Here is a 114319-nt window from a genome sequence, read left to right as displayed (position 1 = left end):
AAGGGACGCAGGATCACCACGGTGATCGGCAGCCAGAACGCCGCCTGCGGCAGCGCGACCCCCCACCAGGTGTTGCCCATCTGCAGGTCGCGGGTGACCAGGATGAACAACGGGATGATCGCCACGGCCGCCGGGAAGAGCAGCCCGAGCACGAACACCATGAACAGCGGCTCGCGCAGCCGGAACTGGTAGCGCGCCAGCGGATAGGCCGCCATCACGCCGCACACAACGGCCACGACGGTGGTGATCACCGCGATGGCCGTGGAGTTGAGGGCGTAGCGCCAGAAGTCCGGGTTGCCGAAGACGCCGTTGTAGTTCTTCAGCAGCCAGGGGTCCGGCAGCCCGGCGGGGTCGGTGGCCAGCTGCTCGTTGCTGCGGAAGCCGCCCAGTGCGCCGTAGACGACCGGTCCCAGCGTCAGGGCGACGACCACCAGCGCGATGCCGTAGGTCAGCGGCCCACCGGCACCGAAGGGGCGCATCCGGCGTGTCGACATCTTCTCCCTGTTCGTTGCGGGCCTGAGCGCCGGGCTCATCGCTCGACCACCGTGTCGCGGCGCAGGATCAGCAGCTGGTAGGCCAGCGCCATCACGAAGCTCACCAGGAACAGCACGACCGAGGCCGCCCCGGCGATGCCGTAGTTGTGGCGCTGGGTGCCCTGGTTGATCAGGTACGTCGCCATCGTCGTCGTCGCGTTGGCCGGGCCGCCGCCGGTCAGCACCCACACCATGTCGAACTGCTGCAGCGAGCCGATCATCGACAAGAACAGCCAGGTGCGGATGGTCGGCCCGAGCAGTGGCAGTGCCACCCGGAGCTGGGTCCGCCACCAGCTGGCCCCGTCGAGCTGCGCCGCCTCGTACAGCTCGTCGGGCACTCCCTGCAGCCCGGCGAGGAAGAGCAGCACCGCCAGGCCGAGGTACTTCCACGTGAGGACCACGAAGAGGGTCGGCAGCGCCAGCTCCGGTGTGCCCAGGAACCCCTGCTCCGGTGGCGTGAGGCCGACGGCCTCGATCAGGCCGTCGACCACGCCGTACTCGGGCTGGAGGAGCTGGAACCAGATGACCGCCGCGATGACCTCGGCCATGACGTAGGGGACGAATACGACGGTGCGCAGCAGCCCGCGGAACCGGATGCTCCGGTTGAGCAGCATCGCGATCGCCAGGCCCAGCGGCAGCTGCACCACCACCGAGGCCACCACGATGACGAAGTTGTGCGCAACCGCGTCGCGGAACACGTCGTCGCCGAGCACCCGCCCGTAGTTGCGCAGCCCGACGAAGTCCTCCATCGGGCCGAAGCCCTTCCAGCGGTAGAAGGACATGCGCACCGCGGACACGATCGGCCACACGACGAACACGCCCATGAGCGCGAGGGCCGGCGTCACGAAGAGGAGGACCTCAAGCCGTTGACGCCAGCCCCCGCGAGTCACGCTCAGCTCAACCCTCGTCGTCGGCGGCCGACTGCGTGGCGGACACGACGTCCTCCGGCGTGGCCTTACCGGCGAAGAGCAGGGCGATCTCGTCGTTCATCGCCCCGCCGATGGACTCTCCGAACGCCGTGTCGAAGTAGAGCTGGACGTACGGCGCCTCGTCGCGCACCTTGAGGAGCTCGGCGAGGGACGGGTTGGCCAGGGAGTCGAACGCAGCCGGGTTGGTCGGCAGCCCCATGTCCTTCTCGGCGAAGCCCTGCTGCACCTCGTCGGAGAGCAGGTACCTGGCGAAGTCGACCGCGACGTCGGGGGCGCCCTCCGGCACCGCCCAGGCGTCGCCGCCACCGAGCTGGGCCGCCGGGTCGCCCTCGCCGCCCTCCACCGCCGGGAAGGGGAACCACCCGGTCTTGTCGCCCAGCCCCTTGCCGTCATCGGTGAGCCCCTGCATCACGCCGGGCTCCCACTGTCCCTGCATCTCCATCGCCACCTTGCCCGTGGCCAGGAGGCCGGACGCCGAGCTCGCGCCCTCCTGCGCGGGGGTGCTGAGGAAGCCCGCGTGGAAGGGCTCGGTCTCGAGGATGTCCTCGACGACCTCCCCCGCCTTCACGAAGCAGGGGTCGGAGAAGTCGCGGCTGGAGACGGCCTCGGTGATGGTGTCCGGCGAGCACGAGCGCACCGCGGTGTAGTACCAGTAGTGGGCTGCGGGCCACTTGTCACCCGCGCCCACGGAGAGGGGCGTGATGTCGGCGGCCTTCAGCTTGTCGATCACGTCGTAGAGCCCCTCCATGGTGGTCGGGGTCTCGGTGATGCCGGCCTGCTCGAACAGGTCGGTGTTGTACCAGAAACCCACGACGCCCAGCGAGAACGGCAGCGCGTAGCTGGTGTCGTCGACCTGCCAGCCGGCCATGGCGACGTCGCCGATCTTGTCGATCTCCTCCGACGCGTCCTCGCTGAGGTCACGGACGAGACCGGCCTCGACGTGGTCGGCCAGCTCGCCGCCGCCGCGCTCCATGTAGACGTCGGGCAGGTCGCCGCCCTGGAAAGCGGCGGCCAGCTTGTCGACCATGTCCTCGTGGGCCATGGCGCTGATCTCGACGTTGACGCCAGGGTTGTCGGCCTCGAAGTCCTTGGCCACCTGCTCGTAGTAGGTCTTGCCGGGGTCGTTGTTCGAGTTGTGCCACCAGGTGATGGTGTCCTCGTCCGCCTCGGACGAGTCGTCGCCGCCGCAGGCCGCTGCGAGCAGCAGCGCTCCGGCGCTGAGCGCGGCGAGGGCCGCGCGTCGGGTCTTCGACCTCATGGGGTTCCTCCGTCCCGCCCCAACGCTCGTTGAGACGTTCGTCACACGGCAAGGTGCCACCGACGGAGTCCCTTGTCAATCGTTGTCGATAACGTTTTCCACTCGGCCTCACGGGAAGTCCCAGTGGTCTGGTCCGCGCTCCTCTAGCCTGCTCCCGTGCTCACGTCACTCTTCGGCGGCAGCTTCGGGCTGCTGTTCCTCGGCTTCACCGCGCTGGTCATCGTGGTGTTCGTCGTCAGCTTGGTCCAGGCCAAGCGGCGGCGCGAGGGGATGACGGCGTTCGCGGCGGCGCGCGGCTGGACCTACCGGGAGTCCGACGACTCCCTGGTCACCCGCTTCAGCGGCGACCCGTTCGGCACCGGCAGCAGCCGGCGGGCGACCAACTGCCTGTACGGCGCCCACGACGGGCGCCCGATGGTGGCGTTCGACTACCGCTACACGACCAGCAGCGGGACCGGCGATGACCACTCCACGGAGACGCACACCTACTCGGTCGTCGCCATGTCGCTGGGCGTCCCCGTGCCGCCCCTCGCCGTGTCGCCCGAAGGGCCGGTGGGTCGGTTCTTCGGACGCCTGACCAACCGCGACATCGAGCTGGAGTCGGAGGACTTCAACCGCGCGTTCACGGTGCTCGCCCACGACCGGAGGTTCGCCTCCGACGTGCTCCACCCGCAGATGATGCAGATGCTGTTGCAGTGGCCGGCGCTCGGCTGGCGCTTCGAGGGCGACTCGATGCTCGTCGTACGCGCCGGAGACCACGAGCCGCACGAGGTCGACGCCACGCTGGCCGTGATGGACGCGATCCTCGACCGAGTGCCCGAGCACGTGTGGCGCACGCTGCGGGGGCAGTGATGGTCGCGCTGGTCATCGCGGCCGCGGCCGTCACGCTGGTCCTCCTGCTGTCCCTGGTGGTGATGTACAACCGCTTCGTGCGCCAGCGAACCCTGGTGGACGAGTCCTGGGGCGGCATCGACGTCGAGCTGACCCGCCGCCACGACCTGATCCCCAACCTGGTCGAGACGGTGCGCGGGTACGCCGCCCACGAGCAGGCGCTGCTGCAGCAGCTCGTCGTCGCCCGGGAGGCCGCCACGGCCCACTCGCGCGACCAGCCCGCACAGCGTGAGTCCTACGAGGACACCCTCGGCGGCGCGATCGCCTCCGTGCTCGTGCGCGCCGAGGCCTACCCCGACCTCAAGGCCCACCACGGCTTCCTCCAGCTGCAGCGCGAGCTCACCCTCACCGAGGACCGGATCGCGGCGGCGAGGCGCTTCTACAACGGCAACGTCCGCGGCTACAACACTCGCGTCCGCACCTTCCCCTCCAACCTGGTCGCGGGGATGTTCGGCTTCACCGCTCGCGACTTCTTCGAGCTGCACGACCCCGCCGCCAGGGCCGCGCCGCAGATCTGAGAGCTGCGGCTCAGGCCGGCGTGATCGGCAGCGACCGACGCGGCTGGAAGGCGAAGCTCGCGCCGCTGCTGAAGCGGGTCACCGCCACCTCGCCGGCCTCCCGGGCGGCGACCTCACGCCGCACGACGTGGGCGGTGAAGGCCTCGTCGCTGCCGAGGACCTCGACGTCCAGGTGGGGGTCGACGGCGCGCACGATCGCCTGCAGCGGACCGGGGCGGTCAGGCCCGAGGAGCGCGGCCCAGCCCCCGTCGGCGGAGGCCGCCGAGGGACCGACGGTCACGGAGGACTCCCCCACGGCCGCGTCGTGGTAGGCCGCCGGGTTGAGCAGCGGGTGCAGCTCGAGGACCCGCATCGCGCCGGGGATCCCCTCGGGCAGCCGCAGCGCGCGGTGCAGGCGCTCGGCCGCCAGCCCGGCGATGCCGACGAGCTGCTTGGTGCAGATCTCGCGCGCCATCGCCCCCGAGGCGCGCTTGCGCACCGCCACCTGGAACGACAGGTTCAGCAGGTGCATCTGCAGGCACACCTCGTCGGCGATGCGCACCAGCGCGGAGTGCGAGAACGCGGCGAAGTCGAGGTCGGAGAGGAGCGGCCCGGTGTAGTCGGACCGGCCCTCGTCGGCCGGGTCGATCGCGTCGAGCCCGACCGTGGCGGCGTACGTGCGTGCCACCTCGTCGTAGGCCGGCAGCGGTGCGACGGGCGGGAACGACTCGTCGATGGTGACCGTCCAGCGGCAGTGCGGGTGCTCCTCGGGCGAGGACCTGGGCGGACGGTGCACCGGGCGCACCTGCGCCCTGGCGTTGGTCGCGACCGCGGTGGCATCGAAGGTCGGGTCCTCGATGTCGTGGCACATCGACACGACGTACGGCTCCCCCATCGGCTCCACGTCCATCAGCGCGCCGCAGTGGTCGAGGTGGAACTCGCCGTGCCAGGGATCGTGCACGGTGTAGCGGAAGTCCATGAACTGCGGCGGCGCCCCGATGTCGAGCTGCAGTCCCTTGAAGATCGTGACCACGTCGGTGCCCCGGTAGCCGAGGGCGTCCTGCATGCGGCGCGTGTAGACGGGCGAGGCGCCGGACCACTCCTCGATGGCGACCTGCGCCATCTCCTCGCGACCCCAGGCCGAGATGCACCAGGCCATGCCCGAGCGGTCGATCAGCTGCCCGATGAGCAGCAGCTCGGGCACCAGCGTCGCGAGCTCCCGCCGGGAGAGCGCGGCGTAGCGGCTAGCCAACGGAGCGCTCGCCCGTCCAGTACTGCGCCCGCAGGGCCTTCTTGTCCAGCTTGCCGAGCCCGGTGAGCGGCAGCGCGTCGGCGGCGATGATCTGCTTGGGGGCCTGGACGGCGCCCTTGCGGTCCTTGACCAGCTGCGTGATCTCCTCCCGGACCTCGCTGGTCAGCTCGGCTCCGGGACGGAGCACGACGATGGCTGTGACGGCCTCGCCCCACTTCTCGTCCGGCGTCCCGATGACCCCCACCTGGGCGACCGCCGGGTGCTCGGCGACGACGTCCTCGACCTCGCGGGGGAAGACGTTGAACCCGCCGGTGACGATCATGTCCTTGGTGCGGTCGACGATGTACCAGAAGCCGTCCTCGTCCTCCCGTGCGACGTCGCCGGTGTGCATCCAGCCGTCGCGGAAGGTCTCGGCGGTCTCGTCCGGGAGGTTCCAGTAGCCGCCGGCCAGCAGCGACCCGGACACGCAGATCTCGCCGGGCTCCCCCACCGGCACCGGGTCGCCGTCCTCGCCGATCAGCGCCGTACGCAGGAACGCCGACGGGCGCCCGCACGACGACAGCCGGCGGTCGTCGTCGGTCATGTGGTCGGACTTCGACAGGTAGCTGATGACCATGGGCGCCTCGGACTGGCCGTAGTACTGGGCGAAGATCGGCCCGAACCGCTCGATGGCCTCCTTGAGCCGCACCGGGTTGATCGCCGAGGCGCCGTAGTAGACGGTCTCCAGTGACGACAGGTCGCGGGTGTGCGAGTCCGGGTGGTCCATCACCGCGTAGAGCATCGACGGCACCAGCATCGTGGCCGTGATCCGCTGCTCCTCGATCGTCCGGAGCACCTCGGCCGGGTCGAACCGGGAGAGCACGTGGAGCGACCCGCCCTTGATCACGGTCGGCACGAAGAACGCCGCGCCGGCGTGACTCAGCGGCGTGCACATCAAGAAGCGGGGGCTCTGCGGCCACTCCCACTCGGCGAGCTGGACCTGCGTCATCGTCGCCATCGCCGCAGCCGTGCCGATCACGCCCTTGGGCTTGCCGGTCGTGCCCCCGGTGTAGGTGATCGAGACGATGTGGTCGGGCGGCAGCACCGGGGCCCGCAGCGGCCGCGCATCGAATGTCGCGGCCGTCGCCACCAGGTCGGTCCCGACGTGCTGGAGCTCCTCCGGCACCGGGCCGATGGTGAGCACCTGGGTGAGGCCCGGGCACTTCTCGAGCAGCGCCAGCGCGCGCTCGGTGAAGTGGGGATCGATGATCAAGGTCGTGATCCCCGCGTCGTTGATGACGTAGGCGTGGTCGTCGGCGGAGCCCAGCGGGTGCAGCGACGTGCGCCGGTAGCCCTGCGTCTGGCCGGCACCCAGGATGAACAGCACCTCCGGCCGGTTCAGCGCCAGCAACGCGGCCGACGTACCCGCCCCGGCGCGGAGCGCCTCGAACGCCTGCACGTAGCGCGACATCTGCTCGGCCACCTCGCCGCCCGTGAGCGTCGTGTCGCCGAGGTGCATGACCTCCTGGTCGCGGTGGCGCTTGAGCGCGGCCACCATCAGGTTGCCGTTGTGGGTCCCGGTGCGCATGCGGTCCGTCGCGGTGGAGGTCACCGGAGCAGGCTAGAACGTGTTCTAGGTTCGGGCAACGGGGGTTGAGCCGGCCGCCGGCGACCCCGAGGCTGTCCTCATGACCCGCTACGTCGACCTGGCGCCCGAGGGCGCGTCCGTCGGCCGCTGCGTGGTGCTGCCCGGGCGGCAGTACACCGCCGACGGCCCGCTGCTCTTCTTCACCACCCAGGTCGCCCTCGACCATGGCTGGGACGTGCGCCAGGTGTGGTGGGAGGCGCCGGCCCGGGGCGGCGGCGCCGACGAGCTCGCGTGGGTCGGCGACCAGCTCGACGCGGCCGTCGGGGGCTACGACGGACGAGTGCTGGTCGTCGGCAAGTCGCTCGGGACACTGGCCGCCGCACGCGCGGCAGCACGCGGGTACGACGCCGCGTGGCTCACCCCGCTGCTCAACGAGCCCGACGCCGCCGCACCGCTGCTCACCTACCCGGCCGCGCAGCTCGTCGTCACCGGTTCGGAGGACCCGTACCTCAGCCGGGACGTGCTCGACTCCCTTCCGGGCGAGCGCCGCGTCGTCGCGGGCGACCACGTCCTCCGGGTCCCCGGCGACGTCGCGGCTTCGGTGGCGAGCCACGGGCTCGTCGCCCGGGTGTTCGACGCCTGGCTGGCGGGCCTGGCATGAGCGTGGATCGGTCCGTCGCGTTGCCGGTGCTCGCTGGCGAAGGGGCGCGCGGCCCGTGCGGGGGTGGCGTTCCGCGGGGGGCTCTGTTGGCGTTTGTCAGGGGTTGCAACCCCTGACACGCGACGGGATACCCGGCTGACCGGGTATCCATCCCGGTCAGCCGCCTCGGCTAGAACCCGCCGAAGTCGAAGCCGCCGCCGTCGAAGCCGCCCGCGTCGCCACCGCCGTCGAAGCCGCCGCCGGCGTCACCCCCGCCGGAGTCACCGCCGTCGCCCCCGCCACCGTCACCGCCGCCGTCACCGTCACCACCGCCGTACCCGCCGTCGCCGAAGCCGCCGAACATCATGCCGCCCATGAACATCCAGGTCAGCGGGCCGAAGGCGCCGAAGTAGCCGGCGGCGTAGGGCTCGTAGGCGCGGCCGCCCTGGTAGTACGGCACCCGCTGGGCCCCGACCATCACCTTGCGGGTGTCGGGGTCGGCGCCGGCGCGCACTCGCTCGGCGTCCAGGGCGCATGCGGGGACGTCACGCTCGACGCCGTCGGGCGGGACATAGGGCACATCGGTCACCGACGGCCCGTGGCGCGGGTCGAAGAAGCACGGCGCGCGGCGGGTCGGCAGCGGCTCGCCGACGACCCGGGCGCGCACGCAGGAGATCGCGTAGCGGCCGTCCTCGATGATCTCGGTGACGTGGCGGACGTCGTCGGGGCGGGTCAGCGCGTCGCCGGCCGCCTTGGCCGACTCGTAGGAGTCGAGGGCCCGCTGGTAGTCGGCGTTGGCGCCGGCGTCCAGCTGGTGCCCGGCCATCTCCGCATCGAGCTGGCGCAGGTCCTCGCCCAGGGCGGTGATGTCCTCGAAGGCGAGCTTGCGGACCGGGGCGAGCTCCGCCTCGCGGCGGGTGAGCTCACCGGACTGCTTGCGCCGCTCGGCCACGAGCCACACCGCGGCGACCGCCGCGACCACCAGCAACAACAGGATCAGGTCCATTCCCGGATCCTACGTCGGCACGCCAGCGCGCCCGGGTCTTGAGGACGCTCCCGACGCGCCCCGCGGGTGGACCGAAGGCCATACGCGGGCCCGGTGCCGGCGGTAGCGTGGGGCCGCCGACGGCACACCAGGTGTCGCAGACGAAGGAGCACGACCGGATGAGCTTCATGGACAAGGTGCGCGGTCAGTTCATCGACATCGTCGAGTTCCTCGACGACAGTCGCGACACGATCGTGTGGCGGTTCCCCCGCCAGGGCAACGAGATCAAGAACGGCGCCCAGCTGATCGTCCGCGAGGGTCAGACGGCGGTGTTCGTGAGCGAGGGCCAGATCGCCGACGTCTTCACCCCGGGCACCTTCGAGCTCACCACCCAGAACCTGCCGATCCTCAGCACGATCAAGGGGTGGAAGTACGGCTTCGACTCGCCGTTCAAGGCCGAGGTCTACTTCGTCGGCACTCGGCAGTACACCGACCTGAAGTGGGGCACCCAGAACCCCTTCACCGTGCGCGACGCGGAGTTCGGAATGGTGCGCCTTCGTGCCTTCGGCACGTACGCGCTGCGGGTCACCGACGCCGCAGTCCTGCTGCGGCAGCTCGTGGGGACCGACCCGGACTTCCGCACCGACGAGGTGTCGGAGTTCCTGCGCCAGAACATCGTCGCGGCGGTCACCTCGGCCCTCGCCACGGCCAACGTCCCGATGCTGGACCTGGCTGCGAACCAGCAGGCGATCTCGCAGCAGCTCGTCGGGACGTTGAGCGCCAGCCTGGCGGAGTTCGGCATCGCGCTGCCGCGCTTCGTCATCGAGAACATCTCGGTGCCTCCCGAGGTCGAGGAGGCGCTGGACAAGCGCAGCCAGATGGGCATCCTCGGCAACCTCGACCAGTACACGAAGTTCCAGGCCGCCAACGCGCTGGAGGACGCCGCCAACAACCCGGGGGCCGCCGGGCAGGGCACCGGCATGGTCGTGGGGATGGGTCTGGGACAGGCGGCGGCCGGTGCCGTCGCCGGCGCCCAGCAGGCCGCCCCGGCCAGCCCCCCGCCGCTCCCGGGCGGGGGTGGTACGCAGTGGTACATCGCCGTCAACGGTCAGCAGGCAGGCCCCTTCGCGGCCTCCGCGCTGCCCGCCAAGGTCGCCGCCGAGCAGCTGAGCCGCGAGACGCTGGTGTGGTGTGAGGCGATGTCCTCCTGGCAGCCCGCCGGCGAGGTGCCGGAGCTGGCCGGGCTCTTCGCGAGCACCCCGCCGCCGCTTCCCCCGGAGGCATGAGCATGTCCAGCACGCCTCCCCCGCTCACGCCGAGCGAGGCGCTGTTCGCGTCCTGCCCGACGTGTGGCTCCCAGGTGACCTACGCCCCGGGCACGACGCTCCTTCGCTGCGGCGCGTGCGGTGCCGAGCACAGCATCGAGGCCGGCGCCGACACCACCGTCGACGAGCACTCCTTCGACGAGTGGATGGCGCGCAACTCCCACGCCAAGGTGGCACTGCTCGGCAAGCAGGTCCTGCGCTGCCAGGGATGCGGGGCGCAGGTCGAGACCTTCGACCTGGCCGAGACCTGCCAGTTCTGCAGCGGCCACCTGATCGCGCTCTCGACGCCCGACGGGGTGGTGGCCCCCGAGGCGGTGGTCCCGTTCGAGGTCGACAGCGGCGCCGCCCAGAAGGCCTTCAAGGGCTGGATCGGCTCGCGGTGGTTCGCACCCAACGCACTGAAGAAGATCGGCTCGACCGAGTCGCTGGTCGGCACCTACGTCCCCCACTGGACCTTCGACGCCCGGACCGCGACGGACTACCGGGGCGAGCGTGGGGAGCACTACTACGTCACCAAGACCCGGCAGGTCTCCGACGGCAAGGGCGGCACCCGCACCGAGACCTACCAGGAGCGGCACACCCGGTGGTACGACGCCCAGGGGCACGTCACGCGCGCCTTCGACGACGTGCTCGTCCCGGCGACCGAGCGCCTACCGCAGAAGCGCCTCGACGAGATGGGGCCCTGGCGCCTCGAGACGGCCGTCGCCTACCAGCCCGAGTACCTCTCGGGCTACTCCGCACTGCGGTACGACGTCGAGCCGCAGGACGGCTCGACCCAGGCTCGGGAGGAGATGCGCGGCACCATCGAGCAGGACGTGCGCAGCGACATCGGCGGCGACGAGCAGCGCGTGCACCACCTGGACGTGACCTACGCCCAGGTGCTGTTCAAGCTGGTGCTGCTGCCGCTGTGGCTGGCGACGTACCTGCACGCGGGCAAGCAGTGGCAGGTGATGGTCAACGCCCACACCGGCAAGGTCACCGGCGACCGCCCCTACTCCGCGGTGAAGATCACCCTCGCGGTCCTGGTCGCCCTGGTCGTGATCGCCCTGGTGGTGCTCCTGGTGATGAACGCCCGGGACTCCTCGGCCACCGGGGCGATCGGCGCGGCGATCGGCGGCCTGTCACCGGGGTAGCGCCGGCCCGTCAGCCGGCCCGTCAGCCGGCCCGTCAGCCAGCCCGTCAGCCAGCACCGTCCAAGACGGCTCGCAGCCTGGCGGCGAAGGCCTCCGGCTGTCCGGCGTACCCGTGCTCGCCGCCGAGGAACCCGCCGTGGTGGCTGGGGAACACGGTCGCCTCCTGGCCGAGCAGCGCGGCGGTCGCGAGGGACGTGCGTCCGGTGAAGGTGCCGGCCGACTCCTCCCCCACGGCGACCACGACCCGGGTGGGCGCGGCCGCCAGGGCTGCCGCGTCCGGCCGGTACCCGCTGACGGCCCACGAGCGGTCCGAGAGCAGGGGGTCGTCACGGGTGCCGTCGTCCTCGCTCGGCAGCCCGAAGGACGCCGGGTCCGGCGCGGGGCGCGCGAAGTACTCGTCGGTGTACTCCCCCTGCCAGGAGGTCATCGCGATGAAGGTCGCCATGCCCGCGCCCATCCCGCTGGCCTCGTAGGCGTCGCGCACGGCCGCGCGGGCGCGCTCGGCGGCCTCGGCGTCGGGCAGCACCGGGATCAGCGGCGGCTCGTGCGCGACCAGCGCGAGCACGTCGCCGGGGTACGCCGTGACGAGCGCGAGGCCGGTCACCGCGCCGCCGCTGCTGCCGAACAGGTCCACGGGGCCGGCTCCGAGCGCCTCCACGAGCGCGTGCAGGTCCTCGGCCTGCGACTCCGGCGTGTGGTCGAGCCGTCCGTCCTTGCGGGTGCTGCGGCCCAGGCCGCGGGGGTCGTAGGTGACCACCGTGCGGTCCGGGAGCAGCGAGGCCAGCGTGGCGAACCCGCCGGCGTCCATCGGCTGGCCGACGAGGAGCAGCGGGGGTCGTCCGTCGGCGGTGGGCAGCGGGCCGTGGACGTCGTAGGCGAGGTCGACCTCGGGGGTCTCGAGCACATAGGTGGTGGACATGCCCCTGTGGACCGGAGCCGCCTCGTGAACTCATCGCTCCGGGGGCCGGACCAGCCAGGCGCACAGGCCCCACAGCGCGATGAACATGGCGTTGATGCCGAGGACGTCGACGACCGAGGAACCCTCCGGTGGGAGCCCCATGGCGAGAGCCACAGCGGTGACTGCCGCCTGGGTCGCGGCGGTGGCGAGCAGCGTCAGCGCCATCCCGGGCGACCTGAGCCGGGAGAGGGTGGCGCCGAGCACCAGGACGGCGAGGACGGCGGCGTAGACCCGGTCCGGGCGTCCCCCAGGCCCCAGGATGCCGAGGGCGCCCGAGGCGAGCACCAGGAAGAGCGCCGTCGCGCCGGTGAGGGCGAGACCGAGCCGGTGGCGAGTCATCGGTCCACGTCCGGTGCCGAGGTCATGCGTCCGACGCTAGGGACGGCGCCGGTGAGGAGGTGGTCAGGACGTGTGGAGGTCCTGTGCAGGTTGCCGCGCGAGGCGCCACTCGCGGGCGAGGTGGAGTGCCACCAGCCCCAGCACTGCACCGATCGCCGACCCGACACTGTTGGCCAGCCAGTCGTTGGTCGAGCACGAGCGTCCCAGCGCGGGCACCAGCGCCTGGACGGCCTCCACCGCCGCCGAGAGGCCGGTGCCGAAGGCCAGGGCCAGCGCCGGGCTCCGCGTCGCCACCGCAGCGAGCAGCACCGGAGCGACGAAGAGGACGACGTTGGCGGCCAGCTCGACCCGTGCGATCGTGGGCACGCTCCACGCCACCTCGCAGCGCCAGTACAGCTCCCGGTCCACCGGCACCAGGGTCAGCAACGCCACCGGCACGAGCGAGGCGCAGGCGAGCGCCCAGGCCAGCCCCCGCCGGGTGCTCAGCCAGGCCCCCGCGAACGGTCCGACGACGAGCAGCAGCGTGAGCGCCGCCGGGGACAGCCACGGGTGCTCGACGAGGATGCTGGTGATCACGAGTCGAGCCTAGGATCCGTCTCCGAGCGCGGCCTCCACCCTGGGTACCGACGCGTGGCCGCAGGTGCCGGCTCAGCCCAGCAGGCGGCGCACCTCGGGCGAGGAGTAGAACGGCTCGAGCCGGGCGCGCACCAGCCGCTCCAGGTCGCCGGCGTCCCGCAGCGCGTCCACGACGCCGGGCGCGAGTCGCACCAGGTCGGCGACCAGCTCGTCGCGGTCCAGGTCGAGCTCGTCGAGCAGCTCGGGTGCGGTATAGCCGCCGAAGCGCTCGAAGAGGGCGTCCACGACGGCGTCTCCGAGGCGCGCGACCTCCTCGTGGGCGAGGGTGGAGACGACGAGCTCGTGCACGGCGTCCACCACCCCGGCGAGCTCCTCGCGCGTCGCCGGGTCCTCCACACCGACGACCGGCCGCTCGGCCGCGAGGTCCCAGACCTGCAGGACCGCCTCGCGGGTCGTCGGGTCGCGCAGCGTCTCGATCACGATCCGGTTGAGGCGGCCCACGGCGAAGGAGCCGCCCTTGCCGACGGTGTCGCCGATCAAGCCCTCGAACTGCTTGTCGGCGGCGCCCATCATCCGCGACGCCGCGCTCGTCCCGAACGACATCAGGCTGCCCAGGCCCGGCACCTTGTCGGCGACGGCCTTGTTGGCCTGCAGCACCTCACCGACGATGCGGCCCATGAAGCGCGAGGCCATCGTGCCCACCAGGGGGCTGGCCGTCAGCCGTCCCAGGCCGCGCTCCAGGGCCGGCGTGAGCGCCAGGAGCTCGTCGAGCACGGCCGCGACCTGGTCGCGGTCGACGAGGTCGCCGAGCGGGTACGCCGCCGCCGGGCCGTCGTACACGACCTGGGCGACGAGCTCGACGAAGCCGCCGACGGCGGCGCTGCCGGGCACCGTCGCGAGCGAGCGCGCGACGATCTCCTTGACGGCGTCGGCGTCGACCAGGTCCCCGATCGGGTGCCGGCCGGCGGCCTCGAGGGCGTCCTGCGCCAGCCGGGTCACCGTCTCGGCCAGCCGGTCACCGCTCAGGTGCTCGAGGTGGAAGGCGACCTGGGCATCGAGGAGCTGCTGCGCGAGGGACTCACTGGTGGGCACGGCATGACCGTACGGGAGCCGGGTCAGACGTCGGCGACCAGCGGGACCACCTCGGTGCCGAGCAGCTCGATGCCGCGCAGCAGGTCTGCGTGGGCCAGTCGCGGGTTGGTCATCTGCAGCGAGAGCCGGTCCACGCCGCCCAGCTGGTCGGCGACCCGGAGGATCTTGTCGGCCACGGTCTGCGGGTCACCCATGAAGAACGCGCCGTCGGGGCCCGACGTCGCGTCGAACTGCGCTCGCGTGGGCCGCGGGAAGCCGCGCTCGCGAGAGACCGTCGTGAACATCTCCTCCCAGCCCGGGTAGATGGTGTCGGCGGCGACCTGGGTGCTCTCGGCCACGAAGCCGAACACGTGCAGCCCGACCTGGAGCCGCTCGGGGGGGTGGCCGGCCTGCGCACCGGCGCGCCGGTAGAGGTCGACGAGCGGGGCGAACTGGCGCGGCTCCCCACCGATGATCGCGACCATCAGCGGCAGGCCGAGCAGCCCCGCCCTGGCGAACGACTCCGGGGTGCCGCCGACACCGACCCAGATCGGGAGCGGGTTCTGCAGCGGTCGCGGATACACCCGCTGCCGGTCCAGGGCCGGCCGGTGCCGCCCGGACCAGGTGACCTCCTCCTCGTCGCGCAGACGCAGCAGCAGCTCGAGCTTCTCGGTGAAGAGCGAGTCGTAGTCGGCCAGGTCCAGCCCGAACAGGGGGAACGCCTCGGTGAACGAGCCGCGACCCACGACCAGGTCGATCCGGCCCTTCGAGAGCAGGTCGAGGGTGGCGAACTGCTGGAATACCCGCACCGGGTCGGCCGCGCTCAGCACGGTCACGGCGCTGCCGAGCCGGATCCGCGCGGTGCGGGCGGCCGCAGCGGCGAGGATCACCGGGGGCGCGGAGTCGTAGTACTCGCTGCGGTGGTGCTCCCCGATCCCGAACGAGTACAGGCCGACCCGGTCGGCGAGCGCGATCTCCTCGAGGAGATGCTCCAGGCGCTCCGCGGGCCCGACGACGTGGCCCGTCCTCGGGTCGGTGACGGTGGACACGAAGCTGTCGACGCCGAGATGCATGCTGCGATTCAAGCAGCATGCAACGATTCGGGCCGCCCGAGCGTCATAGCGGGTAAACCTGGGGGGCTCGATGTACGTGAGGTGTGCCGCACTGGCGGCGACGCTGGTCCTGGCCCTGTCCGCGTGCACCGGCCACGAGGACGGGCCTCCGTCGCCGGCGGCCGCCGACCGGGCGGCCGCCGCGGCCGACGCCGCCGCCGCCTTCGTCGCGTTCGCGCAGGGCGAGGAGTCGCAGGTGCGGTGGGCGGGCGTCGTCCGCTACTACCTGCACGGCGCCCTGGTGGCGGAGTTCGCCTCCTCCTTCGCCGACGACCCCGACACCTGGGACGGCTGCCACCTCGGCGACACCACGCACGAGGGTCGCCGGTGCCCCGTCTCCCCGCTCACCGCGATCGCCGGATCCCTGGCCCCGGGAGCGGCCCCGACGGTGGAGGACGAGGCACCGATCACCGTGGGCTGCAGCGCCGACCTGCCGGAGCCTGACGTCGACGCAGCCGCGCTGGCGTGGATCAGACCGGACCCGGCCCGGCGCGACTGCTTCAGCGACTACGCGGTCACCCTCTACTTCGACGCCGACGAGCGGGTGAGCGCGGTCGACCTGGCGCTGAGCGGTCCCTAGCCGCTAAGCCAGCACCTCGGCGATCGTGCGGACCTCGGCGGCGTCACGGCAGCTGAGCAGCAGCGTCGTCACGCCGGTCTCCTCCCACTGCGCCGCGCGCTCCTTGACCTCGGAGGCGGTGCCGATGATGTGCATGTCGTCGACGATCTCGTCGGGGATGAGCGCGACCGCCCGGCCCTTCTCACCTTCCAGGTAGAGCCGCTGCACCTCGCCGGCCAGCGCCTCGTGGCCCATCCGCTCGAAGACCTGCTTGTGGAAGTTCTGGTCCTTCGCGCCCATCCCGCCCATGTAGAGCGCGACGACCGGCTTCAGGGCGTCGACGACCACGCCCTTCTCCTCGCGACCGGACACGATCTGGACGTGGCAGGTGGCCGCGATCTCGAAGTCGTCGCGCGTCCGGCGGGCGCCCGGCCGCGCGAAGCCCTCGTCGAGCCAGGACTGGTACATCGCCGCGGAGCCGGGTGTGTAGAAGATCGGGATCCAGCCGTCGGCGATCTCGGCGGTCTGCGCGACGTTCTTCGGGCCCTCGGCGCCGAGCCAGATCGGGATGTCGGCGCGTAGCGGGTGCACGATCGGCTTGAGCGCCTTGCCCAGGCCGACCGCGCCCGGTCCGGCGTACGGCAGGGGGTGGTGCGGCCCGTCGTTGGTGACCTTCTCCTCGCGGGCGAGGACCTGGCGGATGATGTCGACGACCTCGCGGGTGCGCGCCAGCGGTTGGGAGAAGGGCTGGCCGTACCAGCCCTCGACGACCTGCGGGCCGCTCACGCCCATGCCAAGCACGACCCGGCCGCCGCTGAGGTGGTCGAGGGTCAGGGCGTGCATCGCGATCGAGGTCGGGCTGCGCCCCGACATCTGCACGATCGAGGTCCCGAGTCGGACGCGGGACGTCTCGCGACCCCACCACGCCAGAGGCGTGAACGCGTCAGAGCCCCACGCCTCCGCGGTGAAGATCGCGTCGAAGCCGGCCTCCTCCGCCGCCGCGACGAGCTCCGCCGTGCCCGTCGGGGGCTGGGCGCCCCAGTAGCCGAGCTGCAGTCCGAGCCTCATCCCCCCACCCTCCCAAACGCTTGCCTGGAAATCTAGAACGTGTTTCACTTCTGACCCATGTCCCGCACCCTGTCCGCGCCCGTCACGGTCGCCTTCGACTACACCCGATCGACCGGGCCGGTGCTCGGCCGCTTCTTCACCGGACTGCGCGACGGCGTGCTCGTCGGCGGCCGCACCTCCGAGGGCGAGGTGGTCGTCCCGCCGCTTGAGTACGACCCGGTCACCCACGAGCAGACCGCCGCGCTTGTCGAGGTCCAGCCCGTCGGGACGGTCACGTCGTGGTCCTGGGTGCCCGAGCCGGTCGCCGGACAGCCGTTCGACCGGCCGTTCGCGTTCGCGCTGGTCACCCTCGACGGTGCGACGCGGCCCATGCTGCACGCCGTCGATGTCGCCTCCCCCGGCGAGATCCGCACCGGCATGCGGGTGCGGGTGCGCTGGGCCGAGGAGCGGGTCGGGCACATCAACGACATCGCGTGCTTTGAGCCCGAAGCCGGCCGCGACGAAGGAGCGGGCGGCGCGCCGGGCGATGGTCGAGCGCGACCGCGGCCGAGGGACGAGGCCGCGACGGAGCTGTCGAGACCCGGTGAGGTCCCCACCGACGGTGGGGACGAGCAGGGGGACGTGACCGGGGTGATCACGCCGGTCTCGCTCGACTACGTGTACGCCGCCTCGCCGGAGGAGTCGACGTTCTACCGCGGTCTCGACGAGGGCCGCATCCTGGCCCAGCGCTGCCCCACCTGCGACAAGGTCTACGTGCCGCCGCGCAGCGCCTGCCCCACCGACGGGACGCCGACCGAGGGCGAGGTGGAGCTCAACGGGCTGGGCACCATCACGACGTTCTGCATCGTCAACGTGCCGTTCCTCGGCCAGAAGATCACGCCGCCGTACGTCTCGGCGTATGTGCTGCTCGACGGCGCCGACATCGCCCTGCTCCACCTGATCCTGGGGGTGCCGGCCGACGAGGTCCGCATGGGCATGCGCGTCAAGGCCGTGTGGAAGCCCCGGGAGGAGTGGGCCTACTCGCTCGAGAACATCGACCACTTCGCGCCCACCGGCGACCCGGACGCGGACTACGACACCTACAAGCGCCACCTCTGAGGACGAGAAGATGAGAGACGTCGCCGTCGTCGGGTTCGCCCAACGGCAGATGCCGGACTTCGACGGGTCGCCGACCTGCGTGGAGATGCTGGTCCCGATCCTGGCCGAGTGCTACGAGCAGACCGGCTGGACCCGGCGCGACGTCGGGTTCTGGTGCTCGGGCTCCTCGGACTACCTGGCCGGGCGCTCGTTCTCGTTCGTACAGGCCGTCGACGCGATCGGCGTGACGCCGCCGGTCAACGAGTCGCACGTCGAGATGGACCTGGCCTGGGCGATGTACGAGGCCTGGGTCAAGATCCAGACCGGCGAGGTGGACACCGCCGTGGTCTACGCGTTCGGCAAGAGCTCCGCCGGTGTCCTGCGCCGCACCCTCGCACTTCAGCTCGACCCCTACACGCTCACCCCGCTGTGGCCCGACACCGTGTCGCTGGCCGGCCTGCAGGCACGTGCCGGTATCGACGCCGGGCTCTGGGACGAGCGAGCGATGGCCGAGGTCGTGCACCGCTCCCTCACCGACGCCGAGACGAACGACCACGCGATCCGCAAGGGTGGCTCCTCGGTCGAGGCCCTGCTCGCCCGCCCGATGTACGCCGACCCGCTGCGCAAGCACGACTGCGCCCCGGTCACCGACGGCGCGGCCGCCCTGGTGCTCGCCGCCGGCGACGGCGCCCGCGACGTACGGGACCGGCCGGCCTGGATCACCGGCCTGTCCCACTTCGTCGACTCCCCCGGGCTCGGCACCCGCGACCTCACCCGCGCCCCCAGCGCCGCCCACGCCGCCGAGAAGGTCGACCTCGCCGGCGTCGAGGTGGCCGAACTGCACGCGCCGTTCAGCCACCAGGAGCTGGTCCTGCGCCGCGAGCTCGGCCTCGCCGACGACGTGCGCATCAACCCCTCGGGCGGCGCCCTCACGAGCAACCCGATGTTCTCCGGCGGCGGCATCCGCATCGGCGAGACCGCGCAGCGGATCTGGTCCGGCGAGATCGGCAAGGGGGTCGGCCACGCCACGTCCGGCACGGCCCTGCAGCAGAACCTCCTGTGCGTCCTGGACGCCAGCACCGGAAAGGACGGAGCCTGATGGGCAAGCAGCCCGCCGCCGTGGTCGGCATCGGCCAGACCCATCACCGCGCCAAGCGCGAGGACCTCTCCATGGCGGGCCTGTGCCGCGAGGCCATCGACCGGGCCCTCCTGGACGCGGACCTCACCCTCGACGACATCGACGCGATCGTCGTGGGCAAGGCGCCGGACCTGTTCGAGGGCGTGATGATGCCCGAGCTCTTCCTCGCCGAGTCCCTCGGCGCGGCGGGCAAGCCGCTGCTGCGCGTGCACACCGCCGGCTCGGTCGGCGGCTCGACCGCGATCGTGGCGGCCTCGCTGGTGCAGTCCGGCGTGCACAAGCGAGTGCTGACCGTGGCCTACGAGAAGCAGTCGGAGTCCAACGCGATGTGGGCGCTGTCGGTGCCGCTGCCGTTCAACATGCCGGTGCACGCAGGCGCGGGCGGCTACTTCGCGCCGCACGTGCGCTCCTACATCCGCCGCTCCGGGGCGCCCACCCACGTCGGCGCGATCGTCGCCGCCAAGGACCGCAACAACGCCCTGAAGAACCCCTACGCCCACCTGCACAACGAGGGGACCACCGTCGAGTCGGTGCTGGCCTCCACGATGCTGTGGGACCCGATCCGCTACGACGAGACCTGCCCGTCCTCCGACGGCGCCTGCGCGCTGGTCATCGTCGACGAGGACACGGCCACTGCCTCCCCCAACCCCGCGTGGATCCACGGCACGGTGATGCGCTCGGAGTCGACCTCGGCCGCCGAGCGCGACCAGGTCAACCCGCAGGCATCCCGCGACGCCGCGGCGTACCTGTGGAAGCAGGCCGGGATCACCGACCCGTTCACGGAGATCGACGCCGCCGAGATCTACGTGCCGTTCTCGTGGTTCGAGCCGATGTGGCTCGAGAGCCTCGGCTTCGCCGGCGAGAGCGAGGGCTGGAAGCTCACCGAGTCGGGCGAGACCGCCATGACGGGGCGGCTGCCGGTGAACTGCTCCGGTGGCGTGCTGTCGTCCAACCCGATCGGCGCGTCCGGCATGCTGCGCTTCGGCGAGGCCGCACTGCAGGTGCGCGGTGCCGCCGGCGAGCACCAGGTCGACGGCGCGCGCCGGGCGCTGGGCCATGCCTACGGCGGCGGCTCGCAGTTCTTCGCGATGTGGGTCGTGGGCGCGGACAAGCCGACGAGCCGAGCGTTCGCCCACCGCGAACGACGCGGACGCGGGCGCCGCGGCGGGCCTAGGCTCCGTCCATGGGTGAGCTGATCTCGTTCCCGAAGCCGGTCGCGGCCCCCGAGCCGACGGCCGAGCCGCTCTGGCGCGAGGCCGTGGGCCGCGAGCTGCGAGACGCACGGACCGCCGACGGCCGGACCCTGGCCGACGTGGCGGGCGACGCCGGCGTGTCCACGCAGTACCTCTCCGAGGTCGAGCGCGGCCGCAAGGAGCCGAGCTCGGAGGTGCTCTCCGCCGTGACCGGAGCGCTCGGGCTGCGGCTCGTCGACCTCACCGCCCGGGTGACCCGCCGGCTCGCCGCCCGGCCGAGCGGCCCGGTCTGCCTCGCCGCCTGATCAAGGAAGCAGCAGCTGGATCCCAGGTTGCGCGCAGGGGTCATGCTGTGAGCGGAGACGGCTTGCGGCTGCCCAGGACGGCGTCCGCCAGGCCGTAGGCGACGGCCTCCTCCGCGCTCAGGATGAGGTCGCGCTCGGTGTCCTCGCGCAGCCGCTCGACGCTCTGGCCGGTGTGCCGCGCCAACACCAGCTCCATCTCCGCGCGCAGCCGGACGATCTCCTTGGCCTGCAGCGCCAGATCCGGGAGCGTGCCCTGTCCCCCGCCCGAGGGCTGGTGCAGGACCACGCGCGAGCGCGGCAGGACGGTACGCCGCCCGGCCGCCCCGCCCGCGAGCAGGAGCGCAGCCGACGACGCGGCCTGCCCGACGCAGGTCGTCCCGACCGGGGAGTGGATGAACTGCATCGTGTCGTAGATCGCCAGCGTCGCGGTCACCGAGCCGCCCGGGGAGTTGAGGTACAGATCGATCTGGGTGTCGGGGCGCTCCGACTCGAGGTGCAGCAGCTGGGCGATGACGACGTTGGCCACGCCGTCGTCGATCTCGGTCCCGACGTAGACGATGCGGTCGCTCAGCAGCCGGCTGTAGATGTCGACGGCCCGCTCGCCGCGCGGGGTCTTCTCGACGACGCTGGGGATCGTGTAGCTGCTCATCGGTGGATCCCGAAGCTCGCGCTGCCACGGGCCGGCGTGACGGCCTCGAGGTCGGTCAGGACCTCGTCGACGAAGCCGTAGGCCTGCGCCTCCTCCGCGGTGAACCACCGGTCGCGCAGAGCGTCCCGTTCGACCTTCTCCACCGGCTGGCCGGTGTGTTCGGCGATGAGCCCCATCACCACATTCTTGGTGTGCTCGAGGTTCTCGGCCTGGATCTCGATGTCGATGGCGGTGCCGCCGATGCCGGCGGAGCCCTGGTGCATCAGGACCCGGGAGTGCGGCAGCGCGTAGCGCTTGCCGGGCGCGCCGGCCGAGAGCAGGAACTGGCCCATGCTCGCCGCGAGGCCCAGCGCCAGCGTGCTGACGTCGTTGGGGATGAGCCGCATGGTGTCGTAGATCGCCAGCCCGGAGGAGACCGAGCCGCCGGGCGAGTTGATGTAGAGGCTGATGTCGCGGTGCGGGTCCTCGGCCGCGAGCAGGAGCAGCTCGGCGCACAGCCGGTTGGCGATCGCGTCGTCGACCTCCTGGCCGAGGACGATGATCCGCTGCTGGAGCAGCCGGCCGGTCAGCTGGTCGTCGTAGGAGCCGGTCAGGGCCGGAGTGGCGGGAGTGGTCATGCCGCCAGCCTGTCCGCCGTACGCCGTGAGAGCCAGGGATTCTGCCGAGGGCGGTTCTGCCGACAGCGGCAGGACTCCGTAGGCTCGTGGCGTGATCGAGCTCCGTACCCCGACCCAGATCGAGCAGATGCGCCCCGCCGGCCGCTTCGTCGCCTCGGTCATCACCGCGCTGTCCGAGAAGGCCGACGTCGGGGTCAACCTGCTCGAGCTCGACGCGCTGGCCCACGACATGATCCGCGCCGCGGGAGCCGAGTCCTGCTACATCGACTACCACCCGTCGTTCGGCGCCATGCCGTTCGGCAAGGTGCTGTGCACCTCGGTCAACGACGCGGTCCTGCACGGCCTCCCCCACGACTACGTGCTGCAGGACGGCGACCTGCTCTCGGTCGACTTCGCCGCCAGCGTCGATGGGTGGGTGGCCGACTCCGCGTTGTCCGTGGTCGTCGGCACCCCGCGCCAGGAGGACCTCGACCTGATCGAGACCACCGGCCGCGCACTGGACGCGGGCATCGCGGCCGCGACGGTCGGGAACCGGATCGGCGACATCTCCGCCGCGATCGGCGGGGTCGCGCGCGACGCCGGCCTGCGGGTCAACCTGCAGTTCGGCGGCCACGGCGTCGGTCGCACCATGCACGGCGACCCGCACATCGCCAACGACGGGCGCGCCGGCCGCGGTCTCAAGCTCCGCCCCGGCCTGGTCATCGCCATCGAGCCGTGGTTCCTGCACACCACCGACGAGATCTACATCGACAAGGACGGCTGGACGATCCGCAGCCAGGACGGCTCCCGCGGCGCCCACATGGAGCACACCGTCGCGATCACCGCCGACGGCCCGCTCATCCTCACCGCCCGGGACTGACGCCGCCTCAGCCGGCGACGACCTCGAGCAGCTGCTCGCCCCACTTGTCGAGCTTGCCCGCGCCGATGCCCGAGATCGTGGCGAGCTCGTCGAGCGAGGCCGGGGTCATGGCGGCGACGCTGCGCAGGGTGGCGTCGTGGAAGACGACGTACGCCGGGAGGCCGGCGTCCTTGGCGGTGGCGGCCCGCCAGGCGCGCAGCCGCTCGAACAGCTCCTCGCCGGGCGTGTCCAGTGCGACGGCGCCGGCGACCTTGCTCTTGGCGGCCCGCCGCCGGCTCGGTGCCCGGGCCTCGGTGCGCAGGGAGACCGCCCGCTCCCCGCGCAGCACGGAGTTGGACTCCTCGGTCAGCTCGAGGGTGCCGTAGCCGTCGGTGCCGACCGCGAGCAGGCGTTGGGCCAGGAGCTGGCGGACGACGCCGCGCCAGCCCGCCTCGTCGAGCTCGGTCCCGATGCCGAACACCGTGAGCGAGTCGTGCCCCAGCGAGGTGACGCGCTCGGTGGCCCGGCCGAGCAGGATGTCGATGACGTGCCCGGCGCCGTAGCGCTGGCGGCGCTGCGCCAGGCGCACCACCGCCGAGAGCAGCTTCTGGGCGGGGACCGTCCCGTCGAACGTCGCCGGCGGGGTGAGGCAGGTGTCGCAGTTGCCGCAGGGCTCGCCGTCCTGACCGAAGTAGGCCAGGAGCTGTCGGCGGCGGCACTGCGCGGTCTCGCACAGCGCGAGCATGGCGTCCAGGTGCTGGCCCAGGCGCCGGCGGTGGGCGGCGTCGCCCTCGGAGGTGTCGATCATCTTGCGCTGCTGGACCACGTCGGCCAGGCCGTAGGCGAGCCACGCGGTCGCCGGCAGCCCGTCCCGGCCCGCGCGGCCGGTCTCCTGGTAGTAGCCCTCGACCGACTTGGGCAGGTCCAGGTGCGCCACGAACCGCACGTCGGGCTTGTCGATGCCCATGCCGAACGCGATCGTGGCCGTGATGACGAGCCCGGGCTCGCGCAGGAACCGGCGCTGGTGGTCCGCGCGGACGCGGGCGTCCAGGCCGGCGTGGTACGGCAGCGCCGGGATGCCCTGGGCGGTGAGGTACTGCGCGGTCTGCTCCACGGACTTGCGGGAGAGGCAGTAGACGATGCCCGAGTCGCCGGCGTGCTCGGTGCGCAGCAGGTGCAGGAGCTGGGCGCGCGGGTTGTCCTTGCCGACGATGCGGTACTCGATGTTGGGGCGGTCGAAGCTCGACACGAACTGCGCCGCGCCCGTGAGGCCGAGCCGCGAGACGATCTCGCGGCGGGTCGCGTCGGTCGCCGTGGCGGTCAGCGCCACGCGCGGCACCTCCGGCCAGCGCTCGCCCAGCACGCTGAGGGTGAGGTAGTCGGGGCGGAAGTCATGGCCCCAGGAGGAGACGCAGTGGGCCTCGTCGATGGCGAACAGCGCGACCCTGCCGCGGTCGAGCAGCGCGAGCGTGTCGGGCACCGAGAGTCGCTCGGGAGCGAGGTAGAGCAGGTCGAGCTCCCCGGCGACGTACGCCTCCTCGACGGCGCGCCGCTCCGGCAGCGTCTGGGTGGAGTTGAGGTAGGCCGCACGGACGCCGAGCGCGTCGAGGGCGTCGACCTGGTCGGCCATGAGCGCGATCAGAGGTGAGATCACCACCCCCGTGCCCTCGCGGACCAGCGCCGGGACCTGGTAGCACAGCGACTTCCCCCCGCCGGTCGGCATCAGCACCAGCGCGTCGTCACCGCCGACCAGGGTGTCGATGATCGCGGCCTGCTCGCCCCGGAACGACTCGTAGCCGAAGACCGTGCTCAGCACCTCGGCCGGCGTCCGCGCAGAACTCATGGCGACCATCGTGCCGTGCCCCGCCGACGTCACCCCCATCCCACCCCGGCTTGCGGTGCATCGTCGGCTCACCGGGCCTCGACAGGCTCCGTCACGACCTCGCAAGCTCGGTCGTGGTCGCCGCTCGACCACCGACGATCGGGTCCGCTGGCGCGGCCCCGATCAGGCGTACCTGACCTGGAGCTCCTTGAGGCCGTTGACCCAGGAGTGGCGCAGGCGGACGGGGTCGGCGAGCTTGGTGATGTCGGGGGCGTGGTCGGCGAGCGCGTCGAAGATGACCCGGATCTCCTGGCGGGCCAGGTTGGCGCCCAGGCAGTAGTGCGCGCCGTGCCCCCCGAAGCCGACCTGGGGGTTGTCCTGGCGGGTGATGTCGAACCGGAAGGGGTCCTCGAACACCTCGGGGTCGAAGTTGGCGGCGGCGTAGAAGAGCGCCGCGCGCTGGCCCTTCTTGATGGTGACGCCGTTGACCTCCACGTCGGCGAGTGCGGTGCGCTGGAAGACGTTGACCGGCGTCGCCCACCGCACGACCTCGTCGACCATGGTGCTCGGCCGGTCGCGCTTCCAGATCTCCCACTGCTCGGGGTTGTCCAGGAAGGCGTTCATGCCGTGGGAGATGGCGTTGCGGGTGGTCTCGTTGCCCGCGACGGCCAGCAGGATCACGAAGTAGCCGAACTCGTCGTCGTTGAGCCCACGCTCGCCCTTGTGGGCGTTGATCAGCTTGGTGATCAGGTCGTCGCGGGGGTTGGCCTGCCGGTCGGCGGCCAGCATCATGGCGTAGCCGAGGATCTCGGCGGCGGCGACGTCGTTGCTGCCGGCGTAGTCCGGGTCCTCGCCCGCGAGCATCTGGTTGGACCAGTCGAAGAGCTTGTGCCGGTCCTCCTGCGGCACGCCGATCAGGTCCGCGATCGCCTGGAGCGGCAGCTCGGCCGCGATCTCCGCGACGAAGTCGCCGGTGCCGCGCTCCACAGCGGCCCGCACGATGCTCTTCCCGCGGGCGACCATCGTCGCCTCCAGCTCGGCGATCGAGCGCGGCGTGAAGCCGCGCGAGATGATCGCCCGGGTGGCGGTGTGCTCCGGCGGGTCCTGGTTGATCAGGATCACCCGCTGCAACTCGATCTGCTCGCGCTCCATCGCGCCGGGGAAGCGGATGATGGCCCCGTTCTCGTAGGTCGACCAGCTCTTGCTGTCCTTGGAGATCGCCGAGACATCGGCGTGTCGGGTGATGGCGTAGTAGCCGGTCCCCGACTCCGGCGAGAACCCGCTCCTGCTCGCCTCGTCCTGCTCCACCCACAGCACCGGGGCCGTACGGCGAGCGGCGGCGAACTCGTCGTACGGGACACCCTCGAGGTTGACGTCCGGGTCGGTGAAGTCGAACCCCTCGGGGATGACGTCGGTTGCGGTCACGGCGGGTCGCCTCTCATTTCTGGAACACGTTCTACCCGAACGAGACTACATACTCTCGGTATATCCGGAAAGGCTTTCCTGCCCGTCCCGGGCGGCAGGCCCAGCTCGGGGCGCTCGACCCCTTGTCGATCAATGAGAACGTGTTCTAGTTTGGCACCATGGGCACCCCGGTGATCGTCGACGCCGTCCGCACCCCTCTGGGCAAGCGGGACGGCTGGCTCGCCGGCGTCCACCCCGCGGTGCTGTTGGGGCTCGTGCAGGCGGAGGTGCTGCGCCGGGCCGGCATCGACTCCGAGCTCGTCGACCAGGTGGTCGGCGGCTGCGTCACCCAGGCCGGAGAGCAGTCCAACGACATGGTGCGTCGCGCCTGGCTCCACGCGGGCCTCGCCCAGCGCACCGGCGCCACCGCCATCGACGCGCAGTGCGGATCCGGGCAGCAGTCCGCGCACCTGGTCCATGACATGGTCGCGGCCGGCACCATCGACATCGGGATCGCCTGCGGGGTCGAGTCCATGTCGCGCATCCCCCTCGGAGCCAACGTCCCGGCGGGTCTGGGCGACCCCCGGCCGGACGACTGGACGATCGACCTGCCCAACCAGTTCGAGGCGGCGGACCGGATCGCTCGCCACCGCGGGCTGACCCGCGCCGATCTGGACGCCCTCGGGCTGACGTCGCAGCAGAAGGCCCGCACCGCAACGGACGAGGGCCGCTTCAAGCGCGAGATCGCACCGCTCGAGGCTCCCGTGCTCGACGGCCAGGGAGCCCCGAGCGGCGAGACCCGGACAGTGGACAGCGACCAGGGCCTGCGCGAGACCACGCTCGGGGGCCTGGCCGCGCTGCGCGCCGTACTGCCCGAGGGGCTGCACACCGCGGGCACGTCCTCGCAGATCTCCGACGGCGCCTCGGCGGTGCTGATCATGGACGAGGACCGCGCCCGCGAGCTCGGGGTGACGCCCCGAGCCCGGATCGTGACCCACTGCCTGGTCGGCGCCGACCCCTACTTCCACCTCGACGGGCCGATCGACGCGACCCAGCGCGTCCTCGACCGGAGCGGCATGAGCATCTCGGACTTCGACCTGTTCGAGGTCAACGAGGCCTTCGCCTCGGTCGTACTCTCCTGGGCCGGGCAGCACCGGGTCGACCTGGACCGCGTGAACGTCAACGGCGGTGCCATCGCGATCGGTCACCCCGTCGGCTCCACCGGCACCCGGCTCCTCACCACCGCCCTGCACGAGCTCGAGCGCCGCGACCAGTCGACCGCGCTCATCTCGATGTGCGCCGGCGGTGCCATGGCGACCGGCACCGTGATCGAGCGGGTCTGAGGTCCGATCGGCGCGAGATTCACCGGGTGGGCGGGGCGGAAACTCGCCCTCAGGCGCCGTAGACCGGCTCGGGGGCGGGGGCGGCGGCAAGCAGGGCGCGCAGGGCGGGGCCGACGGCGGCGGCGTCCCAGCGCCGGCCGAGGTCGTGGGCCGGGCCGTGGGACCAGCCGTTCTCGACGGTGATCCGTCCGCCGTCGACCTCGATGACCCGGCCGGTGACGTCCGCGGAGTCGACCGAGGCGAGCCAGGCCACGATCGGCGAGTTGTCCTCGGGCAGCGCCATGGTGGAGGTGTCGAAGGCACCCTCGGTCATCCGGGTGCGCGCGACCGGCGCGATGGCGTTGACGGTGATGCCGTAGCGTCCCAGCTCCTGCGCCGCGACGAGCGTCAGACCGGCGATGCCGGCCTTGGCGGCGGAGTACGTCGCCTGACCGACGGAGCCCTGGAGCCCGGCGCCCGACGACGTGTTGACGACGCGGGCGGCGCGCTGGCGGCCCGCCTTGGCCTCGGCGCGCCAGTAGGCACCGGCGTGCCGCAACGGCGCGAAGTGCCCCTTGAGGTGCACCCGGATGACCGCGTCCCACTCCTCCTCCGAGGTGTTGACCAGCATCCGGTCGCGCACGAACCCGGCATTGTTGACCAGGACGTCGAGCCCGCCGAAGGTGTCGATGGCCTGCTGCACCATCGCCTGCGCCTGGGCGAAGTCGGCGACGTCCGCGCCGTTGACGACCGCCCGCCCGCCGCCCGCCTCGATCTCGGCGACGACTCGGTCGGCGGGCGAGCCCTCCAACGGACCTCTCTGGCCCGCGAGCGAGACGCCGTAGTCGTTGACCACCACGGCGGCGCCGTGCGAGGCCAGCTCGAGGGCGTGCGCCCGGCCGATCCCGCGCCCCGCGCCGGTGACGATCGCGACGCGACCCTCGAGAATGCTGCTCACTGCTGCACCTTGGTCGCTGCGGACAAGAAGGCCGGCGGCTCGCCGCCGCCGTGACACTCGACGCTCGCGCCCGAGACGTACGACGCCAGGTCGCTGGCCAGGAACACCGCGACGTGGCCGACCTCCTCGGGCCGGGCCATGCGACCGAGCGGGATCGTCGCCTCGATCGCGGCCACCCGGGCGTCGTCGCCGTAGTGGTCGCCGGTGTGCTCGGTGCGGCACAGGCCCACGTCGATCGCGTTGACCCGCACCCGCGGCGCCCACTCGACTGCAAGGGAGCGCGTCAGCGAGTCGAGTCCGGCCTTCGCGGCGCCGTAGGCCGCCGTGCCCGGCGAGGGGCGCAGCGCCGACACCGACGAGACGTTGACGATCGCCCCGCCGCTGGGCTGTCGCTGCATCACCGCGTTGACGGCCTGGGCGCACATCAGCGGCGCCAGCAGGTTGAGACCGACCACCTTGTCGTGGAAGTGCGGCGACGCCTCCGCCGCCGGCGCGTACGGCGCACCGCCGGCGTTGTTGACCAGCACGTCCAGCCGGCCGTGCTCCGCGACGACCGCGTCGACGAGGGCGCGCACGGACTCCGGCTCCCGCACGTCGCACACATGGTGCGCCGCTCCCGACACCGGCGAGGCATCCGAGCGCGAGCAGGTCACGACCGTGGCTCCAGCGGCCAGGAACGCCCGGGTGATGCCCAGTCCGATGCCCTGGGTCCCCCCGGTGACGAGGACGGCCCGTCCGGACAGGTCCAGCGAGAGCGACATGCTGGTACGTTACCAAGCAAGCGTTAGGTTGCACAGAGAGGCCTCCATGACCATCACCTCGGAGCTGCGCGACGACCACGTCCGCGTCGTCACGATGGGCCATCCGCCCGTCAACGCGCTGACCGTCCAGGGCTGGTTCGACGTCGCGGCCGCGCTCGACGAGGCGAGCCGCGACCGCGACACCCACGTCGTGGTGCTCCGTGCCGAGGGCCGCGGCTTCAACGCCGGGGTCGACATCAAGGAGATGCAGCACACCTCCGGCTTCGACATGCTGCTGGGCGCCAACAAGGGCTGCTTCGCGGCGTTCAAGGCCGTCTACGAGTGCGCGGTGCCGGTCGTCGCGGCAGTCCACGGCTTCTGCCTCGGCGGCGGGGTCGGCCTGGTCGGCAACGCCGACTGCGTGGTCGCCAGCGACGACGCCTACTTCGGGGTCCCCGAGGTCGACCAGGGGGCGCTCGGGGCCGCCACCCACCTGGCTCGCCTAGTGCCACAGCACCTCATGCGGACGCTCTACTTCACCGCCCGCACGATCACGGCCGCCGAGCTCGTGCCGCACGGCAGCATCCTCGAGGTGGTCCCCCGAGACCGCCTGGACGACGCCGCGCTCGCGGTCGCCGGCGAGATCGCCGCGAAGGACACCCGGGTCATCCGCGCCGCCAAGGAGGCGCTCAACGGCATCGACCCGATCGACGTCAACAAGAGCTACCGCTTCGAGCAGGGCTTCACGATGGAGCTCAACCTCGCCGGCGTGGCCGACGAGCTTCGCGACGGATTCGCCGGCACTGACAAGGCGGGCACGACGTGACCGCGGCGCCCCGCGACAAGCGCGTGACCATCGACGAGGTCGTCGGCGAGCTGAAGAGTGGCATGACGATCGGCATCGGCGGGTGGGGGTCGCGCCGCAAGCCGATGGCGCTGGTGCGGGCGATCCTGCGCTCCGAGCTGCGCGACCTCACCGTCGTCAGCTGGGGCGGCGCGGACGTCGGCCTGCTCGTGCGGGCCGGCAAGGTACGCCGGCTGGTCTATGCCTTCGTGTCCCTCGACTCGGTCCCCCTCGAGCCGAACTTCCAGCGCGCCCGCCAGGACGGCACGATCCCCGAGGTCGTCGAGCTCGACGAGGGCATGTTCCAGACCGGGCTGCGCGCGGCCGCGCAGCGGCTGCCCTTCCTGCCGATGCGCGCCGGCCTCGGGTCCGACGTACTGGTCAACAACTCCTGGATCAAGACCGTCCAGAGCCCGTACGACGACGGCGAGGAGCTGGTCGCCGTGCCGGCGCTGCGCCTCGACGTGGCGCTGGTGCACCTCAACCGCGCCGACCGGCACGGCAACGCGACCTACCTCGGCCCGGACCCCTACTTCGACGACCTGTTCTGCATGGCCGCCGACCGGGCCTACGTCAGCGTCGAGCAGGTCGTCGACACGGCCGGCCTCACCGTCAACACGCCCGTCCAGAGACTGCTGTTGAGCCGCATGATGGTCAGCGGCGTGGTCGAGACCCCGAACGGCGCGCACTTCACCACGTGCACGCCCGACTACGAGCGCGACGAGCGCTTCCAGAAGGCGTACGCCGCCGCGGCCGGCGGGTCCGAGGCCGACTGGACGGTGTTCGAGGAGCGCTTCCTCTCCGGCGACGAGTCCGCCTACCAGAGCGCGGTGCGGGCGTTCGGCGAGGAGCAGGCATGAGCACGACCGGCCCGGGCGCGACCCGCGCGGACGTCTGCGCCGTCGCCATCGCCGACGCCTTCAAGGACGACGGCGAGATCTTCGGCAGCCCGATGGGTCTGCTGCCGATGCTGGGCGCGCGCCTGGCCCGCCTCACCTCCAACCCCGACCTGGTGGTCTCCGACGGGGAGTCGCTGTTCCTGGCCGGGACTCCCCCGCTGTTCGCCACGGCCGACGTGGTCGAGGGCTGGATCCCGTTCCGCAAGGTCTTCGACGTCGTCGCCTACGGCAAGCGGCACGTCATGATGGGCGCGACCCAGGTCGACCGGCACGGGAACCAGAACATCTCGGCCATCGGCGACTTCTCCCAGCCCAAGCGCCAGCTCCTCGGGTCGCGCGGCGCCCCGGGCAACACCGTCAACAACCGCACCTCCTACTGGGTGCCGAAGCACTCGCCCCGCGTGTTCGTCGAGCGGGTCGACATCGTCTCGGGCGTCGGACCGGCGCTCGCCAAGAAGACCGGGCCCGCGGCTGCGCGCTTCAACGACATCCACCGGATCGTCAGCAACCTGGCGGTGTTCGACGTGCAGGGTGAGGGCGACACCGTGCGTCTGCTCAGCGTGCACCCTGGCGTGACGGTGGACGAGGTGCGACAGGCGACGGGGTTCCACCTGGACGCCTTCGGCGACGTGCCCGAGACCCGTTCGCCCACCGCCGAGGAGCTCATCCTCATCCGTGAGGTGCTCGACCCGACGTCGCTGCGGCACCGCGAGGTGCCGATCGCATGATCGCGCAGCTGATCCGGACGCCGTTCACCGAGCTCACCGGGGTCCGGCACCCCGTCGTCCAGACCGGCATGGGCTGGGTCTCCGGGCCCCGCCTGGTCAGCGGCACGGCGAACGCCGGCGGGCTGGGGATCCTGGCCTCGGCGACCATGACCCTCGGGGAGCTCGAACGCGCCATCGTCGAGGTCAAGGGCCGCACCGACCAGCCGTTCGGGGTCAACCTGCGCGCCGACGCCGGCGACGCCGCCGACCGCTGCGACCTGCTGATCCGCCATGGCGTGAAGGTCGCCTCCTTCGCACTCGCGCCCACGCGCGACCTGATCGCCAGGCTCAAGGACCACGGCGTCGTCGTCATGCCGTCGGTGGGCGCCGCGCGCCACGCCGAGAAGGTCGCGGCCTGGGGCGCGGACGCGGTGATGGTGCAGGGCGGCGAGGGCGGCGGCCACACCGGACCGGTGCCCACGACGCTCCTGCTGCCGACCGTGCTGGACGCGGTCGACATCCCGGTCGTCGCGGCGGGCGGCTTCTTCGACGGGCGCGGCCTGGCCGCTGCGCTGTCCTACGGCGCAGCCGGCGTCGGCATGGGGACGCGGTTCCTGCTGACCCAGGACAGCGCGGTCCCGCAGGCAGTCAAGGACCTCTACCTGCAACAGGATCTCACCGGCACCGTCGTCACCGCGAAGGTCGACGGGATGCCGCACCGGATGCTGCGCACCCCCTTCGTCGAGGAGCTGGAGGAGAGCGGGACCGTCCGGCGTCTCGGCCCGACCCTGCGGCGGACGCTGGAGTTCAAGCGCGCCAGCGCGATGTCGTGGCGGGAGGTCGCCCAGGATGGCCGCGCGATGCGCAGGAGCCAGGGCCGCACGCTCGCCCAGATGATGCTGGCGGCCAACACCCCCGTGATGCTGCGCGCCGGCCTGGTCGAGGGTGACACCGGCGCGGGGGTGCTGGCGTCCGGTCAGGTCGTGGGGGTCATCGACGACCTGCCGACCTGCGAGGAGCTGGTCGAGCGGATCATCACCCGCGCGGACGCCGAGCTGCGGCGCTCGAGGGCCTACCTCCTCTAGGCGCGGCCGGGGACGTAGCCCCCGGGCGGCGCCCAGACGCCGGTGTCGCGCAGCCGCGCGTGGATCTCGTACTCGGGGCGGAAGTACTCCGTCAGGGCGGCCCGGGTCGCGGCGCTCAGCTCGGGCTCGCGGCGCTCGCTGGACACGTTGGCGGTGTCGATCCGCACCGCGTCACCCATCCGCTCCGCGAGCCACGACTGCCAGGCATCGGGACGGTCGAGCGCGAAGATCCGGTCCACGCCGAGGTCCAGGTCGTCGCTCATCGCCAGGAACCGTGCCGGGCGGCCGACGTTGCGAGTCACCGACCGGTCACCCTCGACGTACGCCGCCGCGAACCGCTCGAAGCTGACGTCACCGGTGTAGCGGTGGGGCCGCTCCTCGAGGATCGCCGGGCGGGAGCGGTAGCGCCACCACGACTCCAGCCACTCGATCGGCTCGCGGAACAGCGAGACCAGCTCGTAGTCCTTCCGCGGATAGCCCGCGTGCCGCAGGATCGGCATCATCCGCGCGTGGAACTGCCGGCAGTTCATGTGCTTGAGCTTGGGGTTGCCCCGCAGGACGACCTCGGCCCTGCCGCTCAGCGACCTCACGATCGAGGTGGACGCGCACTTCGGCATCGACAGCATCACGAAACCGTGGCGGGGCAGCGCGATCATGCGCCCAACCTACTGGCTGCGTGTTGTCCGAGGACGGGGCCCGCCGGTAGGTACTCTCGCTCGGTCGGAACCCGCCTCGGAGGAGCCCCCATGCACGCACGCGCCAGCCTGGCGGCCCTAGGGCTGGCGCTCGCGCTGGCCGCAGTCGTGCCCGGTGCGGCGACGGCCGACTCCCCAGGCCCTACGGCGGCCGGGGCCGCGCCGTCCTGCGGGACCGGGGTCGTCGGCCAGGACTCCTCCGGGCGCGTCCTCGAGCACTTCGTCCGCAACGGGCGCCATGTCCGCACCCGCCGGGGCCCCAGGCTGCCCCAGAGGATCACCGGTCTGGGCTACGTCGACGTCCGCGGCAAGGTGACCCGGCTGTCCGCCACGACCGCCGGCGGCGTACCCCGCATGCTCACCCTGAAGGCGACCGGCCGCCACCGGATGACGGCCTCGACCACCCCCTTCGCGCAGCGCGGCTTCGCCCCCGTCCTGTTCACCGACGCCTACGGCTACTTCGCCTACACCGTCGACCGGGCCGGGGTGCTCCACCGGTGGGTGCTCGACCGCGGGCGAGGCGGCGAGGTCCGCTACACCGGGCGGACCCGCCTCGGCGACGGCTTCAAGGGGCTCACCGCACTCGGCACCGCCGGCCACCGCGCGAAGCCGGCGGCCGACCTGCTCTACGCCGTGACCGCGCGCGGGGCACTGCGGCTCCTCACCGTCCCCCTCGCGCGACCGCGGGCCCATACGGCGCAGACCCTCCTGCGCCGCGGGTACGCCGGCGTCACGGAGCTGTCGGCCGGCTACTGCGTCGCCGAGGGCCAGGACGTCGTCATCGCGCTCGACCCGGCCGCCGGCAAGGCGACCTGGACCCTGATCAGCGGACTGACGACGCGGTCCCCGAGCGCCCACCAGCGCGGCGCCGTCACGGGCCGGGCCGACTGGGTCCTCCACGCCGTCATGTGAGCGGCCCCGGGCGCGGGCGACACCGCCCGGAGCGCTATTTTGGGGTCATGTCCGAGGAGCCGCCCGTCCGCCGTGCCCGGCACCTGATGGACCCCTCGAAACCACGTCCGCCGGTGCGCCAGGAGGACATCCAGCGGCTCGAGCGCGTGCAGAAGTGGGTCCTCTCGATCCTGATCGTCACCACGATCCTGCACCTCTCGGTCGGGGTCGGGCTCGCCGCGCAGTACGTCGAGGAGGACGCGGTCGTCGCCGGCGTCGGCCTCAGCGTGCTGGCTGGCGCGTTCGGGATCATCGCCGTGGCGTCCGGCTTGGCGATCCACAAGCGCAGCATCGCCTCCCCGTGGCTGCTGCTCGGGGTCGTCCCCGGGCTGGTCTCGCTCTACCTCGTCCTGCGCTGACCCTCCCCTGGCGGCTCGACCCCGCCTGTGGGCCACGGAGGTTTCGCCGCCACGCCGGCGGCGACAAGTGAGGGCACGACCCTTCGGTCACGAGACGGGAAGCGGGGCAGCGCCGCGAGCAGGCAGCGTTCGCGCCGGACGGGGCCACGCTGTGCTCCGCCGCCGGTTCAGTCGGTCGTGGCGTAGGCGCCGCGGTAGAAGAGCAGCGGCCGCTCCGGGCCCCGCAGCGCCAGGTCGAGCACCCGGCCGATCACGACGTAGTGGTCGCCGGCCTCGTGGACGGCGTGGATCGCGCAGTCGACGAACCCCAAGGCGCCGTGCAGCAAAGGCGAGCCGGTCTGCTCACTGGGCTCCCAGTCGACGCCGGCGAACTTGTCGGTGCCGCGGCTGGCCATCGTGTTGGAGAGCTCCGCCTGGTCGTGGGCCAGGAAGTTGACGCAGAACCGCCCGGCGCGCTGCATCAGCGGCCACGCCCGGGAGGTCTTGGCCGGGATGAAGAGCACCAGCGGCGGATCGAGCGAGACGCTGGAGAAGGACTGGCAGGTCATGCCGACGGGCTCGCCGTTGCTGATTGCGGTCACGACGGTCACGCCGGAGGCGAAGCTGCCGAGAACGTCGCGGAAGGCGCGAGCGCGAGCGACGGCCTCCGGGTCGTCGGCGTGGACCTCCGACACCTCGCCGGGGCGCCACTCGACGTCGAGGTCCACGTCGCCCAGCCAGGAGCTGATCAGCTCCGGGCTCGGCCAGGTCTCCCGCGCGTCCGCGCTCATCCCCTCGGGGATCTCGGCACTGGAGCTCATGGTCCCCATGGTCGCACTGACGCGGGCGCCGTCGGCGCGGACCTCAATGGCCGCCGCCGAAGTCGTGGCCCCAGTAGGACACCGCGGTCGACTCGCGCGCGACCCAGCTGTCGTCGTCGACCTGCAGGCCGTCGGTGCCGAACTCGATGTCGAAGCCGGCGGGCGAGCGAACGTAGAAGGAGACCATCTCGTCGTTCATGTGCCGCCCGAGCGTCGCGGACAGCGGCGCCTGGTGCTTGCGCACCCGCTCCAGCGCGCGGCCCACGTGGTCGAGCTGGTCCACCTCCAGCATGATGTGGACGCACTTGGCCGGATTCGGCATCGGGAGGAACGCCAGCGAGTGGTGGCGAGGGTTGACCCCCAGGAAGCGCAGCCAGACCTTGGAGCCCGGCTCCTTGCCCACGAACTCCCCCGGCATGCTCATGGAGTCGCGCAGCCGGAAACCCAGCACGTCGGTGTAGAACCGCAGTGCCTCGACGTCGTCGAGGACGGGCAGCACGATGTGGCCCATCCCCTGGTCACCGGTGACGAACGTCGCGGCGTACGGCGTGACGACCGGGCGCGACTCGTAGGTGATGCCGTGGAAGAGCTCGAAGACGTTGTCCCAGGGGTCGGAGAACCGCACCAGCTCCTGGACGCGCCGCTCGTCGAGCTCCGCGCGGGTGCCCTCCTCGAAGGGCACGCCGGCCTTCTGCAGGTGCTCGCGCGCACCCTGCAGCGCACGGTGGTCGGCAACCTCCCACCCGGTCGCAGACAGCTCGTCGACGTCGGAGGGGAACACCACCAGCCGGGCCGACACCTGGTCGATGCGCCAGTAGTGGTGGGCGGGATCGGGCCCGCGACCCTTGGCCAGGCCGAGGACTTTGCCGGCGAACGTCTCCCACTGCTCGAGGTCCGTGCTCGCCACGCGGATGTAGCCCAAGGACCTGATCTCGATGGTCATGACTCCCCCCTCGGGGATCGAGCCTGTCGGGACTCGACGTGGCGGGCGTAGAAGGCGGTGGCGACCTCCCGGAACTCGTCGGCGGCCTCGATCTGGGCCCAGTGCCCGCAGTTCGGGAAGACATGCAGCGAGGCCCTGGGGATCAGCTTCAGCGCCGCCATGGCACCGTCGAGCGGGTTCACCCGGTCCTCGCGGCCCCAGGTGAGCAGGGTGGGCTTGCGCAGGCGGTGGGCCTCGCGCCAGAGCATGCCGTCCTCGGCCGTCTCGGGGCTCCAGAACGACATGCCCATGGAGCGCATCGCCTCCTGGGCGCCCGGCGCGGTGGCGTCGGCGAACCGCTCCTCGACCAGCTCGTCGGTGACCAGCGACTGGTCGACGACCATGGTGGAGATGAAGGCGCGCAGCGCCTCGCGGGTGGGGCTCGCGCCGAAGTCCATGAGCCGCTGGACGCCTTCGGTGGGGTCGGCGTGGAACAGGTTGAGCGAGAGGCCGCCCGGGCCCATCAGCACCAGGCGCCCGACCCGGTCGGGGTAGGTGAGCGTGAGGCGCATCGCCGTACCGCCGCCGAGGCTGTTGCCCAGCAGGTGCACGCGCTCGATGCCCAGCTCGTCGAGCAGCGCCACCACGTGGTCGGCCGCGTGGCGGTAGAAGTTGCCGACCACCGGCGGTTTGTCGGAGCCGCCGAAGCCTGGCTGGTCGACCAGCAAGGTGCGGAACTTCGCCGCGAAGCCCGGGAGCGCGGAGCCGAAGTTGGACCACGCGCTCGCGCCCGGCCCCCCGCCGTGCAGCATGACCAGCGGCAGGCCGCCGCCGACCGCGGTGGGCTCGCCGGCCTCGTAGTAGTTGAGCGTGATCTCGCGGGCCTTCGCCGAGCGGCGGGTGGCTCCCTGGGAGTGCTGGCTCATGGGTCAGTACATCCCCGGGTCGACCTGGTGGCCGAACTCGTGCGCCCCGAACATCTGCAGCGCGCGCTCGGGGTCGTTGGCGGCGTGCACCCGGCCGGCGTGCGCGTCGCGCCAAGCCCGCTGCAGATGGGTGCCCTGGGCCAGGGCTCGTCCGCCCGAGGCCTCGAAGAGCGCGTCGATCGCGTCGATCGCCCGCTGGCTGCCGATCACCTGGTCCCGGCGGACCTTCAGGCGCAGGCCGAGCGGGATCTTCTCGCCCCGCTCGACGTGGGCCATCTCCTCGCGGATGTTGTGGGTCAGCAGCGCCCAGGCGGCGTCGATCTCCGAGGAGGCGCGGGCGATGCGGACCATGGCGAAGGGGTCCTTCGACGCCTTCTCCCCGAGGTACGCCGCCCGGCTGCGGGCCCGCTGCATCTCCACGTGCTCGGCGTAGGCGCCCATCGCCATGCCGATGATCGGGGTGGTGATCGTGCCGGTGAAGATCGAGTGGAAGGGCAGCTTGTAGAGGCCCGCGGTGTTCTGCTCCTGACCGGGACCCCGGCACTGGCCGGTGTCGCTCATGCTGAGCGTGAACGCCTCGGGGATGAACTGGTCCTCGACAAGGATGTCGTTGGACCCCGTGCCGCTCAGCCCGACCATGTGCCACACGTCGACGATCTTGTACTTCTCGCGCGGCACCATGAAGGTCTTGAAGTCGGTGACGTCGCCCCGCTCGTTGTGGACCAGGCCCCCCAGCAGCACCCAGGAGCAGTGGTCGCAGCCCGACGAGAAGCTCCACTTGCCGGACAGGAGGTAGCCGCCGTCGGTGACGGTGGCCTTGCCGGTGGGCGCGTACGACGAGCTCAGCCGGGTGCTCGTGTCCTCGCCCCACACGGCCTGCTGGGCCTCGTCGGCGAACAGCGCGACCTGCCAGGGGTGGACGCCGACGACGCTGGAGACCCAGCCGGTCGACCCGCAGGCGCTGGCGATGTCGCGCACCGCCGTGTAGAAGGTCACGGGGTCCGCCTCGAAGCCGTCGAAGCGCTTCGGCTGGAGCAGCCGGAAGAACCCGGTCTCCTCCAGCTCCTTGACCGAGGCCTCCGGCACGACGCGCAGCCGTTCCGCCTCGTCGGCGCGCTCCCGGAAGCTGGGGAGCAGGTCACGGACAGCGTCGAGCACAGCCTGGGACATCGAGAGCTCCTGTCATGGTGGGACAGGGTCAATACTAGAACACGTTCTCGTTTTGGTCGATATCGACCGCGGCGAGCTCAGGGGCGTCCGCGGAACGTGGCGGCGGCCTCCTCGAGCCGGGCGACATAGGCCGGCCAGTCGTCGGCGCCGGACATGCTCTGGTCGCCCGGATGCCGGCCGGCACGTCCGTCGACCGTCTCCCGCAGGATGCCACCGCGTGGACCTGGCAGCGAGCCACGGCAATACTGCGGTGATGTGGAGCCAGGACTTCGAGGGCCCGGCCGGTGCGGCGCCCGACCCGCGGGTGTGGGGCCACGAGCTCGGCGGCGGGGGCTGGGGGGACGCGCAGTGGCAGGTCTACACCGACGATCCCGGCAACGCCGCGCTCGACGGCGTCGGACACCTCGCGATCACGGCTCGACGCGAGCCCGACGGGACCATCACCTCGGCCCGCCTGACCACGCACCGCCGCTTCGCCACGACCTACGGCCGCGTCGAGGCGCGGATCAAGGTCCCCGAGGGGCGCGGCAGCTGGCCGGCGTTCTGGATGCTCGGCGAGGACCTGGACGACGTCGGGTGGCCGGCGTGCGGCGAGATCGACGTGATGGAGCACGTCGGCGCCCAGCCGCACCTGTGCCACGGGACCGCGCACGGCCCGGGCTACAGCGGCCTCGCCGGGGGTCTGGGTGGTGCGGTCGACGCGGGCACGGACCTGTCCCAGGACTTCCACGAGTACGCCGTCACCTGGGGCGAGCACGGCATCGTGTGGTCACTCGACAATCACGAGTACCACCGGGTGACACCGGCCGACGTCCCGGCTCCCTGGCCGTTCGACCATCCCTTCCACCTCGTGCTCAACCTCGCGATCGGCGGCGACTGGCCCGGCAATGAAACCGAGGACCCCACGCTTCCGGCCGTACTGCTGGTCGACCACGTGCGGGTCCACCCGCACTAGCGGCCCGGACCCGAGGCCCGGCCATCGACCATCCCGTCGACAGTCCGCCGCGGCGAGGGCTACTCCCCCGGCGGCGGGTCCGGGTGGGGTCCGGGCTGGTTCGTGTCCGGCTCCTCGCCGTCCGGGGTCGGCGGCTCGGCGTCCTGGTCGTGCTCGTGAGCGGGGTCAGTGGTCATGGGGACCGGTACCCGGGCTCGTCCGATCCACGTCCGCCGATGGAAGCGAACCCGACCGTCGGCGAGCCGGTCGACGCGGTAGCCGTGGTCATGCGCACGATGGTGGTGGAACGAGCAGAGCAGGTCTGCCTGCGCCAGGTCGGTCCGACCGCCTGCGGACCAGGGCTCGCCGCCATGATGGGCCTCGCACCAGGAGGAGGGGATGTCACAACCCTCGGCGCGGCAGGTCGGTTGCAGTACGGCGAGCGCCTTGCGCTGCGCGGGCGAGTAGAGGCGGCGCGCCCTACCCAAGTCGAGCACCTGGCGCTCACCGCCGAGGACGACGGGGATGATGCTCGCGGTGCACGCGAGCCGGCGGGCCTCGGCCGCCGAGATGGGCTCGTCGCCGACGAGCGCCACGCCCAGCCCGCCCATGAGCGTCTGGAGGTCGATCGTCACCAGCACCGTCGTCGCGTCGCCGCCGTGGACCGGCATCCGCGCGGGGTCCACCGCCTCGAGGAAGGCACCGAAGGCATGGCCCAGCTTCTGGTCGTGGGGTCGCCGGTCGCCCGGGGGGCTCTTGCGCTCCCGGCGCGGCGAGGTGAAGGCGTTGAGGTAGGTCAGCAGCCGGGCACAGATCCGGTCGGAGACCCGGATGTGGATGTCGGTCGTGCCGTCACCGGTCTTGCGGGTCCTCAGGAAGGTGCGCCGGCGGGCCTGCCTCTCCTCCTTCTCGAGCTGGCGCTCCTCGATCCCGTCGCTGACCTCCGGCGCCACGACCTCCAGCACCCGGCGCCCCAGCACCCGCAGCACATCGGGCGCGAACTGGGCAGCCTCGGCGACCAACCGCTCCTCCGCCGCCGTCCGGACCGCCGCGTCGACCTCCTCGGGCAGCGCCTCGACGGCACTGACCACCACCGAGGCCTGGGCGAGGTTGAGCGCTCCCTGGCGCAGCGCGTCGGCCGTCGTCGAGTGCTGCGTCAACGTCTTCGCGAGCCGCAGCCGACGCCGGCACTCCCCCCGGTCACGGCGTCCTCGGTGCGCCAGCCAGGCGGCCGCGTCGCGGGCTCCGTCGCGCTCCGCGACGTCGTCGGCGTTGGCCAGCACGCGCATCCGCAGCTCCTCGGCCCCGTCGATGGCCGAGCTGAGCCCCAGCAGGGCTGCGGCCTTGTCGTCCGTCGACATGTACATCGGGTCGACACCGGCCGTCTCGTCCAGCGCCCGGGTGAGCGCGTCCACCGCGGCGAGCACTGGATGCTGCGGGACTTCGGTCTGAGACATGGAGGCACCTGGAGATCGACGGCCGCCCGGGGACCCACCCACCGGGACTCACGAGAACGTCGATGCCAGCGCGTCGCGTAACGAGCTCCACCGAAGCGGAGGACTACTGCATCTACACCTATTAGAGCGTGTGTTCGAAACAATGTCAAGCGCCGATCCGCCCTGGCTCAGTCGCACCTGTCAGCGCGCTTCACTCTTTCCCACTGCGGCACATCGCAGCGATGGGCGTCGTTGTCGTGTGGCCGGGTCTGTCGATGTGCCGGTGCGAACGTGCGGGTCACCGCTTCATCGGCGCGGATGAGGCTCGCCCGCGCCGTCGGCGCCGTTCCTATGAGGGCTCGACGGGTAGCCAGAGTTCGCCGGTGGCGGTCCCGGCTTCGGCATCGAAGGCGAGGATGGCGACGATCTCGGGTCCGGGGCGCAGCCGCCACGGCTGCGACGGGAACCAGGTGGTCGAGGTCGCTGCCCAGGCCTCCTGCAGGGCTTGCGGGTGCGGGCCCTCGGTTCGGAAGACTGCCCACGTCCCGGCTGGCACCTGGATGACGTCGAGGCCCTCGGGTGCGGCGGCTGTGGTGGCCACCCCGTGCAGGTAGGTGAGCTCGCTCCCCTCGGTCCGGTCAGGGTCGAGGTCGTCGCTGACGGCGAGCACCCCTGACGGCTCGGTGTCGTTCAGGCTCTTCAGCCGCTTGATCTCCTCGACCGCGATGCTGGCGACGTGATCGGCGATGTGCGGATTGATGCCCTCGTGGATCAGGGGCACACGCGTGGCGTAGCCGATGAGGCGGACGGCGGGCAGGCTGGTGATGCGGGTGTCCATCGGGACGCTCCCTTCAACGGTCAGGTGGAACCTGATCCGTGGTTGTGTGCGCAAGGGGCCCCCATCACGCCGTGCGTCGCTCGGACCGACGCCGTGCACAGCACGGAACGCTCGCCCGAACGCCTCGGTCGAGCCGTAGCCGTACCGGACCGCGACCGTGAGCAGGTCATCATTCGTGGTCACGAGGTCCGAGGCGGCCAAGGACATCCGGCGCCGGCGTACGTACTCCGACAACGGCATCCCTGCCAGCGATGCGAACATCCGCCGCAAGTGGTGCTCTGTGGTGCCCGTGCGCGTGGCGGTGCCTGACGCATCCACCGGAGCGGACGGGTCGGTCACCAGGTGTGACTCCACGTCGTCCACGGCGAGGTTGAGAACGGCGATCATCTGGGCCCCTCCTTTCGCCTCCCAGCCTGCGGCCCCTGAACGCTCGGGACCCGATTATTGCGGTCCGATGCCATCAGCAACCCGCGAGGAACCGCACGCCGAGGCGAGAAGAGCAGACACGCAGATATGTCGCTTCACGGGCCTCCCGGCCATGCCTGGTCCGGCCGGCCCGAGACGTGCGTCATCGCGCCGCATTGTCCTGCTCTGCCTTGAGCATCAGGGCGATGTCGATGAGCTGGTCCTCCTGGCCGCCGATGAGCTTGCGGCGGCCGGCCTCAAGCAGAATCTTGGCGCCGGAGACGCCGTAGCGCTCCGCAGCGTTGCCGGCGTGCTTGAGGAAGGAGGAGTAGACGCCGGCATAGCCCATCATCAGCGTCATCCGGTCGAGTTGGCACTCCTCGGGCATGGCCGGCTTGATGACGTCCTCCGAGGCATCGACGATGGTGAGGAAGTCGATGCCGGTCCTCCAGCCGAGCTTGTCGCAGACACCGACGAAGGCCTCGAGCGGGGTGTTGCCGGCGCCGGCGCCGAAGCGGCGTACCGAGCCGTCGATCTGGGTGGCGCCGGCGCGGACGGCGATGACGGTGTTGGCTACCCCGAGGCCGAGGTTCTCGTGGCCGTGGAAGCCCACGGTCGCCTCTCCCCCGACCTCGGCGACGACGGCCGCGACCCGGTCGGCGGTCTGCTCCATGACGAGCGCGCCGGCGGAGTCGACGACGTAGACGCACTGGTTGCCGGCGTCGACCATGATCCGGGCCTGTCTGGCCAGGACCTCGGGGGGCTGGGTGTGGCTCATCATCAGGAAGCCGACCGTCTCCAGGCCGAGCTCGCGAGCCAGGCCGAAGTGCTGGATCGAGGTGTCGGCCTCGGTGCAGTGGGTGGCGATGCGACAGATCTGGCCGCCGTTGTCCTGGGCGGCGCGGATGTCGTCCTTGGTGCCGACGCCCGGCAGCATCAGGAACGCGATCTTGGCGCGCTTGGCCGTCTCGGCCGCGATCCTGATCAGCTCCTGCTCGGGCGTGCGGGAGAAGCCGTAGTTGAACGACGAGCCGCCGAGGCCGTCGCCGTGGGTCACCTCGATGACCGGCACCCCGGACTCGTCGAGCGCCTCGACGATGTCGTGCACCTCCTGCGCGGTGAACTGGTGCCGCTTGTGGTGCGAGCCGTCGCGCAGGCAGGTGTCGGTCAGGCGCAGGTCCAGGCCGCTGTCGGGGTCGCTCTGGGCCCAGGTACGGGTGAGGGTGTCACGGTCGTTCATGAGGCCGCCTTTCCGAGACGTGGTCTCGAGGCTCGCTTCGCTCGCACCTCAACCACCGAGGGACCTCGCGATCGCCTCGCCGACGCGGGCGGCGGCGGCGGTCATGATGTCCAGGTTGCCGGCGTACGGCGGGAGGTAGTCGCCGGCGCCCTCCACCTCGACGAAGACGCTGACCTTGGTCTGACCGCGGGTGGCCGGCGACGGGTCGTCGATCTGCGGCTCCTGCAGCAGCCGGTAGCCGGGCACGTACTCCTGCACGGCCTTCTCCATCGCGAACACCGAGGCGACGATCGCGTCGCGGTCGGCGTCGGGGGCTACGGCGCAGTAGATCGTGTCGCGCATGATCATCGGCGGCTCGGCCGGGTTGAGGATGATGATCGCCTTGCCGTGGGCGGCACCGCCGATCGTCTCGACCCCGGCAGCGGTGGTGCGCGTGAACTCGTCGATGTTGGCGCGGGTGCCCGGCCCCGCCGACATGCTCGAGACCGAGGCGACGATCTCGGCGTAGGACACCGCAGCCGCGCGGGAGATGGCCGCGACCATCGGGATCGTAGCCTGGCCGCCGCAGGTGATCATGTTGACGTTCATCGCCCCCAGGTGCTCCTCGCCGTTGACCGGCGGGATGACCGCGGGGCCCACGGCGGCCGGGGTGAGGTCGACCGCGCTGATGCCGGCCTCCTCGTAGCGCGGCGCGTACTCGCGGTGCACGTAGGCCGAGGTCGCCTCGAAGATCAGGTCCGGCAGCTCGTCCTGCTTGAGCAGCCAGTCGACGCCCTCATGGCTGGCCTCCAGCCCCTCCTCGGCGGCCAGGCGCAGGCCCTCCGAGGCCGGGTCGACGCCGATCATCCAGCGCGGCTCGATACTGCCCCCGCCCCGGGCGCTGCGCAGGAGCTTGTACATCAGGTCGGTGCCGATGTTGCCCGGCCCCACGATCGCGGCGGTGCGCTTGGTCATGCTCACTCCTCGAACTGCACGCTGAGCGGCGCGAAGCCGCTGATGGTCGCCACGACCCGGTCCCCCGGGACGAACGGCACGAACGGGCCCAGGGCCCCGGACAGGATCAGGTGGCCGGCGCGCAGCGGGTCGCCGAAGCGGTAGGCCTGCACGGCGAGCCAGCGCAGCGCCTCGAGGGGGTCGCCCAGGCAGGCCGCGCCGGTGCCGGCGGAGCGCTCCTCGTCGTTGATGGTCAGCGACATCGCGACCTCGCGGGGCTCGACCTCCTCGAGGCTCCGCCCCTTGCGGCCCACCACGAACAGCCCGCTGGAGGCGTTGTCGGCCACGGTGTCGGTGAAGCCGATGTCCCAGTCGGCGATCCGTGAGTCGACGATCTCCAGCGCGGGCAGCGCGACCGCGACGGCGTCGCGGACCAGCGCGAGGGTGAGCTCCTCCTCGCTCGCCGGAGACAGGTCGCGGCTCAGCACGAAGGCGATCTCGCCCTCGACCCGCGGCTGCAGCAGGGTGCCCATCGAGACCGGAGCCCCGTCCGCCCCGTCGCTGACGTCCATGTCGCTGAGCAGGTAGCCGAAGTCCGGTTGGTCGACGCCGAGCTGGCGCTGCACCGCCTCCGAGGTGGCGCCGATCTTGCGCCCCACGACCGTCGCCCCGCCCTCCAGACGGGCGCCGACCAGACCCCGCTGCACGGCGTACGCCGCCGGGAGGTCGGTGCCGATCAGGTCGCGCACCGGGGCACACGGCACGCGTGTCTCCTGAGCGCGCGCAAGCCGGGCCACGGCCGCCCCGATCGAGTTCTGGAAGATCACGGAAACAGAGTAGAACCTGTTACAGTTTTGCGCCATGAGCACCCCCCTGCCCGCCGAGGTGGACGTCGTGGTCGTCGGCGCCGGCGGGGCCGGCATGACCGCCGCGCTGGCCGCGGCGAAGCGCGGGCTGGACACGGTGCTGGTCGAGAAGAGCGCCTACTTCGGCGGCTCGACCGCCCGCAGCGGCGGCGGGGTATGGATGCCCGGCAACTACGCCCTCCAGCAGGCGGGCCAGGCCGACCCGCTCGAGGAGTCCAAGCGCTACCTGGACTGGATCGTGGGCGACGTGGTGCCGAAGGCCCGCCGCGACACCTACGTCGACCGCGGCGCCGAGGTCCTCGACTTCGTGCGCGAGCACACGCCCCTGCGCTTCACCTGGGTCCCCGGCTACTCCGACTACCACCCCGAGGCGCCCGGGGGTCGCGCCGCGGGCCGCAGCTGCGAGCCGGTGCCGCTGGACGCGCGCTTCCTCGGCGAGGAGCTGCGGCGGCTGCACCCGCAATACACGAAGGCGCCGGCCAACATGATCGTCACGCAGGCCGACTTCCGGAAGATCAGCCTCGGGATGCGCACGCTCCGTGGCCCGGTGACGATGGTCAAGGTGCTGCTCAACCGGATCCTGAGCGGCCTGCGAGGGCGCCGGATGTACGCGATGGGCAACGCGATCGCGATCGGCCTGCGGCAGGGGCTCATCGACGCCGGGGTGCCGCTCCACTACGAGACCGACCTGACCGACCTGGTGGTCGAGGACGGCCGCGTCGTGGGCGTCCGTGTCGCGCAGGGTGCTCGGGAGAGTGTCGTACGGGCCCGGCGCGGGGTGATTCTCGGCAGCGGCGGCTTCGAGCGCAACCTGGAGATGCGCGAGAGGTACCAGCCGCGGCCCACCTCGGTCGAGTGGACGACCGGCTCGGAGTTCAACACCGGGGGCGGCATCCTCGCCGGCATCGCCGCCGGCGCGGACACCGACCTGCTCGACGACGCGTGGTGGGGGCCGACGATCCCGCTGCCCGGGCGGCCGTGGTTCTGCCTGGCCGAGCGCAACCTCCCGGGCTCGATCATCGTCAACCAGGCCGGCGAGCGGTTCATGAACGAGGCGCTGCCCTACGTCGAGGCCGTGCACGAGATGTACGCCGGCGAGGCCACCGGCGTGGGCCACGTCCCGAGCTGGATGGTGATCGACCAGCGCTACCGCAACCGCTACGTCTTCGCCGGCCTGATGCCGCGCCAGCCGTTCCCCGGGCGCTGGTACAAGGACGGCGTGATCCGCACGGCCGACTCCCTCGAGGCGCTCGCCGCCGAGATCGAGGTGCCTGCTGCAGCACTGAGCGCGACCGTCGAGCGGTTCAACGCCTTCGCCCGATCGGGCACCGACGAGGACTTCCACCGCGGCGAGTCGGCCTACGACAAGTACTACTCCGACCCCACGGTCAAGCCGAACCCGTCGCTGCACACGATCGACCAGGGGCCGTTCCACGCCGTCAAGATCGTGCCCGGCGACCTCGGCACGAAGGGCGGCCTGGTCACCGACGAGCGGGCGCGGGTGCTGCGCGCCGACGGCGCGGCGATCCCCGGCCTGTACGCCGCCGGCAACGTGTCGTCCGCGGTCATGGGCCACACCTACGCCGGGCCGGGCGCCACCATCGGGCCCGCCATGGCGTTCGGTTACCTGGCCGCCCAGGACCTCGCCTCGACTCCGGCGGTCGAGGAGGTCGCGCAGCAACCGTCTCGCAACCCCGGAGCCAAGGAGAGCGCCTGATGCCCATCGACGCCTCCGTCGCGATCGGCGCCCACCTGGGCTCGCGGGAGTTCGCCTGGACCGAGAGCGACGTGCTGCTCTACCACCTGGCCATCGGCGCGACCGACCTGTCCTACACGCTCGAGACCGCCGGGCTGCAGGTGCTGCCGTCGTTCGGCGTGGTGGCGCCGACGTTCCACGACACCGACCCGCCGCCGCTCGACCTGCCCGGCTGCGACATCGACCTGGCGCAGGTCGTCCACGGGTCCCAGTCCATCTCGGTGGCCGGACCGCTCCCGACCTCTGGGTCCGCCACCGTCTCTACCCGCATCAGCGACGTCTGGGACAAGGACAGGGCCGCGGTCATCTGGCAGGAAGCCGTGGCGACCTCGCCGTCCGGTCAGGAGCTGTGGACCACCCGCTCCTCGATCTTCGTCAGGGGCGAGGGCGGCTGGGGCGGACACCGAGGCATGTCGGAGAAGGCGGCACCCCCCGACCGCGCACCCGAGGTGGACACGACCTACGACGTGACTGCGCAGCAGGCCCTGCTGTACCGACTGTGCGGAGACCGCAACCCGCTGCACGCGGACCCTGAGTTCGCCGCCGGCGCCGGCTTCCCCGCCCCTATCCTGCACGGCCTCTGCTCGTACGGGATCGTCCTGCGCGAGCTCACCGACGGACTGCTCGGCGGGGACGCCGCCGCGGTGTCCGGTTTCGCTGGCCGCTTCGCGGGCGTCGTCTTCCCCGGCGAGACGATCCGGGTGCAGGGCTGGCGCGACGGCGGACACATCGTGGCCTCGGCCAGCATCGCCGGTGGCGAGCGCGACGGCGCGCCGGTCCTGGCCGACGTGGAGCTGCTGGCGCCGGCCTGAGAGGCGCCGAAGTGCCCGGGACTCGGGCACCGCGACGGGTGGATCAGGCCGGCTTCGTCGCGATCACGTAGAGCCGCTCGGTGGTCTCGTCGCGCCAGGTGAACGGGCCGCGGTGGTACCACTCCAGGTCCACCAGCCCGGCGGCCTCGACCACGGAGCGGACGTGCACCGGGTCGTGCATGACGAAGTCCAGCGAGACGTCACTGTCGAACCAGGAGCCCAGGTGCCGGACGTCGGCGCCCGTGTGCAGGGCCAGCACCAGCCAGCCGCCGGGCCGGATCGGTCGCACCAGCGCCGCGAGGGCATCAGGGAGCTCGGAGGGGGCGAGGTGGATAAGGGAGTACCACGCGAGGACGGCGCCCCAGCCCTCGCTGGTCGTGGGGCGCATCAGCCGGCGCAGGTCGCCCACCTCGTAGCTCCCGTCCGGGTGGCGACGGCGCGCCTCCTCCACCATCTCGGGCGTGAGGTCCAGCCCGGTCGCGTGCGCGCCAGCGGCCGCGAGGTACGCCGTGACGTGGCCGGGCCCGCAGCCGACCTCTACCACCGGCTGCTCCCCCGCGTGCACGGCGACCCGGTCGAGCAGCCAGCGCTCGAACGGCAGCCCGGTGAGCTCGTCGCCCAGCCGGTCGGCGTACGTCGTGGCCACGCTGGCGTAGGACGCCCGGACCCGGTCGTCGCGGGCCTCCCGGCCGTCGGCGATGACGCTCTCCAGGTCGACCGCCGGCTCGCCGGCACCGGACGCGGCGGACCGGGCCCCCTCGTCGACCGGTCCAAGCAGGTGCACCCACCGGCTGTCATGCTGCCCGGCTCGACGCGGCAGCTGGCGCACCAACGGGGTCGGGCGCTGCGCCATCCGCTGCAGCTCTGCCTCGACGGACTCGCGGTCGGGGAAGTGGTGCAGGCGCTCGGTGCGCGAGCGCAGCTCCCCGGGCGCCTGCGGGCCCCGCAGCAGCAAGACGGTGATCAGCGCTCGCTCGGCCTCGGTGAGCGAGAGCTCCTCGGCCAGCGTCTCGTGGTACTTCAGGGTCCGGCGCCCGGTCGCCGCCCAGACGATCCGCACCAGCCCGCGGTCCTTGAGCTCACGCGCGACTCGCTCCACCGTGGCCTCGTCGTAGTCGGCGACCGGCTCGCGGCTGCTGGTCTGGTTGCAGGCGGTGCGCAGCGCGTTGAGCGAGAGCGGGTAGGACCCGGGGACGGTCCGCTCCTTCTCCAGCAGGCTGCCGAGGATGCGCTGCTCGGTCGGATCCAGGACGGGCAGGTCGGCCATGCTCAGACCTTAGGGCAGGGGACCAGGCCGAGATCCGCGAGGACGACCGCCACCGTGTCCGAAGGTCCTGACGAGGCAGCACCGGGCAACCCTGGCGCTCCGTGTCTCGGCGAGGCTCAGCGCCTGACGCCACGCGTGGGCGGCGCCGTGCGCGGGTCGTCGGGCCAGGCGTGCTTGGGGTAGCGGCCGCGCAGCTCGGCACGCACCTGCGGGTAGCCGGTGTCCCAGAACGACGCCAGGTCTGCGGTCACCGCCACGGGGCGGCGCGCGGGCGAGAGCAGGTGCAGCAGCAGCGGGACCCGGCCACCGGCAAGCGCGGGCGCCGCCGCCCACCCGAAGACCTCCTGGATGCGCACGGCCAGCACGGGCTGGTCGCCGGTGTAGTCCACTCGGACCGCCGACCCGCTCGGCACCGTGACCCGCTCGGGCGCCAGCTCGTCGAGACGACCCGCCTCCGGCCACGGCAGCAGCCGGCGCAGCGCCGCATTCACGTCGACGCGGCGAAGATCACCCGCGCCCCGCACCCGGGCGAGGTCCGGCCCCAGCCACCGCTCGACGCCCTCGACCAGCGCCTCGTCGGAGACGTCCGGCCACGGCCCCCCTAACGTGCGGTGGAGGAAGGCGAGCCGGGCGCGCAGCGCCGTGGCGGCCTCTCCCCACGGGAGCACGGCGAGCCCGTCGGACCGCAGCCCTTCCCGTACGGCGGCTGCCACCAGGTGAGGGGCCGGGTCGGCCAGGCGGTCGGAGGTGAGCTCGATGGCGCCGAGCGACGTCGTACGCCGGGCGACCACGCGGCCATCGCGCCAGGCGACCTCCTCGTCCTCGCGCCACAGCGCGGAGGCGGCCTCGAGGGCGAGGTCCTCGTCGAGGGGGGCGGCCGCGCGGATCGTGGCGTCGCGCCGGCCTCGGGGTCGGTCGGCGTCGGCGACGGCCAGCCACGGGGTGCCGGCGAGCCAGGACTCACCGCGTCCGAAGACGGCGCCGGTGCCGCCGGCCATCAGGTAGGCCGATCCGCCGGGCCGCATCCGGGCGATGCGGTCGGGGTGGGCCAGGGCGACAACCACGCCGACCGCCAGGTCGTCGGTCAGCGCCTGGCCCTCGTGCTGTCGGACCGCACCCTCGAGGCGGCGGGCGGCCGCTCGCCAGGCCGCGCCGTCGGGCCCGCCGCGGCGCAGCCCCCGCAGGGACGCGACCAGGTCGGCGCCGGGCGCACGGACGTCCTCGGCCAGCATGGCCACGACCTCCGCCGCCCGTCGCGAGCCCACGAGCGGGGCGCCGTCGAGGAGGGCCCGGGCCAGGCGCGGGTCCACGGCGACCGCGGCGATGGCGCGGCCCCGTTCGGTGACGGCACCGGTCTCGTCGATAGCCCCCAGCCCGGACAGCGTCTCCCGCGCCGCGCTCATCGCCGCGGCGGGAGGCCGGTCCAGCAGCGCCAGGCCGGCGCCGTCGGGGCTGCCCCACACGGCCAGCTCGAGGGCGAACGACGTCAGGTCCGCGGTTGCGATCTCGGGCGCCGGGTGCTCGGCCAGGTGCTCGTCCTCGGCCGGCGACCAGCACCGGTAGGCCGCGCCCGGCCCCTCGCGTCCGGCCCTCCCTGCCCGTTGCGCCGCGCTCGCCCGGCTGACCCGCACGGTGACGAGGCCCGCGAGCCCACGGCGGTGGTCGGTCCGCGGCTCGCGCGACAGCCCGGCGTCGACCACGGTGCGCACCCCGGGCACGGTCAGCGACGACTCGGCCACCGCGGTCGACACGACCACCCGCCGCCGCGTGCCGGCGGTCAGCGCCAGATCCTGCTCGGCGGGGGGCAGCCGCCCGTGCAGCGGGCGCACGTCCGCGTCCACACCGCCCAGGCGGCGTACGACGCCGGACACCTCCGCGGCGCCGGGCACGAACACCAGCACGTCGCCGGCCCGCTCGTCGATGGCCCGCCGGGTGGTGGCGGCGACGTGGTCGAGGAAGCGCGGGGTGACCCCGCGGTCGTCGAGCCGCAGCACGCCGCTCGGGAGCGGACTCCACACCGTGTCCACCGGGTGCAGGGAGCCGGGGATGTCGACGACCGGCGTGCCAGGCCCGAGGAGTGCCGCCGTGCGCTCGGCCTCGACGGTCGCGGACATGGCCACCACCACGAGGTCCTCGCGCAGGTTCTCCCGGACGTCCACCAGGAGCGCGAGCGTGAGGTCGGAGTCGAGCTGACGTTCATGGACCTCGTCGAGAACGACGGCGCCGACACCGGTCAGCGCCGGGTCCCGCTGCAGGCGGCGCAGCAGGACGCCGGTCGTCACGAACTCGACCCGCGTGCCGGCGCCGGTCTGCCGGTCGCCGCGCACGGAGTAGCCGGAGGTGGCGCCGACCGGCTCCCCCAGCAGGTGGGCGAGGCGCCGGGCCGCGGCGCGAGCGGCGATGCGCCGGGGTTGGGTGACGACGACGCGGCCGCTGCCGAGGGAGGCGACGGCCGGCGGCACCAGCGAGGTCTTGCCGGAGCCCGGCGGCGCCTGCACGACCGCCGCTGCTGTGTCGCGCAGGTGGCTCAGGAGCTCGGCGACACCCGCGGCCACCGGCAGGTCCGGCGGCCTGGCGAGCAGCCGGGCGATCGGGTCCTCGGGCACAGCGGCCAGCCTGCCACGTGGGCCCTGCGCCGCTCGCAGCGCGCCAGCGCCGGCTCGACGGCCGTCCCCGAAGTGGGTCTCATCTGAACCAGGGGCCCCGAGTTTCACCGGGCACCCGGTGGATCTCGTGCCTCCCGTACGAAGTTTCGTGAGGAAGGCGTGAGTTTCACCGGGCACCCGGTGAAACTCGCCGCCCGAGGACACAACAGCCTCACGCCGCGATTCACACCGAGAGGATGAGCCCGCTCGTCGGCACGCCCGTGCCCGCGGTCACCAGGACGTGCGAGGCATCGACCGGGTTGACCGACGTGCCCCGGATCTGCCGCACGGCCTCGGCGATGCCGTTCATGCCGTGGATGTAGGCCTCCCCGAGCTGACCGCCGTGGGTGTTGAGCGGCAGCCGGCCACCGACCTCGATCGCACCGTCGGCGATGAAGCCGGGCGCCTCGCCGCGGCCGCAGAAGCCCAGCTCCTCCAGCTGCATCAGCACGTACGGCGTGAAGTGGTCGTAGAGGATCGCCATCGGCATGTCGTCGGGAGTGAGCCCGGACTGACGCCACAGCTCGCGGCCGACGACGCCCATCTCGGGGATGCCGATGTCGTCGCGGTAGTAGGAGGTCATCACGAACTGGTCGCGCCCGCTCCCCTGCGCCGCCGCCGAGATGACGGCCGGCCGCTGCGCGAGGTCCCTTGCCCGCTCGGCGGACACCACGACGAGCGCGACCGCCCCGTCGCTCTCCTGGCAGCAGTCGAGCAGGTGCAGCGGGTCGACGATCATCCGCGAGGCCTGGTGGTCCTCGATCGTGATCGGCCTGCCGAAGAAGAACGCGTCCGGGTTGTTCGCTGCGTGACGACGGTCCGCCACGGCAACGACGCCGAAGTCGCGCGAGGTCGCGCCGTACTCGTGCAGGTAGCGGCGCGCCTGCATCGCCACCGTCGCCGCCGGCGTGCCGAGGCCCATCGGGTAGGTCCAGGCGTTGTCGAGGCCGTTGGTGTTGACCTGGGTCGCGGCCGCCACCGAGAACTGGCCGAACCGGCTCTCCGAGCGCTCGTTGAAGCCGCGATAGCAGACGACCACGTCGGCCACGCCGGTCGCCACGGCCATGGCGGCCTGCTGGACGGTCGCGCACGCGGCGCCACCGCCGTAGTTGATCCGGCTGAAGAAGCGCAGCTCCTCGATCCCGAGCTCACGCGCGACGGCGATCTCCGAGGAGGTGTCCATGGTGAACGTCGTCAGCCCGTCGACGTCCGCGGCCGTCAGCCCGCAGTCGGCCAGCGCATGCTGCACGGCCTCGACCGAGAGCTGCAGTTCCGAGCGGCCCGATGCCTTGGAGAACTCGGTGGCCCCGATGCCGGCGATCGCCGCCTTGCCCGACAGACCACTCACGCCAGCACCCGCACGGTGCCGGTGACGTGGTCGCCCAGGGACACCGCGCCGACCACCGCGATGGTGGCGACGCCGTCCTCGACCGACTCCACGCGACCGTGGAAGGTGAGCGTGTCGTAGGGGTACGCCGGTGCCCCGAGCCGGATCGCGATGCCCTTGAGCTCGGCGTCGTGCCCGAGCCAGTCGACGACGTACCTCTCGACCAGTGCGTTGCTGGTGAGGATGTTCATGAAGATGTCCTGCGACCCTGCCGCCTGCGCGATGTCGCGGTCGTGGTGGACGTCCTGCCAGTCGCGGGTGGCGATGGCGGTGCTCACGATCGTGGTCGGGGTCAGCGGCAGGCTCCACGCGGGGATCGCCTCACCCACCGTCAGCGCCCTCATGCCCTCCTCCACACGGGCAGCGTCAGCTGGTCGTCGACGCGGTCGAAGTCGACGCGCAGGCGCATCCCGATCTCCATCTCCTCGGGCGGCACGTCCGTCACCTCGCCGACCATGCGCACGCCCTCGTCCAGGTCGACCAGGGCGATCACGATCGGCAGCTCCTTGCCCGGCACCGGTGGGTGCCGGTGGACGACATAGGAGAAGACGGTGCCGTCACCGGTCGCGACCACGTGCCCGCGGTCGAGCACACCGCAGTCGGGGCACGCGGGGCCGGGCGGGAAGCGCAGGACGCCGCAGGCGTTGCAGGTCTGGACGCGCAGCTCGCCGGCGGCGGTGCCGTCCCAGAAGAACTGCGAGTCGCGGCCGACCATGGGGCGCACGGTCACGGCGTCTCCTTCGGGATGAACTTGAGCACCCGGAACAGCATGGACGCCACCACCTCGCTGCGCCCGTCCGGGTGGTCGACGTACCAGGTGTTGCGCGAGGTCACGAAGTAGCCCTCGCCCATCGCGGTCTGCTTGGGCCCCACCACCGAGTCGAGCGCACTGGTGACGCGCACCTCCTCACCGACACGCAGATAGCGCTCGTAGGACTGCTCGCAGTTGGTGCCGAGCACGGCGGTGAAGCCCTCCTGGGTGAGGACCTCGGTCATCCGGCTCAGCGGGTCCTCCGGAGGACGCCGACGTCCCAGGCCGGGCATCGTCCACACCTGCGCCATCGACGGCGGCGCCTCCCCGGAGCGGTAGCGATCGTTGTCGTAGCCCATCGCGTCCAGCCAGGTGCCGATGGTGGGCTGGTTGACCGGGTACGGCGCCCGCGACTGCGACGCCTCCCCGAGCACCTCGATCCGCTCGGCCTCGGCCATGATGCGATCGTGCCGCTCGCTCATCGCGGCACCCGCGGGAGCCCGAGGCCGAACATCGCGATCAGCTCGCGCTGCACCTCCTGGACGCCGCCGCCGAAGGTCAGCACGAGGTTGCGCTTCGCCTGGCCGTCGAAGTACCGCAGCAGGGCCTTCGTCTCCTCCTCGGCCGGATCGCCGTAGCGATGCACGAGGCCGACCAGGTCGGCGGCGAGGTGCTGGACCTGGTCGGCGGCGAAGACCTTCGAGGAGGACGCGTCGCCGACCGAGACCTCCCCCGCCTGCCCGGTGCGCGCCACCTCCCAGTTGAGCAGCTCGTTGACGCGGAACGCCGCGGTCACGCGGCCCATGACGTCGCGTACATCCGGCCGGTCCAGCACCCCCGCCTTGGTGGCCCAGTCGGCGACCCGGTCGCGCAAGCCCTCGATGCGACCGGCGGGGCCGAGCATCACCCGCTCGTGGTTGAGCTGGGTGGTGATCAGCTTCCAGCCCTGGTTCTCCTCGCCCACGAGCATGTCGACCGGGACGCGGACGTCGGTGTAGTACGTCGCGTTGACGTGGTGGGAGCCGTCGGCGGTGATGATCGGGGTGAACGAGTAGCCGGGGTCCCTGGTGTCGACGATGAGGATCGAGATCCCCCGGTGCTTCGGGGCGTCGGGGTCGGTGCGCACGGCCAGCCACACGTAGTCGGCCTGGTGCCCGCCGGTGGTCCACAGCTTCTGGCCGTTGACGACGTAGTGGTCGCCGTCGCGCCGGGCGCTGGTGCGCAGCGAGGCCAGGTCGGTGCCGGCGTCCGGCTCGCTGTAGCCGATCGCGAAGTGCACGTCGCCCCGGAGGATCCGCTCGAGGAACAGCTCCTTCTGCCTCGCCGTGCCGTAGCGGATCAGCGTCGGCCCCACGGTCTGCAGCGTCACGGCCGGCAGGTGCACGTCGGCGTGCTGGGCCTCGTTGGCGAAGATCGTCTGCTCGACCTCCCCCAGGCCGTGGCCGCCGTACTCTTTCGGCCAGCCGACGCCCATCCAGCCGTCCTGGCCCATCTGCCGCACCACGCGCTGGTACGTCGGCCCGTGCCGGTCCCGGCCCATGTCCAGGTGCTGGTCGTGCGAGGCGAGGTCGCTGAAGTAGGTGCGCAGCTCGGACTTGAGAGCGCGCTGCTCGGCGGTGAGCTCCAGGTTCTTCGTCGTCGGGTCCTCCAGCGGTACGTCGGACGGCTGCGCTCCGAGCGAGGCGACGATGTCGTTGACCCAGGAGAAGTAGTGGTGCAGCGGGTAGGTCACGTCGACGCCCATGCCACCGTGCAGGTGGTGGCAGGTGCGCAGTGCGGGCGGCGCCTCGGCGCACACCCAGTAGGCGGCGACCGCCAGGTCGTCGGCCGCGCCGAGACCCTCGCGCAGGCGCCACACGGCGTTGTCGGCGACGAGGTCGAGCGTGCGCGAGGCGATGTAGACGTCGGCGATCTGCATCGCGACCGCCTGGAACTGCGCCAGCCGTCGGCCGAACTGGGTGCGCCCCTTGACGTAGCCCGCGGTCAGGTCGCGCGCCCCGGCGACCAGCCCGGCGGCGGTGACCGCCAGGCCGGCGACCGCGTGGTCGGTGAGGAGCTGCGCGGCGTCGGCTCCGAGCAGCTCGCCGGGCGCACCGTCGAGCACGACGGTGTGCGTGGCGTGGCCGGCCGAGGAGCCGGACTCCAGCAGCGTCACCCCCGGGGCGGCCGGGTCGACCAGCGCGACGACCTCCCGGTCGCCGTCCAGCGCGGTGACCAGCAGCCGCCCGGCCCGGTCCGCGTAGGTGACCCCGATCTTGCGGCCGCTCACCCGGCCGTCGGCGTACGTCGCGGCCGGGCGCTCGCGCAGGCCGATCCCGACCTCGCGCAGGGCCGGCGTGAGCACGGTGTCGCCGGTCGCCACGCCCGCCAGGAGCGCCTGCTGCTCCGGGCTCCCGGTCGCGGCGACGGTCAGGCCGCCGCAGCACAGCGTCTCCCACACCGGCAGGTGCACCGCACGAGCGCCGGTCTCCCGCAGCAGGACCGCGACCTCGGCCAGGCCGAGCCCCTCACCGCCCTGGTCCGTCGGCACCGCGAGGCCAAGCATCCCCGCCCCGGCGAGCGCCGCCCAGTCGGCGTCGCGGTCGAGCGCCTGGCCGACGACCGCGCGCACCGCATCGACGGACTCCTGGTCCGCCGGGGTGAAACCGTCCGAGCCCACGTGGTTCTCCTGCCATGTCGAGGTCACTGCCCGACGAAACTGTAACCTGTTCTAGTCTGGCCCGGCCACGACGGAGAGGAGGGCACACCGTGCTGTCACCGGGGGGCCTCCTGCGCAACCGGGTCTACCTGCCGTGGGCGCTGATCCCGCCCGGCGAGATGGTGGAGCTCCCCGGCCGCGGCGGCTCGACGTACGTCACGGACACGCCGGGGCCCATGCCCGACTCCCCCGCGCTGGTGCTGCTGCACGCACTCGGGTGCACCGGGCTGCTGACCTGGTACCCCGCCATCCACCCGCTCGCGCGTCGCTTCCGGGTGGTCACGATGGACCAGCGCTGGCACGGGCAGGGCATCCGCAGCGAGGAGTTCTCGCTTCGCGACTGCGCCGACGACGTCGGCGCCCTGATCGGCGTGCTCGGGCTCGAGGACGTGATCGTGGGCGGCTATTCGATGGGCTCGATCGTCGCGCAACGGGTCTGGCGCCAGCACCCGGACAAGGTCCAGGGCCTGCTCCTGTGCGCCACCACCGACCGGTTCCGGCTCAACCCGGCCGAGCAGCTCTTCTTCACCGGCATGGGGGTCACCATGCTCGGCGCCCGGGGCGTCTCTCGCTCACGTACGGCGCTCACCGCCGCGCGGGCAGCCGCCCGCGCGCTCGACCTGGCGCCCTCCGACATCCACGAGTGGGCCACCCGCGAGCTGCGCAGCACCAGCCCCTGGGCCATCGGCCAGGCCCTCGCCGCCCTGGGCCAGCACCACTCACGACCGTGGGTGGGCGACATCGACGTCCCGACCGCCGTGGTCGTCGGCACCCGCGACCGCGTGATCCCGCCCCGTCGCCAGGTCCGCCTCGCCCGCGCCATCCGAGGCGCCACCGTCCACGAGGTCGACGGGGGCCACGCGATGTGCGTGCTCGAGGCCGAGAAGTTCGTCCCCGCCGTCGTCGAGGCCGCCCACACCGTCAACGCCCGCCGCCGCGACCTCCGCCGGCGCACCTCCTCCTGAGGCGCCGCGCGCGTGCCGCGAGCTTCACCGCTCGAGCGGTGAGACTCGCCCATCCGCCCATCCGCCCCCGCCCGCTCAACCCTTCGCGCGGGCCTTCTTCTTCGCGTTCTTGGTGATCGGGGTGGTGGCGTCACGGGCGGCGACGGCGTCGGCGAGGCGGTCGAGCTCCGCGGGGAAGTGCCGGACGAGGGCCTCGACGTCGGGCATGGACTCACGACACGCGATGACGCCCACGTGCAGGCGGCTGTTGTTCGACATGACCGTGATGTTGACTCCCGCCCCATGGAAGACCGGGCCGAGCGGGTAGAGGCCGATGATCTCGGCGCCCATGAAGTACAGCGGGAGCGGCGGGCCGGGGACGTTGGAGATCACCAGGTTGTGCACCACCGGGTGCCTCTCGGCGAGGCGGAGGCCGGCGTACGCGCGGACGGCGAGACCGAAGGTGCGGGGGGCGGCGAACTCCGCCCAGTCCTGCAGCGCGTCGGCACTGATCGCCTGGTGGTGGTCCTTGGCGTGCCGGTTGGAGTCCGCCATCTCCTCGAGCCGCTCGAGCGGGTCCTCCACGTCCGTGCCGAGCTTGGCGAACAGCGTCGACACCTTGTTGGCCCCGTGCTCGTGGCGCGACTGCTCGCGCACACTGACCGGCACCGACGCGAGCAGCGAGCTCTCGGGCAGCTCCCCGCGCTCCTCGAGATAGGCACGCAGCGCGCCGCCCGCCAGCGCGAGCACGACGTCGTTGACGGTGGTGCCGGTGGCCGACTTGACGCGCCGGACGGCGTCCAGGTCGACGTCGACCACGCCGATGGTGCGGTGTCCGGTGATCGTGCCGTTGAACGACGTCCGAGGCGCCGTGAGCGGCGCCGCCATGGCTGTCCCGGCACGGGCGCGTCCCACGGTGCGGGCCAGGCCGGCGACCGTCGGGGCGATGATCCGGGCGGCGTGCACCGGTAGCGCCAGGTTGCTCAGGACGGCGCGCCCCAGCAGCTCGCGCGCGCCCGGGTCGCGCCCGTGCGTCTCCTGCGGACCCAGCGCCAGAGGGGCGGCGTCGGGCTCGAGCGCGCACAGGTGCGAGATCAGGTTGGAGCCGGAGACTCCGTCCACGGTCGCGTGGTGCATCTTGGAGAAGATGACGACCTTGTCGCCACCCTGGTAACCCTCGATGACCCACATCTCCCACAGCGGCCGGGACCGGTCCAGCGGCAGGGCGGCCAGGTGTGAGGCCAGGCTGACCAGCTCGTCGTACCCGCCCGGCGACGGCAGCGCCAGCCGGTGCACGTGGCGCTCGATGTCGTACTGCCGGTCGCGCACCCAGATCGGGTGGTCGAGTCCCATCGGCACTCTGCGGAGCTTGCGCGTGAACGCCGGGACGTCCCGGACCTGCTGGTCGATGGCCGCCTGCATGGCGGCGAAGGAGTAGCCGCCGGGGATGGTGGCGGGGTCCAGGACGATGAGCCCGCAGACGTGCATGAGCTGCGCCGGCGTCTCCAGGTACAGGAAGCTGGCGTCGAGTCCGGACAGGCGGTTCATGGGGGCATCCTAGGTGGGGGAAGTGGAACGTGTTCTAAACGACTGCACTAGCCTGTCGTTATGGGCTTCCGCCGCCGACAGGTCGTCACCGCCGCGCTCACCGCCAACGCCCTGCGGCCGCTGCCGGGCTTCGAGGTGGGCATCCCGTCCTTCCTCGCGGGCTGGCTCACCGGCGAGCTCGCGCCACACCTGCTGGCGGCCACGGCGGCGGATGCCGCGACCCACGCCGGCAGGCGACGACGCGACCGCGTGGGCTTGGCCCTGGCCGGGCTCAACGCGGCGGGCCTCGCCTTCATGATCGCCCAGTCCCGACGCGTCCGCGACCAGGCGGAGGAGTCCCTCGTCGAGGCGCTCGGTGCCGAGTACGTCGAGCAGCTCGATGCCGAGCCCACTCCCGCGGACCTCGCCGTGCCCTGGCGCAAGCTCGTCTACCCGTTTCGCATGCGCAGCGCCGAGGTGCGCGTGGAGCGCAACCTCTCCTACAACGACCACGGCAGGCGCGGGCTGCTCGACGTGTACCTGCCGGTCGCCAGCCCGGTCGAGGGCGCCCCGGTCCTGCTCCAGGTCCACGGCGGCGGCTGGACCCTCGGCAACAAGGACCAGCAGGGGATCCCGCTCATGCAGCACCTGGCGGCGAAGGGCTGGGTCTGCGTCGCCATCAACTACCGGCTCTCGCCCCGCGACCCGTTCCCGGCGCACGTGGTCGACGTGAAGCAGGCGATCGCCTGGATCCGAGAGCACATCGCCGACTACGGCGGCGACCCCGACTACATCGCGATCACCGGCGGGTCGGCCGGAGGCCACCTGACGGCCCTGGCCGCGCTGACCGCCGATGACAAGGCGTGGCAGCCCGGGTTCGAGGACGCCGACACCTCCGTGCAGTGCGCCGTGCCGCACTACGGGGTCTACGACTTCGCCGGGGCGACCGGGCTGAGGAGCGCCGTGAGGATGCGCGACAGCTTCCTCGCCCGTCGGATCATGCAGGCCAGCTGGGAGGAGCGCCCGGAGGTCTTCGAGGCGGCATCCCCCATCTTGCGCATCACCCCCGACGCGCCGGACTTCTTCGTCCTGCACGGCAGCTCCGACACCCTGGTCCAGGTCGACCAGGCCCGTCTCTTCGTAGCCCGGCTGCGCGAGATCTCCCGGCGCAGCGTCGTGTACGCCGAGCTGCCGGGGGCCCAGCACGCCTTCGATGTGTTCCCCTCGATCCGGTCCTCGCACATCGTCCGGGCGATCGACCGGTACCTGCACTGGCATTGGAACGGCTACCGACGGGCACACTCCCCCGCCTGACGTCGGCCCCTGCGGCCTCTGCGGGGTTTACTCTGCACGTACCGACGCTCCGCCTCAGCGCGACGCTCGGCGTCCCACCGGATCGGACCGGAGCAAGGAGGGCGCATGGCAAGGCTGCTGGTCGTCGATGATGACGAGGACATCCGAGAGCTGCTGTCCCTCGCTCTGGGCCTCGCGGGTCACGACGTGCTCACCGCGTCGGACGGGCCGGCGGCGCTCGACGTGCTCGATGCCCAGCCGGTCGACCTGATGGTGCTCGACGTGTCCATGCCGCAGATGTCCGGGCTCGAGGTCGCCCGCCGGGTCCGCGCCTCCACGCGCTCACCGGAGCCGCTCATCCTGATGCTCTCGGCGATGGCCGACCCCGGCGACATCGCCGCCGGGCTGGCGTCGGGCGCCGACTCCTACGCCACGAAGCCGTTCAGCATCCCGGCGCTCACGCAGGCGGTCGAGGAGCTGTTGCAGGGGCGATCTGCATGAGGTCGACGCCGTGGGCCGTACGCTCCGGACCGCTCGGCGTCACCCTGGGCTACGTCGCGATCTTCTGCCTGTCGGTCCTCTCGGTGCACTTCGCGCCGCTCGGCTCCGAGGTGGCCACCTGGTGGCCGGCCGCCGGCGTCGGGGTCGCGCTGGTGGTCCTCAGCCCGGTGCGGCACTGGCCCCTCCTGCTCGGCGGCATCGTCGTGGTGACCGGTATCGCCAACGCCGTCGCCGGGCGATCGCCCGAGGTCGCCGCCCTGTTCGGGGTGGGCAACGCGTCCGAGTGCCTGGTGGTGGCGCTGGTCCTGGGGGTGCACCGGCGGCCGTTCCGGCTGAGGGCGCCGGAGGACCTGCCGCGGGTACTGCTGGCGATCGTGGCCGGCGCGGTCAGCGTGGGCACCGTCATCGGGACCACCGTGACGCTGCTGCGGGGCGGGCCGTTCCTGGACACCTGGGGCAGCGTGGCGGCCGCTCACAGCGCCGCCACCCTCCTGATGCTCCCCCTGGTCCTGATGGCCGGGGATCCCCAGGCCCGGGCGAGCGACGCCCCCCGGGCGATCCAGTTCGTCCAGGCGGGCGCCACGATCGCCGCCTTCGCGGTCATCCACCACGGCGCGCAGCCGCTGCCGCTCGCCTTCCTCCCGCTGCCGTTGCTCGTGTGGGGCGCCCAGGTGCTCTCTCCGCGCGCTCTCGCGCTCGAGGTACTGACCGCGGGCGTGGTGGTCACGGCGTTCGCCGCCGCGGACGGCGGCCCCTTCGGATCGGACCCCGACCTGACCGCTCGAAGCCGCGATGTCCTGGTCCAGCTCGACCTGGTCGTCATCGCTCTGGTGTCCGTGCCCCTGTCGCTCTACGTCAGCCAGCGCCGCGCCGGCCTGCGCACGGCGCTGGCCGTGGGCGAGACCTACCGGCGCAGCCTCATCGAGTCGGTCATCGCGACCATGCTCCTGCGCCCGGCCCACCACGGCCTGGTCGTGGTGGACCTCAACGAGCCGGCCGGCGACCTGCTCGGCGTCGGGCGTGACGACCTGCTCGGCCGGGACTGGGCCGAGCGGCTCGGCTCGCACGGCGACGCGGTCGTCGAGGCGGCGCGGCAGATGATGGCCGGTGAGCGCAGCGGCTGGGAGGAGGAGCTGGCGCTGGCGGGCGAACCGGCCCGCTGCGTGCGTCTGGCGCTCTCGTGGGTCCCGGACACGGCCTCGGGCGACCTGGTCGTCGCCCAGCTCGTCGACCTCACCGAGCAGCGCGAGGCGCAGCGCGAGCTGGAGACAGAGCGTGACTTCAACGCGGCGCTGCTGGCCGCCACCACCGGGACGTCGATCATCGCGACCGACCCGCAGGGGCGGATCACCTACGTCAACCACGGCACCCGAGAGCTGCTGGGCTTCGGCCCAGAGGACCTCCAAGGGCGTCGCCTCGCCGAGCTCTACGACCCGGCCGAGCTGCGCGAGCGCTCCGAGGAGCTGACAGCCGACATCCCCAAGCGGGGCGACCGGACGCTGGTCGGGGCCGACGGTCGCCGACTCCTCCTCAACGTCAACGTCACGCCGATACGGGCCGCCGACGGCACGCTGATGGGCCACCTCCAGGTCGGGGAGGACGTCACGGAGCGGGCGCTCGTCGAGGAGACCCTGCGCGGCGCGCTGGACCGGGAGCGGCGGGCCGTCGAGGAGCTGGAGCGGCTGGACCGGTCCAAGTCGGACTTCCTCGCGACGGTCAGCCACGAGCTGCGCACCCCGCTGACCAGCATCATGGGGTTCAACGAGATGCTCGCCGCCGAGGCGGTAGGACCGGTCAACGACCAGCAGCGCAGGATGCTGAATCGGGGCAGCCGCGCCGGTCAACGGCTCCTGGGACTGATCGAGAACATCCTCACCCTCTCGCGCGTCGAGTCGCTCGCGGACAGCTCCCACCACGTGACCCTCGACCTGGCGGACGTGGTCACGCACGCCCTGGAGTCGACCGAGCCGCTCGAGCACCCCGGCCTCGAGGTCTCCGTCAACCTCCCGGAGTCCGGCCCCCAAGTCGTGGGCGACGCCGTCCAGCTCGAGCGGGCGCTGGTCAACGTGGTGTCGAACGCGCTCAAGTTCAGCCCCCGCGGCGGCCGGGTGCAGATCTCGCTGGAGACGGACCCACCCGGCGCCTCGCCGGGCCTGGCGGTCGTCACCGTCAGCGACACCGGGATCGGGATCCCGGCCATGGAGCAGGACCGCCTGTTCGAGCGCTTCTTCCGCGCCAGCAGCGCCGTCGTGTCCTCCATCCCCGGGACCGGCCTCGGCCTGGCCATCGTCCGCACCATCGTCGAGGGCCACGGCGGCACGGTCGCCGTCACCTCGCAGCCGGGCGAGGGCACCACCGTGCGGATCTCGCTGCCTCGCGCCGTCGCCTGAGCCACCCCCACTGATGGCACCACCCCTTCCAGCCGACCTCGGGTCCCGCGCGGCCGCGAGACAGCACCCGGGTCGTCGACGCGACGATGTTGCCCTAGGCTCCCTGGATCGGACCCAGGCCTTCGGCCACCGCGTGATGGAGAGTGAGAACCTTTGGCAGCGGCAGGCCTCGCGTCCGACCCCCGACGCCGATTCCGCGGGGCAGTGGGCCTGTGGGCGGTAGGCGTGGCGGCGTTCACGCTGCTGCTCTCCCCCGTCCTGCCCGCCGACGCGCGTGAGTCGGTCAGCGCAGCGGGCATCCTGATCGCCGGCCTGGTCGCGATCGCCTGCGGGACGCACAAGGCGCGCACCAGCGGAGCCGATGACGCCCGCCCGTGGTGGGTGCTGGTCACGGCAGGGTACGTGCTGCTGGTAGGCAACACCTGGTCGACGGTGGTCGGCGCCGACCCGGTCACCTCACCCAGCCTGCTCGGCAACCTGTGCATCGCCGTGGCGCTCGTACTCTCGACGTTCGCCCTGACGATCTTCCCGGGCGTCCGCCGCCGCGGCGCGGACCTGCTGGTGATGCTCCTGGACAGCATCGTGGCCGGCGGCGCGTTCCTCCTGATCGCCTCCGCCCTGGTGTACTCCGAGCTCCTCAGCGGCGCCGGACCGACCGGCAGCGCGGCGAACCGTGCGCTGGCGCTGCTCTTCCCGGCCCTCGACGTCGCCCTGGTCACCGTGGCGGTGCTCCTGGTGGTCCGCGCCCCCCGCGGCGACCGGCTGATGCTCGGCCTGGTTGCGGCCGCCTTCGTGATGTACGCCGCCGCGGACCTGCCCTTCGCGGTGCTCACCTCGGAGGGCACGTTCCGGTTCGGCAGCCTGCTCGACCTCGGCTGGATCGCGGGATACCTGACGCTGGCCCTGGCCACCGCGGTGCCCGGCAGGGCCGCCCAGTCCGACCTTGCCCAGTTCCGGCCCTCGGATCTGGTCGGCACCTCGCTGGTCTTCAGCATCCTGGCCACCGCCACCGTCGTGCAGGTGGCGAGCGGAGACACCGGACGGCTGCAGACCGCCCAGTCGGTCCTCTGGGTCCTGATCGTCGTGGCCGCCGGAGCCCGGCAGCTTCTCCTGACCATGGACAACACGGCCCTGCGCCGGGGCTTGGAGCAGCGGGTAGCGCATCAGACCGCCGGACTGCGGCGGCTGGCCCGAGCCAACGAGGTCCTCATCACCTCGGTCGGCGACGGCGTCTACGGCGTCGACAGCGAAGGCCGGGTCACCTTCGCCAACCCCTCCGCTGCACGGATGCTCGGCTGGTCCACCGAGGAGCTGCAGGGCCAACGCGCCCACGAGCGCTTCCACGCCACCGACGCCGACGGGATCCCGCTTCCGTGGGCGGGCTGCTACATCCACCAGGCGATCGCCCACGGGGACCTGTCCATGTCCGTGGAGGACGAGTACGTACGCGCCGACGGCTCCCGCTTCGCCGTCGAGATCACCGCCTCTCCCCTGATCGAGGACTCCGACGTCAAAGGTGCGGTGGTGACGTTCCGCGACATCACCCAGCGTCGCGAGGTGGAACGGATGAAGAACGAGTTCCTCTCTGTCGTCAGCCATGAGCTCCGCACGCCGCTGACCTCGATCCGCGGCTCGCTTGGCCTCCTGCACGCCGGGCAGCTGGGCGCCCTTCCCGAGCGCGCCGCGCCCCTGGTCGACGTAGCGCTGCAGAGCAGCCAGCGGCTGACCCGGCTCATCGACGACCTCCTGGACATCGAGCGCATCGAGTCCGGCACCCAGCCGATGGAGGTGCGCGTCCATGACGCAGGTGACCTCCTCCAGACCGCCGCCGGCCTGATCGAGGGCATGGCGACCGAGGCCGGCATCCAGGTGCTGGTCGGCGCCGCACAAGGACAGGTCCTTGCCGACGAGGACGGCATCGTCCAGACCCTGCTGAACCTGATCGGCAACGCCATCAAGTTCTCCGAGCCTGGCTCCGCGGTGCACCTCGACTCCCAGACCATCGACTCCGAGGTCCACTTCCGCGTGCGCGACCACGGCCGGGGCATCCCTGCCGACAAGCTCGAGATCGTCTTCGAGCGCTTCGAGCAGGTCGACTCCTCCGACACCCGGCAGAAGGGTGGCACGGGGCTCGGGCTGGCGATCTGTCGCGGCATCGTCGAGAAGCACGCAGGACGCATCTGGGCCGAGAGCGGACTGGGGCGGGGCACCACCATCCACTTCACGCTCCCCTCGGCAGCTCGCGCCCCCGGCTCCGCAGGCGCCGGCTCCTCCCCCGGCCCGACCACCGGTCCGGCCACCGGCCCGCCCGCCGGCGCGTCGGTGTCGGACTCTCGAAGCGTGCTGGTCTACGCCGAGGATGCGACGGCGGTGGAGAGGTCGTGCTCCCTGCTGCGACAGCACGGCTTCCGCGCGATCGGCGTCACCAGGGGCGACCGGGCCCTGGACCTCATCCGCCGCGAGCGTCCAGACGTGGTCCTGCTGGACCTGAGCCTGCCGAGCACGGGCGGTGCGGAGGTCTTGACGACCCTTCGCGAGAGCGAAGCGTCGCACCGCGTGCCGGTGGTCGTCCTCTCCCAGGTAGCTCCGCAGACCGACGCGGCGACGGCCGGAGACAGCGACGGCTGGCTCGTCACACCGGTCAGCGAGGCCCAACTCGTCGCCGCCGTAGCAGCGGCAGTGCCGAGCGGTCACAAAGGGCGGCCGAGTGCGGCTGCACGAGGCTGACGGACGGCCTGGGGGTCGGGTGTCGTCGCGGGCGCACGATGGCGCAGAATTCTCTCGCCGTCCACAGCGCCGTCGACGTCGAGGTGTTCTACTGCCAGCGATCTCATCGGACCCCCGCCCAGCGTGGGTCTCCACCCAGCCGAGGGCCCGCCCACCGTCTGCTGATGCCCGCGCGAGCCGTCACCGCCGTCGAAGACTTCACCTACCCAGGAGATCCATGACCACCACGCGATCCGAGCGGCACGTCCCTGTCAACACCGTGCCCGCTCAGGACCCCACCGGTTTGCACATCACCCTGCGCACGGGCTCAGGCACCGGCAGCACCCGGCTCTCCGCATTCGACCACGCGCTGCACCTGGCCGGTGTGGCCGACTTCAACCTGGTCACCCTCTCCTCGGTGATCCCGCCCGGCAGCCGTCTCGAGCACGTCGACACGCCTCTGGCCGGCGCTCACGGCGACCTGCTGTTCTGTGTGCGCGCCGAGGCCTACGCATCCCACCCGGGCGAGGTCGCCTGGGCCGGGCTCGGCTGGTGTGCCGATGAGACCGGCGCCGGTCTCTTCGTGGAGCACCACGGCAGCTCCGAGCAGCAGGTCCGCGGCCTGATCGCAGCCAGCCTGGCCGACATGGTGGCCACCAGGGGCCACGACTACGGCACCGTCTCCATGTCGTTGGCCTCCGCGACGTGCGTCGACCAGCCCGTGTGCGCCCTGGTCCTGGCGGCGTACCAGGTCGCGACCTGGCACGAGAGCACGCCCGCCGCCACCACCACCGGCGCCGTGCCCCCGGTGACTCCCGACGACGCCGACACCTCCGCGCTGGGCGACGATGAGGCCGGGCGGTCCGTGTCGGTGCCCGTGCCGGCAGCCGCCCAGAGTGCGGTAGCGCGGGTGAGCGTGGAGTCCCGGGTCGACACCGTGACGGCGGCCGACTACTACCAGCTCTACCGCGACGCCTTCTCCGACATCGAGACCCGCGCCGTCGCCAGGCACATGTTGCACGAGTCGGAGTTCCTCGAGGAGATGCACGACCCGCGGGTGCGCAAGTACATCGCCTGGGGTCACGACGGTCAGGCGATCGGGATGACCACGCTGACCACGGACCTGGAGGCAGTGCCGTGGATCAGCCCCCGATGGTTCGCCCGCCGCTTCCCCGAGCACAGCGCCCGCAACGCGGTCTACTACTTCGGCTTCGCGCTCGTTCACCCTGAACACCAGGGCGCCCAGGTGCTGCACGCCATGATCGAGCCGATGGCGCTCGAGGTCATGAAGAACCGTGGCGTCGTCTCATGGGACATGTGCGCGTTCAACGACGCCCGCGGCTTCGGCGAGACCTACATGAAGCTCCTGGAGGCCTACGGCGAGGTGACCACCGAGGTGATCGACCACCAGACCTACTACGCCGCCACCTACCACGACCCAGCGACAGACTCGACTCGCTGAGCTCCGCTCACCTCGACCAGGAGGGCCCATGACGCCTCGCACCGTGCTCGTCGTCGACGACGACGACATGATCCGCCAGCTCGCCCAGATCAGCCTCGAGACCGTCAACGGGTGGACCGCGCTCACCGCCGACGGGGGCCTGGCCGCCATCGACATGGCGGTGCGGCACCGACCCGACGCCGTGCTGCTGGACATGATGATGCCCGACATGGACGGGTTGACGACCTTCCAGCACCTGCAGGCCGACCCCGGGACCCGCGAGACCCCGGTCATCCTCTTCACCGCCAAGAGCACGGTCGGCGGTCATGAGCCGTGGGACGACTACGCGATCTCCGGAGTGATCGCCAAGCCGTTCGACCCGATGACCCTAGGTGCCCAGATCGCCGCGATGCTGCGGTGGACCGACCTGCCGGAGGACCGCGACGCGTGAACGCCCGTGAGATGCGGGCCCTCAGCGCGGCAGGCCGAGGAGGCGCTCGCCGACGACGTTGCGCAGGATCTGGGTGGTGCCGCCGGCGATCGACAGGCAGCGCGTGTTGAGCATCTCCCACACCGCCGACCGCACGTCCTCGTCGTCGGTGCGCACCAGCCGCTCGCCGTACAGCTCGACGACGAGCTCGGCGCTGTCCTGACGGTTGCGTACGCCGAGCAGCTTGGCGACGCTGGACTCGGCGCCGGGGCCCTGGCCGGCGAGTGAGCGCAGTGTGGACCGCACGCCGAGCAGAGAGCAGGTGCTCGAGAGCGCAACCGCATGGCCGACCCGGACCCGTTGGGCGGAGGTGAGGCCCGCGGCGGCCAGCGCGGCTGCCCGCTCGACGCTCTTGTCGAGGCGGCTCGTGGCCATGGCGACGCGCTCGTTGGCCAGGGTCGTCCGGGCGAGGCGCCAACCGTCGCCCTCCTGGGCGACCAGGCACTCGTCGGGCACGAACACCTCGTCGAGGAATACCTCATTGAAGAGCGCCTGGCCGGTGATCTCGCGCAGCGGCCGGATGTCGATGCCCTCGCTGCGCATGTCCACCAGGAAGTAGCTGATGCCGCGGTGCTGCGGCACGTCCGGGTCGGTGCGCGCCAGACAGATGCCCCAGTCGGCCCGCTCCGCGACCGACGTCCACACCTTCTGCCCGGTGAGCCTCCAGCCCCCGTCGACGCGCTCTGCGCGCGTGCGCAGGGACGCGAGGTCCGAGCCGGAGCCGGGCTCGGAGAAGAGCTGGCACCACACCAGCTCCCCGAGCAGGGAGGGCCGCACGAACCGCTCCCGCTGCTCGTCGGTGCCGTGCTCGAGGATCGTCGGCAGCGCCCACCCCGCGATGACGATGTCGGGGCGCGTCACGCCGGCGCGGTCCAGCTCCTGGTCGATGACGAGCTGGGTGACCGGATCGGCGCCCAGGCCGTAGGGCTCGGGCCAGTGCGGGGTCAGCAGACCGGTCTCCACCAGCGCGGCGCGCGGATCCTCGGCGGCGGCCACGCGGTCCACCGCCGTCGCGATGCGCTCGCGGACCGCCTCGTCGCGGCCACCCAGGTCCACGCGCACCGTGCGCCTTACGCCGGCGATGGCGCGGGCGGCCAGCCGCTCGGCCGCGGTGTCCGCGTCGCCGAGGAGCCCACGCAGGGTGAGGGCGCGGCGCAGGTAGAGGTGGGCGTCGTGCTCGTAGGTGAAGCCGATGCCGCCGAGGACCTGGATGCAGCCCTTGGCCACCGAGACCGCGCCGTCGAAGGCGACCGCGGCCGCCACGTCCGTCGCCAGGGCCCACTGCTCGTCATCCTCGAACGCGACCGACGCGGCGTCCCATGCCACCGCGGTCACCGCCTCGGCGTTCTCCAGCATCTCCGCACACAGGTGCTTCACCGCCTGGAAGGCTCCGATCGGCCTGCCGAACTGCTCGCGCACCCTGGCGTGGTCGACCGCGGTCTGCAGGCACCAGCGCGCGACGCCCGCCGCCTCCGCGGCCGCCAGCGTCACCGCCGTCCGCCGTACGACGTCGGCGGTGAGCCCCGGCACCGGGACGGCCCCTTCAGCCCGGCGGTCGACCCGGACCGAGCCGAGCCGCCGGCTCAGGTCGACCCCGGTGAGGGGCGTGACCCGCGCCGTCTCGGCCGGTACGACGACCCAGTGGTCGCCGTCGTCGCCGACCAGCAGGTGCGTGGCGCCGGGGGCGTCCCACATGACCTCGGAGCCCGCCAGCTCCAGCCCGAAGCGGGCACCGTGCGCCAGCGCCTGCGCCGCCGAGGGCGTCTCCCCCAGCAGCGCGGCAGCCACCGCGGTGGACAGCAGGGGGCCCGGCACCAGCTCGTGGGCGCACGCCTCCAGCGCGACGGCGACGTCCAGGACGCTCCCGCCCCCGCCTCCCGCTGCCTCGGGCAGGCCGATCGTGGCGACGCCCATCTCGCTCACGCCCGCCCAGACGTCGTCGAACCTCGCCCCCGCATCGTCGGCGGCCGCGCGGACCGCCGCGGGGGCGTCGAGCGAGGCGGCCCACTTGCGCAGGCTGGCGGCGAGCTCGATGTGCTCGTCCGAGATCCCGATCGACATGCGGCGCCTCTCCGTGGCGGTCAAACTAGAACGTGTTCCATATCCTAGGGTGGCGCCCGTGTCCGAGACCAGCATGCCCGCCGACCTGCTCGCCCACGCCCTGGCCGCGAAGGGGTTCATGCCCGAGGACGAGGGCGACCTGCTGCACCGCGTCGCCCGCCAGCGGCTGCCCCACGGGCCCGCGCTGGAGGTCGGCAGCTACTGCGGCAAGTCGGCGATCTACCTCGGTGCCGCGGCCCGCGAGGTCGGCGGCACCGTCGTCACCGTCGATCACCACCGGGGCTCGGAGGAGAACCAGGCGGGCTGGGAGCACCACGACCCCACGCTGGTCGACGCTGAGCTCGGGGCCATGGACACCCTGCCGGTCTTTCGCCGCACGATCGCCCTGGCCGGCCTGGAGGACCACGTCGTGGCCGTCGTGGGCCGCAGCACCACGGTCGCGCGCCTGTGGCGCACCCCGCTCTCACTGCTCTTCATCGACGGCGGGCACGCCGAGGTGCATGCGCAGAACGACTACACCGGCTGGGCGCACTGGCTCCTGCCCGGCGGGGCGCTGGTCATCCACGACGTCTTCGCCGACCCCGCCGACGGCGGCCAGGCGCCGTACCACGTCTTCCAGCGCGCGCTGGCCGGCGGCGCCTTCACCGAGTCCGACTCCTGCGGCTCGCTGCGCGTCCTCACCCGCACCTCCGGCGAGCCCGGCACCCCCGCCGGCTGACCCGTCGATCCCAGGATGGCCGCTACTGGGTGACGCGGTAGGCGTCGAAGACCCCGGGGACGCCGCGGACGGCCTTGAGGACGGTGTCGAGGTGCTTGGCCTCGGCCATCTCGAAGGTGAAGCGGCTCTTCGCGACGCGGTCGCGGGTGGTGGAGAGGTTGGCGCTGAGGATGTTCACGTGCGCGTCGGAGAGCACCATGGTGATGTCCGAGAGCAACCGGGCCCGGTCGATCGCCTCGACCTGGATGTTGACCAGGAACGTCGAGTTGCCGGTGGGGGCCCACTCGACCTCGAGCACCTTCTCCGGCTGCGACAGCAGCGCGTTGGCGTTGGTGCAGTCGCGACGGTGGATCGAGACTCCCCCGCCCTTGGTGACGAAGCCGAGGATGTCGTCGGGCGGGACCGGCGTGCAGCACTTGGCGAGCTTGACCCACACGTCCGGCGAGCCCTTGACGATGACGCCGGCGTCTCCGCCGGTGGGGATCTTGGACCGGCCACGGCGCCCGGTGATCGTGACGGCCTCGGCGAGGTCCTCCTGGGCTCCGTCGTTGCCGCCGTGCAGCTCGATGACTCGGCGTACGACCGCCTGCGCGCTGAGGTTGCCCTCGCCGACCGCGGCGTAGAGCGCGGAGACGTCCGCGATCTTGAAGTGGACGGCGGCCAGCGTCAGCGACTCGTGGGACAGCAGCCTCTTGAGCGGCAGCCCCTCCTTGCGCATCAGCTTGGCGATCTCGTCCTTGCCACGCTCGATGGCCTCCTCGCGGCGCTCCTTGGTGAACCACTGGCGGATCTTGGAGCGTGCGCGCGGCGAGCGGACGAACGTGAGCCAGTCCTGGGAGGGGGCCGCGTTGGGCGCCTTGGAGGTGAAGACCTCCACCACGTCGCCGTTGTCGAGGGTCGACTCCAGCGGCACCAGCCGGCCGTTGACCCGCGCGCCGATGGTGTGGTGACCGACCTCGGTGTGCACGGCGTAGGCGAAGTCGACGGGGGTGGCGCCTGCCGGCAGCGCGATCACGTCGCCGCGCGGGGTGAACACGTAGGTCTCGGCACGGTTGATCTCGAAGCGCAGGGACTCCAGGAACTCGCCCGGGTCCTCGACCTCGCTCTGCCAGTCGAGCAGCTGACGCACCCATGACATGTCGTCCATGTCGCCGCGGCGCTCGGTGTCGGCGCCGGCGCGGCCGTTCTCCTTGTACTTCCAGTGCGCCGCGACGCCGTACTCCGCCCGGCGGTGTTGGGCGAAGGTACGGATCTGCATCTCCACCGGCTTGCCCTGCGGGCCGATGACGGTGGTGTGCAGCGACTGGTACATGTTGAACTTCGGCATCGCGACGTAGTCCTTGAACCGCCCGAGGACGGGGTTCCAGCGCGAGTGGAGCACACCGAGGACGGAGTAGCAGTCGCGATCCTCGTCGACGAGGATGCGGATGCCGACCAGGTCGTAGATGTCGGAGAAGTCGCGGCCGCCGACGATCATCTTCTGGTAGATCGAGTAGTAGTGCTTGGGCCGGCCGGTGACGGTGGCCTTGACCTTGGCCTCCCGCAGGTCCTGCTCGACCTGGGTGATGACCTCGGCGAGGAACTGGTCGCGCGAGGGCGCGCGCTCGGCGACCATCCGCACGATCTCGTCGTAGATCTTGGGGTGCAGCGTTGCGAACGCGAGGTCCTCGAGCTCCCACTTGATGGTGTTCATCCCGAGCCGGTGGGCCAGCGGCGCGTAGATGTCCAGCGTCTCGCGGGCGGTGCGCTCCTGGCTCTTGGCCGGGACGTAGCGCAGCGTGCGCATGTTGTGCAGGCGGTCGGCGAGCTTGATGACGAGGACCCGGATGTCGCGCGACATCGCGACGATCATCTTGCGGATGGTCTCGGCCTGCGCCGAGTCGCCGTACTGGACCTTGTCGAGCTTGGTCACCCCGTCGACCAGGCGGGCGACCTCGTCGCCGAAGTCCTCCCGGCACTGGTCGAGCGTGTAGGGCGTGTCCTCCACCGTGTCGTGCAGCAGCGCCGCGACCAGGGTCGACTCGGTCATGCCGATGTCGGCCAGGATCGTGGTGACGGCGAGCGGGTGGGTGATGTAGGGATCACCGCTCTTGCGCATCTGGGTGCCGTGCATCTTCTCGGCGGTCGTGTAGGCCCGCTCGATCAGGCTCAGGTCGGCCTTCGAGTGGTTCGCGCGGATGGCTCGGAAGAGCGGCTCGAGCACCGGATTGGCGCTCGGGGTGCGCGTGCCCATGCGGGCCAGCCGGGCGCGCATGCTGCGCGTGGAGGGCGGCGCCTGGTCCGACGAGGCCGCGGGCGCGCGCTCCCGCGTCGGCGGAGCAGCGCGTTCCTCGGTCACCTCTCGAGTCTACGTGTCAGACGACCATGAGCGACGCGAGAGGCAGGTCGCCGATGACGTCGCGGCCACGGAGGAACGAGAGCTCCATCAGCATGGCCGCCGCGCTGGCGGTGCCGCCGCAGCACTCGACCAGCTCGACCACGGCGCGCGCCGTGCCTCCGGTGGCGAGCACGTCGTCGATGAGCAGCACCCGCTGACCGGGGGCGATCGCGTCCTGGTGGATCTCCAGCGTCGCCTCGCCGTACTCCAGCGCGTAGGAGACCGCATGGGTGCGGCGCGGCAGCCGGCCGGCCTTGCGCACCGGCACGAACCCCACCCCCAGGGCGAGGGCCACGGGGGCGGCCAGGATGAAGCCGCGGGCCTCCATGCCGACGACCTTGTCGACGACCACGTTGCCGTCGCCGTCACGACCGGCCGCCGCCAGCGCGTCCACGACCGCGGCGAAGCCCTCGGCGTCGTCCAGCAGCGGCGTGATGTCCTTGAACACGATCCCGGGCTCGGGGAAGTCCGGGACGTCCACGACCAACCGCTCGAGCGCCTCCCGCGCTCGCTCACTCACGGCACGGCTCACTTCTTGTCGCGCTTGGACTTCGGCTGGCGCACCGGCTGCTGGCGCCCCGCGGCGTTGCTCTGCCGGACGGGCTTGCGGACCGTCGGGGCGACCCGGCCCCGGTCGCTGGCCTCGACGGCCCGTGGCGGCGCCGTGGGCCGCGTCTCGGGCTGGCCCTCATCGTCGAAGGCCTCGTCGTCGGGCTCGTCCATGACCGGCATGTCCTCCACGAACGTCGGCACCGAGGCGTAGCGGTCGGCCATCGCACGGGCGCGGGCCTTGGCCCGGCGCTCCTGCTCCTTGACGGCCGACTCGCCGGACTTCATGTGCACGAGCACGCGCGGCGCGAGGAAGACCGAGGAGTAGACGCCGACCGCCATCCCGACGAACTGGGCGAGCGCCAGATCCTGCAGCGAGCTCGCCCCCAGCTGGATGGCGCTGACGTAGAGGATCGCGCCGATCGGGATGAGGGCCACGATGCCGGTGTTGATCGAGCGCACGAGGGTCTGGTTGACCGCCAGGTTCGCGGCGTCGGCGTAGCTCTGGCCCTTCTGGAGCCGCTCGTGGGTGTTCTCCCGGATCTTGTCGAACACCACGACGGTGTCGTAGAGCGAGAAGCCGAGGATCGCCAGCAGGCCCGTCACCGCCGACGGGGTCACCTGGAAGCCCGAGAGCGCGTAGACCCCGATGGTGATGATGATGTCGTGCGCCAAGGCGACGAAGGCCGCGATCGACATCTTCCACTCGCGGAAATACAGGCCGATGAAGATCAGGACCAGGACGAGGAAGACCGCGACACCGAGCGCGGCGCGCTCGGCGACCTCCGCCCCCCAGCTGGCTCCGATCTCGTCCTGCGCCAGGTCGTTGGCGGGTACGTCGACGACCGTGCGGATCGCCTCGGCGACGGTGTCGGCCTCACCCTGGGTGAGCTCCTCCACCTGGATCAGCACGCTGTCGCCGGCCGTGGTCGCGGAGGCGGCCTCGGTGCCGTCGACGCCGGAGCCGGCGACGGCGTCACGCAGCTCCTCGGCGGTCTCCTGGGTCGCTCCCCCGGCGATCGGCACGCGGTACTCGGTGCCGCCGGTGAACTCGATGCCGAAGTTGAGCCCGCGCACCACGATCGCCGCGATCGCGAGGAGCACGACGACGCCGGTGATGGTGTACCAGAGCGGGCGGCGGTGGACGAAGTCGATCGAGCGGCGACCGTTGTACAGGTCGTTGCCCAGCCGTGAGAACTTGCCCATCAGGCCCTACCTCCGGTCGAGACGCGTGCACGGGAGGGCGCAGGCGTGGGGAGCGCGTCGATGCCGAGGGTCTCCGCGCTCAGGCCCGAGAGCCGGTGGCCGCTGTTGAAGAACTTGAAGCGGGCCAGCCACGAGATCATCGGCTTGGTGAACCAGAACAGGATCGCCAGGTCGACGATCGTGGAGAGGCCGAGGGCGAAGCCGAAGCCCTTCACCGCTCCGGTCGCGAAGATGTAGAGCACGGCCGCGGAGAGCAGCGACACGACCTGGGCCGCGAGCCGGGTGACCTTGGCTCGCTTCCAGCCGGTCTCCACCGCGACCCGCATCGTCTTGCCGTCGCGCATCTCGTCTCGGATGCGCTCGAACAGGATGATGAAGGAGTCGGCGGTGACACCGACCGCGATGATCAGTCCCGCGATGCCCGGCAGGGTGAGCGTGAAGCCCGCCGTCTCACTGAGGAGCAGGACCAGGGCGTAGGTCACCGCGGCGGCGGCGAGCAGCGAGGCCACCACCACGAGCCCGAGGCCGCGGTAGTAGAGCAGGCAGTAGATCAGCACCAGGCCGAGGCCGAAGGCGCCCGCTGTGAGACCGGCGCGGAGCTGGTCGCCGGCGAGCGAGGGACCGATCGTCTGGATCGACGGGTCCTCGAACGAGATCGGCAGCGAGCCGTACTTGAGGCTGGTCGCCAGGCTCGCTGCCTGCGACTCGGTGAAGTTGCCGGTGATCTGTGCCGAGCCGTCGGGGATGGTGCTGGTGAACGTCGGCGCCGAGATGACCTCGCCGTCCAGCACGATCGCGAACTGCTCGACATCGGGCGTCAGCGTGCTGGACGCCTTGGAGAACACGTCCTCGCCCTCGCCGCCGATGTCGAGGGTGACGGCGTAGTTGACCGAGTTCTGCGGGATCGCGAAGCCGGCGTCCTCGAGGTCCGTCCCGGCGATGACGGCCGGCGACAGCAGGTACTTGATGGAAGGGGTCGCGGGCTGGCTCTTGGTCGCGGCCTCGGGCTCCGAACAGGCGACGAGCGGCTTGAGCGGGTCGTCCGACGGCACCTCGGGCAGAGCGGCGGGGGCGCCCTCGACCTTGGAGATCAGGCCGTCCTCGTTGCACTGGTAGGCGTTGTAGGCGTCGTAGTCGGCCTGCGTGTAGGCGCCGCGCATGAAGGCCACGGCCTGGTCGAGGGGCACGACCGCCCGCTCGTCGAAGCTCTCCGGCAGCGCGGTCGGCTCGTCGCTCGGGCGCTCGGTGGACGACTCCACGGGAGCGTCGCTCGCCCCCTCGGTGGGTGCCGGGGCCTGGCTGGGGGAAGGCGTCTCGTCCTCGGTCGCGAAGCCGGGGGCGACGCGGTTGCTGCCCGACTGCGTGGCACTGGGCGTGGCACTGGGCGAGGCACTGGGCGAGGCACTGGGCGCGCCGTCGGGGGTGGCGCCCGGGGCGGGCGTCGGCGCCGGCGTACCGGCGGTCGGTGGTGGGCAGCCCTTCGAGTCCGAGCACGCGACCAGACGGAACCGCAGCTGCGCCTGCCGCTGGACGGTGCCGACCAGGTCGCGCCGGGGGTCTCCCGGGATCTCCACCACGATGATGTCGCCACCCTGGGTGACCACCTCGGCCTCGGACACACCCGAGCCGTTGACACGCTGGTCGATGATCTGGCGAGCCTCGTCGAGGTTCTCGCCGCTCGGGTCGCCCTTGGCAACCATGGTGATCCGGGTACCGCCCTGCAGGTCGAGACCCAGCTCGGGCTTCCAGGAGCCGGCGAGCGCCACGAGCCCGTAGAGGAGGGCGGTGCCCAGGAAGAACACCACGAGGGTGCGTCCGGGGCGGGCCTGCTTGCGTGCCATGTCAGTTCTCCTCGGGCTCGGGCGGACCGAGCTCCGGCTCAGGGGTGACCACGTTGCCGACCGCGCCGCGGGCGACGCTGATGACCACGCCCGGTGCGATCTCGACGGAGACGCGGTCGTCGTGCAGCTCGCGCAGCGTGCCGAACACGCCGGAGGTGAGCATGACCTCGTCCCCTACAGACAACGACGACTGCATGCGCGCGAGTTCCCGCTGGCGGCGAGAGGCCGGTCGGATGACCAGGAGCCAGAAGAGGAGAGCGATGCCCACGAGGGGCAAGAGCTGGACGAGCTCGGGCACGACAAGACCTTCCAACCGATGACGATGAGGGAGAGCAGCCTGCGCGCACCAACAGCGGGGGCAGACCGCCCGACGGGAGAGTCTAGCCGTGGCAGCACCGCGGACCGCCAATCACTCCTCGAACAGGGGCTCCTCCGCGCCCGGGAACGCGCCGCGCGGTGGGGTCAGCCCCAGGTGGCGCCAGGCGGCGGGAGTGGCGATCCGGCCGCGTGGCGTGCGCGCGAGGAAGCCGTTGCGCACCAGGAACGGCTCGGCCACCTCCTCGACGGTCTCGCGCTCCTCGCCGACGGCCACCGCGAGCGTGGAGACGCCGACGGGACCCCCACCGAAGCGCTGGCACAGCGCGTCGAGGACGGCGCGGTCGAGGCGGTCCAGGCCCAGCTCGTCCACCTCGTAGAGCTCGAGGGCGGCGCGAGCGACGTCGAGGCCGACCACGCCGTCCGCGCGGACCTGGGCGTAGTCCCGGACGCGGCGCAGCAGGCGGTTGGCGATGCGCGGGGTGCCGCGCGAGCGCGAGGCGATCTCGGCCGAGCCGTCGTCGGTGACGTCGACCCCCAGCAGCCCCGAGGATCGCCGCACGATCAGATCGAGCTCCTCGGGGGCGTAGAACTCGAGGTGCGCGGTGAAGCCGAAGCGGTCGCGCAGCGGCCCCGGCAGGAGCCCGGCACGGGTGGTGGCGCCGACGAGGGTGAACGGCGGGATCTCGAGCGGGATGGCGGTCGCCCCGGGGCCCTTGCCGATGACGACGTCGACCCGGAAGTCCTCCATCGCCATGTAGAGCATCTCCTCGGCGGGCCGCGACATCCGGTGGATCTCGTCGACGAACAGCACGTCGCCCTCGTTGAGTCCCGACAGGATCGCGGCGAGGTCGCCGGCATGGGTGATCGCAGGGCCGCTGGTCAGCCGCAGCGGCGTCGACATCTCGTGGGCGATGATCATCGCCAACGTCGTCTTGCCCAACCCCGGGGGCCCGGACAGCAGGACGTGGTCGGGAGCGCGCTCGCGCTGGCGGGCCGCCTCGAGCACCAGGCCGAGCTGCTCGCGCACGCGATGCTGCCCGACGACCTCGTCGAGCGAGCGGGGTCGCAGCGCCGCCTCGATGACCCGCTCGTCGCCCTCGGCCTCCGCAGCCGTGAGCGAGCGCAGGTACTGCTCCTCGGCGACCTCCAGCTCGTCCTCGTGCACCGGGTCAGGCCTTGCTCAGCGAGCGCAGCGCGGCGCGCAGCAGCGCGCCCACATCGGGCAGGTCGCCGGCCTCGGGCGCGACGGTCTCCACCGCCGCGTCGGCGTCCTTCGCCGACCAGCCCAGCCCGACCAGGCCCTGGGTGACCTGATCGCGCCACGGTGCGGCGGCGGCGACCGGGCTCGCGGACCGAGCGCCGGTGGGGGCGCCGATGCGGTCCTTGAGCTCGAGGATGATCCGCTGCGCGCCCTTCTGGCCGATGCCGGGCACCCGGGTCAGCGTCTTGACGTCGTCGGCGGCGATCGCGCGACGCAGGTCATCGGGGCTGAGCACGGCGACCATCGCCTGGGCGACCTTGGGGCCGACGCCGGAGGCGGTCTGCACGAGCTCGAACGTCGACTTCTCGTCGTCGTCGGCGAACCCGAACAGCGTGAGCGAGTCCTCCCGCACCACCATGCTGGTCGACAGCGTGGCCTGGTGACCCGGGCGCAGCGACGCGAGGGTGCCGGGGGTGCACATCAGCTCGAGGCCGACTCCCCCGACCTCCAGCACGGCGCTGGAGACGGTCAGCGCGGCGACCTGGCCGCGGACGAAGGCGATCACGCTCTGCTCCTGAAGGTGGGGGCGGTGGCCCGTGGGCGCCGGTTGGCGGCCAGGGCCGCGTCGATGCGCGCCTGGGCGCCGCCGCGCCAGATGTGGGTGATGGCGAGCGCCAGGGCGTCGGCCGCGTCGGCCGGCTTGGGCAGGGTCTCCAGGCGCAGGATCCGGGTGATCATGGCGCCCACCTGGGCCTTGTCGGCCCGGCCGTTGCCGGACACCGCCGCCTTGACCTCGCTGGGCGTGTGCAGCGCGACCGGCAGGCCGCGCCGGGCCGCGCAGACCAGGGCGATGCCACTCGCCTGCGCCGTACCCATGATCGTGGAGCTGTCGGAGCGCGCGAACACGCGCTCGACGGCGACCGCGTCCGGCCGGTACTCGTCGAGCCAGGCGTCGATGCCGCGCTCGATGGTGACCAGCCGCTCGGCCACCGGAAGGTCGCTGGAGGTGCGCACGACGTTGACGTCGACCAGGCTCAGCGGACGCCCCACGCTGCCCTCGACCACCCCGATGCCGCATCGGGTCAGCCCGGGGTCGATCCCGAGCACCCGCATGGGCCTGCTCATCGCGCCGCCTCTCGTCCGAACACCTGTTCGGAGAACACGCTATCCGCCCACTCCCCACCCCAGGGTCACGACACGCCCCCAGGCCGGTGACGCGTCACAAACTCGCCCGACTCCCCGCGGACCCGTCGAAGAGTTTCTGACGGGTCAGCGGGGGGTGGGTCGGTCAGGACTCGTCGTCGAGGGCGGCCATGACGTCGTCGGGGACGTCGAAGTTGGCGAAGATGTTCTGGACGTCGTCGAGGTCCTCGAGGACGTCGACCAGGCGGAACATCTTGCCCGCGGCATCCTTGTCGAGCGCGACCTGCATGTCGGGCACGAAGGAGGCCTCGGCCGAGTCGTAGTCGATGCCGGCGCTCTGGAGCGCGGTACGGACACCGACCAGGTCGGTGGCCTCGGAGATGACCTCGATGGCCTCGCCGAGGTCGTGGACGTCGTCGGCGCCGGCCTCGAGCGTCGCCTCCAGCACGTCGTCCTCGCTGACCTGACGTCCCTCCTGCTCGCGGGGCACCACGACGACGCCCTTGCGGTGGAAGAGGAACGACACCGAGCCGGGGTCGGCGAGCGAGCCGCCGTTGCGGGTCATGGCAGTGCGGACCTCCATGGCGGCGCGGTTCTTGTTGTCGGTCAGGCACTCGATGAGCATGGCGACGCCGGAGGGTCCGTAGCCCTCGTACATGATCGTCTGGTAGTCGGCCCCCCCGGTCTCCGCGCCGGAGCCGCGCTTGACCGCGCGGTCGATGTTGTCGTTGGGGACCGAGGACTTCTTGGCCTTCTGGATGGCGTCGTAGAGCGTCGGGTTGCCGGTCGGGTCGCCCCCGCCCATGCGGGCCGCGACCTCGATGTTCTTGATCAGCTTGGCGAACATCTTGCCGCGCTTGGCGTCGACGACCGCCTTCTTGTGCTTGGTGGTCGCCCATTTGGAGTGGCCGGACATGCGCTCCCTTACCTACGACTGCTTGACGAGATCCACGAAGAGGCTGTGGATGCGGTGGTCCGCCCCGACCTCGGGGTGGAACGACGTGGCCATCAGGTGATCCTGGCGGACCGCGACGATCCTACCCGCGGCCTCGCCGTGCGTGACCGTGGCGAGCACCTGCACCGCCTCCCCGACCTGCTCGACCCAGGGTGCCCGGATGAAGAGGGCGTGCACGGGCGAGTCGAGCCCCGCGAACGCCAGGTCCCCCTCGAAGGAGTCGACCTGGCGACCGAAGGCGTTGCGCCGCACCGTGATGTCCAGCCCGCCCATTGTCTCCTGGTCGGCCGTGCCGTCCTCGACCCGCTCGGCGAGCAGGATCATCCCGGCGCACGTGCCGAAGGCGGGCATGCCGCGCTTGATCCGGTCGCGGACCGGTTCGAACAGCTCGAAGGTGCGGGCCAGCTTGGCCATCGTCGTCGACTCGCCCCCGGGGAGCACGAGCGCGTCGCAGGCCTCCAGCTCGCTCGGGCGACGTACGGCGAGCGCGCCGACACCCAGCGTCCCCAGCGCCCGCAGGTGCTCCCGGACGTCGCCCTGCAGCGCGAGGACGCCAATCGTGGGGGTGGTCACGTGCTCAGTCTAGGAACGCGGGTCGCGGCCCCGCTGCCCGGTCGCGTCAGGTGAGGGTGAAGTTGATGGTTTGGGTGGTGACGTTCCCATAGGCGTCGGTGGCTTGGATGCGCAGCATGTAGCTCCCAGCGACCGTGTACGCGTTGGCCGCCGTGCCGGTCAGCCGCCAGGCCGGCGAGGTGCCGCCGGCGCTCCGCCAGGCCGTAGAGCAGTTCGCGGCCGACCAGGAGGTGTTCCAGCAGGTCACGGCCGCCGAGACGGTGCGCTCGAAGCGGAACATCATCGTCGTTGCGCTCCCGTCGCTGCTGCTGCCGCACGCGGGGGTGTTTGCGCATGATGAGTTGCTGGAGGTGGTCTGAGCAGCTCGGGTGCGGTTGGCGAGGTTGAGCGGCTGCGTGAACGTCACGCTGGGCGGGTCGATCTCCCCGCAGATGGCGGACTGGCTGCTTCCCCGCGTACGGAACCTCCAGGTCGTGGTCGTGGCCGACTTCCACGTGGATGCGCCGGTCGGCCAGCTGACGGCGGTGAGCTTCACTGGCTTGTTCTGGTTAGTCGCGGTGGAGGTCGAGAAGGTGACGGTGACGGTCGCCGTGGAGCCGGAGGTGCTCACGGCCGAGGTCGCGGCGATCCCCGAGACCACGATGTCGTAAGAGAGCGCAGGGAGCGGCGCCACGGTGGCCGGCCAGGAGTACGCGATGGTTCGAGTCGTCCCGGTGCCGCCGAGCGTGCACGTCGTCTGGTTGTACGCCGGCGCCGGCACCGTGTACGCCTTCATGCTCATCCCGGTCACACCGACGTTGTCGTTCCAGGCGGCCAGGGTGGGGGTGATTCGCTGCGCCAGCACCAGCCCCGAAGCCACGGCGCACACGAGCACCACCGACAGGGCGATGGAGTGCCTTCCCTGGTGTCTCCCACGGGCCCGGCGTACACCGGTGGCACGACGGCGACCGCCCCGTGGAGTGCTCGGGGACGGCCGGGGGGGCGTGCGGTGCGCGGGGCGCTTGACGATGACGGACAGGAGGAACGCAGCGTAGAGGCCGAGCAGGAAGAGGCCGGCTCCTCCCGTGAGCCAGCCGAGGGCATATCCGAGCATCGGGACGTCGAAGAGCACGCGGTCGGCATGGCCGACCTCGTAGACGCGCGGGTCCGCTGACTCGTTGGCGTCGCCCTTCAGGGCGAGCGACGCGACGTCGCCACGCACCGTCACCGTGACGACACGGTGCGTCACCCGCTCCCCCGCACCCGTCGGGACCGAGACGACGTCGCCGGCCTCGAGGTCGGCGGCGTCCACCCGGTGCGAGATGGCGAGGGCGCCGGTCTGGATGGTGGGTGACATCGAGCCGGACTCGAAGACCAGCGGTCGTACGTCGAAGAGCGCGGACGCCGCAACGACGAGCAGGCACAGCACCCCGAGCACAGCACCGACGGTGAGCACGGTTTGGCGACCCCAACCCAGCGCTCGGCGACACATCGGTGTCATGACAGGTCGGACGTGCCCGTGAAGGTGAAGCCGATGCTCGTCGTGCCGCCCTGCAGGTTGGTGTTGGTCACGCTCGCGGGCAACGTGACCTGGACGCAGAGCGACTCGCTCGCCGCCGCCCCGGGTGCGGCCGCCAACAGCCGCCCCGTCGGGATCAGAGCGCTGTTGAGCGTCGTCGAGGAGCCGGCGAGCGCCGTCCCCGGACACGTCAGCTTGGCAGGGGCCGTGCCGCCGGCGGCCGTGTCCGTGGTGACCTTGACGACCAGCGCCGCGGCCAGGTTCTTGGTGTCCGGGTTGGTCGCCGTCGTCACCACGGTGTACTTCAGAGGCGCCGTGCCGGTGTTGCTGACAGGCACGACGACGGCGATGGAGTTGCCGGGCACCATGGTGGTGAGGTTGAGCGCGGTGAAGCCCGTGATGGTGTCGTTGCCACTGACCTTGAGGTCGATCCTGCCGGCGGTGAAGACGGTCCCCGTCACCGTGACCGTGTCGGTCCAGTGGGCGAAGGTCCCGGTGATGCCTACCGTGGCCACGACCCCCAGGCTCAGCGCCGCGCGGACTCGCGCCGATCCCAGCGCGCGGCCCAGGGACCGGAGCTGCGTGATCGTCATGACTTCCATCTCTGGTCGGGTCGGTGCTCGGCCAGCCGGAGGCGGAACCGGAACGTCAGGTGCCTGTCCATGGTCCTGTTGCCGGCCCCAGGCATCAGCCGGACCACTACTCGGAGCCTGACGACCTCGCCCGGAGCGAGGACGAGCTGGCCGGTCCTCCGGGACCCGTCGTGCGAGAGCCGGCGAGCCACCCGGCCAGTCACCACCCGAATCCTCAACCCCCGCCGGTCCAGGAACCCGGTGCTGTCATTGACCCGCACCCACACCCGGAGACGCGCGGTGTCCTTGCTGCGGTTCCTTACGTAGAACGTCTTCCTGTGCGTCGCCCCCGGCACCAGGACGATGTCTTTCCCGAACAGCGGCGCGCCGAGGTCCGACGACCAGTGCCGGCCGTCCCGGCTCACGCCGATCTCGGACCAACGGTGCGCGGCCGAGGCACTCGGCTGGGCGAGAGCACCCGAGGCCGCGAGAGCGAGCACCAGGAGAGCGACGATCCGTAGTCTCATGCCCGAGTCTCCAGCAGTTCGTTCTCGGTGGCGGTAGCGTCGGGAGTCGGCCTACCCGCCTGACGGCCGCGCCAGGAGCCGAGGAACATCGCGGCGGCGTACCCGGTCAGGCCGAGCACGAACGCGACGGTCAGCACCTGACGCTGCTGCCCGGTGACGAACGACGTGACGTAGCCGAGGTACGGAACGGCGTACCACTGCTTGCCCTGTACCTGCACCGGCAGCACGAAGCCCTCGTCCGCGACGTCATTGGCGTCACCCTGGGTGCGCCACCGCGGTTGCCCGGTCATGTCCACGCCCTGCTCGATGATGCGGTGAGTGACGACCGTCGGGTCACCCGACGAGATCTGGTAGGTGATCACGTCCCCGGCCGCCAGCTCGGCCACCGGCACAGGCTTGACGACGATCAAGGTGCCTGGGGGCAGGCTCGGCGTCATCGAGCCCGTCTCGATGACGTAGGGCGTGGCGCCGGCCAGGCGTGGGACGACCAGCGCGACCAGCAGGGTTGCACCCACCGACAGCATCACGAACCAGGCCAGCACGAGCCCCGCTGCGCGCAGCGCGCTCGGCAGCTTGCGTTGCCTCGCCATGACCGATCCCCTGACCGAGTAAGAAAACTTGGACTACGGCGTGTGGGTCTGGGTGGCGGTGACCGTGATGTCGTTGAGCGTGGCCGTGAGCCCGCTGTTGACGTTAGTGGTGTTGTCCGCGGTCGTCGGGAACGTGACGGTGAGGACGGCGGAGATCACGTCGTCGTTGACGATGGCCACCGGCGGCGTGATGGTCGCGACGCCCTTCTTGAACACGACCGACTTCTGCAGCACGTTGGCGGGCAAGCCGCTGGTGAGGGCGTTCGCCGTCCCACCCCACGTCCCTGCCGAGTCGGACACCGCGAGGTTGGCGGTGACGTGCTTGCCGGCCATCGAGACGGTGTAGCTGCAGGTCCGCGTCAGGACGTCGCCGGGGACGATCTTGTCGGTCCCCGGGACGAACGTGCCCGGCGTGCCGTCGATGGTCCAGGCGGTGCACGGGGCGCCAGCCGTCGTCGGGTTCAGCTTCAGGTGGCCGGACGTGACCGCGCCACCACCCACGGTGCCCGTGTCGGTCCAGTAGGCCAGCGATCCGGCGCCGCCGAGCAGCAGCGTCCCGGCGGCAGTGGCCGCCAGTGCGCCCTTGATGGTCTTCTTCATGGTGGCTCCCAGCTACATGGGGAGCGCTGACCGGCTCCCTCAGAGAGGAGACTGCACCGTCCACAGGTCCGCAACCCACCCAGTTACTGCTTCGTGGCGAAGACGTGTACGTCGCGGGGCCAATCGTGGCGACGGCGTGGCAGCCCTGTGAGGGCGCCCCGCCAGAGGGGCTAGACCGATGCGGTCACCAGCCGCGCTCGGCGAGCCGGTGCGGCTGCGGGATCTCCTCGACGTTGATGCCGACCATCGCCTCGCCCAGCCCGCGGCTGACCTTGGCGACCACGTCGGGGTCGTCGTAGAACGTGGTGGCCTTGACGATGGCCTCGGCGCGCTGGGCGGGGTTGCCGGACTTGAAGATCCCCGAGCCGACGAACACGCCCTCGGCACCGAGCTGCATCATCATCGCCGCGTCGGCCGGGGTGGCGATGCCGCCGGCGGTGAACAGGACGACGGGCAGCTTGCCGCGCGCGGCGACCTCCTGCACGAGCTCGTACGGCGCCTGCAGCTCCTTCGCGGCGACGTACAGCTCGTCCTCGGCCATCGAGCCGAGGCGGCGGATCTCCTGGCGGATGGTGCGCATGTGGGTGACCGCGTTGGAGACGTCGCCGGTGCCGGCCTCGCCCTTGGAGCGGATCATCGCCGCGCCCTCGGTGATGCGGCGCAGCGCCTCGCCCAGGTTGGTCGCCCCGCACACGAACGGCGCGGTGAACTTCCACTTGTCGATGTGGTTGGCGTAGTCGGCCGGGGTGAGCACCTCGGACTCGTCGATGTAGTCGACGCCCAGGCTCTGCAGGACCTGCGCCTCGGCGAAGTGGCCGATGCGGGCCTTGGCCATCACCGGGATGGAGACGGTCTCGATGATCGACTCGATCATGTCCGGGTCGCTCATGCGGCTGACGCCGCCCTGAGCGCGGATGTCGGCCGGCACTCGCTCGAGTGCCATCACGGCGACGGCGCCGGCGTCCTCGGCGATCTTGGCCTGCTCGGCGGTGACGACGTCCATGATCACGCCGCCCTTGAGCATCTCGGCCATGCCGCGTTTGACGCGCGAGGTGCCCCGTCCGTCGGCGCTCTCGGACGGGGTGGGGGTGCTGTCGGCCATGACAACAGCCTAGCGCCGTCAGGCCAGGCTGTCGTCGCCGTCCAGCGCCTGGCGGCGCACCTTCAGGACGCGGAAGACCACCGTGTAGGTGCTGGCCGCGGCGAGCGCCCAGAGCGCCACGTAAATGAGGACCGGCAAGTCGAAGATGGCGCCGAGCCCGGTCATGACCAGGATCGACACCAGCCGGTCCGCGCGCTCGGCCAGCCCGCCGCGCGCGTCCCAGCCCAGCGACTCGGCGCGGGCCCGCGCGTAGGAGGTCACCGAGCCCATCACCAGGCAGTAGAGGGTCACGCACAGGTAGAGGTAGTGGTCGCCGGGACCGGCGAAGTAGAGCGCCAGGCCGCCGAAGATCGCCCCATCGCCGATCCGGTCGAGCGTGGAGTCCCAGAACGCCCCGAACTTCGAGGTCTGGCCGCTCTTGCGGGCCATCTGGCCGTCGACCAGGTCGCTGAAGACGAACGCGGTGATGAACAGGACCCCGATGAGCAGCTCCCCCTGCGGGAAGAAGATCAACGCCCCTGCCGAGACGCCGAGCGTCCCCACGAGCGTGACCGTGTTCGGGCTGATGCCCAGCCGCAGGAAGAGGTTGACGAACGGCGCCAGCATGACGTTCTGCCAGAACGACTTGAACCTCTCGAGCATGCGGGGAGGCTATCGGCTGTCGCGGTGCCGGCCACAACCCGCGCATCCGCAGGAGGGCTACAGTCACCAGCAGGGGCCACCCAGGCAACCCATATCGAGAGACTCCGCGCATGAGCGACAAGTCGCCGCGACAAGGAATGTCCAAGAAGTCCGGGAAGTCCATCAAGGAGAAGCGCGCCGAGAAGCGCGACGGAGCCAACCAGGCCGGCTCCGGCTCCATGGAGAGCCTCACCGAGAAGAAGAAGAAGCGCTGACCCGGGTGGGCGGCGCGCTGCTCGCTCTCGGCGTCGTCGGCACCTCGGCGAAGGAGAAAGCCACAGCTGGCCGACGTGGAGGCGCTCTCGTCCGACCAGACGCTGGGGGGTGGCCGCACTGCGTGCAGGACACCGCCGTCACCCAGGGGGCGATCGACCGACGGCTTACCCCGACCGCGGTCGGGTCGCCCGATCCACTCGGTCCGCATCCGCCTGCGCCCCAACGACCTGAGGGCATTCGGCAAGGGGCACCCTGATCGTCGATGTCTCGTGCGACCTCGGGATGGGCTTCGAGTGGAGCCGAGCTACGACGCCCTCTCCCAGGCGTCCGCGAGCAGGGCGCGGGTGTCGGTGAGCAGCTCGGGCAGGGTCTTGGTGCGCCCGATGATCGGCATGAAGTTCTGATCGCCGACCCAGCGGGGTACGACGTGCTGGTGCAGGTGGGCGGCGATGCCGGCCCCCGCGACGGCGCCCTGGTTCATGCCGACGTTGAACCCGCCGGCGCCCGACACCGAGCGGATCACCCGCATCGCCTGACGGGTGAGGTCGGCGATCTCGGTCGACTCCTCGTCGGTGACCTCGGTGTAGTCGGCCACGTGACGGTACGGGCAGACCATCAGATGCCCGGGCGCGTAGGGGTAGAGGTTGAGCACCGCGAAGGCCAGGGCCCCTCGCCGTACGACGAGGCCCTGCTCGTCGGGCAGCCGCGGGATGCGGCAGAAGGGGCACTCCCCCGGCGTGGCGTCGGCCGGCTTGTTCTCCCCGCGGATGTAGGCCATGCGGTGCGGCGTCCAGAGCCGGTCGAGGTCGTCGGGGTCCCCGACGCCGTCCTGCACCATCTCCTCGTCCACGGGTGAAGACTAGCCGCGTCGCCACGGTGCGAGCCTGGCCGGCCGGGGCCGGCGGCGGGAGTCGGACGGCCTGCGGCGTGAGCGGTCGGTGTGCCTCGTTAGGGTGAGCGCGAAATGGATGACATAGACCTCCGGCCCGTGTCCACCCTCTGCCTCGAAGGCGTCGGCCTGCCAGACCGCCACGGCACCCTCTCCGTGACCGCCCGATGAGCGAGTGGCTGCTGCTGTCGATCGGCCTGCTCCTCACGGTCGGGACCGGGTTGTTCGTGGCCTCGGAGTTCGCCCTGGTCAACCTCGACCGCCACGACCTGGAGACCCGCGCCGCCCGCGGCGAGAAGGGACTCGGCACGACGATCGGTGCGCTGCGCATCACCTCGACGCACCTCTCCAGCGCGCAGCTCGGCATCACGCTCACCACGTTGCTGACCGGCTACACCTTCGAGCCCGCGGTCAGCTCGCTGCTGGAGGAGCCGCTGACGTCGGCCGGACTGCCCACCTCCGCGGTCCCGGTGGTGGGCGCCGTCGTCGGGGTCGTGCTGGCCACGCTCTTCTCGATGGTCATCGGCGAGCTCGTGCCCAAGAACTTCGCACTGGCCGTCCCCCTGGCCACGGCCAAGGTGGTCGTGCCGTTCCAGGTCGCCTTCACGACCGTCTTCCGCCCCCTGGTCTCGCTGCTCAACAACACCGCCAACGGCCTCATCCGCGCGATGGGCGTGGAGCCGAAGGAGGAGCTCAGCGGCGCCCGCAGCGCGGACGAGCTGACCTACCTCATCCGGCACTCGGCGACCGCCGGCCTGCTGGAGCAGGACGAGGCCACGCTGCTGGACCGCACCCTTCGCTTCTCGCAGTACGACGCCTCCGACCTGATGACCCCGCGCGTGCGGATGACCTCGGTGGACCGGCTCGACTCCGCCGCCCGGATCATCCAGGTCTCCGGCCGCACCGGCTTCTCGCGCCTGCCCGTCCTCGACGACGGGCCCGACGACATCGTCGGCTTCGTGCACGTGAAGAGGGCGTTCGCCGTGCCGCTGGACCAACGGTCGACGACGACCGCTGAGGACCTCATGTTCGAGCCGACGCGCGTGCCCGAGACGCTCGGCGCGGGCGCTCTGCTGGCCGAGCTGCGCGACCGTGGGCTCCAGATCGCGGTCGTCACCGACGAGCACGGCGGCACCGCCGGCATCGTCACCCTCGAGGACCTCGTGGAAGAGATCGTGGGCGAGCTCGAGGACGAGCATGACCGCGCCAAGTCCGGCGTGACGCTCCGCGGCCGCTCGGTCTCCTTCGACGCCTCCTGGCGTCCCGACGAGCTGCTCGACCGCACGGGCGTGCGAGTCCCCGACTCCGAGGACTGGGACACCGTGGCGGGCTTCGTGGTCGACGAGCTGGAGCGGCTTCCCGAGCTGGGCGACGAGGTCGCGATCGAGACCGGGACCCTGCGCGTGGAGCGTCTCGACGGCGCCCGCATCGTACGCATCGCGTTCCTGCCCGGCGCCGCCCCGAATGCCCTGTCACTATCCGAGGACCGCCCATGAGTGAGTACCTGCCCGGCATCCTCTGGCTGGTCGTCCTCCTCGCCGGCAACGCCTTCTTCGTCGGCGCCGAGTTCGCCGTCATCTCCGCGCGTCGCAGCCAGATCGAGCCGCGCGCCGCCGGGGGCAGCCGCGCCGCCAAGACGACGCTGTGGGCGATGGAGCACGCCACCTTGATGCTGGCGACCTCTCAGCTCGGCATCACGATCTGCTCGCTGCTGATCCTCACCGTCTCCGAGCCGGCCATCCATCACCTGCTGGAGTACCCGCTCGGCGTCACCGGCCTGTCCGCCGACGCCACCAGCATCCTCGCGTTCGTCGTGGCCCTGGTGCTGGTGACGTTCCTGCACGTGGTCTTCGGCGAGATGGTCCCGAAGAACCTGTCGTTCTCCGTGCCGGACCGCGCCGCTCTGATCCTCGCCCCGCCCCTGGTGATGGTCTCGCGCGTGTTCCGTCCGCTCATCGGCACGCTCAACTGGATCGCCAACCGCGTGCTGCTGCTCTTCGGCGTCCAACCGAAGGACGAGGCCACCAGCACCTTCACGCTGGAGCAGGTCGAGGCCATCGTCCAGCAGTCCCACCGCGAGGGAACCCTGGTCGACGACTCCGGCACGCTCGCGGGGGCCTTCGAGTTCACCGACAAGACGGTGGCCGACGTCGAGGTACCGCTGGACCGGATGGTGCTCCTGCCCGCGTCGACGTCGCCGGCCGACGTCCAGGCGGCGGTCGTGGCCCACGGGCACTCGCGCTACGTCGTCACCGACCAGGCCGGGCGGCCCGACGGCTACCTGCACATGAAGGACGTCATGGACCTCGGCGAGGACCACTTCCACGACCCGGTCCCCGCCAAGCGCGTGCGCAGGCTGATCGCGGTGTCGCGCCAGGCCAGCCTCGAGGACGCCATGGCCCGGCTGCGCCAGCACGGCGCCCACATCGGGCTCACGGTCGACGAGCACGGCGAGACCGTCGGGATGCTGTTCCTCGAGGACGTGCTCGAGATCCTGGTCGGCGAGGTGAACGACGCGGCGTGACCGCGCGGGGCGCTCAGTACTGGTGGAACCAGACGCCGAGGTCGCGGTGCGCCGCGCCGCAGGTGATGTTCTGGTCGCGGTCGGCCTCGACCCACTGCGCGAGGACGGCCGGACCGCCCTGGATGACCCAGTCGTCGCCACAGCGCGACTCCGCCTCCGCCCGCGATGTCTGCCCGGCGGCCCGCCACTCCGGCACGCCCAGCTCGAGCCCGCCCACGACGCCCTCCCAGAGCGCCGGCGTGGAGTACACGCCGATCGCGTAGCCGGCGTCGACGTACCCGCGCGCCGCTCCCTCCACCACGGCTGCGTTGGCCACGAGGTCGCTGCTCCACGGGAAGTCCGGCACCGGCTCCACGTCCACCCACACGAACGGCGTCCGCAGCCGCGCCTGTTTCATCGACGCGACGTTGAACCGCGCCTGCTGATAGCCGACGTTGCGCAGCGCATCGAGCTCCGAGCCGCCGTCGTACGGGCCGTCCTGGCCGTAGCGGGCCAGCTCGTCGCCCTGGGGGAAGCTCGCCACCGCGTAGGCCGAGACCAGCAGCCGCCGCTCGCGCACCCACGCGACCTGGTCTGCCAGGCACGGGTTGACGTGGAAGCCGGGGCCGTTGGTGAGCCCGACGACGACGTAGCGCGCCTGGGGCAGCGGCATCGGCATGCCCAGCGTCCGCTTCTCGGGGATTCCCAGCCCCTTCGGGCACTGCGGCCAGCTGATGTCGCCGCCGAGCACGGGAGCGGGGTAGGGCGCGACGGTGGCGCTCGGGGCCTCCGTGGCCGCCTTCTCGGCGAGGTCGGCCAGGTCCTCCCGCTCGCTCTCCACCGCCGGCGGCACGGCGGTCGGCGACGAGGAGGTCGACGGCGGGGAGACCGACGGCGTACCTGTCGGATCGGGGTCGCCCGCCTCGGGCGTGCCGCCACAGCCGGCCAGCAGGGCCAGCAGGAGGAGCGGCAGGGCCCGGCGCACGGTCAGTCCGCGAGCCGCGGCGGGAAGCCACCGGTGGCGATCGGCGACCAGCGCGTGGGCGTGATCCGCAGCAGGGACTTGCCCTGGTCGCGCATCGCCTGGCGGTACTCGTCCCAGTCGGGGTGCTCCCCCGCGATGCTGCGGTAGTAGTCGACCAGCGGCTCGACCGAGTCGGGCGGGTCGATGACCTCGCACGTCCCCTCGAGCTGCACCCAGGCGTCGTTGAACTCCTCCGACAGCACGAGCACCGTCGCCTCCCCCGCCCGCCGCGCGTTGGCGGTCTTGGCGCGCTCGGGGTAGGTCGAGATGACCACCCGCCCCTCGTCGTCCACCCCTCCGGTCACCGGCGAGGACTGCGGGTGCCCGTCCCTGCGCCTGGTGATCAGGATCATCCGGTGCCGTGGCCGCACGAACTCCAGCAGCCCGTCCAGGTCGACCTCGGTGTTCGTCGCAATCGTCCGTCCCATGCCCCCACCCCACCACACCCCTGGTCGCCTCCCCGCCGGTCGAGCCGGGCGAGCTCCAGCGAGCCCGCGTCGAGACCCCCGCACCCCCACCGGGTCTCGACACGCTCGCTGCGCTCACGGCTCGACCACCGAGAGCTCCCGGCTGGTCGAGTGGGTCAGACCTGCTCGCGGGTCGCGACGGCGGCGATGACGCGCTCGATGGCCTCCTCGATCGGGACGCCGTTGTCCTGACGACCGTCGCGGTAGCGGAAGGATACGGCGCCGGCGGCGACATCGTCGTCGCCGGCGATGATCATGAACGGCACCTTCTGCAGCTGCGCGTTGCGGATCTTCTTCTGCATCCGGTCGTCGGAGTCGTCGACCTCGACCCGCAGGCCGGCGACCTTCATCCGCCGCGCGACGTCGTAGAGGTACTCGGCGTGCCGCTCGGCGATCGGGATCCCCTGTACCTGCACGGGCGCGAGCCACGGGGGGAACGCGCCGGCGTAGTGCTCGACCAGGACGCCGATGAACCGCTCGATCGAGCCGAACTTGGCGGAGTGGATCATCACCGGCTGCTGACGCGAGCCGTCGGGGGCGACGTACTCCAGGTTGAACCGCTCGGCCGACGGCTGGTTGAAGTCGTACTGGATGGTCGACATCTGCCAGGTGCGGCCGATCGCGTCGCGGGCCTGGACCGAGACCTTCGGGCCGTAGTACGCCGCACCGCCGGGGTCGGGGACCAGCTCGAGACCGGAGTCGACGCAGACGTCCTCGAGGACCTTGGTGGCGATGGCCCAGTCCTCGTCGGAGCCGATGAACTTGTCCGGCTTGGAGTCGTCGCGGGTGGACAGCTCGAGGTAGAAGTCGTCGAGACCGAAGTCTCGGAACAACCCCAGGCAGAAGTCGAGGAGGTGCTTGATCTCCGCCGGTGCCTGCTCCTTGGTGACGTAGGAGTGCGAGTCGTCCTGCGCGAACCCACGCACGCGGGTCAGCCCGTGGATCACGCCGGACTTCTCGTGCCGGTAGACGTGCCCGAACTCGAAGAGCCGCAGCGGCAGCTCGCGGTAGGAGCGCTGCCGCGACCGATAGATCAGGTTGTGCATGGGGCAGTTCATCGCCTTGAGGCGGTAGTCCATGCCGTCCACGTCGAGTGCCGGGAACATCCCCTCGCCGTAGTACGGGAGGTGTCCCGAGGTGTAGAACAGGCCCTCCTTGGCGATGTGCGGGGTGCCGACGTACTCGAAGCCCTCCTCGATGTGCCGCTGGCGGACGTAGTCCTCCATCGCCCGCTTGATCACCCCGCCCTTCGGGTGGAAGACCGGCAGGCCGGAGCCGATCTCGTCGGGGAAGCTGAACAGGTCGAGCTCGCGCCCGAGCTTGCGGTGGTCGCGGCGCTCGGCCTCCTCGATGCGGAAGAGGTGGGCCTCCAGCTCCTCCTTGCTCGGCCAGGCGGTGCCGTAGATGCGCTGGAGCTGCTTGTTCTTCTCGTCGCCGCGCCAGTACGCCGCCGCCGAGCGCATCAGCTTGAACGCCGGGATCCGCTTGGTGGTGGGCAGGTGCGGGCCGCGGCACAGGTCGCTCCAGGCGACGTCACCGTTGCGCCGTACGTTGTCGTAGATCGTGAGCTCGCCGGCGCCGACCTCGACGCTCGCGCCCTCAGCGGCATCCTCGGAGTTGCCGGAGCCCTTGAGGCCGATCAGCTCGATCTTGTACGGCTCGTCCTGCAGCTCGTTGATCGCGTCGGCGTCGGTGGTGACGCGGCGCGAGAAGCGCTGCCCCTCCTTGATGATCTTGCGCATCCGGGTCTCGATCTTCTCGAGGTCCTCGGGCACGAACGGGGTCTCGACGTCGAAGTCGTAGTAGAAGCCGTTCTCGATCGGCGGGCCGATGCCGAGCTTGGCGTCGGGGAACAGCTCCTGCACGGCCTGCGCCATCACGTGGGCGGCGGAGTGGCGCAGGATGTCGAGCCCGTCCTGGCTGTCGATGGCCACGCCGGCCACCTGGTCGCCGTCCTGCAGCTCGTAGGACAGGTCCTTGAGGTCCTCCCCGACGCGCGCGGCGATGACCTCGGCGTCCTCGGCGAAGAGCTCCCACGCCTTGGTGCCCGTCGTGGTGGTCCGCTCCTCACGCTCACCGGCGTGGATGCGGACGACCTTGATCTCGGACACGGGGGACTCCTACTCGCAAGAGGCAACGGCCCGGGACCGGGCCGCCCCTCGATCGTATCGAGGCCGCCCGGCGCCGCGCGCCCGAGTATCGGTCGCTCGGGATCGCTCGGGTGGACTCAGCCGGCCGACACCGGCAGCACGCAGAGCTCGTTGCCGGACGGGTCGGCATAGGTCCGCCACGGCAGCTCGCCCCACAGCCGCGGCAGCTCTTGGCCGCCGCGGGCGACGATCCCCGCCGCCACCGCGTCAGGGTCGTCGCCCGCCTCGAGGCGGACGTCGAGGTGAAGCCGGTTCTTGGCCGGGCCCTTGGGTACGCGCTCGGGCAGCATCTCGAGGAGCGGACCGCGCCCCGAGGGGTGCCTCAGCGACCGGGGCGCCAGCCCGTCGACCACGGTCCAGCCGGTGAGCCAGGACCAGAATCTCGCGTCCCGGTCCGGGTCGCCCGACTCCAGCGGCAGGGCCGCGATCGGCCCGGTGCCGGTGTACGACGGACGGTCCTCGATGACGCAGCACGGGTTGCCCTCCACGTCGGCGAGGACCACCCACGGCACGGCACCCTGGCCGATGTCGAGGTGCCGGGCACCGAGCCCCAGCAGCCGCTCGACCTCCTCGGGCTGGCGGCCCCCGCCCGCGAGGTCGAGGTGCAGCCGCGGCGGGTCGGCCGGCGCCTGGGGCACCCGCTGGAAGCACAGGTCCAGCACCGGTCCCCCCTCGATGCTCAACCGGGTCTCGAAGCCCTCCGCCACGTCGGTCAGCCGCTCGCCCCCGACCACGGCCTCCCAGAACCGGCCCAGCCGCTGCGGTTCGAGCGCGTCGAACACGAGGTTCTCCAAGAACATCTCTCCAGAGTAGTGACGTGAGGCCTCGCCCGGCCAGGCTCGGGGCTCGCGGCCTCCCAGGTCTACATCTCCCCCATCAACAACGCCTTCGAGCTCGAGCCGAAGCCGGGCGGCGATGAGCTCCCCGTCTGACCCCCTCAGACCTCCCCCAAAGAGGAAGCGCCGCCGGTCGACCTCGGTCGACCGGCGGCGCTTGTCGTTCTTCGGTCCTCAGGACTGCGTCAGGACTGGGGCACCAGCTCCGACCACTCGGCGATGAACGCGTCGCGGTTCTCCAGCAGCCACGCGGTGTCGACCGAGTACATCTTGCCGAGGTCGGGCGCGTCCTCCGGCCGGAGCTCCGGCGCCAGGAGCCGCGACGAGAGGAACTTGGTGTTCTTCCAGGTCGCCTTCGCGCCCTCGATCGACGTGGCCCAGCCGACCCAGATCGCCGCGCACACCGCGTGCTTGGCGTCGGCCGCGACCATCTTCGCCTCGGTCCAGGTCGGGGTGCCCTCGGCGGGCGGCGCCCAGGCGACCGGGTTGCCCTCGGCCTCGTAGCCACGAACGATCGACAGATCGGTGATCGCCACGGGGACCTCGCCCCGGATCAGGGCCTGGCTCAGTGGGACGACGGACGGGTAGATCTTCGGCTGGTGCTCACCGAACTCGGCAGCCCGGTCGCCCAGCCCGTCGTAGATGGACTTCGCCACCGTGATCGAGGAGAGGCCCGTCTGCACGGCGGTCATCCCGAACTTGTTCTTCCACTTCGGGTCGAGCAGGTCCTCGTAGGACTTCGGCGCGTCGGCCTCGTCGACGATCTCGGTGTTCCAAGCGATCACCTGCGAGGCGGTCTCCGCAGGCTTGGCGAAGGAGAACTGCAGCTCGTCGGCGTTCATCTCCTTCAGGGCCGCTTCGTTGGCGACCTCGAAGTCGGCGACGATGCCCTTGTCGTAGAGGTCCTGGCGCAGGGTCGGGTCGTTGACCCCGATCGAGTCCGCGCCCACCTTGCCGCCGGCGTGCTCGGAGATCAGCTTCGAGTACAGCTCGTTGCTGCTCGCCCGCACCAGGGTGACGGTGATGCCGGTGTCATCCTTGAAGTCCTCCGCGAGACCGGCGAAGGTCTCGGCCGGGGCGGAGGAGTAGTAGGTCAACTCTCCACCTTCCTTCTCACAGTCCTCGAGCATGTCGGCCGTGGCGACGATCTCGTCGCCGAGGACCAGGTCCTCGCCGGTCGCGATCTCCGCGCTGTCGCCGCCGCAGCCGGCCAGCAGCAGCACCAGGGGCGCCACCGCCATCGCCGCGAGCGCGCGGTTGGTGGGTCGTGAACGGGTCATGAGCATCCTTGTTTTCTGGAGGGGTTGGGTTCTCGAAGGCGCACGGCATCGCGACGCCGCGCGGCGGTCAGCGGACGCTGGACTCAGCGATCCACCGTCGGGTGAGCAGCACGAGGAGGAGCGTGAAGACCGCGAAGATGAAGCTCATCGACGCCAGCTGGGACCACGTGCCGTTGGCCCACAGCAGATACAGGTAGACCGCGAAGGTCTCGGTGCCCGGCGTGTACAGGAAGATCGACATCGAGATCTCCCGGGTCGCCATGATGAAGAGCACGACGCCCGTGGAGATCAGGCCGGTTCGCAGCAGCGGCACCGTGACCCACCAGACCGCACGCACCCGACCGGCCCCGGACACGGTGGCCGCGTCCTCGAGGTCGACGTGGATGCCGGCCATGGCGGCCGAGACCGAGCTGGTGCTGATCGGCAGCAGCCGGGCGAGGCAGGCGACGATCAGGATGGCGAGCGTGCCGTAGATCGTGACCGGCAGGATGACGTACGCCCACAGCATGCCGAGGCCGAGCACGACGCCCGGGAGCGCGGCGGGGAGCATCGCGACCTGGGTCAGCAGACGCGCGACCCGGCTGTTCTGGTCCCGCGTCGCGTAGGAGACCAGGACGGCGAGCGCGACGCCGATGACGGCCACCGCGAGCGCGATCATGAACGAGTTGCCGGCCACCTGCCACATGTGCTCGTCGGAGAGGGCGTTGGTGAGCGACTCGGTGGTGAGCTCGTCGGGGTCGAGCAGGGCTTTGAAGTCCGGGACGTACAGCGTCGGGCGCAGCGAGCCCATGAGCAGCGCCATCATCGGCAGGCCCACCGCGAGGAACATGTAGCCGAGCACGAAGACCAGCGCGAGCGGCCGGCCGACGCGCCCGAGCGCCACCTTGCGGTGCTGGACACCCTTGCCGGTGACGGTCGCGTACGACCGGCCCTTGAGCAGGCGCCGTTGGTAGGTCACGAGCACCACCACGACGATCATCAGCAGCACCGCCTGCGCGGCGTTGTCGTTGACCGGCGGCGGCGCCTGGCCCTCCATGACGAAGATCCGGGCGGCCAGCGTCTCGATCCGGTTGGCGTAGCCGAGGATCATCGCGACCGGGAAGTCCTCCACGGTCGAGACGAAGTTGAGCAGGACGGCGGAGAGCATCGCCGGCTTCACCAGCGGGAAGGTCACCGACCGCATCGTCCGCCAGCGCGTCGCGCCGTGGACGTTGGCCGCGTCCTCCATCTCCGGGTTGGTGAGCCGCAGGGCGCCGTACAGGAAGACGAACGCGAGCGGCACGTTGTAGAGGGAGTAGACGAACAGCATGCCCCAGTAGGAGTACATGCTGAAGCTCCAGTCGATCCCGATCTGCTCGAGCAGCAGGGGGATGTAGCCGACCTCGGGGGCACCGAGGAACGACCACGCGATGGCGCCGACGAGGGCCGGGATCAGCATCGGGATGATCCCCGAGAACGCCGCCAGGCGGGGCATCGGAATGTCGGTGCGCGCGGCGAGCCAGGCGAGGAGGCCCCCGATGACGACGCCGAAGACGGTGGACAGGGCAGCGAGCGAGATGGAGTTCCACAGCGCCTGCAGGGCGGCCCGGGAGGTCAGGACGTCGCGCAGGTGGCTCATCGTCGGGGCCCAGTCGGTCCCGACGTCGGGCAGCGGGGTGCCGTCGGTGATGAAGGAGGCGACGACGATGAGGACAGTCGGGTAGAGCACCAGGCCGAACAGCAGCAGGAAGGCGATCGGCCGCGACGGCCGCAGCTGGGTGATCCGCTGGGTCCGAGTGGCCGAGCGCCCTGCCGGGGGCGCCGGGTCGACCGGCGGGCGCTCGAGGAGCGCGGTCATGCCGTCGGCTCCGCCGTGGCGCGGGCGCCGTCCTCCGGTGCCTCGTAGAGCCGGACGTGCTCGGGGTCCACGCTGATGTGGACCTCGTCGCCGGCCTGGAAGTCGCTGGTCCGCCGTTGCGTCACCACTTCGATCTGTGCCCCGGACGCAGTCTCGACGAGGTAGGCCATCTGGCTGCCCTCGTAGACGGCGACCAGGACCTTGGCCGGGTACTCGTTGACGCGCCCGCCCGGGGCGGCGTGCAGATCCACGTCCTCGACCCGGATGCGTGCGATAGCCGGTCCCGTGCCCTGCCAGCCCGTCGCGCTGGTGAGCCGGATGCCACCCTCACGGACGAACTCGGTCGAGCCGGCGCCGGCCACGGCGTCGCCCTCGAGCATGTTGGACTTGCCCAGGAACTCCGCGACCTCCAGCGTCGCCGGGGCCTCGTAGAGCTCGCGCGGCGAGCCGAACTGGTGGATCACGCCGCCGAACATCACCGCGACCTTGTCGGCCATGGCGAGCGCCTCGGACTGGTCGTGGGTGACGTAGACACTGGTGATGCCCAGCTCCTGCTGCAGCCGCTTGAGCTCGATCCGCAGGCGATCGCGCAAGGAGGCGTCGAGGTTGGACAGGGGCTCGTCGAGCAGCAACAGGTCGGGGCGCATCACGATGCTGCGAGCCAGCGCGACCCGCTGCATCTGTCCGCCCGACAGTGCGCTGGCGCTGCGCTTGCCGAGGTGGCCGAGGCCGACGAGCTCCAGCGCCTCGTCGACGCGGCGGGTGACCTCGCCACGGGCGACCTTCTGGACCTTGAGCGGGAACGCGACGTTCTGGGCCACCGTGCGGTGCGGCCAGATCGCGTAGCTCTGGAAGACCATGCCCATCGCCCGGCGGTGGACCGGGACGTTGGTCGTGTCGTCGTACATGACCCGGTCGCCCACCCGGATCGTCCCGGAGTCGGGGGTCTCCAGGCCGACGATCGAGCGCATCGTCGTGGTCTTGCCGCAGCCCGAGGGACCCAGCAGGACCAGGAACGAGCCTTTCGGCATCGAGAACGACACGCCGTTGAGGGCCGGCGACGGGGCTCCGGGGTACGTCTTGACGAGGTCCGTGACCTCGAGGAACCGCTCGTCGCGGGCGCTCGCCGCGTCGGTGTCGACGGCGGGGTCAGAGATGGTGCTGCTCAAGTTGCGCTCCTCCGAGGGGGGGTGGTGCCCGAGATGAGACATCGGCCCCGAGTGTTGGGGATCACACCGGGGTCCGAGCAAAGACGTCGCACTCAGCGGAAGATCCGGCCGCGCTCGAGGCGGGGTTTCGCGTGCGCGTTCCACCTGGTGCGAGGTCGCCGCTGACGCGCCGTGACGGTCGATGTGCTGGCAGGCATGTCAGCGACCGGTGGCGCAGCAGACCGACACCCACAACGACTGGCCGCCCGGGCGCGCCTCGGGGTCTCGCTGCCGCACCGCTGGGCGCGACGGCCCGCCGACCTCTCGTCCGTCGGCGAGGTGGCGCGACAGGCGGAGGCACTGGGCTTCGCGGACCTCTGGGTCACCGAGAACACCACCGATCACGCCACCTGCCTGGACCCGGTCGTGGCGCTCACCCATGCGGCGGCGGTGACCTCCCGCATCGGTCTGGGCGTCTCGGTGGTGGTCCTGCCCGTCCACCACCCGCTCCACGTCGCCCACCAATGGGCTTGCCTCGACGCGCTCAGCGGCGGCCGGGTCGTGCTCGGCGTCGGGCTGGGGCGCGAGGCGCACCTGCGCGACTTCGGGGTGGCCACCGAGCGGCCGGTACGCCGCTTCCTCGACGGCGTGCAGGCGGTGCGGGCGCTGTGGGCCGAGGACCGAGCGACCGTCACCGGTGAGCTCGTCGCCCTCGAGGACGTGGGGATCGGGCTGCGGCCGTCGTCCGGCGTCGGACCGCCCCTGTGGTTCGGAGGGATGGTCCCGGCATCGCTTCGTCGCGCCGCCCGGTACGCCGATGGGTGGATGGCCAGTGGGCACTCGGGCCACGCGGAGTTCGCAGGGTCCGTCGCGGTGCTCGGTCAGGAGCTGTCCGACGCCGGCCGCGACCCGTCGACGTACCCGATCTCGAAGCGGGTCTTCCTCGCCGTCGACGACGACCCGGCGCGAGCAGAGGCGCGGCTGCGCGGGTGGTTCGCGGAGGTCTACCGCGACGCCGACCGAGCGCTCGTCTCCGGCGTGGCAGGGCGCCCAGGCGACGTGGCCGAGCGCCTGCACGAGCTCGTCGACGCGGGCGCCACCCACCTCGTCCTCAATCCCGTCGGCCACCACGCCGAGCAGGTCGACGCTCTCGCGGAGCTCGCCGGCCTGCGCTGAGCCGGACCCGGCCCGTGGACTGCTACGTTCCGCATCGTGGAGACGGCAGGGCGCGGGTACGGGGACGACGTGGCCGCCGGTGCGGGTCCCCCTCGATGAGCATCCTGCTGCGCCACGTGGAGGTCGACGGCCGAGGCGTGGACGTACGGATCACCGGCAGCCGGATCGAGGCGATCGCTCCCCACCTCGACGCGCTGGGCTCCGATGTCGTCGACGGCCGCGGTGGCGCGTTGATCGCCGGCCTGGCCGACCACCATCTGCATCTCTTCGCGATGGCCGCGGAGCTGCGGTCCGTGCGGTGCAGTCCCGCGGCCGTCGGCGGGCTTGCCGGTCTCGCAGCGGCGCTGAGCGCCGCGCCCGCCGACGTGCACGGCTGGGTCCGCGGGGTGGCCTACCACGAGGACGTGGCCGGTCTCCTGGACGCCCAGGCGCTCGACCGGATCCATCGAGATCGTCCGGTCCGCATCCAGCACTCGAGCGGTGCGGTGTGGTTCCTCAACTCGGCGGCCATCCGCGCGACCGGCCTGGCCGCCGCGCATCATCCGGCGGTGGAGCGCGATGCCACCGGCCGGCCCACCGGACGCGTGTGGCGCGCCGACGACCTCCTGCGCAGCCTTCTCCCCGCCGGCGACCCTCCGTCCCTGCGCGAGGTGAGCCGACGGCTTGCCCGCTTCGGCATCGTCGCCGTCACCGACGCCACGCCGCGCCTCGACCAGGAGCGGGTGGACCTGTTCCGGGCGGCTCTGGCATCCGGCGAACTGGCCCAGCACGTGACCCTGCTCGGAGCTCCCCTCGGTGTCGACCTTCAGGAGCCGCTGCTGGCTGCCGGTCCTTGGAAGATCGTGCTCGCCGACTCCGAGCTGCCCGGGATCGATGATCTGGTCAGCGAGATCCGCGAGGCCCACTCGTCACTGCGCCCGGTGGCCGCCCACTGCGTGACCAGCGCGTCGCTCTTCCTCTTCCTCGCCGCACTGGACGAGGCCGGGACCCTGCCCGGCGACCGGATCGAGCACGCAGCCGTCGTGCCCGCCCCAGCGATCGGCATGCTCGCCGAGCGGAACTTGAGGGTCGTGACGCAGCCCGGCTTCCTCCCCGACCGCGGCGACCGGTTCGCGGCCGGGACGCCGCGGGCGGAGCACGGCGACCTCTACCGGTGTCGCTCCCTCCTCGATCGCGGGATCCCCGTCGCGATGTCGAGCGACGCGCCGTACGGCCCCCTGGACCCATGGCAGGTGATCGCCGCAGCGGTCGATCGCCTGATCCCGGGCGGGCACACTCTCGGCGCCTCTGAGGCACTGACGCCCGCCCGCGCGCTCGAGAGCTACCTGACCCCGACGCGGGACCCGGGCGGCACACCGCGCCGTCTGAGCGCCGGCGGCGCTGCCGACCTGGTGCTGCTGCACCAGCCGCTCGGCGAGGCCCTGCGCGAGCCCTCCTGCGAGCAGGTCAACATGGTGTTCGTCCGCGGTGTCCCTGCCACCTGACGACCACGACAAAGAGGCTCCCGACCCTGCGTGCGCGGGTCGGGAGCCTCTCGCGGTGGTGGGCGATACTGGGTCGCATCCGAATGCCCTGCCCTTCGGCACAGGGCTCGTCCTGCTACGAAGCGCCCCGCCCATCGTCACGAGTCTTCGTTCCTGCACCAATCGATAGTCGGGTCAACTTCACTCCGCCCACTGTGACGCAGGTTCGCCCAGTATGTCAGCTTCGCGTTCACCGAACGTCTCGTCGAGGCGGGCGTCGACCCATCGGTCGGATCTGTCGGCGACGCCTACGCGCTGGCCGAGTCCCAGATCGGGCTGTTCAAGACCGAACTCATCCGACCCGAAGGTCCCTGGCGCGGCGTCGAGCACGTCGAACTCGAGACCCTGAACTGGGTCGACTTCTTCAACACCGAACGACCCCACGAAGCCCTCGCCGACCTCACCCCCATGGCCGCCGAGGAACGTCACTACGCTGCAAGAAACGAGCTCATGCCAACCGGCTGAGCCACAAAATTCAGCCTCCGGAATCTCCGGGGCGGTTCAGAAGTCCCTGTCCTAGTTACCTAGGCCATCGTCGGCCTAGGTAACCCCCTACGTAGTGCCGAGGTCCTCACGGGGCCGCACCGGCGCCACGGGTCAGCTCAGCTTCACCTCGGCGAGCTGGCGGCGCGACGTGATGCCGAGCTTGCGGAAGATGTTGCGCAGGTGGGCCTCGATCGTGCGCGGGCTGAGGAACAGCGCCGCACCGACCTCCTTCGAGGTCGCACCCGTGGCCACGAGTCGGGCGACCTGAAGCTCCTGCTCGGTGAGCGCATCCGCCGCCTGGGCGTCGCGCCGGCGCGGGTGCTCGCCCGTGGCCCGCAACTCGCGCGCCGCCCGCTCGGCAAACCCCGCGGCACCCATCTCCGCGAGCATGCTGTGAGCCGTGCGCAGCTGCTCGCGCGCGTCCCGACGGCGACCCTCCCGACGCAGCCACTCCCCGTAGAGCAGATGGGCGCGAGCGAGGTGGCCGGCCGTCCGCGGCTTGGCCAGGTGCTCGATCGCCTCTCGATAGAGCGCCTCGGCCTCCGATCCGCTGCTGACGAGCGCCCGCGAGCGAGCCGCCAACCCCAGGCCCCACGAGGTGCCGCTGGCCTGAGCGCGCGCGGTGAGCTCAGCCAGCGCCTCGGCGGCGAGCTCTGGCCTGCCCTGGCGGCACGCGGCCTCGACGAGCTCGGTGTGGGGCAGACTGCCGTGGCACAGCTCGGAGGCCTGGAAGGACTGCAATGCCACCTTGAGTGCCGCCGCATAGTCTCCGTGGCCGTTGTGCAGTACCGACATGGCGTACGTGGTCATGAGGCGCTCGGTGCGCTGAGCGGGGCCTTCGGACCCTCGCTCCAAGCTCGCTCGGAGCTCGGACGCCTCCTCGGTGGCCCCGCGCCACGCGGCGAGGATCAGATGGGCGTGCAGCTGCGGCAGGGCTCGCGACGGCGCCAGGATCGAGGTCTGGCCCGCCACCAGTTCGGCGCGGGCCAGATCACCGGAGAGCACCGCCATGAGCGACTGGATGAGCAGGGCAGTCGGCAACGTCGCCAGCGCGCCCGCCTCGCGGGCGAGCGCCACGTGCCGGTCGGCCAGCGCGTTGACGAGGTCGTCGTCGAACAACGCTATGGCCGTCCGGCTGGCCAACCCCAGCCAGCGGCGGCTGCCGTCCAGATCGGCACTCGGCTCGAGCGCGACCATCGCATCCAGTGCCCTGCGGAGCTCGGGGACGCTGGCTTCGTAGCCTTTCGTGTACATGGTCGTCAGCCCGTCGAGCAGCAGGTCCGCCAGCTGCGGTGGCGTCGGCGCAGGTGGAGCATTCAACGCCGCCTCGGCCGCGACCCGCGGGCCCCATCCCGGTTCCACACCACCGGTGACGATCGCTCCGTCCAACGCGTCGAGGTACGTCTCACGGGAGAGCACCGGGTCGAGAGGAGCCAGCCCCGCGGCGACCGCCAACAACGCCTTGGGCGGGCTGCTGTGCCGGGCCTCCTGGTAGTCCATCCGGGTGCGCAGAAGAACGGCGCGAGCGCGGTCGAGAGGTTCGAGGTTGACGTCGACGGCAACCTCGATCAGTCGCCGGGCCTCGTCGAACGATCCGGCCTCGTACTTGGCGAGTGCCGCGGCGAGCGAACGCTTCGCGCGCAGCACAGGATCCGGCGTCAGCTCGGCCGCGCCCTGCAAGAACGCCGCGGCCGCCGCCAAGCCACCCCGGGATCGAGCGCGAACGGCCGACGCCTCGAGCTCGGCCGCGACCTGCTCGTCGACCCCCTGCACCGCCTGCGCACGGTGCCAGGCGCGGCGATCGGGATCGGACGCTGCGGTGGCCTCGGCCAACGCGCGATGCACCCGTCGATGGTCCTGGGGGTTCGCCGCCTGGTACACGGCCGATCGAACGAGCGGATGGGCGAATCGCACCCGGGCCGGGCCGATCTCCAACAGTCCGGCCGATTCGGCTGCCACCGCTGCCTGGACGTCGAGATCCAACCGGGCCGCGGCGCGCTCCAGCAGCGCCGGATCGCCGGTGGGCTCGGCCGCCGCGATCAGCAGCAGCTCCTGCGTGTCGCGAGGAAGGTCCCGGGAGCGTCTCCGGAAGCTGTCCTCGATGCGCCGCGGGACACCCGCGGCGTACGGCAAGGCATAGCCTCCGGCCAGCCGCTCAAGTCGCGCGCTGCGGGGCAGCTCCAGCAGGGCCAGCGGATTGCCGCGCGCCTCCGCGATGATCTGATCGCGCACGCTCTTGTCCATCGTCACGTTGGTGACCGTCTCCAGGAGCTGGCGCGACTCCGCATCGGAGAGCCGTCCCACGTGGATCTCCGCCAGACCCCGGAAGGGATCGTGATGGTCCCCTTCGGTCTCGCGGCGGCCGAACAGCAACGCCACTCGCTCGGCGGACAACCGACGCGCCACGAAGGCCAGGACCTGGGCCGAGGCCTGGTCGAACCACTGCACGTCGTCGACGACGCACAGCAGCGGCTGCTCGTCCGCGGCATCGGACCAGAGGTTGAGGACGGCGAGACCGACCAGGAACAGGTCGGGGGCGGGGCCGGTCTGCCGCCCGAGGGCCACGAGGAGCGCCTCGCGCTGCGGATCGGAGAGGATGTCCGCGTGGCGCAGCAGTGGAGCACACAACTGGTGCAACCCCGCGAACGCGAACTCGGTCTCGGACTCCACCCCGCTCGCGGACACCACCTGGAACTGCTCAGCACCGAGATCGCGGGCCAGCTCGAGGATCGCCGTCTTGCCGATGCCGGCCTCCCCGCGCACCATGAGAACACCGCTCTGGCCGGCGTGAGCGCAGTCGAGGAGCAGCCTCACCGCCTCGTACTCTCGACGTCTACCCAGCAGCTGTTTCAGGATCATCGTCTCCGTCCGTGGGCTGGCGTCGACCGGCTCGCGCTCCAGATCTTTCTGGTGCGCAGACTAACGGTCGCGCGGGAGAACGTGCTCCCGAAATCGGGTTCCGGCTCGTTCGTGAGCTTGCCGCCGACGGGTTCGCCGTTGCGGTGACGCGCCGGGTTTGGGCGTGTCGACGTCGGGCGGGATCCATCCAGGGTCAGCCGCGATCTCAAGCGCGGCACCGGCGGCACCAGGGGCTACAAGGCCTCGGTCGTCGGCCACGGCTGCGACGGTCCAGGTGTCGCGGTTGGCGACGCCCAAATCGCGGTCGTTGCGGCGGGTAGCGACGCGGTCGCCTTCACTGAGTTGCTCGCCGGCGGACGTTGTCAGGGTCGCCGCTTCGGACGACTCGAACGCGCCCCCGTCGGCCAGCCGTAGGTCGCGGATAGCGGCGTTGAGCAGACCCACCTGCTCGCGGGTGTCGGCGATGAGCAAGGGAGCCGCACGCAGGTCGCCGGCGGCTGCCTGTGTGACGGCCGCGAGTCGCTCGACCTCGGTCGGGTGGATGACGAGCTGGTGTCGGTCGCCGACGAGCGCGACGCGGGCGCCGGAGTCGTCGGCGACGGTGAGCAGTGCGCGCATGACGTCCTGGTCGAGCATGCCGGCTTCGTCGACGAGCAGGAGGTCACCCGGGAGGAGCCGCGCGAGCGCGTTCGGGCTCGGGTGGTCGTCGGGGTCGACGCGGTGCCAGCGTCCGTCGTCGTCCCAACGGAAACCGTGCTGGTGCACGAGCCAGGCGGCCGAGAAGGCGTCGCAGCCGACCTGCTCCCCCGCGACCCGCGCGGCCTTGAGCGTCGGGGCGACCACGACCAGTCGGTGGCCTTCGCTGTCGAGACAGTCGCTGGCCGCAGCCAGGGTGGTGGTCTTGCCGGTGCCGGCCGCGCCCTCGACGACGACCAGTCGGGCCGTGCCGAGGAGGGCGCCGACGACGTGTCATTGGCCTTGGTCGAGCTGTCGTCGGGCGACGACGGATCCGACCTGGGCTGGCGTCCCGGGGTGCTCGGCTCGCGCGACCAGGCGGGCGACGATGTCGGACTCGACGGCGATGACCTCACGCGACGTGAGCGCGTGCACGTGCTCGGGTACGTCGTCGCGCTGCAGGAGCGGACGCGACGCCGCTACCGCACGAGCGGTGAGGCCTCCCCCAGTTCGCGTCGTACGGCGCCGTCGACGATCACCCCGACGTCGGCGACGATCCGTTCGCACTCGCCGCGGAGGTCGGCGGCGTTCCAGCTTGAGCGTCGGGCTCCGAGCCGCACCAGCGCGAGCTCGGCGACTGCGTGGCGGTTGATGCGCGCGATCGGCGTCGCGGCCGGGATCGATGCGCCCGGGTCGGTGGGTGGTGTCGGACGATCGAAGCCGAGGCCGCGCAGCTCGTCGATCCACCGCTGCGCGGCCTCGGCGCCGGATGCCGGCACGACTTTGTCGGGACGCGCCTCCGCCCAGGCTCGGCGATCCCATGCCCGTCGCTGGCGCGGTCCCGGATCGTGGTCGGGGTGGGCAGCGCGCCACGCCGCTTCGTACTTGTCGACGTTGCGGTTGATCTGCGCGGCGCGGGCGCTGAACCGGCCGGCGTACGGCGCGAGCTCGGTGATCTCGCCGGACCTGGCGTCGAGGGTGTAGCCGTGCGCGGCGAGGGAGCGCCGGAACTCAGGATCGCAGGCGACGGCGGCGTGACCGATGCCGTTGATCGCCTCGATGCTGTCGAGGACGCCGACGGAGTGCAGCCCGCGCCACTCGCCGTGGGCGAACACGCGGGCGTTGATCTGCAGGTGGAGGTGGCGGTGAGGGTCGCCAGCCCGGGAGGTGTGGTGTCGTACGACGGCTGCCTCGATCCGCTCGACCGGGACCTGAACCTGTCGGCCCCGGGGCCCGACCCGCGTCGTGGCGTGGTCGGCGACCCAGCCGATGATCTCGCCGGCGGCGCGTTCCTGGGCGGCGTCGTACGCGTCGGCGATCGCGGGGTGGATCGCGGCCGCGAGCGACCACGTCTTCGGTCCGTTGACCACGACCTCGACGAACCGGAGTCCGTGGTCGTCGCTGCGGAGCCGACCCTTCGGCGTACCGGTCTTGACGTCGTACCCGGCGACCCAGCGTTCGTAGCTGTCGCCGTCGAGCGTTCCCACAACCGCGGCGCCGGGGTCGGCAGTCGGTGTTGCGAGGTCGTGGGTGGCGAGCCCGGTGCCCTCTGCCAGGTCGTCGACGCGTGACCGGTCGGCCTCGACGTAGGAGCGTGCAGCGGCAGCGGCGCCGCGGTAGAACTTCACCCCGCCGTGCACTCCCCCACTCACCGCCCGTCACTGCTCGTCACTTAGCCCCGAAATGGCGCTCGGCCCGCCCCTGGGGGACGGGCCGAGCTTGTCGATGTACGGACCTTCGTAGCATGCGTGCCGCTCGTGTTCCAGAGGCTTGGAGGCCCTGCACGACAGGACATTCCGGACCCGTCACTGGCCGTCACCGGGTCGTTGTCGATACCGGTCAAGAGCGGCTTCCAGCCGGTCTGGGGTTAGGCCGACGACGTTTTCGGTGTCCGTCACTCAGCGCCCCCGATGGCGGCCAGCGCATCCGGATCGACGCCAGCCGTGGCGGGGTCGTAGCGGAGCGTGCCGGGTCTGTCGCCGGTGGGCTTGTAAGCGCAGTAGTACGCGTGCTCCAGCGCGGGCAGGTGTTCGGTGTAGCCGAGTTCCCCAGCGAGGATCGCGTCGATCTGGTCGGTGATGTCGCGCATTTCGGCGAGGACAAAGTTGCCCATCCACTTCCCGGCGTACTTGGTGAACAGGACGTGGTTGGGGAAGTCGGCGGTCAATGCGTCGCCCAGGTCTCGCAGGCGCTCGCGACTTTCGGCGCTCAGGGCGGCAACGTTGACCGGGATGCTCTTGATGGTTTCGCCGGTGACGTTGAAGTCGTCTCCGGTGCAGTACCACCAGACGAATCCGAGTTTTGAGGCTGCGATGGCGAGCGCCAGTCGTGCGTCGTGGTCAGAGGCCAAATAGATGTGCTTGATCGGGGTGTCGGTGAACGGGGTGAGGTCCAACTCGTAGGCGGGCGGGTCTTCGCGGAACACGGCGAGCCAGTAGAGGGCGATGTTCTTGAAACCGAGCACGCTCGCGCCCCTGCGGACGGTCAACTGGCCAAGCCCACCGCTGCCGACGGTGGTTGCGAGGATGTCGCGCATGCCTTCGCTGGGGACGCGTGCCCAGCCGACGACGTCCTTGACGTTGTTAATGTTGACGTAGGTGAGGGTCTCGAAGATGGCGGGACGGAAGTCGTCGAACCACCGGTGCGTCTTGGTGACGTGCACGGTGTTTCCGGCTGCGCCGTCGCCCGCGCCGACGACAACGGTGGAGCGCACGCCGAGCCCGGCGGAGAACAGAGCTGCAGGGTTGCGTGAGTAGGCGCTAACCCACAGGCTGCCGAATCGCTTCTGCAGTTGCTTGCGGAGCGAGGCGAAATCCGCGCCGAACTGAGCCGAGATAGGCAGGATCAGGGTCATGCGGCCGTCCGGGCGCGTGATCTGCGCGGCCCGCTCGGTGCAGGGGGCGTAGATGTCGGGGGTGTCGTCGGTGGCGAAGCCCTTGAACGTGTAGCCCCTGACCTTCCGCTTGCCTACGTAGGGCGGGTTTCCGATGACGACGTCGAAGCCGCCGTCGGCGAAGACCTCGGGGTATTCGATGAACCAGTGGAACGGGGAGTGGCTCTGCACCCACGCGGACAGAGAGCCCTGGATGCCGTGCACCGAGTGGTAGTGCTTGTTGACGATGTCGCGGACCTCGGCGAGGCACGCCGAGAGGGTGTCGCGAGCTGCCTTCACGTTGTTGGGGTCGCCGGTCTCTTGGATGTCGCGGAACTCGCGGTACGCGGCACTGACTTCGGTGGCCTTTTCGACGACCGTGTCGATGGTCTGGGCCGCGAAGATGTCGCTGGAGTCTTCGATCTCCTCGACGGTTCGAGCACCTACGAGGACGTTGCCGGGCTTGATGTTGAAGTCGAGGTCCGGCAGCGGTTCGAGGTCCTCGCGGTTGTCGATGGCGGACACCAACTTGAGGAACAGGCGCAACCGGGCGATCTCCGTGGCTTCTTTCATCAGATCGACGCCGTAGATGTTGTTCAGCGTGGCGTGCTTGAGGATGAAGTACGTCTGATTGGGATGGGCATCGACCTCGGCGATCAGGCTGTGCAGCGCGGGATCGGATGACGTGACGGCCTGTGCGCGGGCGGCGTCGATGACGGCGTCGTAGAGATCGAGCAGGATCTTGAGGGCAGCGAACAGGAACGCACCTGATCCGCACGTGGGGTCGATGATCTTGAGGTCGGACAGGATGCGCCAGGCGGCTACGACGTTCGCCGGGGTGTCCATGCTGTCGATGACGCGGGTGGCGAGGGATTCGAGGTCTAGGTTCGCGGTGACGGCCTCGTCCACGCAGTTGATGTCGCCCGCCTGGGCGCGGGTGAGGATCTCCGCGTAGTGGCTGCGGCGCTGCTCGACCTCCCACCATGTCTCACCTGGAAAGCCGTGAGTCTCCGGGGCGCGGACGTTCCAGGCCGGACGAGGGAAGGTGCTTCGCTCATGCTCGATCTCGCTGGGCAGCGGCTCCGCGAGGCCGTACATGAGGCTGTCCCACACGTAGGCGGCGGGCTGCTTTACGACGTAGTCCCACGGGTTGATGCCGGTCTTGGCTTGGAGTCGTTCGAGGAAGACGGGAAGGAGGGTGGAGGTCGTCATGAAGTGCGTGACGTCGTCCTTGGTGTAATACGCGCCCTGTTCCTTCTGGTTGATGAACTGCTCGAAGATGTAGCCGAGAACGTCGGGGTTGATCTCGTTCTGGTTCCCGGTCGGTCGATCATCGAGGTGCCACTGGTAGGAGTCGAACAGGTCGAAGATCGACTCGAACACGTCATCGGGGATCTGGATGTCGTGGTCGGCCGCTTCGAGTTCGTGCACGGTGAAGATACCGCCGTTGATGTAGGGAATGTCGCCGATGAGGCCCTTGATGACGGGGTCGGCAACCTGGAGGCCGGGCGCTCCGAGACCATCGTGGAACATGGGGAGCAAGAAGTCCCGGTAGAACTCGTAGAACCGGTCGCTCCCGCTCTTGCTGCGCAAAGAGTTGAGGCGGGTGCGCAGGTAGTCGCGATCGTTGTCCATGAAGCCCTTGCGCTGCATGAAGTAGATGAACATGAGCCGGTTCATCAGGAGCGCTGAGTACCACTTGCGGTCGCCTTCGACGTCGAGGCCGTTGATGGCCTTGACGAGGGCGTCGTGCTGCCTGAGGAACTTCTTATAGAACTCGTTGGTGACCTTGTCGGCGTCGAAAGCTGACCGCATGCGACGCAGAAGTTCAGGAACGGTCGGCGACTCGGACAGGCCGATCTCGACCATGGCGAGCCGCTGGTCGAGGGCGGCGCTGTCGGTGCCGACGACATGCGTGTGGGTGACGAGACGTGGCTGGCCGGAGCCCTGGGTGTTGCCCACCTGGGGCCAGCGCCATTCCTGGGTGAGGTTGTCGCGGAAGACGATGAGCCGTTCGTCGGAAACCCGGCGCAGTTCGGCGTCGATTAGGCGCTGGGTGCGCGCGTCCGGGACGCAGTCGACCTGCCAGACCCGAACACCCTTGTACCCGGCGACCTGGCGGGCCTCGTAGGTTGTCTCGTCTACCTCGACAGTCATGGGCGCGGTGATGTCCGGGCGGTTCCAGCCCAGTTCCTCGCGGAAAAGGACGGAGATGTCGCCACGGTTGACGTAATCGAGGCGGATGGTCACTGGATCACTCCCATGGTGCACACGATGCGGATGGGGTCGCTCCCGGCGGTGTCCGGGATGACCAGTCGGTTGTCGCGGTACATGAGCGCGACGAGGTCTGCTAAGTCGTCGTCGTTCGCCCTGGTAGCGAGCGCCGACTTGAGGCGACGTTCGGCGTCTCTGGTGAGAGGGCGGCGGAACAGTGCGTCGAGAGCGTCTCCAAGGTCGGGGCTGAGGCTGACGAAATTGCCGTTGAGGCGCTGCCAGACACGCTTGCGTACCCCCCGAAGTCGGCCCTCGATGGTCGTTGGCTTCGCGAGGGGGCCGCGTGCCAGGGCGGCGGTCAGGTCGAAGTGGTCGCCGCGCATAGGCAGGCCGGGAGTGTCCATGTCGGACCGGAACACCCGGAGCGCCTCGTGTCCGGTCAGTAGTCGCAGATCGCCCTGCTCGGAGGCGAACCCGAACCCGTCGGTGTCGTTCTCGGTGCGCACGTAGCACGCAACGCCGGGGATGTCGTCGGTCGTCGTGGAGGCGCGGGTGCCGTGCACCATGTCGGGCAGTTCAGTGACCTTCCGGGCGAGGTTCGGGGTCTCCTCCTCGGCGCGGGACCAGACCTCGTAGGCGAGGCTGGAGGCATCGACCTCGACGTCGACCTCGTTGTCGTCGAGTTGTCCCTCGTAAAGGTCCTCGATGGCCTTGGTCTCGTCCTCGCTACCGAAGAACACCTCGTCGGAGCCGAACGCCTCAGCGTTGGCCGCGAGGCGGTCCTTGATGCGCTGGCGCAGGCTGATGACGTTCTCGACCGACTCGTGGAAGAACGAGTAGATGAGGATCTCCTTGGCCTTCTGCCCCACACGGTCGACACGACCGGCGCGCTGGATGAGGCGGATGATCGCCCAGGGGAGGTCGTAGTTAACGACGATATGGGCGTCTTGCAGGTTCTGGCCTTCTGAGAGCACATCGGTCGCGATGAGGATGCGGTGCTGGTCCACGTCGGTCTCGACGTCTACGGGCTCGTTGGGCTTCCGGTTGGAGACGGGAGCGAACCTGCGGACGGTGCCGGTGGGGTCCTCGGTGTCACCGGTGACCAGGGCGACCTTGTCGACCCCACTGTCCTTGAGTGCGTTGGCGACGTACTCGGCGGTGTCCTTGTACTCGGTAAACACGAGGACTTTCTCGCCAGCGTGGGTCCTGGTGATGAGTTCGATGAGTGCGGCGACCTTAGAGTCCACGGAGGGGCTCCACTCGCCGTAGGTTGCGAGCAGCCCGCGCAACTCGTTGGAATCGCGCTGGATGTCGACGGCGAGCGACTGCTTGAAGATCGATGGCCGGACCCAGGTCACACTGATGGGGTTGCGCTGGTTGAGGGCCTCGTAGTCGGCCTTGCCGTTGCCGATGGTGTTGTCGTCCTCCTCGGCCTCGTTCTCGTCCTCCTGGGCGCTGTTGAACATGGCGTCGAGGACCGTTCCGACGGGCAGGGGGAGGTCGTTATCGATCGCATAAAGCCACATGTTGTTGCGGGCAAGATGCCGGTTGACCGAGAGCACGTAGGAGTGCCCGCAGGAGGACAGGCGCTTGTAGAGGCCGGTGCGAATGAAGCCCGTCAGGTGCCCGCTGGCGCGCTGGAGGCGCTCGATGAGTTCGGTCTCCTCCGGCGTCTTCTGTGCCGTGGCGTTGACGTAGGAACCGAGGTTGTAACGCGGCAGCAGGAGCCCGTCGATCGTGTTGAGGGTGTGGTCAGCGGACATCACTGCGGCGGGGTCGCCCTCCCCGAAGGAGTGGTCAATGGGCTTCGGGGTCCGCTCGGGGAAGTAGAACCGAGTCCCGTCGGGGTAGAGCAGGTAGTCGCGTCCGTTCTCGGGGTCGGTCTTGCCGTAGTTATTGCGCACGAACGACCGCGTGCGGCGCACGAGGTGCTCTGACATGAGCCGCTTCCAGTCGTCAGCTTCCTCGGACTTCCGGAACGCGAGCAGGGTGTTGGTCTTGTAGTCGACCTGCTCGGCGAGACGGGCGTTCTTCTGTATCGCCGACAGCGGCTGGAGCCCGAGGTCGTCGTCATCGTCGATGTAGAGGCCCAGCTGGTTCGCGACATCGGTGAAGCGGATGTTGTATGGGGTTGCGGTCAGCAGGAGGACCTTGCTGCCAGCGTTCTCGATGTAGTCCTTGATGTGGATGTAGTCGCGACGCTTGTCCGAGCGCATGGTGTGGGACTCGTCGAGGATGACGAACTGGTAGGCGCGCATCTCGGGCAGGTCACGGTGGGCCTGGGTGTATGAGACGACCCGGCCGGGCACGTCGTAGGCGTCGAGGTGCTCCTGCCACATCTTGACGAGGTTCTTGGGGCAGAGAACGAGCGTGGAGTAACCGTACTCCTCGCGCAGCATGAGCGAGGTAGCGACGGCGGTCAAGGTCTTGCCGAGGCCGACCACGTCGCCGAGCATCGTGCCGCCACGGTGATAGATGCGCCGAGCGAGAGTCTGGACAGCGTTGACCTGGTATTCGAGCAACTTCTCCCGCATCGACGGCGGGAGGCTGTACTCGATGAGGCCCTCCCGCACGTCACGGGAGAGGTGCCAGCAGACCTTCAGGAACACCTCGTGCGGTGTGAGCGGCTCCTCACCGGCCCACGACTCGTCGATCAACTTGATGAGGTCCTCGGTGATGTCGATGGAAAACTTGTCATCCCAGCGGGCGACGAACCAGGCGTCCAACTTCTTGGCAGCGTCGAAGTCGAGCACGTCGACGTTCAACTCGTAGTTGTGTCGCAGGCCGGACATGGTGAGGTTCGATGAACCGACGAATCCCATGATGGGCAGGTTCGCGTCCTGGCGGTGGCACAGGTAGGCCTTGCCGTGCATCGGGCGGCGGGTGAACAACTTGATGCGCACGCGGCCGTCGACCAGGTGGTGCCGGAGCCGTTGGAGGCTCTTCTGGTCGCTCGCGTTCGGGATGCCCCGCATGAGTTGGGTACGGAACTTCACGAGCGCGGCCTGGCGTCGGGCGCGGGCGACTTCGCCGTCGATGCCGTCGTCGTCCTCGGAGCCTTCGAGGTCGCTCTGGAGGGCGCGGAGCACCTGGTCGTTGGGGTCGGCGAGGGTCATGCCGACGAGGACTCGCATGACCGGCCGGTCACCTGCGGGCTTAGCGTCCACGGCATCCGCGAAGGTCGCCCAGCCGCGAAGGTTGAAATACCCGACGGCGGCATCCATGCGCTCGGATGCGCCGTAGGTGTCGATGAGGTGAGGACCGAGGTCGGCGTCGATGTTGTCGAAGATCCGGGTCATGGGGGGCGGTCCTGCTCCTCGCGTCGTTGCTGTTTTCCCAAACGGCTGCCCAGCGCCGAACGGAGGGCATCGGACTCACCTTAGGGCGAGAGGCCGACAAGTCGCGGACGTTCGCTGGACGTCCGTGGCCCGCGCGTCATGCCTTCGACGACCGCCGCTTCTGCGAGCCGCGACGCGTCACTCTTCCGGTTTCGGGAGGTCTTTGACTCTAGGCATCTTCGAACACTGTTTGACCTATGAGATCGGGCTTATGGACGGAATGACGTCGATCAAGAGGCAGGGCCCTTTCGATAGGCTGGAGTGGTTGGACAGCCCTAAACCGTCCCTGGTTGGCAGGTCACTCAGGTCAAGCTAAGGAGCACCTGATGGCACCGTCCCGGATCGACCAGGCGCACCCCATGGTGGCTGGGTGCGCGGCGGATCGCGCTGAACGTCATGTCCTGACCGACGTCGCCCATGCCACGGCCCCGCGTAACGAGAGCGCCTTCACGTCGGTGCTGGCACGGCATCCACGTGCCGCACGACCAGGAGCTGCTGGATCACCGAGCCGTACTCGTGCTGCTTGAACGTGCCCCGCAGCTTCTCAACGACCTTCGAACGAAGACAACCTTGGTCTCCAAACCGACCGGCGTCATCTCGAGGTCATCCGCCCGCACCCGGCACCCTAGTGGCCCAGCCGATGGGCGACCCAAGCGACGGTCCGATCGCCAATCGACGGTTGGCAGCAGTGGTGCCATGGGATCTAAGGGAACGCGTGGGAGGACCTCCACATTGGCATGCCGCTATTCCCTGAATGTTCCCTGACGCTGAGCGAAGTTCTTAAAAGTGCGTCTGACCTGCGGAAACGGGGTGGGCGATACTGGGTTCGAACCAGTGACCTCTTCGGTGTGAACGAAGCGCGCTACCACTGCGCCAATCGCCCCTCTACTGCGGTCGCAGACTCTAACGCATGCGCCGCCACCGTTCACATCGCGCCCCC

The 114319-nt window shown here is 71.2% G+C and carries 101 protein-coding genes, 1 tRNA gene and 1 pseudogene (1 of these 103 cut by a window edge); 35 read left to right on the top strand and 68 right to left on the bottom strand.

The window, feature by feature from the left end:
- The 3 genes in view from LRP67_RS13835 to LRP67_RS13825 are tightly spaced (at most 52 nt apart) and all read right to left on the bottom strand, a layout consistent with a single transcriptional unit that may run on beyond the window.
- On the bottom strand, positions 1-494 hold the 5' portion of the coding sequence (locus LRP67_RS13835; RefSeq protein WP_231270749.1) for a carbohydrate ABC transporter permease. It extends 346 nt beyond the left edge of the window; only the first 494 of its 840 coding nucleotides appear in the window; its start codon is at positions 492-494; the stop codon falls past the left edge of the window.
- A gap of 35 nt (positions 495-529) precedes the next feature.
- The gene (locus tag LRP67_RS13830; RefSeq protein ID WP_231270748.1) at positions 530-1378 is read right to left on the bottom strand and encodes a carbohydrate ABC transporter permease; all 849 of its coding nucleotides are present in this window, start codon (positions 1376-1378) and stop codon (positions 530-532) included.
- 52 nt (positions 1379-1430) lie between these two features.
- Entirely contained in the window at positions 1431-2720 is a 1290-nt protein-coding gene (locus LRP67_RS13825) for an ABC transporter substrate-binding protein (protein WP_231270747.1), read from the bottom strand.
- Positions 2721-2876: 156 nt separating this feature from the next.
- Between LRP67_RS13825 and LRP67_RS21910 the strand changes: the two genes are divergently transcribed.
- Together LRP67_RS21910 and LRP67_RS13815 are read left to right on the top strand one after the other, a co-directional pair.
- A complete protein-coding gene (locus LRP67_RS21910) occupies positions 2877-3572 on the top strand; it encodes a DUF3137 domain-containing protein (protein ID WP_231270746.1) in 696 nt (231 codons plus the stop codon).
- On the top strand, positions 3572-4129 hold the full coding sequence (locus LRP67_RS13815) for a LemA family protein (RefSeq protein ID WP_231270745.1): 558 nt from the start codon (positions 3572-3574) through the stop codon (positions 4127-4129). The genes LRP67_RS21910 and LRP67_RS13815 overlap by 1 nt, the downstream gene beginning before the upstream one ends.
- 10 nt (positions 4130-4139) lie before the next feature.
- On the opposite strand, the gene LRP67_RS13810 is transcribed toward LRP67_RS13815, so the two are convergent.
- Both LRP67_RS13810 and fadD8 read right to left on the bottom strand, forming a co-directional pair.
- The gene (locus LRP67_RS13810; protein ID WP_231270744.1) at positions 4140-5360 is read right to left on the bottom strand and encodes a hypothetical protein; all 1221 of its coding nucleotides are present in this window, start codon (positions 5358-5360) and stop codon (positions 4140-4142) included.
- On the bottom strand, positions 5353-6951 hold the full coding sequence (fadD8, locus tag LRP67_RS13805; protein ID WP_231270743.1) for a fatty-acid--CoA ligase FadD8: 1599 nt from the start codon (positions 6949-6951) through the stop codon (positions 5353-5355). The genes LRP67_RS13810 and fadD8 overlap by 8 nt, the downstream gene beginning before the upstream one ends.
- A 76-nt stretch (positions 6952-7027) precedes the next feature.
- On the opposite strand from fadD8, the gene LRP67_RS13800 reads away from it, so the two are divergent.
- Complete coding sequence (locus LRP67_RS13800; RefSeq protein WP_231270742.1) at positions 7028-7588, top strand: hypothetical protein; 561 nt, start codon at positions 7028-7030, stop codon at positions 7586-7588.
- 169 nt (positions 7589-7757) lie between these two features.
- Here the strand turns inward: LRP67_RS13800 and LRP67_RS13795 are convergent, their stop codons facing one another.
- Complete coding sequence (locus tag LRP67_RS13795) at positions 7758-8573, bottom strand: hypothetical protein (protein ID WP_231270741.1); 816 nt, start codon at positions 8571-8573, stop codon at positions 7758-7760.
- A 131-nt stretch (positions 8574-8704) separates the two neighbouring features.
- On the opposite strand from LRP67_RS13795, the gene LRP67_RS13790 reads away from it, so the two are divergent.
- Positions 8705-9838 (top strand): SPFH domain-containing protein, encoded by a 1134-nt coding sequence (locus tag LRP67_RS13790; RefSeq protein WP_231270740.1) that lies wholly within the window; start codon positions 8705-8707, stop codon positions 9836-9838.
- 2 nt (positions 9839-9840) lie between these two features.
- A complete protein-coding gene (locus LRP67_RS13785) occupies positions 9841-11010 on the top strand; it encodes a hypothetical protein (RefSeq protein ID WP_231243643.1) in 1170 nt (389 codons plus the stop codon).
- A gap of 46 nt (positions 11011-11056) precedes the next feature.
- Here the strand turns inward: LRP67_RS13785 and LRP67_RS13780 are convergent, their stop codons facing one another.
- The 5 genes from LRP67_RS13780 to LRP67_RS13760 form a co-directional block, all read right to left on the bottom strand.
- Complete coding sequence (locus LRP67_RS13780) at positions 11057-11929, bottom strand: alpha/beta fold hydrolase (RefSeq protein ID WP_231270739.1); 873 nt, start codon at positions 11927-11929, stop codon at positions 11057-11059.
- Between the two features lie 30 nt (positions 11930-11959).
- A complete protein-coding gene (locus LRP67_RS13775; protein ID WP_231270738.1) occupies positions 11960-12307 on the bottom strand; it encodes a hypothetical protein in 348 nt (115 codons plus the stop codon).
- A 63-nt stretch (positions 12308-12370) separates the two neighbouring features.
- Positions 12371-12883: a VanZ family protein gene (locus tag LRP67_RS13770; protein WP_231270737.1), complete on the bottom strand. Its 513-nt coding sequence runs from the start codon at positions 12881-12883 to the stop codon at positions 12371-12373.
- Positions 12884-12955: 72 nt separating this feature from the next.
- Positions 12956-13975 carry a hypothetical protein gene (locus LRP67_RS13765; protein ID WP_231270736.1) on the bottom strand — a complete coding sequence of 340 codons (1020 nt, stop codon included), beginning with the start codon at positions 13973-13975 and terminating at the stop codon, positions 12956-12958.
- Positions 13976-13998: 23 nt separating this feature from the next.
- The gene (locus LRP67_RS13760) at positions 13999-15027 is read right to left on the bottom strand and encodes an Atu2307/SP_0267 family LLM class monooxygenase (RefSeq protein ID WP_231270735.1); all 1029 of its coding nucleotides are present in this window, start codon (positions 15025-15027) and stop codon (positions 13999-14001) included.
- 76 nt (positions 15028-15103) lie between these two features.
- On the opposite strand from LRP67_RS13760, the gene LRP67_RS13755 reads away from it, so the two are divergent.
- Complete coding sequence (locus LRP67_RS13755) at positions 15104-15646, top strand: hypothetical protein (protein WP_231270734.1); 543 nt, start codon at positions 15104-15106, stop codon at positions 15644-15646.
- A 3-nt stretch (positions 15647-15649) separates the two neighbouring features.
- On the opposite strand, the gene LRP67_RS13750 is transcribed toward LRP67_RS13755, so the two are convergent.
- The gene (locus tag LRP67_RS13750; RefSeq protein ID WP_231270733.1) at positions 15650-16693 is read right to left on the bottom strand and encodes an LLM class F420-dependent oxidoreductase; all 1044 of its coding nucleotides are present in this window, start codon (positions 16691-16693) and stop codon (positions 15650-15652) included.
- Between the two features lie 57 nt (positions 16694-16750).
- Here LRP67_RS13750 and LRP67_RS13745 point away from each other — a divergent pair, with 57 nt between their 5' ends.
- Genes LRP67_RS13745 through LRP67_RS13730 form a run of 4 tightly spaced genes read left to right on the top strand, consistent with a single transcriptional unit; the run spans position 16751 to position 20406 of the window.
- Complete coding sequence (locus LRP67_RS13745; RefSeq protein WP_231270732.1) at positions 16751-17791, top strand: Zn-ribbon domain-containing OB-fold protein; 1041 nt, start codon at positions 16751-16753, stop codon at positions 17789-17791.
- A 10-nt stretch (positions 17792-17801) separates the two neighbouring features.
- Positions 17802-18869 carry a thiolase domain-containing protein gene (locus LRP67_RS13740; RefSeq protein WP_231270731.1) on the top strand — a complete coding sequence of 356 codons (1068 nt, stop codon included), beginning with the start codon at positions 17802-17804 and terminating at the stop codon, positions 18867-18869.
- A complete protein-coding gene (locus tag LRP67_RS13735) occupies positions 18869-20104 on the top strand; it encodes a thiolase domain-containing protein (protein ID WP_231270730.1) in 1236 nt (411 codons plus the stop codon). The genes LRP67_RS13740 and LRP67_RS13735 overlap by 1 nt, the downstream gene beginning before the upstream one ends.
- The gene (locus LRP67_RS13730) at positions 20092-20406 is read left to right on the top strand and encodes a helix-turn-helix domain-containing protein (RefSeq protein WP_231270729.1); all 315 of its coding nucleotides are present in this window, start codon (positions 20092-20094) and stop codon (positions 20404-20406) included. Before LRP67_RS13735 ends, LRP67_RS13730 begins: the two co-directional genes overlap by 13 nt.
- A gap of 40 nt (positions 20407-20446) precedes the next feature.
- Here the strand turns inward: LRP67_RS13730 and LRP67_RS13725 are convergent, their stop codons facing one another.
- Positions 20447-21055, bottom strand: a complete 609-nt coding sequence (locus LRP67_RS13725) for a ClpP family protease (RefSeq protein ID WP_231270728.1) — start codon at positions 21053-21055, stop codon at positions 20447-20449.
- Entirely contained in the window at positions 21052-21672 is a 621-nt protein-coding gene (locus tag LRP67_RS13720) for a ClpP family protease (RefSeq protein WP_231270727.1), read from the bottom strand. Before LRP67_RS13720 ends, LRP67_RS13725 begins: the two co-directional genes overlap by 4 nt.
- A gap of 91 nt (positions 21673-21763) precedes the next feature.
- On the opposite strand from LRP67_RS13720, the gene map reads away from it, so the two are divergent.
- Positions 21764-22531: a type I methionyl aminopeptidase gene (map, locus tag LRP67_RS13715; RefSeq protein WP_231270726.1), complete on the top strand. Its 768-nt coding sequence runs from the start codon at positions 21764-21766 to the stop codon at positions 22529-22531.
- A gap of 7 nt (positions 22532-22538) precedes the next feature.
- Here the strand turns inward: map and recQ are convergent, their stop codons facing one another.
- Together recQ and LRP67_RS21905 are read right to left on the bottom strand one after the other, a co-directional pair.
- A complete protein-coding gene (gene recQ / locus LRP67_RS13710) occupies positions 22539-24353 on the bottom strand; it encodes a DNA helicase RecQ (protein ID WP_231270725.1) in 1815 nt (604 codons plus the stop codon).
- Positions 24354-24515: 162 nt separating this feature from the next.
- Positions 24516-25757, bottom strand: a complete 1242-nt coding sequence (locus tag LRP67_RS21905; protein WP_231270724.1) for a cytochrome P450 — start codon at positions 25755-25757, stop codon at positions 24516-24518.
- A 158-nt stretch (positions 25758-25915) separates the two neighbouring features.
- Between LRP67_RS21905 and LRP67_RS13700 the strand changes: the two genes are divergently transcribed.
- Positions 25916-27079, top strand: coding sequence for a steroid 3-ketoacyl-CoA thiolase (locus tag LRP67_RS13700; protein ID WP_231270723.1), 1164 nt, complete (start codon positions 25916-25918; stop codon positions 27077-27079).
- A 49-nt stretch (positions 27080-27128) separates the two neighbouring features.
- Here the strand turns inward: LRP67_RS13700 and LRP67_RS13695 are convergent, their stop codons facing one another.
- Both LRP67_RS13695 and LRP67_RS13690 read right to left on the bottom strand, forming a co-directional pair.
- Positions 27129-28016, bottom strand: coding sequence for an SDR family oxidoreductase (locus LRP67_RS13695; protein ID WP_231270722.1), 888 nt, complete (start codon positions 28014-28016; stop codon positions 27129-27131).
- Positions 28013-28777, bottom strand: coding sequence for an SDR family oxidoreductase (locus LRP67_RS13690; protein WP_231270721.1), 765 nt, complete (start codon positions 28775-28777; stop codon positions 28013-28015). Before LRP67_RS13690 ends, LRP67_RS13695 begins: the two co-directional genes overlap by 4 nt.
- A 46-nt stretch (positions 28778-28823) precedes the next feature.
- On the opposite strand from LRP67_RS13690, the gene LRP67_RS13685 reads away from it, so the two are divergent.
- The 4 genes from LRP67_RS13685 to LRP67_RS13670 are packed head-to-tail and all read left to right on the top strand — an operon-like array spanning position 28824 to position 32291.
- Positions 28824-29582, top strand: a complete 759-nt coding sequence (locus LRP67_RS13685; protein ID WP_231270720.1) for an enoyl-CoA hydratase family protein — start codon at positions 28824-28826, stop codon at positions 29580-29582.
- The gene (locus LRP67_RS13680) at positions 29579-30460 is read left to right on the top strand and encodes a CoA transferase subunit A (protein ID WP_231270719.1); all 882 of its coding nucleotides are present in this window, start codon (positions 29579-29581) and stop codon (positions 30458-30460) included. The genes LRP67_RS13685 and LRP67_RS13680 overlap by 4 nt, the downstream gene beginning before the upstream one ends.
- Positions 30457-31227: a CoA-transferase subunit beta gene (locus LRP67_RS13675; RefSeq protein ID WP_231270718.1), complete on the top strand. Its 771-nt coding sequence runs from the start codon at positions 30457-30459 to the stop codon at positions 31225-31227. Before LRP67_RS13680 ends, LRP67_RS13675 begins: the two co-directional genes overlap by 4 nt.
- A complete protein-coding gene (locus LRP67_RS13670) occupies positions 31224-32291 on the top strand; it encodes a nitronate monooxygenase family protein (protein WP_231270717.1) in 1068 nt (355 codons plus the stop codon). The genes LRP67_RS13675 and LRP67_RS13670 overlap by 4 nt, the downstream gene beginning before the upstream one ends.
- On the opposite strand, the gene LRP67_RS13665 is transcribed toward LRP67_RS13670, so the two are convergent.
- Complete coding sequence (locus LRP67_RS13665) at positions 32288-32947, bottom strand: hypothetical protein (RefSeq protein ID WP_231270716.1); 660 nt, start codon at positions 32945-32947, stop codon at positions 32288-32290. The two genes, LRP67_RS13670 and LRP67_RS13665, sit on opposite strands and share 4 nt — an antisense overlap.
- 90 nt (positions 32948-33037) lie before the next feature.
- Between LRP67_RS13665 and LRP67_RS13660 the strand changes: the two genes are divergently transcribed.
- Both LRP67_RS13660 and LRP67_RS13655 read left to right on the top strand, forming a co-directional pair.
- Positions 33038-33898, top strand: coding sequence for a hypothetical protein (locus LRP67_RS13660; RefSeq protein WP_231270715.1), 861 nt, complete (start codon positions 33038-33040; stop codon positions 33896-33898).
- 47 nt (positions 33899-33945) lie between these two features.
- Positions 33946-34296, top strand: a complete 351-nt coding sequence (locus LRP67_RS13655; protein WP_231270714.1) for a hypothetical protein — start codon at positions 33946-33948, stop codon at positions 34294-34296.
- Between the two features lie 167 nt (positions 34297-34463).
- Here LRP67_RS13655 and LRP67_RS13650 read toward each other — a convergent pair whose 3' ends face one another.
- The 4 genes from LRP67_RS13650 to hsaA are packed head-to-tail and all read right to left on the bottom strand — an operon-like array spanning position 34464 to position 38114.
- Complete coding sequence (locus LRP67_RS13650; RefSeq protein WP_231270713.1) at positions 34464-35096, bottom strand: flavin reductase family protein; 633 nt, start codon at positions 35094-35096, stop codon at positions 34464-34466.
- Between the two features lie 43 nt (positions 35097-35139).
- The gene (gene hsaC, locus LRP67_RS13645) at positions 35140-36039 is read right to left on the bottom strand and encodes an iron-dependent extradiol dioxygenase HsaC (protein ID WP_231270712.1); all 900 of its coding nucleotides are present in this window, start codon (positions 36037-36039) and stop codon (positions 35140-35142) included.
- Positions 36036-36944 (bottom strand): 4,5:9,10-diseco-3-hydroxy-5,9,17-trioxoandrosta-1(10),2-diene-4-oate hydrolase, encoded by a 909-nt coding sequence (gene hsaD / locus LRP67_RS13640; RefSeq protein ID WP_231270711.1) that lies wholly within the window; start codon positions 36942-36944, stop codon positions 36036-36038. Before hsaD ends, hsaC begins: the two co-directional genes overlap by 4 nt.
- A gap of 3 nt (positions 36945-36947) precedes the next feature.
- Positions 36948-38114 (bottom strand): 3-hydroxy-9,10-secoandrosta-1,3,5(10)-triene-9,17-dione monooxygenase oxygenase subunit, encoded by a 1167-nt coding sequence (gene hsaA / locus LRP67_RS13635; RefSeq protein ID WP_231270710.1) that lies wholly within the window; start codon positions 38112-38114, stop codon positions 36948-36950.
- 217 nt (positions 38115-38331) lie between these two features.
- Between hsaA and LRP67_RS13630 the strand changes: the two genes are divergently transcribed.
- Positions 38332-39069 (top strand): family 16 glycosylhydrolase, encoded by a 738-nt coding sequence (locus LRP67_RS13630; RefSeq protein WP_231270709.1) that lies wholly within the window; start codon positions 38332-38334, stop codon positions 39067-39069.
- 59 nt (positions 39070-39128) lie between these two features.
- Here the strand turns inward: LRP67_RS13630 and LRP67_RS13625 are convergent, their stop codons facing one another.
- The 5 genes from LRP67_RS13625 to LRP67_RS21900 form a co-directional block, all read right to left on the bottom strand.
- Positions 39129-40505, bottom strand: a complete 1377-nt coding sequence (locus LRP67_RS13625; protein WP_231270708.1) for a DUF222 domain-containing protein — start codon at positions 40503-40505, stop codon at positions 39129-39131.
- Between the two features lie 328 nt (positions 40506-40833).
- Positions 40834-41685 (bottom strand): GyrI-like domain-containing protein, encoded by an 852-nt coding sequence (locus tag LRP67_RS13620; RefSeq protein WP_231270707.1) that lies wholly within the window; start codon positions 41683-41685, stop codon positions 40834-40836.
- 205 nt (positions 41686-41890) lie between these two features.
- Entirely contained in the window at positions 41891-42967 is a 1077-nt protein-coding gene (gene dmpG / locus LRP67_RS13615) for a 4-hydroxy-2-oxovalerate aldolase (RefSeq protein WP_231270706.1), read from the bottom strand.
- Positions 42968-43015: 48 nt separating this feature from the next.
- Positions 43016-43921 carry an acetaldehyde dehydrogenase (acetylating) gene (locus LRP67_RS13610; RefSeq protein ID WP_231270705.1) on the bottom strand — a complete coding sequence of 302 codons (906 nt, stop codon included), beginning with the start codon at positions 43919-43921 and terminating at the stop codon, positions 43016-43018.
- Between the two features lie 2 nt (positions 43922-43923).
- Positions 43924-44763 carry a 2-keto-4-pentenoate hydratase gene (locus LRP67_RS21900; RefSeq protein ID WP_374107422.1) on the bottom strand — a complete coding sequence of 280 codons (840 nt, stop codon included), beginning with the start codon at positions 44761-44763 and terminating at the stop codon, positions 43924-43926.
- Here LRP67_RS21900 and kstD point away from each other — a divergent pair.
- Together kstD and LRP67_RS13595 are read left to right on the top strand one after the other, a co-directional pair.
- On the top strand, positions 44762-46483 hold the full coding sequence (gene kstD, locus LRP67_RS13600) for a 3-oxosteroid 1-dehydrogenase (RefSeq protein ID WP_231270703.1): 1722 nt from the start codon (positions 44762-44764) through the stop codon (positions 46481-46483). The genes LRP67_RS21900 and kstD overlap by 2 nt on opposite strands.
- A complete protein-coding gene (locus LRP67_RS13595; protein ID WP_231270702.1) occupies positions 46483-47334 on the top strand; it encodes a MaoC family dehydratase in 852 nt (283 codons plus the stop codon). The genes kstD and LRP67_RS13595 overlap by 1 nt, the downstream gene beginning before the upstream one ends.
- A gap of 43 nt (positions 47335-47377) precedes the next feature.
- On the opposite strand, the gene LRP67_RS13590 is transcribed toward LRP67_RS13595, so the two are convergent.
- From LRP67_RS13590 to LRP67_RS13560, 7 genes are all read right to left on the bottom strand, one after another.
- On the bottom strand, positions 47378-48601 hold the full coding sequence (locus LRP67_RS13590) for a DUF480 domain-containing protein (protein WP_231270701.1): 1224 nt from the start codon (positions 48599-48601) through the stop codon (positions 47378-47380).
- Positions 48602-48717: 116 nt separating this feature from the next.
- The gene (hrpB, locus tag LRP67_RS13585; RefSeq protein WP_231270700.1) at positions 48718-51207 is read right to left on the bottom strand and encodes an ATP-dependent helicase HrpB; all 2490 of its coding nucleotides are present in this window, start codon (positions 51205-51207) and stop codon (positions 48718-48720) included.
- 223 nt (positions 51208-51430) lie between these two features.
- Positions 51431-52594: a lipid-transfer protein gene (locus tag LRP67_RS13580; RefSeq protein WP_231270699.1), complete on the bottom strand. Its 1164-nt coding sequence runs from the start codon at positions 52592-52594 to the stop codon at positions 51431-51433.
- Positions 52591-52977, bottom strand: coding sequence for a MaoC family dehydratase (locus tag LRP67_RS13575; RefSeq protein WP_231270698.1), 387 nt, complete (start codon positions 52975-52977; stop codon positions 52591-52593). Before LRP67_RS13575 ends, LRP67_RS13580 begins: the two co-directional genes overlap by 4 nt.
- Positions 52974-53363 (bottom strand): Zn-ribbon domain-containing OB-fold protein, encoded by a 390-nt coding sequence (locus tag LRP67_RS13570; RefSeq protein WP_231270697.1) that lies wholly within the window; start codon positions 53361-53363, stop codon positions 52974-52976. The genes LRP67_RS13575 and LRP67_RS13570 overlap by 4 nt, the downstream gene beginning before the upstream one ends.
- A complete protein-coding gene (locus LRP67_RS13565; RefSeq protein ID WP_231270696.1) occupies positions 53360-53866 on the bottom strand; it encodes a MaoC family dehydratase N-terminal domain-containing protein in 507 nt (168 codons plus the stop codon). The genes LRP67_RS13570 and LRP67_RS13565 overlap by 4 nt, the downstream gene beginning before the upstream one ends.
- Positions 53863-56070, bottom strand: a complete 2208-nt coding sequence (locus tag LRP67_RS13560) for an acyl-CoA dehydrogenase (protein WP_231270695.1) — start codon at positions 56068-56070, stop codon at positions 53863-53865. The genes LRP67_RS13565 and LRP67_RS13560 overlap by 4 nt, the downstream gene beginning before the upstream one ends.
- Positions 56071-56132: 62 nt before the next feature.
- On the opposite strand from LRP67_RS13560, the gene LRP67_RS13555 reads away from it, so the two are divergent.
- Positions 56133-57047, top strand: coding sequence for an alpha/beta fold hydrolase (locus tag LRP67_RS13555; RefSeq protein ID WP_231270694.1), 915 nt, complete (start codon positions 56133-56135; stop codon positions 57045-57047).
- 75 nt (positions 57048-57122) lie between these two features.
- On the opposite strand, the gene LRP67_RS13550 is transcribed toward LRP67_RS13555, so the two are convergent.
- A complete protein-coding gene (locus tag LRP67_RS13550) occupies positions 57123-58574 on the bottom strand; it encodes a wax ester/triacylglycerol synthase family O-acyltransferase (protein WP_231270693.1) in 1452 nt (483 codons plus the stop codon).
- A 60-nt stretch (positions 58575-58634) separates the two neighbouring features.
- Between LRP67_RS13550 and LRP67_RS13545 the strand changes: the two genes are divergently transcribed.
- The 6 genes from LRP67_RS13545 (at position 58635) to LRP67_RS13520 (ending at position 67335) form a co-directional block, all read left to right on the top strand.
- The gene (locus LRP67_RS13545) at positions 58635-59867 is read left to right on the top strand and encodes an alpha/beta hydrolase (protein ID WP_231270692.1); all 1233 of its coding nucleotides are present in this window, start codon (positions 58635-58637) and stop codon (positions 59865-59867) included.
- A gap of 105 nt (positions 59868-59972) precedes the next feature.
- Positions 59973-60347, top strand: coding sequence for a response regulator transcription factor (locus tag LRP67_RS13540; protein WP_231270691.1), 375 nt, complete (start codon positions 59973-59975; stop codon positions 60345-60347).
- On the top strand, positions 60344-62737 hold the full coding sequence (locus LRP67_RS13535; RefSeq protein WP_231270690.1) for an ATP-binding protein: 2394 nt from the start codon (positions 60344-60346) through the stop codon (positions 62735-62737). Before LRP67_RS13540 ends, LRP67_RS13535 begins: the two co-directional genes overlap by 4 nt.
- Positions 62738-62962: 225 nt before the next feature.
- Complete coding sequence (locus LRP67_RS21895; RefSeq protein WP_231270689.1) at positions 62963-65464, top strand: ATP-binding protein; 2502 nt, start codon at positions 62963-62965, stop codon at positions 65462-65464.
- A 217-nt stretch (positions 65465-65681) separates the two neighbouring features.
- A complete protein-coding gene (locus LRP67_RS13525; protein WP_231270688.1) occupies positions 65682-66905 on the top strand; it encodes a pyruvoyl-dependent arginine decarboxylase in 1224 nt (407 codons plus the stop codon).
- Between the two features lie 28 nt (positions 66906-66933).
- Entirely contained in the window at positions 66934-67335 is a 402-nt protein-coding gene (locus LRP67_RS13520; RefSeq protein WP_231270687.1) for a response regulator, read from the top strand.
- A 21-nt stretch (positions 67336-67356) separates the two neighbouring features.
- Here LRP67_RS13520 and LRP67_RS13515 read toward each other — a convergent pair whose 3' ends face one another.
- Positions 67357-69435, bottom strand: a complete 2079-nt coding sequence (locus LRP67_RS13515; protein ID WP_231270686.1) for an acyl-CoA dehydrogenase — start codon at positions 69433-69435, stop codon at positions 67357-67359.
- 58 nt (positions 69436-69493) lie between these two features.
- On the opposite strand from LRP67_RS13515, the gene LRP67_RS13510 reads away from it, so the two are divergent.
- A complete protein-coding gene (locus tag LRP67_RS13510; protein WP_231270685.1) occupies positions 69494-70153 on the top strand; it encodes a class I SAM-dependent methyltransferase in 660 nt (219 codons plus the stop codon).
- 22 nt (positions 70154-70175) lie between these two features.
- Here LRP67_RS13510 and LRP67_RS13505 read toward each other — a convergent pair whose 3' ends face one another.
- The 17 genes from LRP67_RS13505 to pgsA form a co-directional block, all read right to left on the bottom strand.
- Positions 70176-72407, bottom strand: coding sequence for a bifunctional (p)ppGpp synthetase/guanosine-3',5'-bis(diphosphate) 3'-pyrophosphohydrolase (locus LRP67_RS13505; RefSeq protein WP_231270993.1), 2232 nt, complete (start codon positions 72405-72407; stop codon positions 70176-70178).
- Between the two features lie 100 nt (positions 72408-72507).
- Entirely contained in the window at positions 72508-73050 is a 543-nt protein-coding gene (locus LRP67_RS13500) for an adenine phosphoribosyltransferase (RefSeq protein WP_231270684.1), read from the bottom strand.
- Between the two features lie 8 nt (positions 73051-73058).
- Complete coding sequence (gene secF, locus LRP67_RS13495) at positions 73059-74285, bottom strand: protein translocase subunit SecF (protein WP_231270683.1); 1227 nt, start codon at positions 74283-74285, stop codon at positions 73059-73061.
- A complete protein-coding gene (secD, locus tag LRP67_RS13490) occupies positions 74285-76126 on the bottom strand; it encodes a protein translocase subunit SecD (protein WP_231270682.1) in 1842 nt (613 codons plus the stop codon). The genes secF and secD overlap by 1 nt, the downstream gene beginning before the upstream one ends.
- A 1-nt stretch (position 76127) precedes the next feature.
- Positions 76128-76424: a preprotein translocase subunit YajC gene (gene yajC / locus LRP67_RS13485; protein WP_231242713.1), complete on the bottom strand. Its 297-nt coding sequence runs from the start codon at positions 76422-76424 to the stop codon at positions 76128-76130.
- A 111-nt stretch (positions 76425-76535) separates the two neighbouring features.
- A complete protein-coding gene (ruvB, locus tag LRP67_RS13480; protein ID WP_374107423.1) occupies positions 76536-77570 on the bottom strand; it encodes a Holliday junction branch migration DNA helicase RuvB in 1035 nt (344 codons plus the stop codon).
- 43 nt (positions 77571-77613) lie between these two features.
- Positions 77614-78210 carry a Holliday junction branch migration protein RuvA gene (gene ruvA / locus LRP67_RS13475; RefSeq protein ID WP_231270681.1) on the bottom strand — a complete coding sequence of 199 codons (597 nt, stop codon included), beginning with the start codon at positions 78208-78210 and terminating at the stop codon, positions 77614-77616.
- Positions 78207-78758, bottom strand: coding sequence for a crossover junction endodeoxyribonuclease RuvC (ruvC, locus tag LRP67_RS13470; RefSeq protein WP_231270992.1), 552 nt, complete (start codon positions 78756-78758; stop codon positions 78207-78209). Before ruvC ends, ruvA begins: the two co-directional genes overlap by 4 nt.
- Before the next feature lie 175 nt (positions 78759-78933).
- Positions 78934-79704, bottom strand: a complete 771-nt coding sequence (locus LRP67_RS13465; protein ID WP_231270680.1) for a YebC/PmpR family DNA-binding transcriptional regulator — start codon at positions 79702-79704, stop codon at positions 78934-78936.
- Positions 79705-79716: 12 nt separating this feature from the next.
- Complete coding sequence (gene pdxT, locus LRP67_RS13460) at positions 79717-80316, bottom strand: pyridoxal 5'-phosphate synthase glutaminase subunit PdxT (protein WP_231270679.1); 600 nt, start codon at positions 80314-80316, stop codon at positions 79717-79719.
- 46 nt (positions 80317-80362) lie between these two features.
- Entirely contained in the window at positions 80363-81787 is a 1425-nt protein-coding gene (locus LRP67_RS13455; protein ID WP_269211569.1) for a signal peptidase I, read from the bottom strand.
- Positions 81788-81792: 5 nt separating this feature from the next.
- On the bottom strand, positions 81793-82407 hold the full coding sequence (locus tag LRP67_RS13450) for a TasA family protein (RefSeq protein ID WP_231270677.1): 615 nt from the start codon (positions 82405-82407) through the stop codon (positions 81793-81795).
- Positions 82404-82811, bottom strand: coding sequence for a hypothetical protein (locus LRP67_RS13445; RefSeq protein WP_231270676.1), 408 nt, complete (start codon positions 82809-82811; stop codon positions 82404-82406). Before LRP67_RS13445 ends, LRP67_RS13450 begins: the two co-directional genes overlap by 4 nt.
- 98 nt (positions 82812-82909) lie before the next feature.
- The gene (locus LRP67_RS13440) at positions 82910-83503 is read right to left on the bottom strand and encodes a signal peptidase I (RefSeq protein ID WP_231270675.1); all 594 of its coding nucleotides are present in this window, start codon (positions 83501-83503) and stop codon (positions 82910-82912) included.
- A gap of 33 nt (positions 83504-83536) precedes the next feature.
- Positions 83537-84103: an alternate-type signal peptide domain-containing protein gene (locus LRP67_RS13435; RefSeq protein WP_231270674.1), complete on the bottom strand. Its 567-nt coding sequence runs from the start codon at positions 84101-84103 to the stop codon at positions 83537-83539.
- A 184-nt stretch (positions 84104-84287) separates the two neighbouring features.
- Positions 84288-85205: a pyridoxal 5'-phosphate synthase lyase subunit PdxS gene (gene pdxS / locus LRP67_RS13430; protein WP_231270673.1), complete on the bottom strand. Its 918-nt coding sequence runs from the start codon at positions 85203-85205 to the stop codon at positions 84288-84290.
- Positions 85206-85223: 18 nt separating this feature from the next.
- Positions 85224-85847, bottom strand: a complete 624-nt coding sequence (pgsA, locus tag LRP67_RS13425; protein WP_231270672.1) for a phosphatidylinositol phosphate synthase — start codon at positions 85845-85847, stop codon at positions 85224-85226.
- A gap of 110 nt (positions 85848-85957) precedes the next feature.
- On the opposite strand from pgsA, the gene LRP67_RS13420 reads away from it, so the two are divergent.
- The gene (locus LRP67_RS13420; RefSeq protein ID WP_231270671.1) at positions 85958-86101 is read left to right on the top strand and encodes a hypothetical protein; all 144 of its coding nucleotides are present in this window, start codon (positions 85958-85960) and stop codon (positions 86099-86101) included.
- A gap of 305 nt (positions 86102-86406) precedes the next feature.
- Here LRP67_RS13420 and LRP67_RS13415 read toward each other — a convergent pair whose 3' ends face one another.
- Positions 86407-86940 (bottom strand): HIT domain-containing protein, encoded by a 534-nt coding sequence (locus LRP67_RS13415; RefSeq protein WP_231270991.1) that lies wholly within the window; start codon positions 86938-86940, stop codon positions 86407-86409.
- Between the two features lie 218 nt (positions 86941-87158).
- On the opposite strand from LRP67_RS13415, the gene LRP67_RS13410 reads away from it, so the two are divergent.
- Both LRP67_RS13410 and LRP67_RS13405 read left to right on the top strand, forming a co-directional pair.
- Positions 87159-88487: a hemolysin family protein gene (locus tag LRP67_RS13410; RefSeq protein ID WP_231270670.1), complete on the top strand. Its 1329-nt coding sequence runs from the start codon at positions 87159-87161 to the stop codon at positions 88485-88487.
- A complete protein-coding gene (locus LRP67_RS13405) occupies positions 88484-89515 on the top strand; it encodes a hemolysin family protein (RefSeq protein WP_231270669.1) in 1032 nt (343 codons plus the stop codon). Before LRP67_RS13410 ends, LRP67_RS13405 begins: the two co-directional genes overlap by 4 nt.
- 13 nt (positions 89516-89528) lie before the next feature.
- Here LRP67_RS13405 and LRP67_RS13400 read toward each other — a convergent pair whose 3' ends face one another.
- From LRP67_RS13400 to LRP67_RS13370, 7 genes are all read right to left on the bottom strand, one after another.
- A complete protein-coding gene (locus LRP67_RS13400) occupies positions 89529-90479 on the bottom strand; it encodes a hypothetical protein (RefSeq protein WP_231270668.1) in 951 nt (316 codons plus the stop codon).
- 2 nt (positions 90480-90481) lie between these two features.
- A complete protein-coding gene (locus LRP67_RS13395) occupies positions 90482-90946 on the bottom strand; it encodes a PPOX class F420-dependent oxidoreductase (protein WP_231270667.1) in 465 nt (154 codons plus the stop codon).
- A 155-nt stretch (positions 90947-91101) separates the two neighbouring features.
- Positions 91102-93096: a threonine--tRNA ligase gene (gene thrS / locus LRP67_RS13390; RefSeq protein ID WP_374107421.1), complete on the bottom strand. Its 1995-nt coding sequence runs from the start codon at positions 93094-93096 to the stop codon at positions 91102-91104.
- Positions 93097-93212: 116 nt separating this feature from the next.
- A complete protein-coding gene (locus LRP67_RS13385) occupies positions 93213-93935 on the bottom strand; it encodes a VOC family protein (RefSeq protein ID WP_231270666.1) in 723 nt (240 codons plus the stop codon).
- A gap of 221 nt (positions 93936-94156) precedes the next feature.
- Positions 94157-95251: an ABC transporter substrate-binding protein gene (locus LRP67_RS13380; protein WP_231270665.1), complete on the bottom strand. Its 1095-nt coding sequence runs from the start codon at positions 95249-95251 to the stop codon at positions 94157-94159.
- 67 nt (positions 95252-95318) lie between these two features.
- Positions 95319-97088, bottom strand: a complete 1770-nt coding sequence (locus tag LRP67_RS13375; protein ID WP_231270664.1) for an iron ABC transporter permease — start codon at positions 97086-97088, stop codon at positions 95319-95321.
- Positions 97085-98257: an ABC transporter ATP-binding protein gene (locus tag LRP67_RS13370; protein WP_231270663.1), complete on the bottom strand. Its 1173-nt coding sequence runs from the start codon at positions 98255-98257 to the stop codon at positions 97085-97087. Before LRP67_RS13370 ends, LRP67_RS13375 begins: the two co-directional genes overlap by 4 nt.
- A gap of 195 nt (positions 98258-98452) precedes the next feature.
- Here LRP67_RS13370 and LRP67_RS13365 point away from each other — a divergent pair, with 195 nt between their 5' ends.
- The 3 genes and pseudogenes from LRP67_RS13365 to LRP67_RS13355 all read left to right on the top strand — a co-directional run.
- Positions 98453-99412 carry an LLM class flavin-dependent oxidoreductase gene (locus tag LRP67_RS13365; RefSeq protein ID WP_231270662.1) on the top strand — a complete coding sequence of 320 codons (960 nt, stop codon included), beginning with the start codon at positions 98453-98455 and terminating at the stop codon, positions 99410-99412.
- A 95-nt stretch (positions 99413-99507) separates the two neighbouring features.
- Entirely contained in the window at positions 99508-100896 is a 1389-nt protein-coding gene (locus LRP67_RS13360; protein WP_231270661.1) for an amidohydrolase family protein, read from the top strand.
- A 187-nt stretch (positions 100897-101083) separates the two neighbouring features.
- Positions 101084-101400: pseudogene (locus LRP67_RS13355) on the top strand (transposase); the annotation flags it as partial.
- Positions 101401-101532: 132 nt separating this feature from the next.
- Here the strand turns inward: LRP67_RS13355 and LRP67_RS13350 are convergent.
- The 6 genes from LRP67_RS13350 to LRP67_RS13325 form a co-directional block, all read right to left on the bottom strand.
- Positions 101533-104280, bottom strand: a complete 2748-nt coding sequence (locus LRP67_RS13350; RefSeq protein ID WP_231270660.1) for an AAA family ATPase — start codon at positions 104278-104280, stop codon at positions 101533-101535.
- A 60-nt stretch (positions 104281-104340) separates the two neighbouring features.
- Complete coding sequence (locus tag LRP67_RS13345; RefSeq protein ID WP_231270989.1) at positions 104341-105216, bottom strand: AAA family ATPase; 876 nt, start codon at positions 105214-105216, stop codon at positions 104341-104343.
- A gap of 218 nt (positions 105217-105434) precedes the next feature.
- On the bottom strand, positions 105435-106607 hold the full coding sequence (mobF, locus tag LRP67_RS13340; RefSeq protein WP_231270659.1) for a MobF family relaxase: 1173 nt from the start codon (positions 106605-106607) through the stop codon (positions 105435-105437).
- Positions 106608-106849: 242 nt separating this feature from the next.
- Positions 106850-110077 (bottom strand): Eco57I restriction-modification methylase domain-containing protein, encoded by a 3228-nt coding sequence (locus LRP67_RS21890; RefSeq protein WP_231270658.1) that lies wholly within the window; start codon positions 110075-110077, stop codon positions 106850-106852.
- A complete protein-coding gene (locus tag LRP67_RS13330; protein WP_231270657.1) occupies positions 110074-113340 on the bottom strand; it encodes a helicase-related protein in 3267 nt (1088 codons plus the stop codon). Before LRP67_RS13330 ends, LRP67_RS21890 begins: the two co-directional genes overlap by 4 nt.
- 850 nt (positions 113341-114190) lie before the next feature.
- Positions 114191-114262 (bottom strand) — tRNA-Val (locus LRP67_RS13325).
- Positions 114263-114319 lie beyond the last annotated feature (57 nt).

Source organism: Nocardioides sp. cx-169 (genome assembly GCF_021083605.1).
Classification (GTDB): Bacteria; Actinomycetota; Actinomycetes; order Propionibacteriales; family Nocardioidaceae; genus Nocardioides.
Note: the sequence above shows the minus strand (reverse complement) of the source record. Positions and strands in the feature narration are given on the sequence as shown.

What these genes read in the sequence shown, in the direction of transcription:
- LRP67_RS13825 (WP_231270747.1), bottom strand. Translation starts at nt 2,720, where the DNA reads ATGAGGTCGAAGACCCGACGCGCGGCCCTCGCCGCGCTCAGCGCCGGA.
- LRP67_RS13815 (WP_231270745.1), top strand. Translation starts at nt 3,572, where the DNA reads ATGGTCGCGCTGGTCATCGCGGCCGCGGCCGTCACGCTGGTCCTCCTG.
- LRP67_RS13800 (WP_231270742.1), top strand. Translation starts at nt 7,028, where the DNA reads ATGACCCGCTACGTCGACCTGGCGCCCGAGGGCGCGTCCGTCGGCCGC.
- LRP67_RS13795 (WP_231270741.1), bottom strand. Translation starts at nt 8,573, where the DNA reads ATGGACCTGATCCTGTTGTTGCTGGTGGTCGCGGCGGTCGCCGCGGTG.
- LRP67_RS13785 (WP_231243643.1), top strand. Translation starts at nt 9,841, where the DNA reads ATGTCCAGCACGCCTCCCCCGCTCACGCCGAGCGAGGCGCTGTTCGCG.
- LRP67_RS13780 (WP_231270739.1), bottom strand. Translation starts at nt 11,929, where the DNA reads ATGTCCACCACCTATGTGCTCGAGACCCCCGAGGTCGACCTCGCCTAC.
- LRP67_RS13775 (WP_231270738.1), bottom strand. Translation starts at nt 12,307, where the DNA reads ATGACTCGCCACCGGCTCGGTCTCGCCCTCACCGGCGCGACGGCGCTC.
- LRP67_RS13760 (WP_231270735.1), bottom strand. Translation starts at nt 15,027, where the DNA reads ATGCATCTCGGCGTCGACAGCTTCGTGTCCACCGTCACCGACCCGAGG.
- LRP67_RS13750 (WP_231270733.1), bottom strand. Translation starts at nt 16,693, where the DNA reads ATGAGGCTCGGACTGCAGCTCGGCTACTGGGGCGCCCAGCCCCCGACG.
- LRP67_RS13745 (WP_231270732.1), top strand. Translation starts at nt 16,751, where the DNA reads ATGTCCCGCACCCTGTCCGCGCCCGTCACGGTCGCCTTCGACTACACC.
- LRP67_RS13740 (WP_231270731.1), top strand. Translation starts at nt 17,802, where the DNA reads ATGAGAGACGTCGCCGTCGTCGGGTTCGCCCAACGGCAGATGCCGGAC.
- LRP67_RS13735 (WP_231270730.1), top strand. Translation starts at nt 18,869, where the DNA reads ATGGGCAAGCAGCCCGCCGCCGTGGTCGGCATCGGCCAGACCCATCAC.
- LRP67_RS13730 (WP_231270729.1), top strand. Translation starts at nt 20,092, where the DNA reads ATGGGTGAGCTGATCTCGTTCCCGAAGCCGGTCGCGGCCCCCGAGCCG.
- LRP67_RS13725 (WP_231270728.1), bottom strand. Translation starts at nt 21,055, where the DNA reads ATGAGCAGCTACACGATCCCCAGCGTCGTCGAGAAGACCCCGCGCGGC.
- LRP67_RS13720 (WP_231270727.1), bottom strand. Translation starts at nt 21,672, where the DNA reads ATGACCACTCCCGCCACTCCGGCCCTGACCGGCTCCTACGACGACCAG.
- recQ (WP_231270725.1), bottom strand. Translation starts at nt 24,353, where the DNA reads ATGAGTTCTGCGCGGACGCCGGCCGAGGTGCTGAGCACGGTCTTCGGC.
- LRP67_RS13700 (WP_231270723.1), top strand. Translation starts at nt 25,916, where the DNA reads ATGGGCACCCCGGTGATCGTCGACGCCGTCCGCACCCCTCTGGGCAAG.
- LRP67_RS13690 (WP_231270721.1), bottom strand. Translation starts at nt 28,777, where the DNA reads ATGTCGCTCTCGCTGGACCTGTCCGGACGGGCCGTCCTCGTCACCGGG.
- LRP67_RS13685 (WP_231270720.1), top strand. Translation starts at nt 28,824, where the DNA reads ATGACCATCACCTCGGAGCTGCGCGACGACCACGTCCGCGTCGTCACG.
- LRP67_RS13675 (WP_231270718.1), top strand. Translation starts at nt 30,457, where the DNA reads ATGAGCACGACCGGCCCGGGCGCGACCCGCGCGGACGTCTGCGCCGTC.
- LRP67_RS13670 (WP_231270717.1), top strand. Translation starts at nt 31,224, where the DNA reads ATGATCGCGCAGCTGATCCGGACGCCGTTCACCGAGCTCACCGGGGTC.
- LRP67_RS13665 (WP_231270716.1), bottom strand. Translation starts at nt 32,947, where the DNA reads ATGATCGCGCTGCCCCGCCACGGTTTCGTGATGCTGTCGATGCCGAAG.
- LRP67_RS13660 (WP_231270715.1), top strand. Translation starts at nt 33,038, where the DNA reads ATGCACGCACGCGCCAGCCTGGCGGCCCTAGGGCTGGCGCTCGCGCTG.
- LRP67_RS13655 (WP_231270714.1), top strand. Translation starts at nt 33,946, where the DNA reads ATGTCCGAGGAGCCGCCCGTCCGCCGTGCCCGGCACCTGATGGACCCC.
- LRP67_RS13650 (WP_231270713.1), bottom strand. Translation starts at nt 35,096, where the DNA reads ATGAGCTCCAGTGCCGAGATCCCCGAGGGGATGAGCGCGGACGCGCGG.
- hsaC (WP_231270712.1), bottom strand. Translation starts at nt 36,039, where the DNA reads ATGACCATCGAGATCAGGTCCTTGGGCTACATCCGCGTGGCGAGCACG.
- hsaD (WP_231270711.1), bottom strand. Translation starts at nt 36,944, where the DNA reads ATGAGCCAGCACTCCCAGGGAGCCACCCGCCGCTCGGCGAAGGCCCGC.
- hsaA (WP_231270710.1), bottom strand. Translation starts at nt 38,114, where the DNA reads ATGTCCCAGGCTGTGCTCGACGCTGTCCGTGACCTGCTCCCCAGCTTC.
- LRP67_RS13625 (WP_231270708.1), bottom strand. Translation starts at nt 40,505, where the DNA reads ATGTCTCAGACCGAAGTCCCGCAGCATCCAGTGCTCGCCGCGGTGGAC.
- dmpG (WP_231270706.1), bottom strand. Translation starts at nt 42,967, where the DNA reads ATGAACGACCGTGACACCCTCACCCGTACCTGGGCCCAGAGCGACCCC.
- LRP67_RS13610 (WP_231270705.1), bottom strand. Translation starts at nt 43,921, where the DNA reads ATGACCAAGCGCACCGCCGCGATCGTGGGGCCGGGCAACATCGGCACC.
- kstD (WP_231270703.1), top strand. Translation starts at nt 44,762, where the DNA reads ATGAGCACCCCCCTGCCCGCCGAGGTGGACGTCGTGGTCGTCGGCGCC.
- LRP67_RS21900 (WP_374107422.1), bottom strand. Translation starts at nt 44,763, where the DNA reads ATGGCGCAAAACTGTAACAGGTTCTACTCTGTTTCCGTGATCTTCCAG.
- LRP67_RS13595 (WP_231270702.1), top strand. Translation starts at nt 46,483, where the DNA reads ATGCCCATCGACGCCTCCGTCGCGATCGGCGCCCACCTGGGCTCGCGG.
- LRP67_RS13590 (WP_231270701.1), bottom strand. Translation starts at nt 48,601, where the DNA reads ATGGCCGACCTGCCCGTCCTGGATCCGACCGAGCAGCGCATCCTCGGC.
- LRP67_RS13575 (WP_231270698.1), bottom strand. Translation starts at nt 52,977, where the DNA reads ATGAGGGCGCTGACGGTGGGTGAGGCGATCCCCGCGTGGAGCCTGCCG.
- LRP67_RS13565 (WP_231270696.1), bottom strand. Translation starts at nt 53,866, where the DNA reads ATGAGCGAGCGGCACGATCGCATCATGGCCGAGGCCGAGCGGATCGAG.
- LRP67_RS13550 (WP_231270693.1), bottom strand. Translation starts at nt 58,574, where the DNA reads ATGAACCGCCTGTCCGGACTCGACGCCAGCTTCCTGTACCTGGAGACG.
- LRP67_RS13545 (WP_231270692.1), top strand. Translation starts at nt 58,635, where the DNA reads ATGGGCTTCCGCCGCCGACAGGTCGTCACCGCCGCGCTCACCGCCAAC.
- LRP67_RS13540 (WP_231270691.1), top strand. Translation starts at nt 59,973, where the DNA reads ATGGCAAGGCTGCTGGTCGTCGATGATGACGAGGACATCCGAGAGCTG.
- LRP67_RS13535 (WP_231270690.1), top strand. Translation starts at nt 60,344, where the DNA reads ATGAGGTCGACGCCGTGGGCCGTACGCTCCGGACCGCTCGGCGTCACC.
- LRP67_RS13525 (WP_231270688.1), top strand. Translation starts at nt 65,682, where the DNA reads ATGACCACCACGCGATCCGAGCGGCACGTCCCTGTCAACACCGTGCCC.
- LRP67_RS13520 (WP_231270687.1), top strand. Translation starts at nt 66,934, where the DNA reads ATGACGCCTCGCACCGTGCTCGTCGTCGACGACGACGACATGATCCGC.
- LRP67_RS13515 (WP_231270686.1), bottom strand. Translation starts at nt 69,435, where the DNA reads ATGTCGATCGGGATCTCGGACGAGCACATCGAGCTCGCCGCCAGCCTG.
- LRP67_RS13505 (WP_231270993.1), bottom strand. Translation starts at nt 72,407, where the DNA reads ATGCGCGCCCGGCTGGCCCGCATGGGCACGCGCACCCCGAGCGCCAAT.
- secF (WP_231270683.1), bottom strand. Translation starts at nt 74,285, where the DNA reads ATGGGCAAGTTCTCACGGCTGGGCAACGACCTGTACAACGGTCGCCGC.
- secD (WP_231270682.1), bottom strand. Translation starts at nt 76,126, where the DNA reads ATGGCACGCAAGCAGGCCCGCCCCGGACGCACCCTCGTGGTGTTCTTC.
- ruvC (WP_231270992.1), bottom strand. Translation starts at nt 78,758, where the DNA reads ATGCGGGTGCTCGGGATCGACCCCGGGCTGACCCGATGCGGCATCGGG.
- LRP67_RS13465 (WP_231270680.1), bottom strand. Translation starts at nt 79,704, where the DNA reads ATGTCCGGCCACTCCAAATGGGCGACCACCAAGCACAAGAAGGCGGTC.
- LRP67_RS13455 (WP_269211569.1), bottom strand. Translation starts at nt 81,787, where the DNA reads ATGTGTCGCCGAGCGCTGGGTTGGGGTCGCCAAACCGTGCTCACCGTC.
- LRP67_RS13450 (WP_231270677.1), bottom strand. Translation starts at nt 82,407, where the DNA reads ATGACGATCACGCAGCTCCGGTCCCTGGGCCGCGCGCTGGGATCGGCG.
- LRP67_RS13440 (WP_231270675.1), bottom strand. Translation starts at nt 83,503, where the DNA reads ATGGCGAGGCAACGCAAGCTGCCGAGCGCGCTGCGCGCAGCGGGGCTC.
- LRP67_RS13435 (WP_231270674.1), bottom strand. Translation starts at nt 84,103, where the DNA reads ATGAAGAAGACCATCAAGGGCGCACTGGCGGCCACTGCCGCCGGGACG.
- pdxS (WP_231270673.1), bottom strand. Translation starts at nt 85,205, where the DNA reads ATGGCCGACAGCACCCCCACCCCGTCCGAGAGCGCCGACGGACGGGGC.
- pgsA (WP_231270672.1), bottom strand. Translation starts at nt 85,847, where the DNA reads ATGCTCGAGAGGTTCAAGTCGTTCTGGCAGAACGTCATGCTGGCGCCG.
- LRP67_RS13420 (WP_231270671.1), top strand. Translation starts at nt 85,958, where the DNA reads ATGAGCGACAAGTCGCCGCGACAAGGAATGTCCAAGAAGTCCGGGAAG.
- LRP67_RS13415 (WP_231270991.1), bottom strand. Translation starts at nt 86,940, where the DNA reads ATGGTGCAGGACGGCGTCGGGGACCCCGACGACCTCGACCGGCTCTGG.
- LRP67_RS13410 (WP_231270670.1), top strand. Translation starts at nt 87,159, where the DNA reads ATGAGCGAGTGGCTGCTGCTGTCGATCGGCCTGCTCCTCACGGTCGGG.
- LRP67_RS13405 (WP_231270669.1), top strand. Translation starts at nt 88,484, where the DNA reads ATGAGTGAGTACCTGCCCGGCATCCTCTGGCTGGTCGTCCTCCTCGCC.
- LRP67_RS13395 (WP_231270667.1), bottom strand. Translation starts at nt 90,946, where the DNA reads ATGGGACGGACGATTGCGACGAACACCGAGGTCGACCTGGACGGGCTG.
- LRP67_RS13385 (WP_231270666.1), bottom strand. Translation starts at nt 93,935, where the DNA reads ATGTTCTTGGAGAACCTCGTGTTCGACGCGCTCGAACCGCAGCGGCTG.
- LRP67_RS13380 (WP_231270665.1), bottom strand. Translation starts at nt 95,251, where the DNA reads ATGACCCGTTCACGACCCACCAACCGCGCGCTCGCGGCGATGGCGGTG.
- LRP67_RS13375 (WP_231270664.1), bottom strand. Translation starts at nt 97,088, where the DNA reads ATGACCGCGCTCCTCGAGCGCCCGCCGGTCGACCCGGCGCCCCCGGCA.
- LRP67_RS13365 (WP_231270662.1), top strand. Translation starts at nt 98,453, where the DNA reads ATGTCAGCGACCGGTGGCGCAGCAGACCGACACCCACAACGACTGGCC.
- LRP67_RS13360 (WP_231270661.1), top strand. Translation starts at nt 99,508, where the DNA reads ATGAGCATCCTGCTGCGCCACGTGGAGGTCGACGGCCGAGGCGTGGAC.
- LRP67_RS13350 (WP_231270660.1), bottom strand. Translation starts at nt 104,280, where the DNA reads ATGATCCTGAAACAGCTGCTGGGTAGACGTCGAGAGTACGAGGCGGTG.
- LRP67_RS13330 (WP_231270657.1), bottom strand. Translation starts at nt 113,340, where the DNA reads ATGACCCGGATCTTCGACAACATCGACGCCGACCTCGGTCCTCACCTC.